The sequence below is a fragment of the Neisseria mucosa genome (assembly GCA_003028315.1).
GTDB lineage: Bacteria > Pseudomonadota > Gammaproteobacteria > Burkholderiales > Neisseriaceae > Neisseria > Neisseria mucosa.
This window is the reverse complement of the sequence record CP028150.1, coordinates 2,012,897-2,126,243: the sequence shown is the minus strand read 5'-3', so window position 1 is coordinate 2,126,243 and position 113,347 is coordinate 2,012,897. Positions and strand designations below refer to the sequence as shown.

120 protein-coding genes, 4 tRNA genes, 2 rRNA genes, 5 pseudogenes and 1 riboswitch (2 of these 132 cut by a window edge) are annotated in these 113,347 nt (G+C 51.3%); of the genes and pseudogenes, 94 read left to right on the top strand and 37 right to left on the bottom strand.

What is annotated here, in order from left to right; genetic code table 11:
- The 3 genes from lysS to NM96_10705 all read right to left on the bottom strand — a co-directional run.
- A protein-coding gene (gene lysS, locus NM96_10715; protein ID AVR79728.1) for a lysine--tRNA ligase crosses the window boundary here: on the bottom strand, positions 1-799 show its 5' portion. Its footprint begins 713 nt before the window's first position; the window shows 799 of its 1,512 coding nt (coding positions 1-799); the start codon lies at positions 797-799; its stop codon lies off the left edge, out of view.
- Positions 800-977: 178 nt separating this feature from the next.
- A complete protein-coding gene (locus tag NM96_10710) occupies positions 978-2,420 on the bottom strand; it encodes an aldehyde dehydrogenase (GenBank protein AVR79727.1) in 1,443 nt (480 codons plus the stop codon).
- 151 nt (positions 2,421-2,571) lie between these two features.
- Positions 2,572-2,647: transfer RNA gene (locus NM96_10705), tRNA-Lys, on the bottom strand.
- A 185-nt stretch (positions 2,648-2,832) separates the two neighbouring features.
- On the opposite strand from NM96_10705, the gene NM96_10700 reads away from it, so the two are divergent.
- Together NM96_10700 and NM96_10695 are read left to right on the top strand one after the other, a co-directional pair.
- Positions 2,833-3,231: a hypothetical protein gene (locus tag NM96_10700; GenBank protein AVR79726.1), complete on the top strand. Its 399-nt coding sequence runs from the start codon at positions 2,833-2,835 to the stop codon at positions 3,229-3,231.
- 125 nt (positions 3,232-3,356) lie between these two features.
- Positions 3,357-4,139, top strand: a complete 783-nt coding sequence (locus NM96_10695) for an indole-3-glycerol phosphate synthase TrpC (protein ID AVR79725.1) — start codon at positions 3,357-3,359, stop codon at positions 4,137-4,139.
- 85 nt (positions 4,140-4,224) lie between these two features.
- On the opposite strand, the gene NM96_10690 is transcribed toward NM96_10695, so the two are convergent.
- Positions 4,225-5,034: a 4-hydroxy-tetrahydrodipicolinate reductase gene (locus tag NM96_10690; protein ID AVR79724.1), complete on the bottom strand. Its 810-nt coding sequence runs from the start codon at positions 5,032-5,034 to the stop codon at positions 4,225-4,227.
- Between the two features lie 16 nt (positions 5,035-5,050).
- Positions 5,051-5,434 carry an outer membrane protein assembly factor BamE gene (locus tag NM96_10685; protein AVR79723.1) on the bottom strand — a complete coding sequence of 128 codons (384 nt, stop codon included), beginning with the start codon at positions 5,432-5,434 and terminating at the stop codon, positions 5,051-5,053.
- A 158-nt stretch (positions 5,435-5,592) separates the two neighbouring features.
- On the opposite strand from NM96_10685, the gene NM96_10680 reads away from it, so the two are divergent.
- Together NM96_10680 and NM96_10675 are read left to right on the top strand one after the other, a co-directional pair.
- Entirely contained in the window at positions 5,593-6,090 is a 498-nt protein-coding gene (locus NM96_10680) for a ferric iron uptake transcriptional regulator (GenBank protein ID AVR80326.1), read from the top strand.
- A 192-nt stretch (positions 6,091-6,282) separates the two neighbouring features.
- Positions 6,283-7,008, top strand: coding sequence for a leucyl/phenylalanyl-tRNA--protein transferase (locus NM96_10675; GenBank protein AVR79722.1), 726 nt, complete (start codon positions 6,283-6,285; stop codon positions 7,006-7,008).
- A 385-nt stretch (positions 7,009-7,393) separates the two neighbouring features.
- Here the strand turns inward: NM96_10675 and NM96_10670 are convergent, their stop codons facing one another.
- The 5 genes from NM96_10670 to NM96_10650 form a co-directional block, all read right to left on the bottom strand.
- Positions 7,394-7,855: a D-tyrosyl-tRNA(Tyr) deacylase gene (locus NM96_10670; GenBank protein AVR79721.1), complete on the bottom strand. Its 462-nt coding sequence runs from the start codon at positions 7,853-7,855 to the stop codon at positions 7,394-7,396.
- 196 nt (positions 7,856-8,051) lie between these two features.
- Positions 8,052-8,924 (bottom strand): hypothetical protein, encoded by an 873-nt coding sequence (locus NM96_10665; GenBank protein ID AVR79720.1) that lies wholly within the window; start codon positions 8,922-8,924, stop codon positions 8,052-8,054.
- A gap of 34 nt (positions 8,925-8,958) precedes the next feature.
- Positions 8,959-9,228, bottom strand: a complete 270-nt coding sequence (locus tag NM96_10660; protein ID AVR79719.1) for a BolA family transcriptional regulator — start codon at positions 9,226-9,228, stop codon at positions 8,959-8,961.
- The gene (locus tag NM96_10655; GenBank protein AVR79718.1) at positions 9,228-9,518 is read right to left on the bottom strand and encodes a hypothetical protein; all 291 of its coding nucleotides are present in this window, start codon (positions 9,516-9,518) and stop codon (positions 9,228-9,230) included. Before NM96_10655 ends, NM96_10660 begins: the two co-directional genes overlap by 1 nt.
- A gap of 3 nt (positions 9,519-9,521) precedes the next feature.
- Complete coding sequence (locus NM96_10650; protein ID AVR80325.1) at positions 9,522-10,052, bottom strand: septation protein A; 531 nt, start codon at positions 10,050-10,052, stop codon at positions 9,522-9,524.
- Positions 10,053-10,396: 344 nt separating this feature from the next.
- Between NM96_10650 and NM96_10645 the strand changes: the two genes are divergently transcribed.
- The 5 genes and pseudogenes from NM96_10645 (at position 10,397) to NM96_10625 (ending at position 16,061) form a co-directional block, all read left to right on the top strand.
- Positions 10,397-12,862 (top strand): TspA protein, encoded by a 2,466-nt coding sequence (locus NM96_10645; protein ID AVR79717.1) that lies wholly within the window; start codon positions 10,397-10,399, stop codon positions 12,860-12,862.
- A 131-nt stretch (positions 12,863-12,993) separates the two neighbouring features.
- The gene (locus NM96_10640) at positions 12,994-13,806 is read left to right on the top strand and encodes a tRNA pseudouridine(38-40) synthase TruA (GenBank protein AVR79716.1); all 813 of its coding nucleotides are present in this window, start codon (positions 12,994-12,996) and stop codon (positions 13,804-13,806) included.
- Positions 13,807-14,374: 568 nt separating this feature from the next.
- A pseudogene (locus NM96_10635) lies at positions 14,375-14,565 on the top strand (hypothetical protein).
- A complete protein-coding gene (locus NM96_10630) occupies positions 14,507-15,592 on the top strand; it encodes a porin (GenBank protein AVR79715.1) in 1,086 nt (361 codons plus the stop codon). The pseudogene NM96_10635 and the gene NM96_10630 overlap by 59 nt, the downstream one beginning before the upstream one ends.
- A 274-nt stretch (positions 15,593-15,866) precedes the next feature.
- Positions 15,867-16,061: a hypothetical protein gene (locus NM96_10625; protein AVR79714.1), complete on the top strand. Its 195-nt coding sequence runs from the start codon at positions 15,867-15,869 to the stop codon at positions 16,059-16,061.
- Between the two features lie 90 nt (positions 16,062-16,151).
- Here NM96_10625 and NM96_10620 read toward each other — a convergent pair whose 3' ends face one another.
- From NM96_10620 to NM96_10595, 6 genes are all read right to left on the bottom strand, one after another.
- Positions 16,152-16,595, bottom strand: coding sequence for a D-erythrulose-4-phosphate isomerase 1 (locus NM96_10620; GenBank protein AVR79713.1), 444 nt, complete (start codon positions 16,593-16,595; stop codon positions 16,152-16,154).
- 393 nt (positions 16,596-16,988) lie between these two features.
- Positions 16,989-19,379, bottom strand: coding sequence for a DNA topoisomerase (ATP-hydrolyzing) subunit B (gyrB, locus tag NM96_10615; GenBank protein ID AVR79712.1), 2,391 nt, complete (start codon positions 19,377-19,379; stop codon positions 16,989-16,991).
- Between the two features lie 219 nt (positions 19,380-19,598).
- On the bottom strand, positions 19,599-20,999 hold the full coding sequence (locus tag NM96_10610) for an L-serine ammonia-lyase (protein ID AVR79711.1): 1,401 nt from the start codon (positions 20,997-20,999) through the stop codon (positions 19,599-19,601).
- 25 nt (positions 21,000-21,024) lie between these two features.
- Entirely contained in the window at positions 21,025-21,924 is a 900-nt protein-coding gene (gene xerC, locus NM96_10605; GenBank protein AVR79710.1) for a tyrosine recombinase XerC, read from the bottom strand.
- Between the two features lie 3 nt (positions 21,925-21,927).
- Positions 21,928-22,356, bottom strand: a complete 429-nt coding sequence (locus tag NM96_10600) for an esterase (protein AVR79709.1) — start codon at positions 22,354-22,356, stop codon at positions 21,928-21,930.
- Entirely contained in the window at positions 22,356-22,541 is a 186-nt protein-coding gene (locus tag NM96_10595) for a hypothetical protein (GenBank protein AVR79708.1), read from the bottom strand. Before NM96_10595 ends, NM96_10600 begins: the two co-directional genes overlap by 1 nt.
- A 26-nt stretch (positions 22,542-22,567) precedes the next feature.
- Here NM96_10595 and NM96_10590 point away from each other — a divergent pair, with 26 nt between their 5' ends.
- Positions 22,568-23,632 carry a fructose-bisphosphate aldolase class II gene (locus tag NM96_10590; GenBank protein ID AVR79707.1) on the top strand — a complete coding sequence of 355 codons (1,065 nt, stop codon included), beginning with the start codon at positions 22,568-22,570 and terminating at the stop codon, positions 23,630-23,632.
- Here NM96_10590 and NM96_10585 read toward each other — a convergent pair.
- The 3 genes from NM96_10585 to NM96_10575 form a co-directional block, all read right to left on the bottom strand.
- Positions 23,625-23,816 carry a hypothetical protein gene (locus NM96_10585; protein AVR79706.1) on the bottom strand — a complete coding sequence of 64 codons (192 nt, stop codon included), beginning with the start codon at positions 23,814-23,816 and terminating at the stop codon, positions 23,625-23,627. The genes NM96_10590 and NM96_10585 overlap by 8 nt on opposite strands.
- A 279-nt stretch (positions 23,817-24,095) precedes the next feature.
- Positions 24,096-24,824 carry a DNA-binding response regulator gene (locus NM96_10580; GenBank protein ID AVR79705.1) on the bottom strand — a complete coding sequence of 243 codons (729 nt, stop codon included), beginning with the start codon at positions 24,822-24,824 and terminating at the stop codon, positions 24,096-24,098.
- 184 nt (positions 24,825-25,008) lie between these two features.
- Complete coding sequence (locus NM96_10575; GenBank protein AVR79704.1) at positions 25,009-25,914, bottom strand: tRNA glutamyl-Q(34) synthetase GluQRS; 906 nt, start codon at positions 25,912-25,914, stop codon at positions 25,009-25,011.
- A gap of 191 nt (positions 25,915-26,105) precedes the next feature.
- Here NM96_10575 and tsaB point away from each other — a divergent pair, with 191 nt between their 5' ends.
- The 3 genes from tsaB to NM96_10560 are packed head-to-tail and all read left to right on the top strand — an operon-like array spanning position 26,106 to position 28,056.
- Entirely contained in the window at positions 26,106-26,783 is a 678-nt protein-coding gene (tsaB, locus tag NM96_10570; protein ID AVR79703.1) for a tRNA (adenosine(37)-N6)-threonylcarbamoyltransferase complex dimerization subunit type 1 TsaB, read from the top strand.
- Positions 26,780-27,223: a ribosomal-protein-alanine N-acetyltransferase gene (rimI, locus tag NM96_10565; protein ID AVR79702.1), complete on the top strand. Its 444-nt coding sequence runs from the start codon at positions 26,780-26,782 to the stop codon at positions 27,221-27,223. The genes tsaB and rimI overlap by 4 nt, the downstream gene beginning before the upstream one ends.
- On the top strand, positions 27,217-28,056 hold the full coding sequence (locus tag NM96_10560; GenBank protein ID AVR79701.1) for a uracil-DNA glycosylase: 840 nt from the start codon (positions 27,217-27,219) through the stop codon (positions 28,054-28,056). Before rimI ends, NM96_10560 begins: the two co-directional genes overlap by 7 nt.
- Positions 28,057-28,819: 763 nt before the next feature.
- On the opposite strand, the gene argJ is transcribed toward NM96_10560, so the two are convergent.
- The 3 genes from argJ to NM96_10545 form a co-directional block, all read right to left on the bottom strand.
- Positions 28,820-30,040 carry a bifunctional ornithine acetyltransferase/N-acetylglutamate synthase gene (argJ, locus tag NM96_10555; protein AVR79700.1) on the bottom strand — a complete coding sequence of 407 codons (1,221 nt, stop codon included), beginning with the start codon at positions 30,038-30,040 and terminating at the stop codon, positions 28,820-28,822.
- An 82-nt stretch (positions 30,041-30,122) separates the two neighbouring features.
- On the bottom strand, positions 30,123-30,824 hold the full coding sequence (locus NM96_10550) for an LrgB family protein (GenBank protein ID AVR80324.1): 702 nt from the start codon (positions 30,822-30,824) through the stop codon (positions 30,123-30,125).
- Positions 30,824-31,168, bottom strand: a complete 345-nt coding sequence (locus NM96_10545; GenBank protein ID AVR79699.1) for a CidA/LrgA family protein — start codon at positions 31,166-31,168, stop codon at positions 30,824-30,826. The genes NM96_10550 and NM96_10545 overlap by 1 nt, the downstream gene beginning before the upstream one ends.
- A gap of 220 nt (positions 31,169-31,388) precedes the next feature.
- Here NM96_10545 and NM96_10540 point away from each other — a divergent pair, with 220 nt between their 5' ends.
- From NM96_10540 to NM96_10480, 13 genes and pseudogenes are all read left to right on the top strand, one after another.
- Positions 31,389-31,868 carry a globin gene (locus NM96_10540; GenBank protein ID AVR79698.1) on the top strand — a complete coding sequence of 160 codons (480 nt, stop codon included), beginning with the start codon at positions 31,389-31,391 and terminating at the stop codon, positions 31,866-31,868.
- 269 nt (positions 31,869-32,137) lie between these two features.
- Complete coding sequence (locus tag NM96_10535) at positions 32,138-33,358, top strand: hypothetical protein (protein ID AVR80323.1); 1,221 nt, start codon at positions 32,138-32,140, stop codon at positions 33,356-33,358.
- Between the two features lie 86 nt (positions 33,359-33,444).
- The gene (locus NM96_10530) at positions 33,445-34,782 is read left to right on the top strand and encodes a UDP-N-acetylmuramoyl-L-alanine--D-glutamate ligase (GenBank protein AVR79697.1); all 1,338 of its coding nucleotides are present in this window, start codon (positions 33,445-33,447) and stop codon (positions 34,780-34,782) included.
- Positions 34,783-35,025: 243 nt separating this feature from the next.
- Entirely contained in the window at positions 35,026-36,522 is a 1,497-nt protein-coding gene (locus NM96_10525) for an amidase (GenBank protein ID AVR79696.1), read from the top strand.
- 322 nt (positions 36,523-36,844) lie between these two features.
- A pseudogene (locus NM96_10520) lies at positions 36,845-38,106 on the top strand (cell division protein FtsW).
- A 3-nt stretch (positions 38,107-38,109) separates the two neighbouring features.
- Positions 38,110-39,177, top strand: coding sequence for an undecaprenyldiphospho-muramoylpentapeptide beta-N-acetylglucosaminyltransferase (gene murG, locus NM96_10515; GenBank protein ID AVR79695.1), 1,068 nt, complete (start codon positions 38,110-38,112; stop codon positions 39,175-39,177).
- Positions 39,178-39,311: 134 nt separating this feature from the next.
- The gene (locus tag NM96_10510) at positions 39,312-40,139 is read left to right on the top strand and encodes a class I SAM-dependent methyltransferase (protein AVR79694.1); all 828 of its coding nucleotides are present in this window, start codon (positions 39,312-39,314) and stop codon (positions 40,137-40,139) included.
- 257 nt (positions 40,140-40,396) lie between these two features.
- On the top strand, positions 40,397-41,821 hold the full coding sequence (locus NM96_10505) for a UDP-N-acetylmuramate--L-alanine ligase (GenBank protein ID AVR79693.1): 1,425 nt from the start codon (positions 40,397-40,399) through the stop codon (positions 41,819-41,821).
- Between the two features lie 130 nt (positions 41,822-41,951).
- On the top strand, positions 41,952-42,866 hold the full coding sequence (locus NM96_10500; protein AVR79692.1) for a D-alanine--D-alanine ligase: 915 nt from the start codon (positions 41,952-41,954) through the stop codon (positions 42,864-42,866).
- Positions 42,856-43,581: a cell division protein FtsQ/DivIB gene (locus NM96_10495; GenBank protein AVR79691.1), complete on the top strand. Its 726-nt coding sequence runs from the start codon at positions 42,856-42,858 to the stop codon at positions 43,579-43,581. The genes NM96_10500 and NM96_10495 overlap by 11 nt, the downstream gene beginning before the upstream one ends.
- 80 nt (positions 43,582-43,661) lie before the next feature.
- Positions 43,662-44,906, top strand: coding sequence for a cell division protein FtsA (gene ftsA, locus NM96_10490; protein AVR79690.1), 1,245 nt, complete (start codon positions 43,662-43,664; stop codon positions 44,904-44,906).
- 228 nt (positions 44,907-45,134) lie between these two features.
- Entirely contained in the window at positions 45,135-46,328 is a 1,194-nt protein-coding gene (locus NM96_10485; GenBank protein AVR79689.1) for a cell division protein FtsZ, read from the top strand.
- 289 nt (positions 46,329-46,617) lie between these two features.
- Entirely contained in the window at positions 46,618-47,073 is a 456-nt protein-coding gene (locus tag NM96_10480) for a four-helix bundle copper-binding protein (GenBank protein AVR79688.1), read from the top strand.
- Positions 47,074-47,218: 145 nt separating this feature from the next.
- Here NM96_10480 and NM96_10475 read toward each other — a convergent pair whose 3' ends face one another.
- The gene (locus tag NM96_10475; protein AVR79687.1) at positions 47,219-47,464 is read right to left on the bottom strand and encodes a tryptophan biosynthesis protein trpCF; all 246 of its coding nucleotides are present in this window, start codon (positions 47,462-47,464) and stop codon (positions 47,219-47,221) included.
- Between the two features lie 20 nt (positions 47,465-47,484).
- Between NM96_10475 and NM96_10470 the strand changes: the two genes are divergently transcribed.
- From NM96_10470 to NM96_10430, 9 genes are all read left to right on the top strand, one after another.
- Positions 47,485-48,285, top strand: a complete 801-nt coding sequence (locus tag NM96_10470; GenBank protein ID AVR79686.1) for an ABC transporter ATP-binding protein — start codon at positions 47,485-47,487, stop codon at positions 48,283-48,285.
- A 136-nt stretch (positions 48,286-48,421) separates the two neighbouring features.
- On the top strand, positions 48,422-49,198 hold the full coding sequence (locus NM96_10465) for an ABC transporter permease (GenBank protein AVR79685.1): 777 nt from the start codon (positions 48,422-48,424) through the stop codon (positions 49,196-49,198).
- Positions 49,180-49,746: an outer membrane lipid asymmetry maintenance protein MlaD gene (mlaD, locus tag NM96_10460; GenBank protein AVR79684.1), complete on the top strand. Its 567-nt coding sequence runs from the start codon at positions 49,180-49,182 to the stop codon at positions 49,744-49,746. Before NM96_10465 ends, mlaD begins: the two co-directional genes overlap by 19 nt.
- 36 nt (positions 49,747-49,782) lie before the next feature.
- Positions 49,783-50,373 (top strand): phospholipid-binding protein MlaC, encoded by a 591-nt coding sequence (locus NM96_10455; GenBank protein ID AVR79683.1) that lies wholly within the window; start codon positions 49,783-49,785, stop codon positions 50,371-50,373.
- A gap of 98 nt (positions 50,374-50,471) precedes the next feature.
- On the top strand, positions 50,472-50,750 hold the full coding sequence (locus NM96_10450) for a sulfate transporter (protein ID AVR79682.1): 279 nt from the start codon (positions 50,472-50,474) through the stop codon (positions 50,748-50,750).
- Positions 50,747-51,547, top strand: coding sequence for an ABC transporter (locus tag NM96_10445; protein ID AVR79681.1), 801 nt, complete (start codon positions 50,747-50,749; stop codon positions 51,545-51,547). The genes NM96_10450 and NM96_10445 overlap by 4 nt, the downstream gene beginning before the upstream one ends.
- A gap of 58 nt (positions 51,548-51,605) precedes the next feature.
- Entirely contained in the window at positions 51,606-52,757 is a 1,152-nt protein-coding gene (locus NM96_10440) for a lipid-A-disaccharide synthase (protein ID AVR79680.1), read from the top strand.
- A 524-nt stretch (positions 52,758-53,281) separates the two neighbouring features.
- On the top strand, positions 53,282-53,872 hold the full coding sequence (locus NM96_10435; protein ID AVR79679.1) for a ribonuclease HII: 591 nt from the start codon (positions 53,282-53,284) through the stop codon (positions 53,870-53,872).
- A gap of 198 nt (positions 53,873-54,070) precedes the next feature.
- Entirely contained in the window at positions 54,071-55,030 is a 960-nt protein-coding gene (locus NM96_10430) for a bile acid:sodium symporter family protein (GenBank protein ID AVR79678.1), read from the top strand.
- A gap of 89 nt (positions 55,031-55,119) precedes the next feature.
- Here NM96_10430 and NM96_10425 read toward each other — a convergent pair whose 3' ends face one another.
- Positions 55,120-56,502 (bottom strand): sel1 repeat family protein, encoded by a 1,383-nt coding sequence (locus NM96_10425; protein AVR79677.1) that lies wholly within the window; start codon positions 56,500-56,502, stop codon positions 55,120-55,122.
- A 274-nt stretch (positions 56,503-56,776) separates the two neighbouring features.
- Positions 56,777-57,325, bottom strand: coding sequence for an oligoribonuclease (locus NM96_10420; protein ID AVR79676.1), 549 nt, complete (start codon positions 57,323-57,325; stop codon positions 56,777-56,779).
- A 201-nt stretch (positions 57,326-57,526) separates the two neighbouring features.
- Between NM96_10420 and NM96_10415 the strand changes: the two genes are divergently transcribed.
- A complete protein-coding gene (locus NM96_10415) occupies positions 57,527-58,315 on the top strand; it encodes an enoyl-[acyl-carrier-protein] reductase FabI (protein AVR79675.1) in 789 nt (262 codons plus the stop codon).
- Positions 58,316-58,599: 284 nt separating this feature from the next.
- Positions 58,600-59,043, top strand: coding sequence for a large conductance mechanosensitive channel protein MscL (locus NM96_10410; GenBank protein ID AVR79674.1), 444 nt, complete (start codon positions 58,600-58,602; stop codon positions 59,041-59,043).
- A 236-nt stretch (positions 59,044-59,279) separates the two neighbouring features.
- Here NM96_10410 and NM96_10405 read toward each other — a convergent pair whose 3' ends face one another.
- Positions 59,280-60,185, bottom strand: coding sequence for an Hsp33 family molecular chaperone HslO (locus NM96_10405; protein ID AVR79673.1), 906 nt, complete (start codon positions 60,183-60,185; stop codon positions 59,280-59,282).
- A gap of 159 nt (positions 60,186-60,344) precedes the next feature.
- On the bottom strand, positions 60,345-61,988 hold the full coding sequence (locus tag NM96_10400; protein ID AVR79672.1) for a ubiquinone biosynthesis protein: 1,644 nt from the start codon (positions 61,986-61,988) through the stop codon (positions 60,345-60,347).
- Positions 61,989-62,157: 169 nt separating this feature from the next.
- On the opposite strand from NM96_10400, the gene NM96_10395 reads away from it, so the two are divergent.
- From NM96_10395 to NM96_10385, 3 genes are all read left to right on the top strand, one after another.
- Positions 62,158-62,817: a peptidoglycan endopeptidase gene (locus NM96_10395; GenBank protein AVR79671.1), complete on the top strand. Its 660-nt coding sequence runs from the start codon at positions 62,158-62,160 to the stop codon at positions 62,815-62,817.
- 18 nt (positions 62,818-62,835) lie between these two features.
- Entirely contained in the window at positions 62,836-63,054 is a 219-nt protein-coding gene (locus NM96_10390; GenBank protein AVR79670.1) for a hypothetical protein, read from the top strand.
- 328 nt (positions 63,055-63,382) lie between these two features.
- Positions 63,383-64,807: a sodium:alanine symporter family protein gene (locus tag NM96_10385; protein AVR79669.1), complete on the top strand. Its 1,425-nt coding sequence runs from the start codon at positions 63,383-63,385 to the stop codon at positions 64,805-64,807.
- A 158-nt stretch (positions 64,808-64,965) separates the two neighbouring features.
- On the opposite strand, the gene NM96_10380 is transcribed toward NM96_10385, so the two are convergent.
- On the bottom strand, positions 64,966-65,589 hold the full coding sequence (locus tag NM96_10380) for a 16S rRNA (guanine(527)-N(7))-methyltransferase RsmG (GenBank protein ID AVR79668.1): 624 nt from the start codon (positions 65,587-65,589) through the stop codon (positions 64,966-64,968).
- A 508-nt stretch (positions 65,590-66,097) separates the two neighbouring features.
- Entirely contained in the window at positions 66,098-67,096 is a 999-nt protein-coding gene (locus tag NM96_10375; GenBank protein AVR79667.1) for an RluA family pseudouridine synthase, read from the bottom strand.
- Positions 67,097-67,433: 337 nt separating this feature from the next.
- Here NM96_10375 and NM96_10370 point away from each other — a divergent pair.
- From NM96_10370 to NM96_10170, 41 genes and pseudogenes are all read left to right on the top strand, one after another.
- Positions 67,434-67,658: pseudogene (locus NM96_10370) on the top strand (hypothetical protein).
- Positions 67,658-70,693: a ribonuclease E/G gene (locus tag NM96_10365; protein ID AVR79666.1), complete on the top strand. Its 3,036-nt coding sequence runs from the start codon at positions 67,658-67,660 to the stop codon at positions 70,691-70,693. The pseudogene NM96_10370 and the gene NM96_10365 overlap by 1 nt, the downstream one beginning before the upstream one ends.
- An 836-nt stretch (positions 70,694-71,529) precedes the next feature.
- Positions 71,530-72,000 carry a hypothetical protein gene (locus NM96_10360; GenBank protein AVR79665.1) on the top strand — a complete coding sequence of 157 codons (471 nt, stop codon included), beginning with the start codon at positions 71,530-71,532 and terminating at the stop codon, positions 71,998-72,000.
- Between the two features lie 302 nt (positions 72,001-72,302).
- A complete protein-coding gene (locus NM96_10355) occupies positions 72,303-73,517 on the top strand; it encodes an MFS transporter (GenBank protein AVR79664.1) in 1,215 nt (404 codons plus the stop codon).
- A gap of 167 nt (positions 73,518-73,684) precedes the next feature.
- Positions 73,685-74,944, top strand: a complete 1,260-nt coding sequence (locus NM96_10350) for a muropeptide MFS transporter AmpG (GenBank protein AVR79663.1) — start codon at positions 73,685-73,687, stop codon at positions 74,942-74,944.
- 302 nt (positions 74,945-75,246) lie between these two features.
- Positions 75,247-75,891, top strand: coding sequence for a 50S ribosomal protein L3 (locus NM96_10345; protein AVR79662.1), 645 nt, complete (start codon positions 75,247-75,249; stop codon positions 75,889-75,891).
- Positions 75,891-76,511 (top strand): 50S ribosomal protein L4, encoded by a 621-nt coding sequence (locus NM96_10340; GenBank protein ID AVR79661.1) that lies wholly within the window; start codon positions 75,891-75,893, stop codon positions 76,509-76,511. The genes NM96_10345 and NM96_10340 overlap by 1 nt, the downstream gene beginning before the upstream one ends.
- Positions 76,502-76,822, top strand: a complete 321-nt coding sequence (locus NM96_10335; GenBank protein ID AVR79660.1) for a 50S ribosomal protein L23 — start codon at positions 76,502-76,504, stop codon at positions 76,820-76,822. The genes NM96_10340 and NM96_10335 overlap by 10 nt, the downstream gene beginning before the upstream one ends.
- Before the next feature lie 5 nt (positions 76,823-76,827).
- A complete protein-coding gene (locus NM96_10330) occupies positions 76,828-77,661 on the top strand; it encodes a 50S ribosomal protein L2 (protein AVR79659.1) in 834 nt (277 codons plus the stop codon).
- Between the two features lie 5 nt (positions 77,662-77,666).
- Complete coding sequence (locus NM96_10325) at positions 77,667-77,945, top strand: 30S ribosomal protein S19 (protein ID AVR79658.1); 279 nt, start codon at positions 77,667-77,669, stop codon at positions 77,943-77,945.
- An 8-nt stretch (positions 77,946-77,953) separates the two neighbouring features.
- On the top strand, positions 77,954-78,283 hold the full coding sequence (gene rplV, locus NM96_10320; protein AVR79657.1) for a 50S ribosomal protein L22: 330 nt from the start codon (positions 77,954-77,956) through the stop codon (positions 78,281-78,283).
- Positions 78,284-78,292: 9 nt separating this feature from the next.
- Entirely contained in the window at positions 78,293-78,988 is a 696-nt protein-coding gene (locus tag NM96_10315; GenBank protein ID AVR79656.1) for a 30S ribosomal protein S3, read from the top strand.
- Positions 78,972-79,388, top strand: coding sequence for a 50S ribosomal protein L16 (locus tag NM96_10310; protein ID AVR79655.1), 417 nt, complete (start codon positions 78,972-78,974; stop codon positions 79,386-79,388). The genes NM96_10315 and NM96_10310 overlap by 17 nt, the downstream gene beginning before the upstream one ends.
- Positions 79,388-79,579: a 50S ribosomal protein L29 gene (locus NM96_10305; GenBank protein ID AVR79654.1), complete on the top strand. Its 192-nt coding sequence runs from the start codon at positions 79,388-79,390 to the stop codon at positions 79,577-79,579. The genes NM96_10310 and NM96_10305 overlap by 1 nt, the downstream gene beginning before the upstream one ends.
- Positions 79,579-79,842 carry a 30S ribosomal protein S17 gene (locus NM96_10300; GenBank protein AVR79653.1) on the top strand — a complete coding sequence of 88 codons (264 nt, stop codon included), beginning with the start codon at positions 79,579-79,581 and terminating at the stop codon, positions 79,840-79,842. Before NM96_10305 ends, NM96_10300 begins: the two co-directional genes overlap by 1 nt.
- 225 nt (positions 79,843-80,067) lie before the next feature.
- The gene (locus tag NM96_10295; GenBank protein AVR79652.1) at positions 80,068-80,436 is read left to right on the top strand and encodes a 50S ribosomal protein L14; all 369 of its coding nucleotides are present in this window, start codon (positions 80,068-80,070) and stop codon (positions 80,434-80,436) included.
- An 11-nt stretch (positions 80,437-80,447) separates the two neighbouring features.
- On the top strand, positions 80,448-80,771 hold the full coding sequence (locus NM96_10290) for a 50S ribosomal protein L24 (GenBank protein AVR79651.1): 324 nt from the start codon (positions 80,448-80,450) through the stop codon (positions 80,769-80,771).
- 9 nt (positions 80,772-80,780) lie between these two features.
- Positions 80,781-81,320: a 50S ribosomal protein L5 gene (locus NM96_10285; GenBank protein AVR79650.1), complete on the top strand. Its 540-nt coding sequence runs from the start codon at positions 80,781-80,783 to the stop codon at positions 81,318-81,320.
- A 2-nt stretch (positions 81,321-81,322) separates the two neighbouring features.
- Positions 81,323-81,628: a 30S ribosomal protein S14 gene (locus NM96_10280; GenBank protein ID AVR79649.1), complete on the top strand. Its 306-nt coding sequence runs from the start codon at positions 81,323-81,325 to the stop codon at positions 81,626-81,628.
- 14 nt (positions 81,629-81,642) lie between these two features.
- The gene (locus NM96_10275) at positions 81,643-82,035 is read left to right on the top strand and encodes a 30S ribosomal protein S8 (protein ID AVR79648.1); all 393 of its coding nucleotides are present in this window, start codon (positions 81,643-81,645) and stop codon (positions 82,033-82,035) included.
- A gap of 13 nt (positions 82,036-82,048) precedes the next feature.
- A complete protein-coding gene (locus tag NM96_10270) occupies positions 82,049-82,582 on the top strand; it encodes a 50S ribosomal protein L6 (GenBank protein AVR79647.1) in 534 nt (177 codons plus the stop codon).
- A 13-nt stretch (positions 82,583-82,595) separates the two neighbouring features.
- Positions 82,596-82,949 (top strand): 50S ribosomal protein L18, encoded by a 354-nt coding sequence (locus NM96_10265; protein ID AVR79646.1) that lies wholly within the window; start codon positions 82,596-82,598, stop codon positions 82,947-82,949.
- A 17-nt stretch (positions 82,950-82,966) separates the two neighbouring features.
- Positions 82,967-83,485 carry a 30S ribosomal protein S5 gene (locus NM96_10260; GenBank protein AVR79645.1) on the top strand — a complete coding sequence of 173 codons (519 nt, stop codon included), beginning with the start codon at positions 82,967-82,969 and terminating at the stop codon, positions 83,483-83,485.
- Positions 83,478-83,663 (top strand): 50S ribosomal protein L30, encoded by a 186-nt coding sequence (locus NM96_10255; GenBank protein ID AVR79644.1) that lies wholly within the window; start codon positions 83,478-83,480, stop codon positions 83,661-83,663. The genes NM96_10260 and NM96_10255 overlap by 8 nt, the downstream gene beginning before the upstream one ends.
- 1 nt (position 83,664) lies before the next feature.
- Positions 83,665-84,099, top strand: a complete 435-nt coding sequence (locus NM96_10250) for a 50S ribosomal protein L15 (protein AVR79643.1) — start codon at positions 83,665-83,667, stop codon at positions 84,097-84,099.
- 13 nt (positions 84,100-84,112) lie between these two features.
- Complete coding sequence (locus NM96_10245) at positions 84,113-85,417, top strand: preprotein translocase subunit SecY (protein ID AVR80322.1); 1,305 nt, start codon at positions 84,113-84,115, stop codon at positions 85,415-85,417.
- 4 nt (positions 85,418-85,421) lie between these two features.
- Positions 85,422-85,640 (top strand): translation initiation factor IF-1, encoded by a 219-nt coding sequence (locus tag NM96_10240; GenBank protein ID AVR79642.1) that lies wholly within the window; start codon positions 85,422-85,424, stop codon positions 85,638-85,640.
- 19 nt (positions 85,641-85,659) lie between these two features.
- A complete protein-coding gene (locus NM96_10235) occupies positions 85,660-85,773 on the top strand; it encodes a 50S ribosomal protein L36 (protein AVR79641.1) in 114 nt (37 codons plus the stop codon).
- A gap of 65 nt (positions 85,774-85,838) precedes the next feature.
- Positions 85,839-86,201 carry a 30S ribosomal protein S13 gene (locus tag NM96_10230; protein AVR79640.1) on the top strand — a complete coding sequence of 121 codons (363 nt, stop codon included), beginning with the start codon at positions 85,839-85,841 and terminating at the stop codon, positions 86,199-86,201.
- Between the two features lie 19 nt (positions 86,202-86,220).
- Positions 86,221-86,616 (top strand): 30S ribosomal protein S11, encoded by a 396-nt coding sequence (locus NM96_10225; protein ID AVR79639.1) that lies wholly within the window; start codon positions 86,221-86,223, stop codon positions 86,614-86,616.
- 15 nt (positions 86,617-86,631) lie between these two features.
- Positions 86,632-87,252 (top strand): 30S ribosomal protein S4, encoded by a 621-nt coding sequence (locus NM96_10220; protein AVR79638.1) that lies wholly within the window; start codon positions 86,632-86,634, stop codon positions 87,250-87,252.
- Between the two features lie 25 nt (positions 87,253-87,277).
- Entirely contained in the window at positions 87,278-88,264 is a 987-nt protein-coding gene (locus tag NM96_10215; protein AVR79637.1) for a DNA-directed RNA polymerase subunit alpha, read from the top strand.
- A 24-nt stretch (positions 88,265-88,288) separates the two neighbouring features.
- Positions 88,289-88,666, top strand: coding sequence for a 50S ribosomal protein L17 (locus tag NM96_10210; protein ID AVR79636.1), 378 nt, complete (start codon positions 88,289-88,291; stop codon positions 88,664-88,666).
- Between the two features lie 310 nt (positions 88,667-88,976).
- Positions 88,977-89,086, top strand: a riboswitch (TPP riboswitch).
- 107 nt (positions 89,087-89,193) lie between these two features.
- Positions 89,194-90,288, top strand: coding sequence for an FAD-dependent oxidoreductase (locus NM96_10205; protein ID AVR79635.1), 1,095 nt, complete (start codon positions 89,194-89,196; stop codon positions 90,286-90,288).
- Between the two features lie 51 nt (positions 90,289-90,339).
- Entirely contained in the window at positions 90,340-90,798 is a 459-nt protein-coding gene (locus tag NM96_10200) for an isoprenylcysteine carboxylmethyltransferase family protein (GenBank protein ID AVR79634.1), read from the top strand.
- A 139-nt stretch (positions 90,799-90,937) separates the two neighbouring features.
- On the top strand, positions 90,938-91,585 hold the full coding sequence (locus NM96_10195) for a nuclease (GenBank protein ID AVR79633.1): 648 nt from the start codon (positions 90,938-90,940) through the stop codon (positions 91,583-91,585).
- Between the two features lie 16 nt (positions 91,586-91,601).
- Entirely contained in the window at positions 91,602-92,219 is a 618-nt protein-coding gene (locus tag NM96_10190; protein ID AVR79632.1) for a thiamine phosphate synthase, read from the top strand.
- Positions 92,220-92,325: 106 nt separating this feature from the next.
- Positions 92,326-92,520: a thiamine biosynthesis protein ThiS gene (thiS, locus tag NM96_10185; protein AVR79631.1), complete on the top strand. Its 195-nt coding sequence runs from the start codon at positions 92,326-92,328 to the stop codon at positions 92,518-92,520.
- A gap of 60 nt (positions 92,521-92,580) precedes the next feature.
- A complete protein-coding gene (locus NM96_10180; GenBank protein ID AVR79630.1) occupies positions 92,581-93,369 on the top strand; it encodes a thiazole synthase in 789 nt (262 codons plus the stop codon).
- 206 nt (positions 93,370-93,575) lie between these two features.
- Positions 93,576-96,365 carry a DNA polymerase I gene (locus tag NM96_10175; GenBank protein ID AVR79629.1) on the top strand — a complete coding sequence of 930 codons (2,790 nt, stop codon included), beginning with the start codon at positions 93,576-93,578 and terminating at the stop codon, positions 96,363-96,365.
- A 68-nt stretch (positions 96,366-96,433) separates the two neighbouring features.
- Positions 96,434-96,823, top strand: a complete 390-nt coding sequence (locus NM96_10170; protein ID AVR79628.1) for a hypothetical protein — start codon at positions 96,434-96,436, stop codon at positions 96,821-96,823.
- A 519-nt stretch (positions 96,824-97,342) separates the two neighbouring features.
- Here NM96_10170 and NM96_10165 read toward each other — a convergent pair.
- A protein-coding gene (locus NM96_10165) for an IS630 family transposase (protein AVR79627.1) occupies positions 97,343-98,190 on the bottom strand; the annotation gives its coding sequence in 2 pieces (ribosomal slippage) (positions 97,343-97,875 and positions 97,875-98,190; 849 coding nt in all).
- Positions 98,191-98,373: 183 nt separating this feature from the next.
- Here NM96_10165 and NM96_10160 point away from each other — a divergent pair.
- From NM96_10160 to NM96_10150, 3 genes and pseudogenes are all read left to right on the top strand, one after another.
- On the top strand, positions 98,374-99,747 hold the full coding sequence (locus NM96_10160; protein AVR79626.1) for a sodium:proton antiporter: 1,374 nt from the start codon (positions 98,374-98,376) through the stop codon (positions 99,745-99,747).
- Positions 99,748-99,975, top strand: coding sequence for a hypothetical protein (locus NM96_10155; protein AVR79625.1), 228 nt, complete (start codon positions 99,748-99,750; stop codon positions 99,973-99,975).
- 9 nt (positions 99,976-99,984) lie between these two features.
- Positions 99,985-100,146: pseudogene (locus tag NM96_10150) on the top strand (transposase).
- Between the two features lie 2 nt (positions 100,147-100,148).
- Here the strand turns inward: NM96_10150 and NM96_10145 are convergent.
- The 3 genes from NM96_10145 to NM96_10135 all read right to left on the bottom strand — a co-directional run bounded on the left by NM96_10145 (position 100,149) and on the right by NM96_10135 (position 101,837).
- Positions 100,149-100,475, bottom strand: a complete 327-nt coding sequence (locus NM96_10145) for a sulfurtransferase (GenBank protein ID AVR79624.1) — start codon at positions 100,473-100,475, stop codon at positions 100,149-100,151.
- Between the two features lie 99 nt (positions 100,476-100,574).
- On the bottom strand, positions 100,575-101,231 hold the full coding sequence (locus NM96_10140) for a protein-L-isoaspartate O-methyltransferase (protein AVR79623.1): 657 nt from the start codon (positions 101,229-101,231) through the stop codon (positions 100,575-100,577).
- Between the two features lie 102 nt (positions 101,232-101,333).
- Positions 101,334-101,837: a diguanylate cyclase gene (locus tag NM96_10135; GenBank protein ID AVR79622.1), complete on the bottom strand. Its 504-nt coding sequence runs from the start codon at positions 101,835-101,837 to the stop codon at positions 101,334-101,336.
- Positions 101,838-102,020: 183 nt separating this feature from the next.
- On the opposite strand from NM96_10135, the gene NM96_10130 reads away from it, so the two are divergent.
- The 4 genes and pseudogenes from NM96_10130 (at position 102,021) to NM96_10115 (ending at position 103,926) form a co-directional block, all read left to right on the top strand.
- Entirely contained in the window at positions 102,021-102,794 is a 774-nt protein-coding gene (locus tag NM96_10130; GenBank protein ID AVR79621.1) for a triose-phosphate isomerase, read from the top strand.
- A gap of 7 nt (positions 102,795-102,801) precedes the next feature.
- Complete coding sequence (locus NM96_10125) at positions 102,802-103,164, top strand: preprotein translocase subunit SecG (protein ID AVR79620.1); 363 nt, start codon at positions 102,802-102,804, stop codon at positions 103,162-103,164.
- Positions 103,165-103,177: 13 nt separating this feature from the next.
- A tRNA-Leu gene (locus NM96_10120) sits at positions 103,178-103,263 on the top strand.
- 221 nt (positions 103,264-103,484) lie between these two features.
- A pseudogene (locus NM96_10115) lies at positions 103,485-103,926 on the top strand (integrase).
- 34 nt (positions 103,927-103,960) lie between these two features.
- Here the strand turns inward: NM96_10115 and NM96_10110 are convergent.
- Positions 103,961-104,584, bottom strand: a complete 624-nt coding sequence (locus NM96_10110; GenBank protein ID AVR79619.1) for a TIGR01621 family pseudouridine synthase — start codon at positions 104,582-104,584, stop codon at positions 103,961-103,963.
- Positions 104,585-104,594: 10 nt separating this feature from the next.
- Complete coding sequence (locus NM96_10105) at positions 104,595-105,167, bottom strand: hypothetical protein (protein AVR79618.1); 573 nt, start codon at positions 105,165-105,167, stop codon at positions 104,595-104,597.
- 331 nt (positions 105,168-105,498) lie between these two features.
- Between NM96_10105 and NM96_10100 the strand changes: the two genes are divergently transcribed.
- Entirely contained in the window at positions 105,499-106,086 is a 588-nt protein-coding gene (locus NM96_10100) for a YdcF family protein (protein AVR79617.1), read from the top strand.
- A gap of 128 nt (positions 106,087-106,214) precedes the next feature.
- Here NM96_10100 and NM96_10095 read toward each other — a convergent pair whose 3' ends face one another.
- Positions 106,215-107,585, bottom strand: coding sequence for a signal recognition particle protein (locus NM96_10095; GenBank protein AVR79616.1), 1,371 nt, complete (start codon positions 107,583-107,585; stop codon positions 106,215-106,217).
- 116 nt (positions 107,586-107,701) lie between these two features.
- Between NM96_10095 and NM96_10090 the strand changes: the two genes are divergently transcribed.
- A complete protein-coding gene (locus tag NM96_10090) occupies positions 107,702-108,508 on the top strand; it encodes an inner membrane protein YpjD (protein AVR79615.1) in 807 nt (268 codons plus the stop codon).
- Positions 108,509-108,643: 135 nt separating this feature from the next.
- Here the strand turns inward: NM96_10090 and NM96_10085 are convergent, their stop codons facing one another.
- Positions 108,644-108,880 (bottom strand): hypothetical protein, encoded by a 237-nt coding sequence (locus NM96_10085; protein AVR79614.1) that lies wholly within the window; start codon positions 108,878-108,880, stop codon positions 108,644-108,646.
- Positions 108,881-108,964: 84 nt separating this feature from the next.
- On the opposite strand from NM96_10085, the gene NM96_10080 reads away from it, so the two are divergent.
- From NM96_10080 to NM96_10065, 4 genes are all read left to right on the top strand, one after another.
- Positions 108,965-110,510 (top strand): 16S ribosomal RNA (locus NM96_10080).
- A 99-nt stretch (positions 110,511-110,609) separates the two neighbouring features.
- A tRNA-Ile gene (locus NM96_10075) sits at positions 110,610-110,686 on the top strand.
- 5 nt (positions 110,687-110,691) lie between these two features.
- A tRNA-Ala gene (locus NM96_10070) sits at positions 110,692-110,767 on the top strand.
- Positions 110,768-111,194: 427 nt separating this feature from the next.
- A 23S ribosomal RNA gene (locus NM96_10065) occupies positions 111,195-113,347 on the top strand; it runs 745 nt beyond the window's last position.
- The 16S and 23S rRNA genes sit together here with 2 tRNA genes alongside, the layout of an rRNA operon.

The window sequence follows — 113,347 nt, the reverse complement described above, 5'->3', positions numbered from 1 at the left end:
ACATGCCTTCGTTGCGGAAGCTGCGGTTGATTTCAAACACGCGCTCCAAACCGCCGACCACCAGGCGTTTTAGATACAGCTCGGGGGCGATGCGCAGGTAGAGCGGGATGTCCAAGGCGTTGTGGTGGGTCACGAACGGTTTCGCCGTCGCGCCGCCGGGAATCGGGTGCATCATCGGGGTTTCGACTTCGAGATAATGCTCGTTCACCATGAAATTACGCACGGATTGGATGATTTGGCTGCGTTTGATAAACGTATTGCGCGATTCTTCGTTGGCAATCAAATCGACGTAGCGTTGACGGTATTTGGTTTCCTGATCGCTCAAGCCTTTGTGTTTGTCGGGCAGCGGTCGCAGGGATTTGGACAGCAGGCGGATGTCGGACACGCGCACGGTCAATTCGCCGTGGTTGGTTTTGAACAAAGTGCCTTCCGCGCCGACGATGTCGCCCAAGTCCCAGTGGTTGAAATCGTCCAAAACTTCCTGACTTACGCCTTTGTTGTTCAGATAAAGCTGGATTTGACCGGTCACGTCTTGAATGGTGGCAAAGCTCGCCTTGCCCATTTGACGCTTCAGCATCATGCGGCCGGCAATTTTAACGGGGACAGCTTGCGGGTCGAGTTCTTCTTTGCTGACTTCGCCGTATTGGGCGTGCAAATCAGCGGCAAAGCTGTCGCGCTTGAAGTCGTTGGGATAGGCAATGCGCTGTTGGCGGATGTTATGCAGTTTTTCGCGGCGCAGGGCGATGATTTGGTTTTCGTCCAACTGCGGCTCGGTTTGCGGATTGTTTTGTTCGCTCATGGTGTTTTCCGGAAAAATAAATCAGGCGCAATCTGTTTCAGACGACCTGATTGAATCACAAAATTTGCGCATATTTTACGCGATGTCGGTGTTTTTTTCTATAAAGGCAAAAATGCCGCCCGAAACCCGAAAATCGGTTGCAGGCGGCATTTCGTTTAGCTGAGGATAATATCGGCAGTTAAATATTGGTTTCCAGATAAACGACTTGGGTTTGCAGATATTCTTCCAAACCGTGTTTGCCGTCCGCGCCGCCGATACCGGATTTTTTCCAGCCCGCATGGAAGCCCTGCATGGCTTCGAAGTTTTCGCGGTTGATGTAGGTTTCGCCGAATTGCAGGCGGCGGGTAACGTAGAAGGCTTCGTTCAGGTTGGTGGTGTACACGGAGCTGGTCAGACCGAATTCGCAGTCGTTTGCCAAGGCGATGACTTGGTCGAGCGTGTCGAAAGTGGCAACAGGCAGGACGGGGCCGAAGGTTTCTTCCTTCATGATGTCCATGTTGTTGTCGGTGTCGGTCAGCAGGGTCGGTTCGAAGAAGTAGCCGCGTCCTTCGGCGCGTTTGCCGCCGCAGACCAGCGTCGCACCTTGTTTGACGGCGCGTTCCACTTTTTCGGCAACGGCTTTGACGGCGCGCTCTTCAATCAGCGGTCCCATTTCCAGCGCGCCTGCTTCGGCTTCGGCAGGATTGCCGTAGCGCACGCCTTTCATGGCGGCGGTCATTTTTTCAATGAACGCGTCTTTCAGGCTGCTGTGGACATAGACGCGCTCGGCGCAGTTGCAGATTTGACCGGTGTTACCGACGCGCGAAGCCAAGATGGATTTCACTGCCAAGTCCAAATCCGCATCTTTCAAAACGATGGCGGGCGCTTTGCCGCCGAGTTCCAGCGAGACTTTGGTGATGTTGGCGGAAGCTGCTTCCATCACTTGGCGGCCTGCTTCGACGGAGCCGGTCAGGCTGACCATATCGACTTGCGGGTGGGCGGACAAGGCGTTGCCGATTTCCGCGCCGGGGCCGTTCACGACGTTGAACACGCCTGCGGGCAGTCCGACCGCATCGACGATTTCGGCGAAGATGTGGCAGTTGATCGGGGTCACGCTGCTGGGTTTGACGACGATGGTGTTGCCCGTGACCAAAGCGGGACCCATTTTGCGGGCAATCAGGAAGAAGGGGAAGTTCCACGGCAGGATGCCTGCCACGACGCCCAGCGGACGTTTGAACAATAAAATATTTTCGCGCGGGCGGTCGCTTTGGATGATTTCGCCTTCATAACGGCGCGCCCATTCGGCTTGGTAATCGAGATAGTCGGCGGTGAACATGACTTCCACGCGCGCCAAGTCTTTGGTTTTGCCGCCTTCGGCAACGATGGTGTCGGTCAGCTCGTCGGCACGTTCGCGTATTCCTTGGGCGATTTTGCGCAAATACGCGCCGCGTTCGACCGCAGGCAGCCGCTCCCATGCCGGTTGCGCCGCGCGTGCCGCCGCTACGGCACGGTCAACGTCAGCTTTACCGCCTTTGGGTTCGCGGGCGATGGCCTCTTCGGTGGAAGGGTTCAATACGTCGCGCCATTCGCCGTTGAAATCGTTTTCAAAGCGTCCGTTGATGTACATGGCCAATTGTTTCATTTCAAGTTCTCCTGTTGTTGTAGTCGCGTGTAGTTTTAGTCTATGCTTAAATTGCCTGGCATACAAGTATATTTAGCATATTTACAGGGGAAGTAGATTATTCCGGAGAACATAAAAAAACCTGCTTTTTTTCAAAGCAGGTTTTGATATTTGGTGGGTCGTGAGCGATTCGAACGCTCGACCAACGGATTAAAAGTCCGCTGCTCTACCGACTGAGCTAACGACCCGATAAGCTATGAATTATATTGGCCGACATCCTGCTCGTCAATAAGTTTTTTGAATTTTTTTTCAATAAAAGTAAACAGCCTGTTATTTGCCGTTAAACTGCCCTATTCTACTGGTCCGTTATGTTATGATTCCCATGCCTGCCTGAAAAGGGGTAGGTGTTTTCCAGATTAAGAAAGGATAAAACATGAAAAAATTACTGATTGCTGCGATGATGATGGCCGGCTTGGCTGCATGCTCTCAAGAGGCCAAACAACAAACACAAGAGGCTGCTTCTGCCGTAGCTTCTGATGCCAATGCTGCTGCTTCCGAAGCAAAAGATGCGGCTGCCGATGCCAAAGACGTTGCCGAAAAAGCCGTTTCTGATGTTAAAGATGCTGCTGCCGATGCTAAGGCAAGCGCAGATAAAGCCGTCTCCGACGCTAAGGAAAATGCAGATAAAGCCTTATCAAATGCAGCCGAAGCCACAGGAAAAGCAGTTGAAGAAGCTGCCAAAGATGCAAAAAATGCTGCTAAAGATGCTTTAAACAAAGCCGCCGATGCAACTCAAGATGCTGCGGACAAAATGAAAGACGCTGCCAAATAATTGTTTGGGTTTCGTATCAACAAGCCGTCGGAAAGATTCCGTACGGCTTGTTTTGTTTACCGCGTTTTATTTTTCAGGCGACCTCTTGTGTTAAGATGACGGCTTTGCCGTGCAGGAAACCTGTTATGACCGATATTCTGAATAAAATCCTTGCAACTAAAGCCCAGGAAGTCGTCGTCCAAAAAGCTTCTGTCTCTTTGGATGAAATGAAAAAACAGGCAGATGCTGCCTTGCCTGTGCGCGGTTTTTTTGACTCTATCCGTACCAAACACGAGCAAAACCGCCCTGCCGTCATTGCTGAAATTAAAAAAGCCAGCCCGAGCAAAGGACTGATCCGCCCAGATTTCCATCCTGCACAGATTGCCCGTGCCTATGAAAATGCCGGAGCTGCGTGCTTGTCGGTATTGACTGACGAACAATATTTCCAAGGCTCTCCCGAATATTTGAAAGCGGCACGTGCGGCAGTCGGGCTTCCCGTTCTACGAAAAGACTTCATCATCGATGAGTATCAGATTTATCAGGCGCGTGCCTGGGGGGCTGATGCCGTCTTACTGATTGCCGCCGCGCTGGAGCAAGAACAATTAGAACATTTCGAAGCAGTAGCCCATCAATTAGGCATGAGCGTATTGTTGGAGCTGCATGATGCTTCAGAATTGGAAAAATGCCGAAACCTGACAACACCCCTATGGGGCGTAAACAACCGCAACCTGCGGACATTCGACGTATCTTTACAGCAGACTCTGGATTTACTGCCTGCGCTGGCAGGTAAAACCGTCGTTACCGAAAGCGGCATCCGCGGCAAATCCGACGTGGATTTTATGCGCAGCCACGGCATACATACCTTCTTAATCGGCGAGACCTTTATGCGTGCCGACGATATTGAAGCAGAAGTGCGGAAGTTGTTTTAAGGTTTCATATTGCGGAATCATGTAAAAGGTCGTCTGAAAAACATTTTTCAGACGACCTTTTTGTGTCATGCGGATGAAAACGGTTTTAGCGTTTTTTCAATCCCAAAACGTCCTGCATATCGTACAACCCCGTTTTGCCGTTGACCCAAATTGCGGCGCGGACGGCGCCGGCGGCGAAGGTCATGCGGCTGCTGGCTTTGTGGGTGATTTCGACGCGTTCGCCGTCGGTGGCGAAGAGGGCGGTGTGGTCGCCGACGATGTCTCCTGCGCGGACGGTGGCAAAGCCGATGGTGGACGGATCGCGCGGGCCGGTGTGGCCTTCGCGGCCGTAAACGGCGCATTGTTTGAGGTCGCGGCCGAGCGCGTCGGCGATGACTTCGCCCATGCGCAGGGCGGTGCCGCTGGGTGCGTCGACTTTGTGGCGGTGGTGGCCTTCGATGATTTCGATGTCGTAGCCTTCGTTGAGGACGCGGGCGACGGTGTCGAGGATGTGGAAGGTGAGGTTGACGCCGACGCTGAAGTTGGCGGCGAAGACGACGCCTGTTTTTTCGCCGGCGGCTCGGATGGCGGCTTTGCCTGCGTCGTCGAAGCCGGTGGTGCCAATGATGATGTTGACGCCTTTTTCAACGCATTTTTGCAGGTGTTTGAGGGTCGGCTCGGGGCGGGTGAAGTCGATGAGTACGTCGCTTTGGGCGAGGACGGCGTCAACGTCGTCTGAAATGGCGATGCCGGTTTTGATGCCGGAGGCGAAACCTGCGTCCAAGCCTAAGACTTCGGAGCCGGCGTGTTCGAGTGCGCCGGAGAGGACGGTGTCGGGATGGTTGTTGACGGCTTCAACCAGTACGCGCCCCATGCGGCCGTTGACGCCGGCGATGGCGATTTTCAATGCGCTCATGCGGTTTCCTTAATGATTATTGTGCAGTTTGGGCTGCTTTTTGTTCGGCTTGGAGGGTTTCGATGGATTTTTGGATGGCATCGCCTTCTGCGCGGACAAGGACGTCGTTTTCAAAATAAACGGTGAGGTTGCTGCGGTCTTTGATGATGCCGTTGCGGCTGGTATTGAAGGTGTAGTCCCAGCGGTCGGCATGGAATGCGTCGCGCAGCAGCGGAGTGCCGAGCAGGAGTTGGACTTGGTCGCGGCTCATGCCTGCTTGGAGGGAGACGACGGCGCGGGGATCAAGTTCGTTGCCTTGGATGACTTTGAGTTTGTAGGAGGGGAACAGGGAAACGCGTTCGGCGCTGCATGCGGAAAGTCCGATGAGGGCGGCGAGGGCAAGACAGAGGGGTTTGTTCACGGATATGCCTTTCTGTTCGAATTCGGGTGGAAGGGTATCATTGCTTGAATTTTTTGAAAAAGCAAACGATAATCATCTCTTTGATTATAATTTCAGTCGGCTATCGTTTGTATGCAAACAAAACTTGTGGTTTTATTGCAAACCGCTATGGCGTAATAGTGGGCAAGCGGGCTGAAATTGCGTATTATAACGTCTATTACTTCACAGGGATATTGAATATTATGGAAAAATTCAGCAATATTGCGCAATTGAAAGACAGCGGTTTGAAGGTTACCGGTCCGCGTTTGAAAATCTTGGATTTGTTCGAGTCGCATGCTGAAGAGCATTTGAGTGCCGAAGATGTGTACCGTATTTTGCTGGAAGAGGGTGTGGAAATCGGCGTGGCGACGATTTACCGCGTGTTGACCCAGTTCGAGCAGGCAGGCATTTTGCAGCGCCACCATTTTGAAACCGGCAAGGCGGTTTACGAATTGGACAAAGGCGACCACCACGACCATATCGTCTGCGTGAAATGCGGCGAGGTAACGGAATTCCACAATCCCGAAATCGAAGCCTTGCAAGACAAGATCGCGGAAGAAAACGGCTACCGCATCGTTGACCATGCGCTTTATATGTACGGCGTGTGCGGCGAATGCCAGGCAAAGAGCAAACGCTGATTCCCGTTTTAAAAGATGTTTGATGTTCAGACGACCTCGGATGAGAATTTGGGGTCGTCTGAAATTTTTTGCGGAACATGAACATCATGCCGCTGCAAATCAGAATAATATAGTGGATTAAATTGAAATCAGGACAAGGCGAGGCAATGCCGTACCGGTTTAAAGTGAATCCACTATACCTTAGGATTTTTAATGAGTATCCCCTTGCTTTACCCTAATGATTACACTTTCCCCGACCCGTTTTACGCGCTGGAAGAGTGCGACGGTGTGGTCGGTATCAGCCGCGATTTGGACACGGGACGGCTGCTGTCGGCGTATCGTCAGGGGATTTTCCCGTGGTCCAGCGAAGACGGTTGGTTTTTTTGGCACACCATAGATCCGCGCGCCGTCATCGTGCCTGAAAATCTGCATATCGGGCGTTCGTTGGCGAAAACCTTGCGCAACAAACCCTATCGGGTAACGGTCAACCAATGTTTCGAAACCGTCATTGCGCATTGCGCCGCCTTTCCGCGCCCCGGTCAGGACGGCACATGGATTGTTCCCGAGTTCCAAGCCGCTTATACCGAGCTGCACCGCTTGGGGCATGCGCATTCGTTTGAATGTTTCTATCCCGATGAAACAGGTCGTCTGAAACTGGCGGGCGGCTTTTACGGTGTACAAATCGGACGGGTGTTTTACGGAGAATCCATGTTCGCCCTTGAGCCGGATGCCTCCAAAATCGCCTTCGCGCGAGCCGTCCCGTTTCTTGCCGGATTGGGCATCGAGTTGATTGACTGTCAGCAAGATACCCTGCATATGTATCGTTTCGGTTCGGAACCGATACCGTTCGCCGAATTTCAGACGACCTTGCAACGCTTGAACGCTTTGCCTTTGAAGGAAGCGTTGGGCGCGAGGGTGGTAGGTGGAACGTTGGAATAGCGGCAAGTGAAATGCTTTGTTAGGTATTTCATATTTCAATAGGGCAAATCAGGTTATGTTCACGGCTGAACATTCCGCGGTCTGCGCCGCCTTGAAACAGTATGTCTTGATTGGCGTCGGTGTTGGGGGTAAAATTTTCTAATGCATCAGGCGCTCCCGCTTCCGAACGATGACGTGTAGTTTGGTCGTGCGTAGATGCTTGGGAATCGTTACTCTTCCCGGTATCGCCGCCTTGATGTAATTCAAAAGCATTATATAGAGTCGACTTCGAGTCAGAAGCGAATAGCCAAAGGTCGTCTGAAAATCTAATTTATGGGTTTTCAGACGACCTTTGGATTATATGAGGTAAGGGCAATACTTTTTTGGTTCCGCAGTAGGATTTTCGTCAAAACAGTTTTTGCGAGTCCAGCAGCAGGGTAACGGGGCCGTCGTTGCACAGGCTGACCTGCATATGCGTTTGGAAGCGGCCGGTTTGCACGTTCAAACCATGTCCGCGCAATAGTTCTGCGGTATGCAGATAGAGCGTTTGCGCCTGTTCGGCAGGGGCGGCTGCCGAGAAAGACGGGCGGCGGCCATTTCGTGCATCGGCATACAATGTGAATTGGGAGACCAGCAGGATTGAGCCGCCGACATCTTTGACGGACAGGTTCAATTTGCCGGCATCGTCTTCGAAAATACGCAGATTGGCGGCTTTGTCGGCAATGTAGCGCGCATCTAATTCGGTATCGTCGTGGGTAACGCCGAGCAATATCATCAATCCGTTATCGATTTCGGCGCAGGTTTCCTTATGATTTCCGTCCAATACATCGACACGGGAACAACTCACTTTTTGAATGACGGCTCGCATAGCGGTTCTTTATCTCTATTTCAAAAGATTGGTTGACGGCAGATTCAAATACAAAAGTGTTTCGACAGCAATGCAGGTAGAAAAGGTCGTCTGAAAAACGTTATGGTTTCAGACGACCTTTAGGTGGATTGCATCAATGCCGCAAAAAGAATCCGGCTTAATTTCCTTTACTTATCCGTTATAGGAAGCTTAAAGGTTATTTGGCAGGTTTGATGTCGGCTTTTTGCAAGAGAGCACGCATAGTGTCGTCAATGCGGGCAGTACTCAGGTCGCGGGCTATGTTGCCTTTGATTTCGTTAAAGGCAGGAACTTTGACATCGCGGCGGTCGTCAACGTAAAACACGGCGTAAGAATTACCGTCTTGCAGCGGTTCGGATGTCGCTTCACCTTTTTTCAGGTCTTTGACTGCTGCGTACAGAGGCGGTGCGGCTTCTTGCAAGTCTTTCAGCGGAACATAAGCTTGAGGAATACCGCCTGCTTTTTTGGCTTCTTCATCAATCGAATATTGTTTCAATACTGCGGCAAAAGCCTTCTTCGCCTTCAAATCGGCAGCAGCTTTTTGTCCGTCGGCTTTAGTTCGGGTAACGATTTCCCCTAGGCGTACTTCCTGACTGCCTTGGTAGAATTTGGCAAATTCATCGTAGGATTTTTTAATTTCTTGTTCGTTGACAGGATTTTTGCGCAATACGTCGATGGCCAGGGCCTGTCCGAGCAGGTCGTCTTCAAATGCCGCCCATTCTGTTTTGAAGGACGGTTTTTTGTCCGCGCCTTGTTTCTTCGCATCTGCACGGGCTTGTTCGAGGGCTTTTTTGAATTCCGCACTTTGGTCCAGTTTGCGGCGTCTGGCTTCTTGCGCGATAACCGTGCTGATAACTTGGCGGTTGGCCAGCTCTTGTCGCAGTTGTGAAGAATCCTGGATTTGTTTGTTTTCAGCACGCAAGGCGGCAACTTGTCCGTCAATCACGCTGCTGTCGATGGCTTGTCCGTTGACGGTAACCAGAGTTTGGGCAAACAGGCTGCAGGATAGGGCGGCCATAACCAATGCGGCTGTAAAATGGGTTTTTCTCATAATCTTCTCTTTAATTTGAAACACTACGGATAATTCAATGGAAATATTCGTCGGGCGTTGCCGCCTTAATGCTCAAGGCATGGATGAAGCCGCCGGCAAACAGGTCTTGGAGCAGGTTTTGAACCATACGTTGGCGTTCGATACGTTTCATCCCGGTGAAAGCCTCGCTGACGACGGTTACAGCATAATGCCCCCCGCCTTTATTACCCGCGTGTCCTTTGTGCAAATGGCTGTCGTCTTGAAACTCGAATATCTGAGGATTTAGAGTTTTCAGGCGACCTTCTATTGCTGAACGCATATCCATTATTTAAAAACAGCTTTGTAGGGCTTAATTAAAACTTCCTCATATACGCCCGCAGCGACATAAGGATCTTGTTCCGCCCATTCTTGGGCTTCGTCAAGCGATGCGAATTGGGCGATGATAAGGCTGCCGGAGACGCGTTCGGGATTGTCGGGCAGAGGATTCGGTCCGGCTGTCAAAAGGCGCCCTTCGGCTTGCAGGGCTTCCAAACGTTTCAGATGATCGGGACGTGCAGCCATACGGGCTTCATGTACGTCGTCTGCATCAGTGGCCAAAAGCATATAATATTCCATTGCTTAATTCTCCTTTGGTAAATGTTTGCCCAAATAAATACCTTGAGCGATAAAGAAAGCGAACATCAGTCCGGTCGAACCGAACATCTTGTAATTCACCCAATGACTTTCAAAATGAGTGAATACAAACCAGTTGGCTATGCCCATAAATACGAGAAACGCTATCCAAGCATAGGTCAGATTATTCCAGACGGTATCGGACAATTCGAGTTCCTTGCCCATTGTAGCCTTAAGTCCGTTTTTTCCGGCAAGGTGGCTGAAAAGCAAGACCAGTGCACCTATCCAAAACAATACGGTCGGTTTCCACATGATGAATCGCGGATCTTTCAGCAGGATGGTCGCCCCGCCGAATACCACGATTAAAACCAATCCGACCCACTGCATCGTATCCAGCTTTTTAAATTTCCAATAGGTAAAGGCCGCCTGCAAAACACCGACTACCAAAGCTACGGCTGTCGCGGCAATCATGTCTTTCGTAACCGTATAAGTCAGAAAAAACAAAATTACCGCCAATAAATCACTCAGAATTTTCATATATAAAAAACAAAAATGAGGAAACCAAACAATCAAACGGCAATCATACAGGCAGCTGCGGTTTTTTGCATTACCGCAAATCTGAAACTTTGGTTTGTTTGATATGCCATCAGTTTGTTGTAGGGTTTTAAAAATGCAAACGGAATGATAAAATAAGTTCCCGATAGATTTGCAAAAAAGAAACACACCGATGCAAACAGTAACGGTTTATGACATTTTTGATAACATAAATGACAGTGTTACTTGGCAGATTAGGGACTTAGACTATATCATAACGTAATATATCGTAATAGACGGTTAAGTACTCGGCAGTACTGCAGGATTCATTTCATAGGGGACAAGTTTTGAAAAAACATTACAAAATCAAACTTATCGCAGCCTCCGTTGCCTTGGCGGTTTCGGTGGGTGCAAACGCAGGATTGGGCGGTTTAAATGTCCAATCGCATTTGGGTGAGCCGTTTTCCGGCAACATCACCGTAACTGGAGAAGAAGCACAGGCATTGTTTAACGGCGGCAAAGCTTCCGTATCCAATGCCAACCTCAGAACCAGCGTCCACAGAGCGGGCGATCGTGCCGTCATCAATATCCGTTCGGCTAAAGCCATCAAAGACCCTGTGCTGATTTTCCAAGTCAGTACCGGCTCTCAATCTCGAGAATATACCGCAATCATCGATCCGGCTGATTACTCGGTCAAGGGCGACAGTACGCCCCGCGTTCGTCAGGAGCCGCCTCCCGCATATGCTTCCCCGCAGATAGACCGTCAAGCCGCGCGCGAACGGATTAACCGCGCGCTGCGTAGTGGAAATGCATCTGCAGATGTTGCGAATAATACGCGTAAAGAAGGAATCGACAATAAAAAAACAAAAAATGCCCAAACACAGCCTAAACAGACGCAAAATGCAACCTCTTCTGTACAGGGCGAGCCGCGTTATGGCAAACGACATTTGGTCAAACAGGGTGAAACCCTGACTGAAATTGCGACCCGTATCCGTCCTCAGGGTATGACGGTCGAGCAGGCAATACAGGCATTGGTAAAAGCCAACCCTAGTGTGTTCATCAATAAAAATGCCGACCATATGTTGGCTGGAAAAGTATTGAATATCCCGACCCAGTTCGATATGAAACAGGCAGCCGCCAAACAGGCCGCCGAGAAGCCTCTTGTGTCTGATAAACAGCAGTCGCAGACCGCATCAGCATCTAAAGCATCGTCTGAAAAATCAGAAGCTGCCAAAACTAATGCATCTGCGGAAAATAAGGCAGGTGAAGATAAGGCTGGCGAAGGGGTCAAATCAAATAAAGAAGCCAAGCTTGAACAACAGCCGGCGCAAGCAGCCGCTTCCGCCCCACAGGGTGCAACACAAGAACAAGCTGCTTCATCCGTAGGCACTGAGGAAGTATTGCAACCCGGCATCGCAGAACAAACCGCTGCAAGTGAAACGGCAAAATCTACGCAGGAAGCCCAAGTTGAAGAAGCTTTGGCTGCCCAGCAAAATTCCGATACTCAAAACGAAGCAGTAGAAGAGTCGTCTGAAGATGGCGGATTGTGGCGCTGGCTGTTAATCGGCGGCGGTGCTCTGCTGGCATTGTTGCTGTTGCTGAAAGCTTTGGGCAAACGAAAAGCAGCAGCTGTCGCTCCTGTCCTACCTGTTCCTTCTGCAGGATATGACGAAGAAGATGACGACATAAGCTTTGCGGAAACCGTGATAGCCGACGAGGTGAAGCCTGAACAGTTTGTTCAAGCGAAAGTTGTTCCTGAAGAAGAGCCTGACGGACTGTCTATCGAGGATGATTTTGACGACGAAGCTTTCTTTGTGCAGCCCAATGCCGCCAAAGAAGCCGCTGAAGATGAGATCAATATTAATATTGACGATATTGACGATAAGCACGTCGGCATCGTATCCAGCGCAGTTACCGTGGATGAGGAAACGGAAAAACGCCGTGATTTGGATTGGGACTCTGTTGAATCGACAGAAAGCGTCTATGAGCCCGAGCCGGAGAATCCGTATCAACCGGTTTCAGTAGTTATAGAAAGCAGACATCAAGAGGAATCAGTAGTAGAGCCTGATAATACGGCCCATATTCAGCAATTTGATGAGGTCCAATCAAACTTTGACACGTCTTTCCATGACGCTAGTGAAGAAACCAAAGAGGCGGATGCCTCAGTAGGTGAGGAAGAGTATTCTTATACCGAATCCGCCGTTGCGGAAGAAGTTTCTGATTTGGAGTTTGACTACGAAGCCTCCGACGCTTCTGGGGTTCAACAGCAGGAGCAGACTGTTGGCGCAGAAAATGTCAAAGACTTTGAAGAAGCAGAAGAAGGATGGGACTTCTTCTCGGAAAAAACCGAATCCCAGCCTATCGAGCCGCTGCCTGAGTTCACAACATCTGAGCAAACATCGTCTGAAAAATTAAATGGGGACGAGGCTTTAGAGTTTGCTTCCGTTGATACCTCAGCCGATGAAGCCGTAGCCGAAGAGCCTTTTGAAATCAAACAAGATGAAGGCATTACCTTCCAAGAAAGCGACGAAGATTTCGGATTGGCTGATTCCCAAGGTAACGGAGTAGAAGAGACCATCGAATGGGAAAACCTAACAGTTGATGAAGAAGTAAGCAAGTCGGCATTTGACTCAGGCTTTATTTCCGAATCCGTCGGAATGACCGCTCCTTTAGAAGCCAAATACGAATTGGCAAAAATGTATGTCGAAATTGGAGACCCCGGTGCAGCCCGTGAAACTTTGCAAGAGCTGATGGAAGAGGCTACCGGCGATATCTTGGATAAAACCAAAGCCTTGTTGGCAGAGTTAGGCTGATTAATCTGACAATCCCTTTGGGGAAAGAAAAATAAAGATGCCGTTTCTAAAAGCGGCATCTTTTTTATTGCTATACTGTCGGATAAGCAATTTTCGTATGATTTTGTTCGAATATCGAGCCTTCACCGATTATGATGTTTCCTTCTTCAAAGCAGCCCTCAGTTTGCCGTTGGGCATTAATCCTGTCTTATGATGGCAGCCGATTTTACGGCTGGCAAAAACAAGCCGGCGACTTGCCTACTGTTCAGACGACCTTAGAATATGCACTCAGTCAAATTGCGAGTGAAAACATCCGAACCATAGTTGCCGGGCGTACCGACACAGGCGTACACGCCACTGCACAAGTCGTCCATTTCGATACCACAGTAGTCCGTCCCGAGCAGGCATGGGTGCGGGGCGTCAATGCCCATCTTCCCGAAGGTGTGGCTGTATTGTTCGCACAGCAAGTGGCCTCCCATTTTAACGCCCGCTTTGACGCATACGGTAGAAGGTATCGTTACCTTTTAGAATCATCTCCCGTCCGTTCCCCGATATTGCAAGGCAGGGTAGGGTGGACGCATCTCAAGCTCGATCCTGACAAAATGCAGCAGGCGGCCTTATTATTAGAAGGCGAACATGATTTCTCCAGCTTTCGCGCTGCCGGATGCCAAGCAAAATCCCCCATCAAAACCCTATACAGTGCAAAAATCAGCGGTACGCCGCAATTCCTCAAACTGGATTTGCACGGCAATGCCTTTCTGCACCATATGGTGCGTAATATTATGGGCGCATTGGTTTATGTCGGCAGCGGCAGGCTTAGTGTTTCCGGATTTCAAACCTTAATTGGAGAACGCAGCCGCCTCAAAGCCCCGCCGACCTTTATGCCTGACGGATTGTACTTAACCGGCGTGGATTATCCGCCCGAGTTTGGCATCATCCGTCCCGAAATGCCCGAATGGCTGTGAGGTCGTCTGAAATACTGTCAAGCCTTATTTTCCCCTTCAATAAAGAAAGGCCTGGCTATTCCCGCGCCAACAGGAATCCAAGCATTGATTTTTAGAAATATTCAAAAATTACCGTACTCAAGCTTTTATATTTCTTTCGAATCAGGAATGAAGATTTGAAATATCCTGTTTTTATTTTCATACACTATAAAAAATTGTTTGAAATCTGTACGCATTCTTTTCAGACGACCCTTTCTCTTTTCGATAAACCAACCCACAGATAAAGCCTGTACTACGGAGCTGGAATAAGAGCCACCTCAGATCAGGAGATATTTATGCTCGGCAAGCCCTATCAGGGTCAAACAGGCATGAATACCTGAACGATGTTTCCAGTTTCCTCGCTTGCCTGAATTAGCCAAAAAACAACAGCCAGTCCTAAAAAACTACCGTTCGGGAAATCTGTGTTGTAAAAATGCAAACAATAGGAAAATCGGTATTACCATATGATTTATAAAGGAAATATTTAGAATCTTATGTTGTTGACAGGGTGGTGTGGCGTAAGGGGGGAAGAAGGGGAAGTGAATAAAGTTTGTTTTTTTAGAAAGGAACAATTATAGTGAGAGTCATGGAATCGCTGATTCCAGCGATAATGTAAAGCCTAAGCGGACTCTGTCCGGGTCTGCTTAAGTTATTTCTTCACGATAGAAAAAGGAATACAGCAATGAAAAAATCTCTGATTGCTCTGACTTTGGCAGCTTTGCCTGTTGCAGCTATGGCTGACGTTACCTTGTACGGTCAAGTTAAAGCCGGTGTTGACATTTCCCGAGTTAAAGAAAAAACTACAGTTAACGGTGTAACTACCAAGGATACAACCAAAACTGCTACTGAAATTGCTGACTACGGTTCACGCATCGGTTTCAAAGGCCATGAGCACCTGAGCAATAACCTGAACGCTATTTGGCAAGTAGAGCAAAATACTTCTGTTGCCGGTACTGACAAAGGTTGGGGAACTCGCGAGTCCTTCATCGGTTTGGAAGGCGGCTTCGGTAAAATCCGTGCAGGTAAACTCAATACTCCTCTGAAAGACAGCAGCGACAGCATCGATCCTTGGGAAGCCAGCGAGGCAAACTCAGATGTTTTGGCATTAGGCAAATTAGAACGTGTAGAAGATCGTAAAGTGTCTGCACGCTACGATTCACCTGTATTGTCTGGTTTCAGCGCAAGCGTACAATACCAACCACGTGACAATGCTAATCCTGATGACAAGTTTACTCACGATGTGAAAAGCCGTGACTCTTACGGTTTGGGTCTGAACTATGAGAATGCCGGCTTCTTCGGTCGCTATGCTGGTTCTTTTGCTAAACATTCTGTTCTGGACAAAGATTACTTGAATTCGTTCAACAGAAATACTACTTTGGCTGCTGATACTTATAAAGATCACCAAGTACACCGTTTGGTAGCTGGTTACGATGCAAACAATGTATTGGTTTCTGTTGCAGGTCAATACGAAGGTTTCAAAGCTGACAAAGCTAATGCTAAGAAAAACGAACGTACTGAAGTTGCTGTAACTGGTGGCTACCGTATGGGTAACGTAATGCCTCGCGTTTCTTATGCTCACGGCTTCAAAGCTAAAGAAAACGGTGAGAAACAAGCTAACAGCCAATACAACCAAGTAATCGTCGGTGCTGACTACGACTTCTCTAAACGCACTTCTGCCCTGATTTCTGCCGGCTGGTTGAAAGAAGGTAAAGGTGATCACAAATACGAGAAAACTGCTGGTACAGTTGGTCTGCGTCACAAATTCTAATCTGATACGATTAGTCTAAATAAAGAGCCTGTTTTATGCAGGCTCTTTTTGTCTGTTTGGATAAAATGCGGGATACGTAGTATGTCGATTGCAGGCCGGTTCTCATTTATGTCTGGCAAAAAGCTCCGTCCATGCTGCCATTTTTGCTTCTCTCTGTACGGAAATAGCTGTTGAAAATATCCTGTTTTATTTTAATCCGTTAAATAAAAGGTCGTCTGAATCCCTGTGTACGCAGGCTTTTCAGACGACCGTTTTTTTGGATAAAACTTAATCCGTGGGTTTTGGCCGCGAAATATGGCAGATCAAAACAATAGGGCTGCAATTTCGTCATTCCCGCGCAGGCGGGAATCCAGGCCTCGGTATTTTGGGAAAATTTCAAGGATGCCGCAACTTCAAATTTCTAGATTCCCGCCTGCGCGGGAATGACGGCGGTAGGAGGGAATTTCAGGCGACCTCACCTCAAAAATAATCTGCGGGTAAAGCTCATGCTACGACGGGCCATCCTCATACAAGCGGGGCGAGAATGGCGAGTCTAGACTAACCTTTTGCAAAAACCGTACTACTTACCGCATTCGTAGGCTTCGATTTCACCGATTTTCGGTGCGTATCCGCTACCCGTGTCGTGGCGCAAATCCAGCCAAATATCCACCAATGCCCATGCAGCGGGGGCGGCGATGACGTTTTGTCCCATGCACAATACCTGTGCATCGTAGTTTTCTACCGAACCGCGCAAAGTGATTAAATCATGCGCCGTTGCTGCCCGTATGCCGCGGACTTTATTGGCTGCAATCGCCGTACCGATTCCTGTACCGCAAATCAAAATAGCGCGGTCGGCTCGCCCTGCCGCTACTTCTTGCGCCGCAGCAAATGAAAGCTGCGGATAGGTGCCATTCGGCGAGGATAAATCGGTTAGGCTGTCAATTCGCGGATCGTTTTGCAAATGCGCCTTGAGCGCGTCTTTTAATGTTGTCCCGTTGGCAGGGGCGGCGATAATCAAACGCATGGCTTACTCCTTGATGGTTGGAGGGTAAGTGTTTTCCTTTGTAAATTTACCGTAATTTATGATATTGCAGCAGGGTTTATTTTTTGTTACGGGTGTCGGGCAGGAATTTTCGGCTTACGGGTGGAGCAGGACGGGTTGGTAAAACCGACAAGACATTGGAATGAAAAGAATTCGTTGGGTCTTGATTTGCCCTTACGGTATTGTAGCTAAGCCTGTTTGAAGGTCGTCTGAAATGCCTATCTCTGTCCGTACAGGGAGACGGCAGGTGTCGTATCAAAAAATAAATGAATCCGCCGTATTTGTTTTATCTGTCTTGGTTCCCACCAATCAAAAAGGTCGTCTGAAAACCGGAAATCCCCATTTTCAGACGACCTTTTCATGCTTCACCCCCTATCAAGCGTCGATATTTTGCGCAATCAGGGCGTTGTTTTCGATGAAGGCGCGGCGCGGTTCGACTTCGTCGCCCATCAGGGTAACGAACACTTCGTCGGCGGCGATGGCGTCTTCGATGCGCACTTTCAACAAACGGCGCACGGCGGGATCCATCGTGGTTTCCCAAAGCTGCTCGGGGTTCATCTCGCCCAAACCTTTGTATCGCTGGATGGACATGCCTTTTTGGGCGTTTTGGAGCAGGATGTTCAGTGCGGTTTCAAAGCTGTCCACATCGTACTCGTTCTCGCCTTTGTAGAGCTTGGCGCCCTCGCCGACCAAGCCTTTGAGCGCGGCGGCGGTTTGGGTGAGGGTTTGGTAGGCTTTGCTGTTGAGGAACTTGGGTTCGATGTAGCTGACCATGACGTTGCCGTGCAGCTTGCGGGTGATTTTGATGAAGCGGTTGCCTTCGTGGCCTTCGATGCGTTCGAGGGCGACTTCTTTTTCGTCGAGCAAGCCGGAAAGTTCGGTAACGGCTTTATCGGAGTTTTCAGACGACGTCAAATCAATGGGCGACGCGTGCAACATGGCGCGCAGGACGAGTTCGTCCACAAAGCGGCTTTCCTGTTCGATAACGGTTTTCGCCAACAGGAATTGTTTGGCGGTATCGGCAAGTTCTGCGCCTTCGATGGTGCGGCCGTCTGAAACGATTTTGGCTTTTTCCAAGGCAAGGCCGAGCAGCCATTGGTCTTTTTCAAGCTCATCTTTGAGGTAACGCTCCTGCTTGCCGTATTTGGCTTTGTAGAGCGGCGGCTGGGCGATGTAGATGTAGCCGCGTTCGACCAGTTCGGGCATTTGGCGGTAGAAGAAGGTCAGGAGTAGGGTGCGGATGTGCGCGCCGTCCACGTCGGCATCGGTCATGATGATAATGCGGTGGTAACGCAGTTTTTCGGGGTTAAACTCTTCTTTGCCGATGCCTGCGCCCAGCGCGGTAATCAGGGTGGCGACCTCTTGGCTGGCGAGCATTTTTTCAAAACGGGCTTTTTCGACGTTCAAGATTTTGCCTTTGAGCGGCAAAATGGCTTGGAATTTGCGGTCGCGGCCTTGTTTGGCGGAACCGCCTGCGGAATCGCCCTCGACCAGGTAAAGCTCTGACAAGGCAGGGTCTTTTTCTTGGCAGTCGGCGAGTTTGCCGGGTAGCCCCAAGCCGTCCATCACGCCTTTGCGGCGGGTGATTTCGCGGGCTTTGCGGGCGGCTTCGCGCGCGCGGGCGGCATCGACGATTTTGCCGGTGATGATTTTGGCTTCGTTCGGATTTTCTTCGAGGAAGTCGGTCAGGGCTTGGTTGATGACTTCGTTGACGACGGGGCCGATTTCGCTGGAAACCAGCTTGTCCTTGGTTTGCGACGAGAATTTGGGGTCGGGCAGTTTGACGGACAACACACAGGTCAAACCTTCGCGCATATCGTCGCCGGCGGTTTCAACTTTGGCTTTTTTGGCGACTTCGTTGGCTTCGATGTAGCTGTTGATGGTGCGCGTCATCACTTGGCGCAGTGCGGTCAGGTGCGTACCGCCGTCGCGCTGCGGGATGTTGTTGGTGAAGCACTGCACGCTTTCCTGATAGCTGTCGTTCCACTGCATCGCGCATTCGACGCTCATGCCGTCTTTTTCGCCGAACGCGTAAAAGATTTTTTCGTGCAACGGCGTTTTTTTGCGGTTCATGTATTGCACGAAACCTGCCACGCCGCCGGAAAGGGCGAAGCTTTCGTGTTTGCCGTCGCGCTCGTCGATCAATTCGATGTCTACGCCGTTGTTCAGGAAGGAAAGTTCGCGGATGCGTTTGGCGAGGATGTCGAAACTGTATTCGACATTGCCGAAGGTTTCCGCGCTGGCGAGGAAGCGCACAGTCGTACCTTTTTTGTCGGAATCGCCGACAACTTTCAGCGGCTCTTCGGTTTCGCCGCGCACGAAGCGGACAAAGTGTTCCTTGCCGTCGCGGTAGATGGTCAGCGTTACCCAGTCGGACAGCGCGTTGACGACGGACACACCCACGCCGTGAAGACCGCCGGAGATTTTGTAGCTGTTGTTGTCGAACTTGCCGCCCGCGTGCAACACGGTCATGATGACTTCGGCGGCGGAGCGTCCTTCTTTCGGGTGGATGCCGGTGGGCATACCGCGCCCGTTGTCGGCCACGCTGACGGAATTGTCGGCATGGATGGTTACGGTGATTTTGTCGCAATGTCCGGCAAGGGCTTCGTCGATGGCGTTGTCCAATACTTCGAACACCATGTGGTGCAGGCCGCTGCCGTCCTGCGTGTCGCCGATATACATACCGGGGCGTTTGCGTACCGCTTCCAAGCCTTCCAGCACTTGTATGCTGTCGGCGCCGTATTCTTCGTGTTTTTGGTCAGTCATGGTCTTTATCTATAAGATTTTTTGAAAGAATTTCTGCTGAGGTCGTCTGAACGACAGTTGGGCGCGCCACCCGGACGGTCAAGCTGTCCGACGGACGGAAAATAGACCGTTATTATACCTGATTTTGCTGGAAAATTCAGCGTTTCGGGTGGGTGGAAAGGTCGTCTGAAACCTGTTTGTACTCGGTTTTAGACGACCTTTTTCATATTTTTTCCGTTTTCAACATTCCACAACGCGGACGGAGACGGGGACGGCTTTTTTCTGGAGGGTGATGGCGAGCCCGGCAAGCGAGGTTTCTTTGTAGGTGGACTTCATGTCGCGTCCTGTTTGCAGCATGGTTTGGATGACTTCGTCGAGCGAGACTTTTTTGTCCGTGCCGTCTTCCAGCAGGGCGAGGGTGCCGAGTTTGAGGGCTTTTTCGGCGGCGATGCCGTTGCGTTCGATGCAGGGGATTTGCACCAATCCGCCAACGGGGTCGCAGGTCAGGCCCAGATGGTGTTCCATCGCCATTTCGGCGGCGTTTTCCACTTGTTTGGGCGTGCCGCCGATGACTTCGGCGTATGCGCCCGCCGCCATGGAACAGGCGACGCCGACTTCGCCTTGGCAGCCGACGTCCGCGCCGGAGATGGAGGCGTTGGTTTTGTAGAGGATGCCGATGGCGCCTGCGGTGAGCAGGAAGTTTTCGACGCGCTCTTGCGTGGCGTGCGGGTTGAACTTGCGGAAGTAGTGCAGGACGGCGGGGATGATGCCGGCGGCGCCGTTGGTCGGGGCGGTAACGACGCGTCCGCCGGCGGCGTTTTCTTCGTTGACCGCCATGGCGTAAACCATGGGCCAAAGCTGGGTGTTGACGATTTCGGTTTCGCGCAGGGCTTTGAGTTTGGCGGCAAGCTGCGGGGCGCGGCGGCGGACGTTCAAGCCGCCGGGCAGTTCGCCGTCTGCCGCCAGCCCGCGTTTGATGCAGCCTTCCATAACGTCGGCAACGCCGGCGACGCGGCGGCGGATTTCGGCTTCGCTGCAACCGGCAAGCGCGGCTTCGTTTGCTAACACGGCTTCGGAGATGTCGAGCTGGTTCATGCGGCATTGGGCGAGCAGTTCGGCGCAGCTGGTGTAAGGGTAGGGAACCGGGCGCGTTTGTTCGGCTTGTTTGTCAAACTCTTGATCGGTAACGATAAAGCCGCCGCCGACGGAGTAATAAATTTGTTCTTTGAGTTTGCCGCCGTCTTTGCCGTAGGCGGTGAAATTCAGTCCGTTCGGGTGTTTGGGCAACACTTGGTCGCCGCGTATATTCAGGTCGCGGTCGGGGTTGAAGCTGATTTCGCGTCCGTTGAGGCGGAGGGTGTGTTGCGTGCGGATGCGTTCGAGACGGTCGGGGATGTCGGCAAGGGGGATGTCGTGCGGTAGGCTGCCTTCCAAGCCGAGCAGGAGGGCGTCGAATGTGCCGTGTCCGCGTCCTGTCAGCGCTAGCGAGCCGTAAATGTCGATGACGATGCGCTCGGTTTGCGCGTCCAGCCCTGATTGTTTGAGGTCGTCTGAAAAGGCGGCGGCGGCTTTCATGGGGCCGACGGTGTGGGAGCTGGAGGGGCCGATGCCGATTTTGAAAATGTCGAAAATGCTGATCATGATGTTTTCCGTTGATTTTATTGAATTACTTTTTCCGTTTCGCCCGCGGATGCCCCTCGTCGTAAACCTTGGCCAGATGGTCGAAATCCAGCTTGGTGTAAATCTGCGTGGTTGAGAGGTTGCTGTGTCCCAACAGTTCTTGCACGGCGCGGATGTCGCGTGAGGATTGCAAAAGGTGGCTGGCGTAGCTGTGGCGCATCATGTGCGGGGAAATGTGTTGCCCGCTGCCCTGCCGTACCGCCCATGCCTGAAGGCGTTTTTGGATTTGCCGCTGTCCGAGCCGCGTGCCGTTTTTGCCGGTAAAGAGCGCAGCTTCGCCGTCTGCTGCCACGCGTTCGGACAGGTAGGCACGCAAGGCTTCGACGCTTTTGCCCGACAGCGGGACTTGCCGCTCTTTCCTGCCTTTACCGGTTACGCTCACCCAGCCTTCGTCCAGCAACACATCACCCAAATCCAAGCCGTGTATCTCGCTCAGGCGCAGGCCGCTGCCGTACATCAGTTCAAATAAGGCATGGTCGCGCACCGCCAAACTGTCGTCGGCAGGCGCGCTGTCGAGCATATGGTTCAACTCTTCCTGCGGCAGGGCTTTGGGCAGGCGTTCGGGCAGGCGCGGGGCTTTCAGGTTGAAGGTCGGATCGTTGTCCATCATGCCCGACTGCACGAGCCAGCCGCAATATTGCCGCCACGCCGACAATTTGCGCGCCAGCGTCCGTTCGCTCAAGCCTTGTTGCGACAGCCGTTTCAACGCCGCCACAAAATCTCGCCGCGTCAAATCCTGCGCCGTTTCAGACGACCCTTCCGTCAAAAGCCGCACGAGTTCGGTCAAATCGCGCCCGTAGGCAGACAGCGTGTGCGCCGACTTGCCCTGTTGCCCCAACATTTTCAAATAGCCGTCCAAAGACAGCCCGAAATCACGCGCCAACATTTTTCAGACGACCTCCAACACGGTTTTCAAAGCCTCAGGCAACCGGCAAACCTTTTGGCGCGCATAATCGAAACACACCATGCCCGTGCGCGTCCGCGCCAGCACCTTGCCGTCCGCGATGCGCGTCAGGCGGAACAGCAGCGCGAACCCGCCCTTGCCGATGTCCTCGACGCCCATTTCCGCCGACAATTCATCGCCGTAAAAACCTTGTGCCAAATATTGCACCGCCGCGTCCGCCATAATCAGCCCCGCGCCGCCCGCGTCCGTTTCACTCCAGCCCAAACCTGCCAGCCAACGCATCCGCACCTCGTGGCACAAACGCAAAACGGCATCGTTCGCCAGATGGCCGCCGTAATTCACATCGCCCACCTGCACGCGCAAGGTCGTCTGAAACAACACCGCATCCACATCCGCCACTGCAAACTTAGCCATCACACACCTCCCGCCGCCGTTTCAGACGCCCCCGAAAACAAACCGTTATTATAAACCATGCCAGAAAAATACCGACCGCACCGTTTGCCCGCCGCAGCCGCCCAAAATCTCATTAATATATAAAACTGATGTAGCCCTGTGTAGTTTTTTAATAAGAAAAACATTATAATTTCCCACATCACCATCCCGCTACCTCACCAAGGAGATTTAAATGGCACTCGTATCCATGCGCCAACTGCTCGACCATGCCGCCGAAAACAGCTACGGCCTGCCCGCATTCAACGTCAACAACCTCGAACAAATGCGCGCCATCATGGAAGCCGCAGACCAAGTCAACGCCCCCGTTATCGTTCAAGCATCCGCCGGCGCGCGCAAATATGCAGGTGCGCCGTTTTTACGCCACCTGATTCTGGCGGCCGTTGAAGAATTCCCGCACATCCCCGTCGTCATGCACCAAGACCACGGCGCATCGCCCGACGTGTGCCAACGCTCCATCCAACTGGGCTTCTCCTCCGTCATGATGGACGGCTCGCTGCTCGAAGACGGCAAAACCCCGTCCACCTACGAATACAACGTCAACGCCACCCGTACCGTCGTCAACTTCTCCCACGCCTGCGGCGTGTCCGTCGAAGGCGAAATCGGCGTATTGGGCAACCTCGAAACCGGCGAAGCCGGCGAAGAAGACGGCGTAGGCGCGGCAGGCAAACTCTCCCACGACCAAATGCTCACCAGCGTCGAAGATGCCGTGCGCTTTGTTAAAGACACCGGCGTGGACGCGCTCGCCATCGCCGTCGGCACCAGCCACGGCGCATACAAATTCACCCGTCCGCCCACTGGCGACGTATTGCGTATCGACCGCATCAAAGAAATCCACCAAGCCCTGCCCAACACCCACATCGTCATGCACGGCTCCAGCTCCGTTCCGCAAGAATGGCTGAAAGTCATCAACGAATACGGCGGCAAAATCGGCGAAACCTACGGCGTACCCGTAGAAGAAATCGTCGAAGGCATCAAACACGGCGTGCGCAAAGTCAATATTGACACCGACCTGCGCCTCGCCTCCACCGGCGCCATCCGCCGCTTCATGGCAGAAAACCCGTCCGAATTCGACCCGCGCAAATACCTGAGCAAAACCGTCGAAGCCATGAAACAAATCTGTCTCGACCGTTACCTCGCATTCGGCTGCGAAGGGCAGGCAGGCAAAATCAAACCCGTTTCCCTTGAAAAAATGGCAAACCGCTACGCCAAAGGCGAGCTGAACCAAATCATCAAATAAACAACGGGACAATCCAACGGGCGGCCATCCAAGCCGCCCGTTTTGTTTTGAAGGGGGTATGGGTTAAGTGCAAACCCGTACGGCACTGCACTGCCCGCTCTGATTTAAATTTAATACGCCGGCTTTCCAAACCAGATAAAAGGTCGTCTGAAAACGGCTTCAGGTTGAACACAACCAGCGGCATTTGTTTTCAGACGACCTTGTTTGCCGAAGAGGCGAACTTTTCCTATTCCCTGTCTAGCGTGGGATTCGATGACGGGCGGCGATTATTTGTCGCCAAGTCCTAAAGGATGATCTGATAATGCCGTCATTCCTGCGCAGTCGGCAAAGGTGGCTGACAAATGTCCTGTTTTCATTTTGGCTTGCGATTTTTTTTACTTTAATGCACCTGATGAACAGCAGGTTGAACCCGAAAAACAAAACCCTGCGTATGAAAGGCAGGGTTCGGGCTTTATCGGCAAATCTACACCTTGCTTTTGAGGATTTTGCGGATGGCGGAAAGCTGGCGGCGGCTGACGGGCAGGGGTTTGGGGATGTCCAATATCTGCGCGCCCCAGGCGGAATCGCTGTCATCGTCGTCGTCCAACCGTATCAGGTAGTCTAATGTGTGGCGGAAGGCGAGGGCGTTGCGGTGGAGACGGATGATTTTTTCGCCCAACAATTCTTCCCAGTAGACCAAGGTTTTGGGCAGTTCGTAGCTTTGTCTGTCGCCGGTAACCAGAAAGACGGTTTTGTGTTCCGCCATCAGATAACGCGCCTGCTGCCACGGGATTTCGATCATGCGGTCGCGGCTGAAGACTTGGAAATGGGTAAAGTCGTCGGCTTTTTCGCGGTATTTTTCGCTGACCCGGTCCAATGCCGCCTGTAGGCGGGTTGAGCGGATGGGTTTGAGCAGGTAGTCGGCTGCCGCCAGTTCGAAGGCGCGCAAGGCATGTTCTTCGTAGGCGGTGGTGAAGATGATTTCGGGCTGGCGTTTGGCGACACGCTTGATGCGTTCGACCAGCTCGAGTCCGGTAATTTCGGGCAGTCCGATGTCGGCAAATACGATATCGACTTCGTGCATACTCAACCAGTCCAAAGCGGGCTGAGCGTGGTGGAATACGTTGAGGATGACGACGTTGCACTCTTCCAGCAAGATGCGCAGGCGTTCTGCGGCGAGCACTTCGTCTTCAACAATAATGACACTTAACATAATGATTTTCTTTTGTTATTTTTAAGTTTGACGGTCGGGTAAAAAGTCGGCACGGATGGCCGTCTTCCCGTTATGCATTTGGTTACGGCGATTATAGTAAATATGAAGTATTAATGTGCGTGTTATGTAAAAAAACAATTACATTCGAATAATATCTCGAGTAATTTGTTGCAATCTCGCCAATCTACTCCGTAACTATATCATGTATCGGTATTTTATGCGGCTGCCAGTGTTCTATCGCCCAAGATAAAAGCGCCTGTGGGCGGGAAACTTCGGGTGCGGGCGGAAGGTTGAGGTATTGCAGGACTTGGCGGAGTAATTGTTCTTTATGGTTTTCGTCCAAGGCGGGGGCAAGCGTCTGCTTCGACCATTTCTGCCCGTGTTTGTTGACCAAAAGCGGAAGGTGGGCGTAATGCGGGGTAGCGAAGCCGAGGCAGCGTTGCAGGTAGATTTGGCGCGGGGTGGAAACGAGCAGGTCTTGCCCGCGTACGATGTGTGTGATGCCTTGGTCGGCATCGTCGGCAACGACGGCAAGCTGGTACGCCCAAAATCCGTCGGCGCGCAAGAGGACGAAGTCGCCGATGTCGCGGGCTAGGTTTTGGGCGTAATGTCCGACAATACCGTCGTCAAATCCGATGGTTTCGTCGTTGACGCGGATGCGCCATGCGGGCGGTTTGTCGGTGTGGGGGCGGTCTTCGGGGCGGCGGCAGCGTCCGTTGTAAACGAATCCGTCGGCACCTTGGGCGGCGGCCGCCTGCCAGTCTTTGCGGCTGCAATAACAGGGATAGAGCAGGCCTTTTTCTTTCAGACGACCCAAGGCGTCCCTGTACAGCGAATGGCGGCGGCTCTGCCAAACGACTTCGCCGTCCCATTCGAAACCGAAGGCTTCGAGCGTGTGCAGGATATGCGCGGCGGCACCGGGCATTTCGCGCGGCGGGTCGAGATCTTCCATGCGGACCAGCCATTTGCCCCGGTTTGCGCGTGCGTCGGCGTAGGATGCAAGCGCGGTCAGCAGTGAGCCGATGTGGAGCAGGCCGGTGGGGCTGGGGGCGAAGCGTCCGATGTAGTCTGTTGGTAGGGTTGCCGTCATGGTTTTGGGATTGGAGCGGGTTGATGGAAATCGGTTTGGGCGGGACTTGCCGTGTCCGTTTTAACTGCGTTGCGGCAGGGTTTTCAGACGACCTTTGGGGAAAGATCGTCTGAAAACGGGCAAACTATACCAAGCAACTGCTTCTGCGGGCAATGTTATAATGCCGTTTCAACACATTACGGACAGATTCCATGCTCATTGATACTTCACGTCCCATCCTTGCCGTCGATACCGGTACGTCTTTTCTTTCACTCGCTTTGCGTGCGGACGGCGAGGTGCGCCTGTATCATGAAAATGTCGGTACGCGCCAGTCCGAACTCATCCTGCCGCAGATTCGCGTGTTGTTCGAACAGGCGGGCATAGGCGCGTCGGATTTGGGCGGCATCGTTTATGCGCAAGGACCGGGCGCGTTCACCGGATTGCGTATCGGGGCGGGTGTCGTGCAGGGTTTGGCAACCCCTTTCGACACGCCCGTTATCGGCGTGCCGAGTCTGGACGCGGCGGCTTATCTGGTTCCCGACTGCCCTTGCGTATTGGCGGCGACCGATGCGCGTATGGGCGAAGTGTTTTATGCGTGGTTTGATACGCAATCCCATACGCGTTTGGGCGATTATCATGTCGGCAAGGCTTCGGAAATCGTTTTGCCGCAAGGGCAGACCTTCGGAGCGGGTGTGGGCAACGCCTTTGCTTTGGCTGACAAGCCGCCTTTCGACGGCATCCCGTCCATGCCGACTGCCGCCGATTTTCTCGAGCTGGCACTAAGCGGGCGTTATCCTGCGGCAGACGCCGCACATGCCGAATTGTTATACGTCCGCGACAAAATCGCCCTGACGGCGAAAGAGCAGGCGGAAAGGAAGGCGAAACTATGAACATCCGTCGGGCAAGCTCTGATGACTGTGCCGCCCTGACCGCAATCGATGCGGCGGGCAATCCCTCGCCTTGGTCGGAGCGGCAGTTTCTCGAAGCGGTAGCAAATCCTGCCGATACCGTTTGCGTCTGCGAACGCGGAGGCGGAATCTGCGGTTTTGCCGTCTGGCGCGAAATCTGCGGCGAGTCCGAGTTGCATCTGATTGCCGCCGCTCCGGCGTGCCGCCGACAAGGCATCGCCTCAAAACTTTTGGCATATTGGTTTCAGACGACCTCAAGCCAAGGCGTATCTCGCCTGTTGTTGGAAGTCCGCGCAGGCAATGCCGCCGCCATCGACCTCTACCGCAAATACGGTTTTATCGAAACAGGCCGGCGGAAAAATTATTACCCCCTGCACGGGGGCGGATATGAAGACGCAATTTTGATGGAAAAACCATGTTAAGCAGCCGTTACCTCCATTTGCACGAAGCCTTGGGACTGGGGCCGATGTGGCTCAAGCGTGGTGCAAAAACCGTTCCCGCTGCTTTGTCCGCTCCCAAAACCGGTATGCCCAAACCCGCGGCAGTGCCGGTTCAGACGACCATCCCCCGTCAGGAACGCACCCTGTCGGCAGGGGCGCATCAGGCGCGTCTGTCGGCAATGGCAGCCGTACACGGCGGAAACCGACAGGACGTACCCGAGCGCGAAATGCCATCTCCGCAAACCGCGGCTGTCGAAGCAGCCCGTCAGCCCGAGGCGAAACCCAAGCAGGAAATGCCTGCGGACAAACAAGCCCGCAGCATCCGAAACACGGCAGATTTGCCTGCCGCTCCGCACCATTCAGACGACCTCCCGCGCCTGTCCGCCACAGTCAAAACCGCGCGCCTGATGGTGGTCAGCATCTGCCCGTCGACCGAAGATACGCTGCACGGCGAATTGTTCCACGGCGAAACCGGCGTCCTGCTGGACAATATGCTCGCCGCCATCCGCCTCAGCCCGCAGCAGGCGCATAAAACCAGTTGGGTGAAAGCCGCCCCCGTGTTCAGCCCGCATCCCTCGGAAGCGCAAATCCACGCCGAATTGCCTGCACTGAAGCATGAATTGGAATCGTCCCAAGCCCGTGCGGTATTGTTTTTAGGGCAGGTTTTCGAACAGAAAGAAATGATGGCGGTCATGGACGAATTGTGCGGCGGCATACCGTATTTCACCATCCCGCACCCCGCCCGCCTGCTGCGCCAACCGCGCCTGAAGGCATATGCCTGGCAGGTGTTGAAGAAAGCGGCGGCTGTGTTGTAGGGTTGATTGGAACAAAGGTCGTCTGAAACTTGGGAATAGGGTTTCAGACGACCTTTTTGCATTTTTTCAGCGGAGGTGTTTTGCGGACGACACACGCGCTGAGATGATGGTAAAGATTACATTCCGTCATTCCCGCGCAGGCGGGAGTCCACTGGAAGCCCTATGCAACGGGTGTTTGCAAAACAGCCGGCCGTAGCGTGGGCTTTGCCCACGGACAGGGTTTGCCGACGCTCCAGTGTAAAGATAGCCGCGTTATTTGCATCACAAAAAGTCGTCTGAAAACCTTGTCTTTACGGGCGGTAGCGAAAACATAGAGCCTGCTCTAAAAGATGTTTTCGCTATTTTTGTCCGTGGGCAAAGCCCACGCTACGCTGTAAGCCTGAGATTCAATGTTTGTAAAATAGTTGCCGAGATTCAAAAGTGGATTCCCGCCTGCGCGGGAATGACGGCATGGGGGAATTTTTGTTTAATTGATGGGCTGTTTTTTGTGGGAAAAGCCTGTGGCACAGGTTGAAAGCCAACCGTAGCGTGGGCTTTGCCTACGGGTTGTTTTTTTGAAAAAACAAAGGTCGTCTGAAAGCCTGTGCACAGGTTTCAGACGACCTTTTATATTTTCGCGGGCATAGCCCACGCTACCAGTTGAACACTGCCGGAATATCGTTCTTTTCGATCGTGTTTCCATTTGATGTGGCGTAGGCTCCGCCCACGGACTGAGTTTACTGACGAACAAGGTCGTCTGAAAACCCAACCTTACAACCTATCCTTACGAGCGGTAGTCTGCGTTGATGGAGACGTAGTCGTGCGACAGGTCGCAGGTATAGATAGTGGCGGCGGCTTGTCCGCGGTGGAGTTTGATGCGGACGGTGATTTCGTCTTTCGCCATCACTGCCTGTCCTTGTTCTTCGGTGTAGCTTGCGGCGCGGCCGCCGTTTTCGGCAACCAATACGTCGTCCAGATACATTTCGAGGATGTCGGCGTCCAAATCGGCGATGCCGGCGTAGCCGATGGCGGCGAGCAGTCTGCCGAGGTTGGGGTCGGAGGCGAAGAAGGCGGTTTTGACGAGGGGCGAGTGGGCGACGGCGTAAGCGACTTGGCGGGCTTCGTCGCGGGTTTTGGCGTTTTCGACGCGGACGGTGATGAATTTGGTCGCGCCTTCGCCGTCGCGGACGATGGCTTGGGCAAGTTCGAGGGCGAGGCTGCCGAGCAGGTCTTTGAGCTGTTTGTAGCGCGGGTCGGCGATGTTGTCGATTTCGCTTTGGCTGTTTTTGCCGGTGGCGATGATGACGAAGCTGTCGTTGGTGCTGGTGTCGCCGTCAACGGTGATGGTGTTGAAGGTTTCGTCGGCGATTTCTTGGGTCATCAGCTGGAGGACGGGTTGGGAAACTTTGGCATCGGTGGCGATAAAGGAGAGCATGGTCGCCATGTTGGGATGAATCATGCCGGAGCCTTTGGCGATGCCGGTGGCGCGGACGGTGTGTTTTTCGCCGACGCTGCCTTCGCGCGAGGCGGATTTGGGCACGGTGTCGGTGGTCATGATGGCGCGTGCGGCATCTGCCCAGTCGGCGGGCTGCATTTTTGGCAGGGCGGCGACGATTTTGCCGACGGGCAGGGGCTCGAGGATGACGCCTGTGGAGAAGGGAAGGACTTGTGAGGGTTTGCAGCCGGTTTGTTCGGCGGTGGCGGCGCAGGTTTCGATGGCGTCGATTCTGCCTTGCGCGCCTGTACCGGCGTTGGCGTTTCCGGTGTTGATGATGATGGCACGTACGCCGTCTTCGTCGAAGAGGTGTGATTTGGCGATGTGGACGGGGGCGGCGCAGAAGCGGTTGGTGGTAAAGACGGCACCGACAGTGTTGCCGCCGGAAAGTACCATCAGGGTGAGGTCGGCGCGGTCGGTTTGTTTGATGCCTGCGCGGGCGGTGAAGAGTTGGATGCCGTCGATGTTCAGCAGTTGGTCTGCGGTTTTTTCTATGAGGTTGACTGCCATTTTGCTGCTCCTTTGTTTGGGGTTGCTATGGGTTTGGGTTTCAGACGGCCTTTTTGGTTCATCGGGGTCGTCTGAAAAGTGTTCAGAATCCTAATACGGGGATGATAATCGGGGCGATGGCGGCGGTCAGTACGCCGTTGAGGGTCAGCCCCAGCCCTGCGTATGCCGCCATGCGCCGGCTGCGCTCGAGCGAGGCGGCGATGCCCATGGCGTGTGAGGCGGTGCCGAGCGACATACCGACCGACGAGGGCATAACGACGGTGTTTTTAAGTACGGTATAACCGGCGATCTGCCCGACCAGTCCGGCGACGATGACGGTGGCGGCGGTGATGGCGGGGATGCCGCCTATGGTGCGGGTGATTTCAATGGCAATGGGGTTGGTCACGGATTTGGCGGCGAGCGAGAGGACGACTTCGCGTTCCGCGCCCAGCCATTTGGCGAAATACATGCCCGTGATGATGCCGGTAACGCTGCCGGCGAGCTGCGAGACGATGACGGGCAGCCACTGGCTGAAGATTTTTTGACGGTTTTGATAAAGCGGGACGGCAAGTGCGACAACGGCGGGCTTGAGCCAGAAGTCGATAAACTGCGCGGCATCGTGGTACACGGCGTAATCGATGTCGAGGATTTTGAGGTAGGCAATCAGGGTAACGGTGCTGATTAAGACGGGGTTGAGCAGCAGATAGCCCGTCCGCGCGCGGAGGATGAGTGCCAGCGCGTAAACCGCCAGCGTCAGGAAAAGCAGGACACTGGGCTGCTGCCACAGGGAAAGGATGTCGTCCATCAGATTTTCTCCCGTATCCATTGGTGCACCTTGCCCGTTACCAACAGGACGCACACGGTACTGGCGGCTGCGGAAACGAGTATCGACAGCCAACTGTCGGCAATCAAATCCAAATAGCTAATGACGGCGACGCAAGGCGGAACAAGAAAAAGCGTCAGGTTTGACATCAGCGCGTCGGTAAGCTGCTGCAACCACTCGGCTTTCACCCACCCCGCCTGAAGCATGGCAAACAAAATGCCCATGCCGATAATGCTGCCGGGCAATTTGATGCCCGTAAGGTAGGCGGCAGTTTCGCCGAGCGCGAGACAGCCGAGCAGGACGAGCAAGGCGCGGATGGTGTGCATGGGTCGGGTTTCCTCTATGGTTTGCCGCTTTGCAGACGGGCGGTTTATGAATCTTTGTTAATAATTGAATCATAACGCCCTTGGGGTCGTCTGAAAACCCGTTTGCCGGTTTGATTTTGCCCCGGCTGCGTTTTTAGACGATCTCTCTTTATCCTGTATGACACAATCGGCGCAGTCTATTAAAATCCCCGTTTCAGACGACCTTTAAAGAAAGAATGACATGTATCACGCATTCGGCGGCGCAACAGGCGTACGCAACCTGACCGACCGCTTTTACGACTTGATGGAACTCGAACCGCAATACTGCACCCTGCGCCAGATGCACGGCGAAGACATGACACTGATTCGCGAAAAACTCTACGAATTTTTCAGCGGCTGGCTCGGCGGCCCGCCCTTGTTCGAGCAGAAATACGGCCATCCCATGCTGCGGGCGCGCCATATGCCTTTTGCCGTGAATATGCAGGTGCGCGATGAATGGATCGCCTGCTTTGCCCAAGCCATGAGCGAACTGGAAATCAGCAAAGACCTCGCCGAGCCCGTCCTCATCCGCATTTTTGCGATGGCGGACTGGATGCGCAACCAAAACGAAGAAGGCGTAGAACCGCCCATGCCGCCGATGGCGGTCGATCCCGCAATCCGCATTCCCGAGCTGAAAAACGTTTTGCAGCAATACGGCGTGGATGGTTATTTTGAAGCTTGAGGTCGTCTGAAAAGTATTTTTTCGGGCGGGATATTCGTATTCTGCAAAATTAAAATATCTGATTCTATCGATTGACTGTTGTGGTAATTTTGAAATGTCGGATTCAGGAATTCGACCTACGGAACTACAACAAAGTTGTAATGCTTACCGTACATTGGATTAAGTAGGATAATGAAGCCTTTCCCAAGGTCGTCTGAAATACATAGACAAACCCAAAAACATTCTGAATAAAAAAGGATTTTAAGATGAACACATGGTTGAAAAAAATGATGGTTGCTTTGCTGGCTTTGGGCATAGGGCAAGCAGCTTGGGTTGATGATGTGCCAAATTTTAAGAAAATGCTTCAAGCTGCGGAGCAAGGGAATGCATACGCCCAAAATAATTTGGGTTGGATGTATTACAAAGGCGAAGGAGTTCGTCAGGATTATAAACAGGCAGTGCAGTGGTATCGCAAGGCGGCAGAACAAGGGAATGCTCAAGCTCAATATAGTTTGGGCGTGATGTATGAACAAGGGCAAGGAGTGCGCCAAGACGATGCCGAAGCGGTCAAATGGTATCGGCAGGCGGCGGATCAGGGGTTGGCCCAAGCCCAATTCAATTTGGGCGGGATGTATGAAAATGGACAAGGCGTGCGCCAGGATGATGCCGAAGCGGTCAAATGGTATCGGCAGGCGGCGGATCAGGGGTTAGCCCAAGCCCAATTCAATTTGGGTGTGATGTATGCCAACGGACGCGGCTTGCGCCAAGACGATACCGAAGCGGTCAAATGGTTTCGTAAGGCGGCGGAGCAAGGGTTAGTCGAAGCTCAATACAATTTGGGCGGGATGTATGAAAATGGACAAGGCGTGCGCCAAGACGATGCCGAAGCGGTCAAATGGTTTCGGCAGGCGGCAGCACAGGGGTTAGCCCAAGCCCAATTCAATTTGGGTGTGATGTATGAAAATGGACGTGGAGTGCGCCAAGACGATGCCGAAGCGGTCAGATGGTATAGGCAGGCGGCGGAACAGGGAGATGCCGAAGCTCAAATCCATTTGGGCAGGATGTATGTTAACGGACGCGGCTTGCGCCAAGACGATGCCGAAGCGGTCAAATGGTTTCGTAAGGCGGCGGAGCAAGGGTTAGTCGAAGCTCAATACAATTTGGGCTTGATTTATGCCCAAGGACGCGGCGTGCGCCAAGACAATGCCGAAGCGGTCAAATGGTTTCGGCAGGCGGCAGCACAGGGGTTCGCCCAAGCCCAATACAATTTGGGCATAATGTATTACAAAGGGCACGGCGTGCGCCAAGACGATGCCGAAGCGGTCAAATGGTTTCGGCAGGCGGCAGCACAGGGGTTAGCCCAAGCCCAATTCAATTTGGGCGTAATGTATTACAAAGGGCACGGCGTGCGTCAAGACCTTGCGCTCGCTCAAGAATGGCTTGTCAAGGCGTGTCAAAACGGATACCAAGACAGCTGCGACAATTACCAACGCCTGAAGGCGGGTTATTGAACAGCTCGCGATGCCGTCTGAAAGCGGCTTGAGCAGGGGGCGGACATCCTCCTGCTTCATATGATTTGTTTTAGGATAAAACCAAAATGACTTTTCAAAACAAAAAAATCCTCGTCGCCGGACTCGGCGGTACGGGCATTTCCATGATTGCCTACCTGCGCAAAAACGGCGCGGAGGTTGCCGCTTATGATGCGGAGCTGAAACCGGAGCGCGTGTCGCAAATCGGTAAGATGTTTGACGGGCTGGTGTTTTACACGGGTCGTCTGAAAGATGCGCTGGACAACGGTTTCGATATTCTGGCGCTCAGTCCAGGCATCAGCGAGCGTCAGCCGGATATTGAGGCGTTCAAGCAAAACGGCGGGCGCGTGTTGGGCGACATCGAATTGCTGGCGGACATTGTAAACCGCCGCGGCGACAAGGTAATCGCGATTACCGGCAGCAACGGCAAAACGACGGTAACGAGCCTGGTCGGCTATCTCTGCATCAAGTGCGGGCTGGATACCGTTATCGCGGGCAATATCGGCACGCCGGTTTTGGAGGCGGAATTGCAGCGCGAAGGCAAAAAGGCGGACGTGTGGGTGTTGGAGCTTTCCAGCTTCCAACTGGAAAACACCGAAAGCCTCCGCCCGACTGCGGCGACGGTGCTGAACATTTCCGAAGACCATCTCGACCGCTACGACGATTTGCTCGACTACGCGCATACCAAAGCCAAGATTTTCCGTGGCGGTGGCGTGCAGGTTTTGAATTCAGACGACGTGTTCTGCCGAGCCATGAAGCGTGCCGGGCGCGAGGTAAAATGGTTTTCGTTGGAACACGAAGCCGATTTTTGGTTGGAACGCGAGACAGGTCGTCTGAAACAAGGCAATGAGGATTTGATTGCCACGCAAGACATCCCGCTGCAAGGCCTGCACAACGCCGCCAACGTTATGGCTGCCGTCGCCTTGTGCGAAGCCGTCGGTTTGCCGCGCGAAGCATTGCTCGAACACGTCAAAACCTTCCAAGGCCTGCCGCACCGCGTGGAAAAAATCGGCGAAAAAAACGGCGTGGTATTCATCGACGACAGCAAAGGCACGAACGTTGGCGCGACCGCCGCCGCGATTGCCGGTTTGCAAAATCCGCTCTTCGTCATTTTGGGCGGCATGGGTAAAGGGCAGGACTTCACGCCCCTGCGCGACGCGCTTGCCGGCAAGGCAAAAGGCGTGTTCCTGATCGGCGTCGATGCGCCGCAAATCCGCCGCGATTTGGACGGCTGCGGTCTGAATATGACCGACTGCGCCACTTTGGAAGAAGCCGTCCAGACGGCATACGCCCAAGCCGAAGCGGGCGATATCGTGCTGCTCAGCCCCGCCTGCGCGAGCTTCGATATGTTTAAAGGCTATGCACACCGTTCGGAAGTGTTTATCGAAGCGTTTAAGGCTTTGTGAGGTCGTATGAAACATGAAAAGAGGGTTGTTTTTGCCGTAAACCTTGTGCGCCATCGCCTCAAAGGTCGTCTGAAAACGTCAAGGCGGTTTCAGACGACCTTTTTACAGCAACGGCAAACTTGTTCTTTGCCTTTATCCGGTGTGACTGTTTCTTAAAAATTGCCTATGCGGGCAAACGGCGAGGCGGCGGGCAGCCATGCCTGACCGAAAAAACGTGTGTTCATCAATCCGAAAGGAAAACCCATGAATTTTCAAGACTACATCCGTTACGATGCCGTCGGTTTGGCAGAGCTGATCCGCAAAAAAGAAGTGTCCGCCGATGAAGTGTTGCAGGCTGCTTTAAACCGCTTGGACGAAGTCAACCCCAAGCTCAATCTGTTGGCGCACGATTTGCGCGAACGCGCGGCGGCGTGGCAGGGGTCGTCTGAAAATGTCGATACGCCGCTGGCGGGCGTGCCGTTTTTGCTCAAAGACCTGCTGGCGGATTGGGAAGGCGCGCCGACATGGTCGGGTTCGCGCATGATGCAGCATTACATTGCCAAGCAAAACAGCGATTTAACCCAAGCCTATCTCGATGCGGGGCTGCGCGTATTCGGCAAAACCACCACGCCCGAATGGGGCGCGTATGCCGTTACCGAAACCGAAATTTACGGCATCACGCGCAATCCGTGGCATTTGGATTACACCGCAGGCGGCAGCAGCGGAGGTGCGGCGGCGGCAGTGGCTTCGGGCGTCGTCCCCGCAGCGCACGGCAGCGACGGCGGCGGCTCTATCCGCTTACCCGCGCACAACTGCGGCGTGTTCGGGCTGAAACCCACGCGCGGCCGCAGCAGTTACGCGCCGAACGCATCGGAAGCGTGGCAAGGCTTGGTATGCGATCATGTGTTGACCCGCAGCGTACGCGACAGCGCGGTTTTGCTGGACATCGCCGCCCAAACCCAAGAGCGCGCCCTGTATGCCTGCCCGCCGCCGCCCGAAAACGGTTTTGTAGACAGCCTGAAACTAGAAACAGGTCGTCTGAAAATCGCTTTTTGGAAACAGACATGGTTTGGCGGTGGCAACGATGAAGGCACGGAAGCCGCGTTCGCCCATAGTTTGAAACTGATGCAAGATGCGGGACACGAATTGGAAGAAGCCACGCCCGATTTTGCACCGCCCGAACAGCTCAACCGCGCCGCCCGCGTCATCGTTATGGGCGAAACGGCAAAACTGTTCTACCAATATCAATACGAAACCGGACAAAAACTGCCGCACCGCCTGCTTGAGCCGACAACGTGGGCAATGATTGTGCAGGGGCGGCAAATCAGCGCGGGCGAAATGGCTTGGGCGCGCGATGTGATGCTGGCGCAGGAGCGTGCCGCCAAAGCATTTTTTACGCGCTACGACGTGTTGATGACGCCCGTCTGCCCGCGAACCACGCCGAAAATCGGCGAGATGATGCCGCCGCCCGCCGCACAAAAAGCCATGCGCCTGCTGTTCGGCACGCTGCGCTTGGGTTTTCTGTTGAAAAACAACCCGTTTTTGGAAAAAGAAGCCGCCGCCGCGCTGCAATACGTCGGCTATACGTCGCCGCTGAACATGAGCGGCAACCCCGCTATGAGCGTGCCGCTTTACCGGCATAACGGATTGCCCGTCGGCACTCAGTTCGCCGCCGCACACGGGCGCGAAGACACGCTGCTCCGCCTTGCCGCGCAATTGGAACAGATACAGCCGTGGGCGGAAATACCGCAGTTGGTTTAGGGTTTGCATTGGATAAGAAGCGGTCTGTTTGCTTGAGGAAAAGATTGAGATAAGGTCGTCTGAAAACATAAAAGCGTTTTCAGACGACCTTTTTTGCGTGTGTGATGGGTAGGGTAGGGCGCAAAGAACGCCGGAATCCGACTGTCTTTAAAGAATCCGAATTGTTGCTTTGCCAAGAAACCTTTAGAATGACGTTTTTCTGATTCACGCTATTTTTTCAGACGACCTTCGATGTCCCGATTAGGCGGAGGGTCGTCTGAAACGCTTTGTTCTGGTTGTTTCGGGGCAGATTTTTCCGTCTGCCCCCATACGGATGTTTTTCATGATTAGTCTTTCCAAACTTCTCGACCGCCCGATTTCTTTGGACGGTCGGAAATTCGATGTGTCACTGTTGTGGATGGTCGTTTTGATGACCGCCTTCAGTTTGGTGATGATTTATTCTGCGTCGATTGCTTATGCTGCGTCCGAAGGCGGCAATCAGTTTTCTTTTGTCAGCAAGCAGGCGATGTTTGTCGGGGCGAGCGTATTGGGCTGCCTCGGGCTGTCGCTGTTGAGCATGAGCTTTTGGCGGAAAATCATTCCGTTTTATTTTGCTTTTTCCGCGATTTTGCTGGTGGTCGTGTTGTTTGTCGGCCGTGAAATCAACGGGGCGACGCGTTGGATACATATCGGACCGCTCAATCTTCAGCCGACCGAGTTGTTCAAGCTGGCGACGGTTCTGTATTTGTCCAGCCTGTTCACGCGGCGTGAGGAAGTTTTGCGCAGTATGGACTCTTTGGGTTTGAAGCCGCTGTTTGTCGGTTTGTTCAATGCTTTTATGTGCCCGTTCAGCAAGGAAGCGCGTCAGAAAACTTGGCAGAAGCTGAAGAAGTTTAAAAATATCCTGCTGCCTATCGTGATGATTGCGCTGGGTTTGGTTTTTGTGATGGCGCAACCTGACTTCGGCTCGTTTGTCGTGATTGTGTCGATTACGATGGGTATGCTGTTTTTGGCGGGTTTCCCGTGGAAATATTTTGCCGTCTTGGTACTGAGTGTGCTGGGGGAATGGGCGTAATGATTTTGGCGGCACCCTACCGTATGGCGCGCGTGTCGGCATTCTTGGACCCTTGGGGCGACCCTTTGGGCAAAGGTTATCAGTTGACGCATTCGTTGATGGCGATTGCGCGCGGCGAATGGTTCGGTCAGGGCTTGGGCGCGAGTTTGGAAAAACGCTTCTACCTGCCCGAGGCGCATACCGACTTTATCTTTGCCGTCATCGGCGAGGAATTCGGGTTTGTGGGGATGTGTATTTTGGTGTTCTGCTACGGCTGGCTGGTGATGCGCGCATTCTCCATCGGCAAGCAGGCGCGTGATTCCGGACTGACGTTCAGCGCGTATGTCGCCAACGGCATCGGTATTTGGATAGGGATTCAAAGTTTCTTCAATATCGGCGTCAACATCGGTATCCTGCCCACCAAAGGCCTGACTTTGCCGTTGATGTCTTACGGCGGTTCGGCGGTTGCCGTTATGCTGGTGTGCGTTACCTTATTGTTGCGCGTCGATTATGAAAACCGCAAAAAAATGCGCGGTTACCAAGTGGAGTAAATCATGGGCGGTAAAACTTTCATGCTGATGGCGGGCGGTACCGGCGGCCATATTTTCCCTGCGCTGGCGGTGGCGGATTCATTGCGCGCGCGCGGCCATCATGTGATTTGGCTGGGCAGCGAAGGCTCGATGGAGGAGCGCATCGTACCGCAATACGACATCCTGCTCGAAACGCTGGCGATTAAAGGCGTGCGCGGCAACGGCATCAAACGCAAGCTGATGCTGCCGTTTACTTTGTATAAAACCGTCCGCGAAGCGCAGCGGATTATCCGGAAACACCGCGTCGAGTGCGTCATCGGTTTCGGCGGCTTCGTTACCTTTCCCGGCGGCTTGGCGGCGAAACTGTGCGGCGTGCCGATTGTGATTCACGAGCAAAACGCCGTGGCAGGTTTGTCCAACCGCCAACTGTCGCGCTGGGCGAAGCGGGTGTTGTACGCTTTTCCGAAAGCGTTCAGCCACGAAGGCGGCCTGGTCGGCAACCCCGTCCGCGCCGATATTGCCAATCTGCCTGCGCCTGCCGAACGCTTCCAAGGGCGTGAAGGTCGTCTGAAAATATTGGTGGTCGGCGGCAGTTTGGGTGCAGACGTTTTGAACAAAACCGTACCGCAGGCTTTGGCTTTGCTGCCCGACGATGCGCGCCCGCAGATGTATCACCAATCGGGTCGGGGCAAGCTGGGCAGCTTGCAGGCGGATTACGACGCGCTGGGCGTGAAAGCCGAATGCGTGGAATTTATTACCGACATGGTGTCCGCCTACCGCGATGCCGACTTGGTGATTTGCCGTGCCGGCGCGCTGACGATTGCCGAGTTGACGGCGGCGGGGTTGGGTGCGCTGCTGGTGCCGTATCCTTACGCTGTCGATGACCATCAAACCGCCAATGCGCGTTTTATGGTGCAGGCAGAAGCAGGATTGTTGTTGCCGCAAACCCAGCTGACAGCGGAAAAACTCGCCGAAATCCTCGGCGGCTTAAACCGCGAAAAATGCCTCAAATGGGCGGAAAACGCCCGCACATTGGCACTGCCGCACAGCGCGGACGATGTAGCGGAAGCCGCCATCGCATGTACGGCATGATGACATGATGTGATGAATGAAACAGAGGTCGTCTGAAAACCAAGAAATCGGTTTCAGACGACCTTTTTGCAACTTGGCAGCCGTATTGTGCGGGAGTATGATGTAAATAGGAATTTCTCTCATTGGAGGTTGCCATGTCTGCAAAAATCTCTCCCGAAACCGTTTCCGTCCTGTCCAGTACTATGCTGATTCCCCTGTGGGCAAAGGCCGTAGAGCAGGGTAGGGCGCAGCCGCTTTTGCGTGATGACGAAGCCGTGCGGATGTTGGACAAGATTGACTACGACTTCGGCAAGTTTGCCAAAGCCAAAGCATCGCAGGTCGGCTGTTGCGGTCGGGCGAAGCTGTTGGACGATATGACCCGGCACTTTATCGCCGAACATCCCGATGCCGTCGTCGTGCAAATCGGCGCGGGGCTGGATGCGCGTTACGAACGCTTGGGTAAGCCGCGCATTACCGCCTGGTATGATTTGGATTTGCCGGAAGTGATTGAAGTGCGGCGTATGCTGCTGCCCGAGTCGGACAATCATTATCTGGGCGCGTCCATGTTCGACGAAGCGTGGATGAACACCGTTGCCGCGCACGGAAAACCCGTGTTGCTCGTGATCGAAGGCGTGTTGATGTATTTCGAAGAGACGCAAGTGCAGGACTTTTTCAAACAGGTTGCCCGCTGCCTGCCGCATGCCCAACTTGCCTTCGACACCATTCCCAAAATCTACATCGGACAAAGCAAACGCCACGACGCGCTCGGCAAAATGGACAAGCCGCCCGAGTTCCGCTGGGCGATAAGCGGAACGGACGACATCCGACGCCTGATATCGGGTGTGGAAATCATTGAAGAAGCGGGCTTGAGCAGCGTCTGCAAACCGCGTTATCCGTGGCTCTTGCGCCTTGTATATGCGACCGCGTGGGGACGGTGCAAATTGGATATGCGCTTGATGAGGATACAAGTGCCGTCAAGTTGATAAACGAGAGGTCGTCTGAAAACGGTTTTCAGACGACCTTATATTATGTTTTTGCTGGTATTTTGGTAGCTGAAGTCGAGTTTAAAAATGGGTAATTCGCCGCTGAACGAAACCTCTTTTTTACCCATATTGCCACCAATGTGAAATCCTGTATGCCGAAACATCTTTAATTTACAAGAAAACTATGGCGCAGAAGCGGATAGCCCTTTAAAATAACGCCTTTACGCATCGAAAATCCACCGGAACGCAACATCATGATGAAAAATCGAGTCACCAACATCCATTTTGTCGGTATCGGCGGCGTCGGCATGAGCGGTATTGCCGAAGTCTTACACAATTTGGGCTTTAAAGTTTCCGGTTCGGATCAGGCGAGAAATGCGGTGACCGAGCATTTGAGCAGCTTGGGTATTCAAGTTTATCCCGGTCATACCGCCGAACATGTTAACGGTGCGGATGTTGTCGTAACCTCTACCGCCGTCAAAAAAGACAATCCCGAAGTCGTCGCTGCTCTGGAGCAGCAAATCCCCGTCATTCCGCGCGCCCTGATGCTGGCGGAACTGATGCGCTTCCGTGACGGCATCGCCATTGCCGGTACGCACGGCAAAACCACGACCACCAGCCTGACTGCGTCCATCCTCGGCGCGGCAGGTCTCGACCCCACTTTCGTTATCGGCGGTAAACTCAATGCCGCAGGTACCAACGCCCGTTTGGGCAAAGGCGAATACATCGTCGCCGAAGCCGACGAGTCCGATGCGTCCTTCCTGCATCTGACTCCGATTATGTCCGTCGTCACCAATATCGACGAAGACCACATGGATACCTACGGACACAGCGTCGAAAAACTGCATCAGGCGTTTGTCGATTTTATCCACCGTATGCCGTTCTACGGCAAAGCGTTTTTGTGTATCGACAGCGAACACGTCCGCGCGATTTTGCCCAAAGTGAGCAAACCCTACGCGACTTACGGCTTGGACGATGCCGCCGATATTTACGCGACCGACATCGAAAGCGTCGGCGCGCAAATGAAGTTTACCGTTCATGTTCAAATGAAAGGACATGAGCAGGCGCCGTTTGAAGTCGTGTTGAACATGCCCGGTAGACACAACGTCCTCAATGCTTTGGCAGCCATCGGCGTGGCGCTGGAAGTCGGCGCATCCGTCGAGGCGATTCAGCGCGGCTTGCTCGGTTTTGAAGGCGTCGGCCGCCGCTTCCAAAAATACGGCGACATCAAGCTGCCCAACGGCGGAACCGCGCTGTTGGTGGACGATTACGGACACCATCCTGTCGAAATGGCGGCAACCCTATCCGCCGCACGCGGCGCGTATCCGGAAAAACGTTTGGTGCTCGCCTTCCAGCCGCACCGATATACCCGCACACGCGATTTGTTCGAAGACTTCACCAAAGTCCTCAATACCGTTGACGCGCTGGTGTTGACCGAAGTTTATGCCGCCGGCGAAGAGCCGATTGCCGCCGCCGACTCCCGCGCCCTTGCCCGCGCCATCCGCGTATTGGGCAAACTCGAGCCGATTTACTGCGAAAACGTCGCCGACTTGCCTGAAATGCTGTTGAACGTTTTACAGGACGGCGACATCGTGTTGAATATGGGTGCGGGCAGCATCAACCGCGTTCCTGCCGCGATGCTGGAGTTGTCGAAAAAGCCTGAGGCGGAAATTTTATCGTGATACCGCGATAGCCGCCCGATGAAGCGATGTCCCATCGGGTGGGCAAGCAAGATTAAGGTCGTCTGAAAACCCGATTCGTTTTCAGACGACCTGTATCAAAAAATGAAGTAATCAAGAAAGAACAAAAACAATGCAGAATTTGGGCAAAGTAGCCGTATTGATGGGCGGCTTTTCCAGCGAACGCGAAATTTCGCTGGATAGCGGTTCCGCCATTTTGAATGCCTTAAAAAGCAAAGGCATAGACGCACACGCCTTCGACCCTAAAGAAACGCCCTTGGCGGAATTGAAAACCCAAGGTTTCCAAACTGCTTTCAATATCCTCCACGGTACTTACGGCGAAGACGGTGCCGTTCAGGGTGCGTTGGAATTGTTGGGCATTCCTTATACCGGCAGCGGTGTCGCCGCTTCAGCCATCGGCATGGACAAATACCGCTGCAAACTGATTTGGCAAGCTTTGGGGCTGCCCGTTCCCGAGTTTGCCGTTTTGCACGAAGATTCCGATTTCGATGCCGTCGAACAGCAACTCGGCTTGCCCATGTTCGTTAAACCGGCAGCCGAAGGCAGTAGCGTCGGTGTTGTGAAAGTCAAAGAAAAAGGTCGTCTGAAAAGCGTTTACGAAGAATTGAAACACCTTCAAGGCGAAATCATTGCCGAGCGATTTATCGGTGGCGGCGAATATTCCTGCCCCGTCTTGAACGGCAAAGGCCTGCCCAGCATACACATCATCCCCGCGACCGAGTTTTACGACTACGAAGCCAAATACAACCGTGACGACACTGTTTATCAATGTCCGTCCGAAGACTTGAGCGAGGCTGAAGAAAACCTGATGCGTTCCCTGGCAGTCCGCGGGGCGCAGGCAATCGGGGCAGATGGGTGTGTGCGCGTCGATTTCCTCAAAGATACCGACGGTAAGCTGTACCTCTTGGAAATCAACACGCTGCCCGGCATGACGAGCCACAGTTTAGTACCGAAATCTGCCGCCCATACCGGCGTGGATTTTGCCGATTTATGCATTGAAATTCTGAAAACCGCACATGTGGGATGACGCAAGCGCACTGGGTCGGCTGACCCGCTGGCTGTTGCTGCTGATGGCATTGCTGCTCATCGGCACCTGCATAGCCTGGCTATACAACTCCAATCATTTTCCCGTCAAACAAGTGTCCATACAGGGCAAACTGACCTATTCGGACGGGAAGGAACTTCAGCGCGCCGCTCAACAGCACACGCACAGCAATATTTTCCGTGCCGATTTGGACGGTATTCAGGCAGCCTTTCAAAAGCTGCCGTGGGTGGATTCCGCCATGGTGCGCCGCCGCTTCCCCGATACCGTCGAAATCCATTTGACCGAGCGTGTGCCTGTCGCCCATTGGCGCAGCGGCGGTTTGGTCGATTCCAAAGGCAATGTGTTTGACGCCCAGCTCAAAGCCAAGCTGCCAATCTTTGAAGGACAGCCGGGTACGGGCAAAGACATGGTCAAACACTACGAAGAATTTTCCGGCATCCTCCGCCGGCAAAATCTGGCGATTAAAGAACTGATTTATACGCCGCGCTCCGCCTGGTTGGTGGTCTTGGACAACGGGATTACCGTCAGACTGGGAAGGGAAAACGAAATCAAACGCTTACAGCTTTTCGCTGAAATTTGGCCGACGCTGTTGCGTAAAAATCAAAATCGGTTATCCTACGTTGATATGCGGTATAAAGACGGATTTTCCGTGCGTTACACATCAGAGACGCCATCTGAAAATGTTTCAGACGACTAAAGCCAAGCAAACGGCGTGAAGCAAACTATTGCCAATACAGACAAATAGTTATAACTCCAGCGAAATAACGAGCAAATATAATGGAACAACAAGGTAAATATATCAGTGCCCTCGATATCGGCACATCCAAAGTCATCGCCCTGATTGGCGAAGTACAAGACGACAACGAAATCCACATCGTCGGACTCGGACAGGCACCGTCTCGCGGCCTTAAAGCAGGCATGGTAACCAACATTGACGCGACGGCCCAAGCCATTCAGCAGGCAGTCAATGAAGCCGAATTGATGGCGGACACCAAAATCAGCCACGTTACGACCGGTATCGCGGGTAACCATATCCGCAGCTTGAATTCGCAAGGGGTTGTCAAAATCAAAGACGGCGAAGTTTCGCAAGCCGACATCGACCGCGCCATCGAAACCGCCAAAGCCATCAACATCCCGCCGGATCACAATATCCTGCATACCGTGGTGCAAGAATACATCATCGACAACCAGCCCGGCGTCAAAGAGCCTATCGGTATGAGCGGCGTCCGACTCGATACCCGCGTACATATCATTACCGGTGCCAATACCGCCCTGCAAAACATCCAAAAATGTATCCATCGTTGCGGTTTGCAAATGGACCAAATCATGCTTCAGCCTTTAGCGAGCGGTCAGGCTGTTTTGACTGAAGACGAAAAAGATTTGGGCGTATGCGTCATCGACATCGGCGGCGGTACGACCGATATTGCCGTTTATACCAACGGCGCCATCCGCCATACTGCAGTGATTCCCGTGGCGGGCGATTTGATTACCAAAGATTTGGCACAAGCACTGCGCACCCCGCACAGCGCTGCCGAATACATCAAAATCCACTACGGCGTAGCGATTCCCGATATGGACGGCTTGGACGAAATGGTCGAAGTTCCCAGCGTCGGCGACCGCCAACCCCGCCAGATTTCCCGCCGCGTTTTGGCAAGCGTCATCGGTCCGCGCGTCGAAGAAATCTTAGAGCTGACCCTTAACGAATTGCGCCGTTCCGGCTTCCCTGAAGAAGTTCTCACATCAGGCATCGTTCTGACTGGCGGCGCATCTATGCTGACCGGCATCGTTGAGCTTGCCGAAGAAGTGTTCGGCCTGCCTGCACGCATCGGCGTACCTCAGGAAATGGGCGGCGTATCCGAACGAATCCGCAATCCGCGCTACTCAACCGCCATCGGTCTTTTGCAGGCGGCAAGGGGAGAGGAGGACGGCGCACCGGTGACCGGCGCTATCGTAGTTCATGACCAGGCTGAAAAAATCAGTTTGTGGGCAAGATTGATGAAATTCGTTAAAGACAATTTCTGATTGTTCCGTTACTTGCTTACAGGGAAAATGAGTTGCTGTTGGGGCGGAATGAAACTACTTGCAATAATTAAGAACCTGTATGCTTTCGTTAAAAAATGTAGTAAAAAAATAACGGTAATGGTGAATGAATAAGAAGTATTTTGCCAGTGTCTGAAGACTTCTTATATAATACGGATAATATCTAATTTTTGGACCGTCCTCGATGCAGGGCGCGCAGGAGTCATTTGAATGGAATTTGTTTACGACGTAGCTGAATCAGCCGCAAGCCCTGCGGTCATTAAAGTAATCGGCTTGGGTGGCGGCGGTTGCAACGCTATCAATAATATGATTGCCAACATCATCCAAGGTGTTGAATTTATTAGTGCCAATACTGATGCGCAATCTTTAGGTAAAAATAATGCGGCCAAACGCATCCAATTGGGTACTAATCTGACCCGTGGTTTGGGTGCGGGTGCCAATCCTGAAATCGGCCGTGCTGCGGCACAAGAAGATCGCGAAGCCATCGAAGATGCTATTCGCGGCGCGAATATGTTGTTCATCACCACCGGTATGGGTGGCGGTACCGGTACTGGTGCGGCTCCTGTGGTTGCCGAGATTGCCAAAGAAATGGGTATCCTGACCGTTGCGGTCGTTACCCGTCCGTTCGGCTACGAAGGCAAACGCGTACACATCGCCCAAGAAGGTTTGGAACAGCTCAAAGGCCAGGTCGATTCATTGATCATCATCCCGAACGACAAGCTGATGACTGCATTGGGCGAAGACGTCACTATGCGTGAAGCGTTCCGTGCGGCGGACAACGTCCTGCGCGATGCCGTAGCCGGTATTTCCGAAGTAGTTACCCGTCCCGGGTTCATCAACCTTGACTTCGCCGACGTTAAAAACGTAATGGGTATCAAAGGTATCGCCATGATGGGTTCCGGTTTTGCTCAAGGCATCGACCGCGCCCGTTTGGCAACCGAACAAGCGATTTCCAGCCCATTGCTGGATAATGTGACTTTGGATGGCGCGCGCGGCGTATTGGTGAACATCACTACCGCTCCGGATTGCCTGAAAATGTCCGAATATCGTGAAATCATGAAAGTGGTTAACGAGAATGCGCATCCTGAAGCAGAATGCAAATATGGTACTGCCGAAGACGACAATATGGGCGAAGACGCTATCCGCGTAACCATTATTGCGACCGGTTTGAAAGAAAACGGCAGCGAAAACCAAATGCGTGCGGCAGTCCGTACACAAAAATTGGTTAGCGGAAATGCCGAAGTAGCTCAGCCTGTGCAGGCTGGTAATGTCGATGGCTTGGTTCGTACCAACAGAGGCATCCGCTCAATGAATTTGACTGCCGCAGATTTCAGTAATCAATCTGTTTTGGACGATTTTGAAATTCCGGCTATTTTACGTCGTCAAAATAATTCGGACAAATAATTCATTCTGTTAAAAAAGCCTGCCACATCGTTGGCGGGTTTTTTTATAGTTTGGAATATATGGAGGCTTCACTTTTTTATACTTCATTAAGTATATTTTCGACTTTCGATTTATTGTCTGTCGAACCGTTGAATGATAGGATTGCGGCGGTAAGTGTAGTTCAATCGCTCAAAATTTCATAAACGGCTGATTTCAGACGACATCAATGATGCGCAGAAAGCTGCTGTCTTCGATTTTAGCGATTCGTTATGTTTCACTTCATATCAATGATTACATAAGGAAATACAGTATGAACCGTCGTCAATTCTTGGGTGGTACAGCCGTTTCTTTGGCAGCCGCCGCTTCATTCGCCCGCGCCCACGGACATCATGACCATAAAGGCCATTCCCACGCTGCCCCTGCTGCTGCGTCCAAAACCTATGAAGCAGCCAGAAAAGCGGCTGCCCACTGTGTTGAAGCAGGTCAAATCTGTTTGGCACACTGCATCAGACTGCTGAGCCAAGGCGATACTTCCATGAAAGATTGCGCAACAGGTGTCAACCAAATGCTGGCATTGTGCGGCGCGCTGCAAAACCTTGCCGCCCAAAACTCTCCGCTGACCCCATCTTTGGCAAAAGTCTGTGTTGAGGCGTGCAAACAATGTGCCGCAGCGTGCAAACAACACGCAGGCCACCACGCAGAATGTAAACAATGCTATGAGTCTTGCCTTGCCTGCATCAAAGAGTGCGAAAAAATCGCTGCTTAATTGACGCAGTCAATTATCGGTCTGCCTGTGAAACAAAGTTTGTTTTGCAGGCAGGCCGGTTTGTTTTGGATGGGAGGACTTTCACAAATTGATTTGAAATGTAAGTTTTGTTTGTAGAATGTTGTGTCTTTGCCTACAAATTTTGTCATAAATTTAAAACTTCACGCGCCGGCGAAAACGGTATGTTTAGGATTATTAAGTTCTGTAACGCGCCCCGTTCTGAAATGAAGACAACAGGTTGCAAGACTTCAATCTTAACCATTCCAATGGTCTTAAAATTTCTGCCAAACACATGATTTTCACGCTTCTTAACAGACGTTTTCTTGATAAGGTCGTCTGAAAATTGCCCGACACCTTGATAAGCTTTACAATGCAAGTAATTAAAATACATCCCGCCTTATCTTCCCTTTCATGAGTTCCGTACCCTTCATCGAAATGAAAGACGTTGCCTTCACGTATGGCGACCGTCCGATTCTGAACAATATCAATTTCAGCATTCCCCAAGGAAACTTCGCCGCCGTGATGGGCGGTTCGGGCAGCGGCAAAACCACGCTGATGCGGCTGATTACGGGTCAGATTCATCCGCAGTCGGGTAAGGTTTTGATTGAAGGACGTGATTTGGCGGGCTTTTCGGCTGACGAACTGTATGAACACCGCCGCCGCATGGGCGTGTTGTTCCAGCATGGCGCGCTGTTTACCGATTTGTCAGTATTCGACAATATCGCTTTTCCGATGCGAGAACTGACGCGCTTGCCGGAAGCGGTTATCCGCGATTTGGTTTTGTTGAAATTGAACGCGGTCGGTCTGCGCGGAGTGGAAAATCTGATGCCGTCTGAACTCTCTGGCGGGATGTCGCGCCGCGTCGCGCTTGCCCGCACGATCGCGCTCGACCCTGAAATCATGTTGTACGACGAGCCGTTTACCGGCCTCGACCCGATTTCCTTGGGCGTGATTGCCCACTTGATCAGCCGCGTCAACAAGGCTTTGCGTTCGACCAGCATTATGGTAACGCACGACATTGAAAAATCTTTGGAAATCGTCGATCAAGTGATTTTCTTGGCGCACGGCGAAATTATGTTCTCCGGCTCGCCGCAGGAAATGCGCGAACTGGATTCGCCTTGGGTGCGCCAGTTTGTCGGCGGACTGGCAGACGGCCCCGTCGCATACCGCTACCCGGCGCAAACGTCGTTGCAGCAAGATTTGCTTGGGTAGTTTTCAGACGACCTCGGTTTGCAGACCTCATCTGAAACGTCTGTACCGTTGTTGCCTGAAGCCGAAATCATTTTTCAGACGACCCATCATCATCCTAAAAGGTCGTCTGAAACCCGTTAATCCGTAATGGAAACCTATGAATTTTATCCGTTCCGTCGGGGCGAAAACCCTCGGCTTTATTCAATCTCTCGGCAGTATTACGCTGTTTCTGCTGAACATTCTGGCGAAATCCGGTACGGCTTTCGTCCGTCCGCGCCTGAGCGTGCGCCAAGTGTATTTTGCCGGCGTGCTGTCGGTGTTGATTGTTGCCGTTTCAGGGCTGTTCGTCGGCATGGTTTTGGGTTTGCAGGGCTATACGCAGTTGTCGAAATTCAAATCCGCCGATATTTTGGGCTATATGGTCGCGGCTTCACTGTTGCGTGAACTGGGTCCGGTGTTGGCGGCGATTCTGTTTGCCAGCAGCGCGGGCGGTGCGATGACCAGCGAAATCGGTTTGATGAAAACGACCGAACAGCTCGAAGCGATGAACGTGATGGCGGTAAACCCTGTCGCCCGCGTGGTTGCGCCACGCTTTTGGGCGGGCGTGTTTTCCATGCCGCTTTTGGCTTCGATTTTCAACGTGGCGGGGATTTACGGCGCGTATTTGGTCGGCGTAACCTGGCTGGGCTTGGACAGCGGCATTTTCTGGTCGCAAATGCAGAACAACATCACGATCCATTACGACGTAATCAACGGTCTGATCAAATCCGCCGCGTTCGGCGTGGCGGTAACGCTGATTGCCGTACATCAGGGCTTCCACTGCGTCCCGACCTCGGAAGGCATTTTGCGCGCCAGCACGCGCACGGTGGTTTCGTCCGCCCTGACGATTTTGGCGATTGACTTTGTGTTGACCGCATTGATGTTTACGGAATGACAGGTCGTCTGAAAACGAAACAAAGAACATTGGATATTCAAGGAACTTTAATGAAAAAGAATGTATTGGAATTTTGGGTCGGACTGTTTGTCCTGCTCGGCGTGGCAGCGGTCGGTTTTCTCGCTTTCCGCGTGGCGGGCGGCGCGGCGTTCGGCAATTCCGGCAAGACTTATACCGTATATGCCGATTTCAGCGACATCGGCGGCTTGAAGGCCAACGCGCCGATCAAATCCGCGGGCGTATTGGTCGGACGCGTCGGATCCATCGAGCTTGACCCGAAATCCTATCAGGCGAAAGTCCGCCTCGATTTGGACAGCAAATATCAGTTCAGCAGCGACGTTTCCGCGCAAATCCTAACCTCCGGCCTGTTGGGCGAACAATATATCGGACTGCAACAAGGCGGCGACACGGAGCCCCTCACTGCGGGCGATACCATTTCCGTTACCAGCTCCGCCATGGTTCTGGAAAACCTGATCGGTAAATTCATGACCAGCTTCGCCGAGAAAAACGCGGCGGGCGGCAACGATGCAGCAAAAACCACCGAATAAACGTACACCATCATATTGATACTAGGACACTTAATCATGAAAAAAACCTCTTTCATCAGCGCACTGAGCATCGGCATCTTGAGCATCAGCATGGCGGTTGCCGCCCCTGCCGACGCAGTGAACCAAATCCGTCAAAACGCCACTCAAGTATTGAGCATCTTAAAAAGCGGCGATGCCAACACCGCCCGCCACAAAGCCGAAGCCTACGCGATTCCCTATTTCGATTTCCAACGCATGACCGCGCTGGCAGTCGGTAACCCTTGGCGTACCGCGTCTGACGCGCAAAAACAAGCGTTGACCAAAGAATTTCAAACCCTGCTGATCCGCACCTACTCCGGCACCATGTTGAAATTCAAAAACGCCAGCGTCAACGTCAAAGACAATCCCGTTGTCAATAAAGGCGGCAAAGAAATCATCGTCCGCGCCGAAGTCAGCGTACCCGGTCAAAAACCCGTCAACATGGACTTCACCACCTACCAAAGCGGCAACAAATACCGTGCCTACAACGTCGCCATCGAAGGCGCGAGCCTGGTAACCGTGTACCGCAACCAATTCGGCGAAACCATCAAAGCCAAAGGCGTAGACGGACTGATTGCCGAGCTGAAAGCCAAAAACGGCAGCAAATAATGCAAAGACAAGCCATGCCGTCCGTTTTCAGACGACATGGCTTTCGCACACCATGACCTTCAGGTTTTATCATCCAAGATTAAGTTGACAAGACAGCCATGCAAACCGAACTTCGCGACGGTACGCTGCACATCAGCGGCGACGTAACCGTCAAAACCCTGACCGCCGCCGCCTTTACCCGCTTCAGGCAGCAATGTCGTCTGAAAGACACCCGCGCGGTCGATTTGAGCGGCGTCGGACGCGCCGATTCCGCCTGCGTGTCCCTGCTGCTTGACGCACTGCGCCACCCGGACGGGAAAATCAGCCTGCAAGGCATACCCGAATCCGTGCGCACCCTGTCCGAGCTTTACGAAATCAAAGACTGGTTGAACCCATGAAAAAAACCACCGCTTCACTCCTATTCCTCATCGGCCTGACCTCAACCCCCGCATTTGCCGAGAACAACCCCGCCGACCCTTACGAAGGCTACAACCGCGCCGTCTTCAAATTCAACGACAAGGCCGACCAATACGTCCTCGCCCCCGTCGCACGCGGCTACCGCAAAATAACGCCCAAGCCCGTCCGCACCGGCGTGAGCAACTTCTTCAACAACCTGCGCGACGTCGTCAGCTTCGGCAGCAACGTCTTGCGCCTCGATGTCAAACGCGCCAGCGAAGACCTCGTCCGCGTCGGCATCAACACCACCTTCGGACTCGGCGGCCTGATTGACGTCGCAGGCGCAGGCAGCGTTCCCGACAACAAAAACACCCTCGGCGACACCTTCGCCACATGGGGCTGGAAAAACAGCAACTACTTCGTCGTCCCGCTGCTCGGCCCCTCCACCGTCCGCGACACCGCAGGCAACGCCATTACCACCGTCTATCCCGTCAAAAGCGCTGTGTTCCACACCCCCGCAGGCCGCTGGAGCACCACCGGCTTGAACATCGTCAACACCCGCGAAGCCCTGCTTGACCTGACCGACGGTTTGGAAGACGCCGCCATCGACAAATACAGCTACACCCGCGACCTCTACATGAAAGTGCGCAGCCGCCAAACCGGCGGGACATTACCGCAAGGCGAGGATGACAATATCGACATCGACGAATTGGTGGACAGCGATGCGCCCGCAGCAACCGATTTTGCCGAACCGTTCCCGCAATCCGCTGCCGAATTTGAGCCGATTCCTGCCGAATAATCTCCATAAGGTCGTCTGAAAACCTTTTCAGACGACCTCAATCTATTTTCCTAAAACGATGATGAACCATTCCCCACTTATCGCCATCAGCGTCGGCGAAGCATCCGGCGACCTGCTCGGCGCGCACCTTATCCGCGCCATCAAACAACGCCGCCCAGATGCGAAATTCATCGGCATCGGCGGCGAACGCATGAAGGCGGAAGGGTTTGAGAGCCTGTACGACCAGGAAAAACTGGCGGTGCGCGGCTTTGTCGAGGTGGTCAAACGCCTGCCCGAAATCCTGAAAATCCGCAAAGGGCTGGTGAACGACCTCATCCGCATCAAGCCTGATGTCTTTGTCGGCATCGACGCGCCCGATTTCAATCTGGGCGTGGCGGAAAAACTCAAAAAGGCGGGCATCCCCACCGTCCATTATGTCAGCCCGTCGGTGTGGGCGTGGCGGCGCGAACGGGTAAACAAAATCGTGCATCAGGTCAACCGCGTGCTGTGCCTGTTCCCAATGGAGCCGCAGCTTTACCTCGATGCGGGTGGCAAAGCCGAGTTTGTCGGCCATCCGATGGCGCAGACCATGCCGCTGGACGATGACCGTGCTGCCGCGCGCGCCAAGTTGGGCGTGGCCGACGAAGCTGTCGTGTTCGCCTTGCTGCCGGGCAGCCGTGTCAGCGAAATCGACTATATGGCTCCTTTGTTTTTTCAGACGGCCTTATTGCTGCTCAAACGCTATTCGCAGGCGCAATTCCTGCTCCCCGCCGCCACTGCCGCCACCCGCAGGCGTATCGGTGAAATTTTGGCGCAGCCCGAATTTTCCGCCATTCCCGTTACCATCACCGACAAACAGTCCGATACCGTCTGCACCGCCGCCGATGTCGTGTTGGTAACCAGCGGTACCGCCACCCTTGAAGTCGCCTTGTGCAAACGGCCGATGGTCATCAGCTACAAAATTTCGCCGCTGACCTATTTTTATGTGAAACGCAAAGTCAAAGTGCCGCATGTCGGCCTGCCCAATATCCTATTGGACAAAGCCGCCGTGCCGGAGCTTCTGCAACACGATGCCGAGCCGGAAAAACTCGCCGCCGCCGTTGCCTATTGGTACGACCACCCCGAAGCTGCCGCCGCCCTGAAACAGGATTTTCGCGAACTGCATTTGTTGCTGCGCAAGGATACCGATGCGTTGGCGGCTGAAGCCGTATTGTCCGAAGCAGGCTTTTAGCGAAACCCGCTGCACTCGTTTTCACTTCGTTGAAGCTACGCTTTCAGACGACCTCTGATACTTATTGCCTGATAAAGAGCATGTCCGACCTGCGGGCTGAATCTGATGGTTTTGCAGTAAATTCAAATCAGAAAACCACGCGCCGTCATTCCCGCACAGGCGGGAATCTAGAAGTTTGAAATGATGACAATCTTTAAATAGTTTTGAATACTTGAGGACTGGATTCCCGCCTGTGCGGGAATGACGGCGGGCGATAGGTGCCGTATCAAAGATGAAGTGAATCGGCTATATGGCTTGTCTGTCCGACCGAAACTGACAGGCCCATTTTTGTAGCGTGGGCTTTGCCCGCGAAAACGTTTCACAGCATAAAAATAGGGCAGGGCGGGCTTGAACCACCCTACAAGACCGACGCTGCTTCCACGCAGGTGGAAATGACAACGGTACCCGCCATATCATTCAAAAGGTCGTCTGAAATCCTTTTCAGACGACCTCTCCCGTTAACCGAACCTTATCACTGAAACGCTATGTCTCCCATCCTCCTTGCGGGCATGGACGAAGCAGGGCGCGGGCCGCTGGTCGGCAGCGTGTTTGCCGCCGCCGTCATCCTGCCCGAACGTTACGACTTGCCTGGCCTGACCGATTCGAAAAAACTCAGCGAGAAAAAGCGCGATGCTTTGGCGGTGTTGATCAAAGAACAAGCCGTTTCGTGGAGCGTCGCCTCCGCGTCGCCCGAAGAAATCGCCGAACTCAATATCCTGCACGCCACCATGCTGGCAATGAGCCGTGCCGTACACGGGTTGGCGGTCGTGCCGGATAAGGTATTGATAGACGGCAACCGCGTTCCGAAAGATTTGGGCATTTCCGCCGAAGCCGTCGTCAAGGGCGACAGCAAAATCATCGAAATCTCCGCCGCTTCCGTCCTTGCCAAAACCGCGCGCGATGCCGAAATGTATGCGCTTGCCGAACGTTATCCGCAATACGGTTTCGACAAACACAAAGGTTACGGCACAGCGCAACACCTCGCCGCCCTGCAAAAATACGGCGTGCTGCCCGAACACCGCCGCGATTTCGCACCCGTGAAGGCGTTGCTGGCGCAGGGCAGGTTGTTTGAGTGAGGCAGAATGGATTAAAGGTCGTCTGAAACGTTTCAGACGACCTTTTCTTTACATCCCGTTACAAAGCCGTGTATGCTTCGCGTTTAGACGGATGTGAAACAAATATCAACGGCCAAACAGATTTTGATGTTTGTGTGTTGCTTTATTTCACTGTTCTCCTTATCAATAATCTTATCAACCGTACCGCACATACTATTTATGAACACTATTGCACGAATCAGCCACTTTGTCGGCAAAACCTTCTCATTTTGGGCGGCATTGTGCGCCGCCGTTGCTTTCTTCGATCCCGAATTGTTCAAGTGGGTACTGCCCTACATCACTTGGCTTTTGGGCATCATTATGTTCGGCATGGGGCTGACGCTGACGCCGTCAGATTTTAAAATTGTCGCCAGTCATCCAAAAGCCGTCCTTATCGGCGTGGCAGCGCAGTTTATCATTATGCCGCTGACTGCCTATTTTTTGGTCAAGTTGTTAAATTTGCCTGCTGAAGTTGCCGTGGGCGTGATTTTGGTCGGCTGCTGTCCGGGTGGTACGGCCTCCAATGTGATGACTTTTTTGGCGCGCGGCAACGTTGCCTTGTCCGTCGCAGTTACATCGGCTTCCACCTTGCTGGCTCCGCTGCTGACGCCTGCTATTTTCCTGCTTTTGGCAGGTGAAATGCTCGACATCAATGCGCAGGCGATGTTTGTTTCCATTGTTCAAATGGTGTTGCTGCCCATCGCGCTCGGCGTGGTTGCACATACTGTGTTCCGCAAACAGACCGAACGCGCTACCGCTGCCTTGCCTTTGGTTTCTGTGATTGCCATTGTGTTGATTATCGGTGCGGTCGTCGGCGCGAGCAAAGGTAAAATTATTGAGAGCGGGCTGTTGATTTTCGGTGTCGTGGTATTGCACAACGGCATCGGCTACCTGCTCGGCTTCTTTGCAGCCAAAATCTGCAAGCTGCCGTACGATGCGCAAAAAACGCTCGCTATCGAAGTAGGTATGCAGAATTCCGGTTTGGGTGCGGCATTGGCGGCCGCGCATTTTGCCGCTGCCCCTGTCGTCGCCGTACCTAGCGCGCTGTTCAGCGTGTGGCACAACATTTCCGGCTCGCTGCTTGCATCTTATTGGTCGGCGAAAGCAGATAAAGAATCGAAAGCGGAATTATCCGATTAAAAGAGTTCGGCAAAAGACAAAAGGTCGTCTGAAAACTTTTTCAGACGACCTTTTATTATTGCCGGATGGAAATCAACGGCGGCTTATCTTCAACGTTCGCACTGCCATTGCTCCAATATTGCCCTGAGTTCCTGCGGGTTGCCATATCCGTTGTCTGCTGCCGCCTGAAGGTAATCGTAGGCGGCGGGAACATTCATGGCGGTACCTTGTCCGTGGTAGAGGAGGAATGCCGAATAATATTGCGCTTCAGGATGGTTTTGTTCCGCCGCTATGCCGAACCAGTACGCCGCCGAACCAGCATCGGCAGGAATGCCCAGACCGTGATAATAGATTTTGCCCAAACCGGCTGCTGCATCGGCATGATTGCAGACGGCGGCTTCCAGATAAAGCTGTCGTGCGCGCGCGTAGTCTTTTTTTTGTCCGATGCCGTCAAGGCAGGCGGCGGCAGAGCGGCAAAGCTGCTCGGTTTCCTGACGCTGCAAGGCTTCGGATTTGAGTTTTTCGTAATGTTCGGGTTGGTGCAGGGCGGCCTCGCTGAGCAGCTTCTGTACGGCGGCCATGCTGCCCAATGCGGCGGCGTGGCGGTAGTATTGTTGCGCGGCGGATAAGTCGGGGCGTATGCCCAGTCCGTAGCGGCAGAGGTCGCCCATCAGGCATAACGCGTCCGGAAACTGCCTGTCTGCGGCGGTTCTGGCGTATTTGAATGCCTGTAACGGGTCGCGGTCGGTCAGCTTGCCGGTCAGATATTGCCGTGCCAGGGCGGTTTGTGCCGCCGCATTGCCCTGAACGGCGGCAAGCCTGTACCAAGACAGGGCGTCTTGGTTTCCTTTTGCAGCCAATAAATCTGCCAGCAGGATTTGTGCTTCGACCCAGCCGTGTTCGGCGGCATATTCCAAATAGACTTCTGCCTGCGCAGAATCGGCAGAAACGCCGCAGCCGTAAAGGAAGGATTTCCCTAATTGCAGGCATGCCTGCGACCAGCCCTGGGAGGCTGCCTGGTTGTACCAATTTAGCGCCTTTTCCCAATTATCCGCCAGGGCATACTGCCGCGCGATAAGGTATTGCGCTTCAGGGGATTGCGGGGCGGCGCATTGTGCCCAATAGAGAAATTGCAGGTCGTTGCGTTCTGCGTAATAACGCATCAGTGCGGTTTGCGCCGCTGAGAACCCGCGTTCGCCGAAATCTGCGTAGGCAGCCAGCAGTTTGTCGGCAGCCAGCCCGAAACGGTCGCTCCAGTGCAGCAACCTGTATGCCGTATCCGGAAACCCTCCGGATGCGATGTATTCTACGCCTGATAATGCCCTGCGGTTTTCCTTGCCGCCAAGCAGCATGCCGCACATACGGTATACTGCTTTTTCGTCCCCGTCTTCCATGATTTGCCGCAAAGGCAAAAAGTCCCGAAGATTGCCCTCGAAAGGGGGTTCTGTCGGGACGATATCTTGCAGCGATAATCGTTTGGGAATGATGGTCATGGCATCGGAATAGGCATTTTGAGTAGTGTATTATACTGTTTTCTGTAATTGTGTGTCAGCGTTTGTTCAGAATCTTGAAATGTGGAACCGGCATTTTTGTCGGTTTGCCGCATTGATACGGTAGCATTTGGCAGGAGATGCGTAGATTTCGGGAGGGTGTATGACTGACGTAAGCGCGCTACACAGACTTTCAAAATGTAAAAAGGTCGTCTGAAAGAATGGGTTTAAGGCTTTCAGACGACCTTTTTGTATTGTTGCTTGTATTGGCAAGGATTTAAGGCAGTTTCAAGAAGTTTTCGCGGTAGTAGCGCATTTCCTCGATGCTTTCGAGAATGTCGTCCAAAGCCTGATGCGAACCGCGTTTTATCACGCCTTTGGCAACGGGCGGATTCCAACGTTTAGCGAGTTCTTTCAGGGTGGACACGTCCAGATTGCGGTAGTGGAAATACGCTTCGAGGCGCGGCATGTATTTGACCATGAAGCGGCGGTCTTGATGGATAGAATTGCCGCACATAGGCGTGGCTTTTTCGGGAATCCATTGCGCGATAAAGTCCAGCAGTTTCTGCTCCACTTCCGCTTCGGTGAGTTGCGATTCGCGCACGCGCCGGGTTAATCCTGTACGACCGTGGGTGGCGGTGTTCCATTCGTCCATGCCGTCGAGCAGTTCGTCGCTTTGGTGGACGACATAAACTTCGGACTGCGCCAAGACGTTCAAATCGGAGTCGGTGATAATCATGGCGACTTCGATAATGCGTTCGCGTTCGGGGTCAAGCCCGGTCATTTCCATATCGAGCCAGCAGAGGTTGCTTGCGTTTTGAGTCATTTCAGACGACCTTTTCCGTTGAAAACAATGGGCGGCATTATAAGGGATTTGACGTGCAAAGGTCGTCTCAAAAGGTTTCAGATGACCTTCGTTTTCCGTCAGGACGACAGGTTATCTCTTGTTTTCTATACCGAAACCGCCCCAGTTTGCTATAATGCCCAGTTTCATCAAACCGCAATACCACACTTTAAAGGACAAAAAATGGGTTTTCTGCAAGGTAAAAAAATCCTGATCACCGGCATGATTTCCGAGCGTTCCATCGCTTACGGCATTGCCAAAGCCTGCCGCGAACAAGGCGCGGATTTGGCGTTTACCTACGTTGTCGACAAACTGGAAGAGCGCGTCCGCAAAATGGCCGCCGAATTGGGTTCCGAACTCGTATTCCGCTGCGATGTCGCCAGCGACGACGAAATCAACCAAGTTTTCGTCGATTTGGGCAAACATTGGGACGGCTTGGACGGCCTCGTCCACTCCATCGGCTTCGCACCGAAAGAAGCCTTGAGCGGCGACTTCCTCGACAGCATCAGCCGCGAAGCGTTTAACACCGCACACGAAATTTCCGCATACAGCCTGCCCGCATTGGCAAAAGTCGCCCGTCCGATGATGCGCGGCAGAAACTCCGCCATCGTCGCCCTGAGCTACTTGGGCGCGGTTCGTGCGATTCCGAACTACAACGTCATGGGCATGGCAAAAGCCAGCCTCGAAGCAGGCATCCGCTTTACCGCCGCCTGCTTGGGCAAAGAAGGCATCCGTTGCAACGGCATTTCCGCCGGTCCGATCAAAACCCTCGCTGCTTCCGGCATCGCCGATTTCAGCAAACTTTTGGGACACGTCGCTTCCCACAACCCGCTTGGCCGCAACGTAACCATTGATGAAGTCGGCAACACCGCCGCCTTCCTGCTCTCCGAACTCTCTTCAGGCATTACCGGCGAAATCACTTACGTTGACGGCGGTTACAGCATCAACGCCCTGAACGACGAAGAGGCGTAATGATTTGTAATATTTCGTAGAAAAAGACAACTTATTACTCAAAAATCCGTCTGAATAAGTGGTGTAAAAAAGTTACACTCCGATTTCAGACGGTTCTTTTTTCATATAAAAGGCGGCATATTTCGGGAATTTTGTCATAAAAACAAATTTTAACTTTTATAAAATTTGTTTAACAAATAACACGATACCATGCCTGCCGGTTTGAAAAAGCCCGTCCGTCACTTCGGACGCACTTTTTTTTTAAAATTTCACTTTATTATCCACAAACATACAGGAGGACATTTATGTCTATTGCTTCAGAATTCAAACAGTTTATTATGCGCGGCAACGTTATCGACTTGGCAGTCGGTATGGTCGTCGGTACTGCGTTCAGCGGCATTGTTAAATCTTTGGTTGACGACGTAATCATGCCCCCTATCGGTCTGTTGATCGGCGGCGTTGACTTCTCCAACCTGTTCATCGCCCTGAAAGACGGCGCACAAGCCGCTCCGGAAGGCGGCTATGCCAGCTTGGCAGCAGCACAGGCAGCCGGTGCCGTTACTCTGAACCTCGGCCTGTTCATTAACTCCGTTATCAGCTTCCTGATCATTGCTGCTGCGATTTTTGCCGTTATCAAAGCGTTGAACTCCATGAAAAAAGCCGAAGCACCTGCCGAAGAAGCACCTGCAGAGCCTAGCGAAGAAGTATTGCTGTTGCGCGAAATCCGCGACTCTCTGAACAAAAAATAATCTTTTGAAGATTTGAAATAAAAGGTCGTCTGAAACCACATGTTTGGTTTCAGACGACCTTTTGGTATCCATCTGCCTTTGATTTTAAAGCAGGTGATAAGGTTCGGACTTGTGGGAAACACACGTTACGGGCTTGTTTCTCCTAAAGCCTGAACCGTATCAATAAAAGAAAGGTCGTCTGAAACCTAAAATCGTTTTCAGACGACCTTTGCTTAATTAATATTAAGCGTTGATGTTTATTGCAGACGCTTGGCTTCGTCTAAGACGGCGTTGACCACATCGGCACCGAAGAGGGCGTTGACATCGGTTTCGTCGAAGACGTATTTGGCATGGCAGAAGTCGCAGTCGATTTGGATGCTGCCTTGTTCGGCGACCACGCCGCCGACTTCTTCGCCGCCCAGCATGAGCAGCATATCGCTGACTTTCCCGCGCGAACAGGTGCAGGCGAATTCGATGCTTTCCGGATCGAAGACGCGCGGAGGGGTTTCGTGGAAGAGACGGTAGAGGACGTGTTGTGCGTCCAGTCCAGTCAGTTCTTCGGGAGTCAGGGTTTGAACCAGCGTGCCGACGTGTTCCCATGATGCCGCGTCAGGTTCTGTCTCAGGCAGGCGTTGCACCAAAAGTCCGCCGCAGGCATCGTCTGATGAGGCAAGGACGATTTGGGTATCGAGCTGTTCGGAGCGTTTGGTGTAGTTGATAAGCATTTGGGCGATGCTGCCGCCTTCGAGCGGGACGACGCCCTGCCAAGGTTCTGCGTCTTTGGGCTGAAGGGTGAGGACGAAGACGCTGTTGCTGCCGAGAAGGTCGGTCAGGCTTTCGTCGTCGTTGATTTCGGCGGTTTCGTCCCAGCGCGCGGTGGCGCGGACGGTTTGGTCGGAAGTGGCTTCGACGACGAGCATTTTCAGACGACCTTGCCCTTGAACTTGGACGATGAGCGTGCCGTCGGTTTTGAGGTTGCCGGACAGGAGCGCGCCTGCGGCAAGGAGTTCGCCCAAGGCGCGGCGGATGGCGGCGGGATAGTGTTTTTGTCCGACGATGTGTTTCCATACGTTTTCAAGGCGGACGTGCAGACCGCGAACGGGCATATCGTCGAAGATGAAACGGGTGCGGATGTCGGCGTGGTTGATCTGGGTTTGCGGCATAAATTCCTCTGTTATATCTGGATGACGGATTGACGGCTATATGGTTGCGTCCGCAGGGAAATCAAGGTCGTCTGAAAACGTTTTGGCGAATCCTGCGCCCTTGGTTTTCAGACGACCTGTTTGTTTTTGAGCTGATTGATTATCTGAGTAAACGTGCAGCTAGTGCTTCCCCGACCGCCACACCGACCAGATAATCCACAGGCTGTTGGCGAAGGCGATAAGGTAGCCGACGAAGCCGATAAACTTGGGGCCGGTGTCTATGCTCATGACGATGGACGAACCGATAATCAGGGCGGCGGTGACGATGCCCATGGTCAGGCGGTTGGCGGCACTGTCGATTTGATGGCTGATGCGGTCTGACTGCTTGAGGTCTAGGGTGATGCCGAATTTGCCTTTTTGCAGCATTCTGGTCAGCCTGAAGAAGTCTTGCGGCAGCGACTCTGCCATTTGCAACAGGGTGCGCAGTTGCGTTTTGGCGTTGCGGGCGATGTGGGCGGCGGAGGCTTGTTCTTTGACGGCGGCTTCGGTGATGGGTTTGGCGCGTTCGAGCAGTTCGATACTGCCGTCGAGCCGTTTGACGACGCCTTCGAGGGTGATGAGGGTTTTGAAGAGCATCACGAGGTCGCCGGGCAGGGTCAGCCCGTGGCGGCGCATGATGGAAGTGATGTCGTTGATGACTTGGCTGACGCGCAGGTCGCGGATGGGCGTGTGTTCGTAGTTGAGCAGCATTTCCAAAACATCGGCGCCGAGCAGGTTTTCGTCGGGCAAATCGCCCTGCGCCCAGTCGCTGAGGACGTATTGGATGAGCAGCGCGTCGTTGTTGGTCAGAGCGTTGATAAGGTTGAGGATTTCGCGGCGGCGGGTGTTGCCGAGGTGTCCGACCAGCCCGAAGTCGATGAAGGTGATGCCGCCGTTGTCGTTGATGAAGATGTTGCCCGGATGGGGGTCGGCATGGAAAAAACCTTGCCGCAGCATCATGGTGAAGAGGGTGTCGGTAATCCGTCCGGCAAGTCCGCTGCGCAAGGAGTGGGGCATGGTTTCAAGGTCGGCGTCTTTCAGGAGCGTGCCGCCGATGTAGTCTTGTACGAGGATGTGCCGGTTGGAAATGTCGGGATAGACGGCGGGGATGCGGACCAAGGGGTCGTCTGAAAAGGTCTGGCCGAAGCGCTGCATATAACGCAGCTCCACCGATAAATCGGTTTCTTTCGCCAGACTCTTGGCAAAATAGGCGACCATCAATACGGGCTGGTAACGGCGCACTTCGGGGATTTCGGATTCCATCAGTCTGGCGAGGTGGTTCAAAATCCGCAGATCCGCCTGAATGACCGGCTCGATGTCGGGGCGTTTGACTTTGACGGCGACGGCAGTTCCGTCTAAAAGTTCGGCGCGGTGTACCTGAGCCACCGACGCGCTGCCTGCGGGTTTCGGGTCTATGCTGCGGAACACTTCGGAAACGGGTTTGCCCAAATAGGCTTCGACCAAAGTATAGATTTCAGACGACGGTATCGGCGCGACGTTGCTTTGCAGTTGTTCGAACTCTTCAATCCACTCCGCCCCGAAAATATCGACCCGCGTGGACAATACCTGACCGAGTTTGACGAAGGTCGGACCCAGCTCTTCAAACGCTTTGCGGAAGCGTCGCGGCGTACTCATATAACGGCTGTCGGGATGCACTTCGTCCCCGCTCGCCGCGCCCAAACGGATACGCTGAACAAAGCCGCCCAAGCCGTATTTCGTCAGTACGGTAATAATTTCGCGCATTCTGGAAAAGTCGCGCATAGCGAGCAGAGTGGGTATCATCATCGGTTGGGTGTCTTCGCAAATTTTTTATAAACAACGATTTAACGCAATATAACAGACGCTTTTTTGCCAAACATCCTGTTTTTTATATACAATCGCCTGCATATCCTAGATACAGAATAACATAATAACAGGCGGCAGACTGGTCGTCTGAAAATGGAATCAGTCAAACATGAAAGCCTTATCCAGGCTGGCGGCACTATTGGTTTCGGCCTGTATGCTGTCCGGCATTAATTTTGCAAACGCCGACGATCTCGATTCGTTCGTTAAAAACAGGCAGCAGGTTTTAAACCAATTTGAAGATGCAAAACAGCCTGCTCCCGCACAGGCTCCGCAGATAAATTTCCAACCCGCGCGCGCGGCAACTCCCGTTGTACATTCCATTCCTTCAGCTCCGGCCGCACCCGTCCGTGCATCGAGAAGTTCAGACAGTGCCGACGAACTAATCGGCAGCGCGATGGGGCTTTTGGGTGTTGCCTACCGTTACGGCGGTACATCAGCATCTACCGGTTTCGATTGCAGCGGCTTCATGCAGCATATCTTCAGACGCTCAATGGGGCTGAACCTCCCCCGTACCTCCGCCGAACAGGCAAAAATGGGCGTCGGCGTATCCCGCGGCGAATTACAGCCGGGCGATATGGTATTTTTCCGCACGATGGGACGCGGCAGGATTTCCCATGTCGGACTCTACATCGGCAACGACCGTTTCATCCACGCTCCGCGCACCGGCAAACGCATTGAAATCACCAGCCTCAGCAACAAATACTGGAACGCCAAATACGCCTTTGCACGCCGAGTGAAGAAAAACGATCCGTCCCGTTTTCTCAATTAAGTCTAGGAAAGCAACAACGTGAGTATGCCTGAAATGCCCAAATGGTACGACGACGACGGGCAAATCGTATCCTGCACTGAAAAAGTGAAAGTCATGACGGAAAACATGACCGAGCTTTATCAGGCGGCGCAAGACGCATTTGAAGACGCGCTTCTGATGGGCTGCAGTGAAAAACAGTTGCGCGAATACCTGCAAGCCTTGATTGAAGGTGTGGAAAACCCATACCGGAAAGCTTAGTCGAAACTATCCCGTACGACGGTATGGCTCTTGCCATGCCGTTTTTTATGGACCGTAAAACAGCAAGGTCGTCTGAAAGCTGCAATATGCTTCAGACGACCTTTTTTGCTTGCCCAAATCGGAGCCTGTGTCATGTAATACAAGGAAACTCTATGATATTTATCAAGATTATGCCAATGCTGAAACTGTAAAGTTTTTTCAGTTTGTCAACAGTCTGCTAGAATAACGCGTTTTGGCGTTGGGTGTTGTCCCGATGTCGTCTGAAAACAGCTTTGCGGCACTTTGACAGGATCATCCCTTCGGAGAGTCGTATCTAGAAAGGCTTTTTATGGATAACTTTACCGAATTACTGCACCAATGGGTTCAGAAAATCAACGATCCGATGTGGACAGGGCTGGTGTATGTATTGTTGGGTGCAGGTCTGTTCTTCACACTTGCCACCGGTTTCGTACAATTCCGCCTGCTCGGACGCAGTATCAAAGAGATGCTCGGCGGCCGCAAACAAGGCGATGATCCGCACGGTATTACGCCGTTTCAGGCTTTCGTTACCGGACTTGCCAGTCGCGTAGGCGTGGGCAACATCGCGGGCGTGGCGATTGCCATCAGTAGCGGCGGGCCGGGCGCGGTATTTTGGATGTGGATCACCGCATTGATCGGTATGAGTTCGGCGTTTGTCGAATCTTCACTGGCGCAGTTGTTCAAAATCCGCGATTACGACAACCATCATTTTCGCGGCGGTCCTGCTTACTATATTACCCAAGGCTTGGGTCAAAAATGGTTGGGCATCGTATTTGCATTGAGCCTGATTTTCTGCTTCGGATTCGTTTATGAAGCCGTTCAAACCAACACCATCGCCGTAACCGCCAAAGCCGCGTGGGGCTGGGACGAACATGCGGTCGGCGTCGCATTGGTCATCATGACTGCGCCGATTATTTTCGGCGGTATCCGCCGCGTTTCCCGCTTTGCCGAAATGCTTGTTCCGCTGATGGCGACTTTGTATCTGCTGATGGCGCTCTACATCATCATCACCAACATCAGCCTGATTCCCCACGTCTTCGGTCAGATTTTTGACAGCGCGTTCAACTTTGAAGCAGCCGGCGGCGGCCTGCTCGGCGGTTTGATTTCGCAAACCATGATGATCGGTATCAAACGCGGTCTGTATTCCAATGAAGCAGGTCAAGGTTCTGCGCCTAACGCCGCCGCAGCCGCCGAAGTCAAACACCCTGTTTCCCAAGGTATGATTCAAATGCTGGGCGTATTCGTCGATACGATTATCGTATGTTCCTGCACGGCGTTTATCGTTTTGGTTTACCAACAACCTTACGGCGATTTGAGCGGCGCAGAGCTGACCCAAGCAGCGATTATCAGCCAAGTCGGCGCATGGGGCGCAGACTTCTTGGCAATCATCCTGTTTATGTTTGCCTTCTCTACCGTCATCGGCAACTATGCCTATGCCGAATCAAACGTGCAGTTCATCAAAAGCCATTGGCTGCTGACCGCCTTGTTCCGTATGATGGTATTGGGCTGGGTATATTTCGGCGCAGTCGCCAACGTGCCGCTGGTTTGGGATATGGCGGATATGGCGATGGGTACGATGGCATGGATTAACCTGGTCGCCATCCTGCTCCTCTCTCCGCTTGCCTTCCTGCTGTTGAGGGACTACACGTCGAAACTGAAAATGGGCAAAGACCCCGTCTTCAAACTTTCCGAACATCCGGGTTTGAAACGCAAAATCAAATCCGATATTTGGTAAATCAAAAAACCGCCCTGTAATGGGGCGGTTTTTTATAGCGGACTGAAATGGCAAAACGCCTACGCTTATGCTTCCGCATACATACAAAGGTCGTCTGAAAGCCCTATTTCGGGTTTTCAGACGACCTTTGCAATATTCAGGCTAAACGTTCGGAAGGTTCAAACCTTCTTCAAAACCACCATATGCCGTTCTGCATCCAAGCCTGGGACGTGGAGGGCTTCGACGCGTTTGACGGCGACGGTATCGGGGAGTTTGGCGATTTCTTCTTCTGGGTACACGCCTTTCATGGCGACCCAGCGGCCGCCTTCTTTCAGCAGGTGTGCCGTCCAGTTGACGAAGTCGGCGAGTTCGGCGAAGGCGCGGCTGGTGATGATGTCGGCTTGGAAGTCTTGAACGGCTTCGACGCGGCCGCTGACGACGCGGACGTTGGCGAGTCCGAGTTCGATGACGGCTTGTTGTAGGAAGGCGGTTTTTTTGGTGTTGGCGTCCAGAAGGGTGATGTTGAGGTCGGGACGGCAGATGGCGGCGGGAATGCCGGGCTGTCCGCCGCCGGAGCCGACATCCAGCATAGTGTGCGCGCCTTGGAGGTAGGGGAGCAGGGTCAGGCTGTCGAGCAGGTGGTGGCTGACCATTTGCGCTTCGTCGCGCAGGGCAGTGAGGTTGTAGGTCTTGTTCCACTTTTTGAGCAGGCCGGTATAGGCGAGCAGCAGGGTTTGCTGTTCTGCGGATAGGTCCAAACCTAATGCCTGTATGCCTGATTGGAGTTGCTGTGTCGGGGTCATGGTGTTTGTCCGTGTTGTGTCGGGCGTTATGGTAGCGGAAAAAAAGGTCGTCTGAAAGGCGTGGGTTATTAAGGGATTAGGTTCTCAGGGCGGTGGAGTTGTAGCGTGGGCTTTGCCCGCGAAACTTGCCGCCTGACAATCCGAATTCGTCTGTTATTTTTGCACTCATGTCGTGGGCAAAGCCCACGCTACGGGTTTCAGACGACCTTTAGGTGTTTTTGAGGAGCGGTTGGTATTTAATTTTTCCCGCGAGTTGTAGCGTAGGCTACGCCCACGAAATTTGTTGCTTGATAATCTGAATCCGTCCGTCGTTTTTGCGCTCATGTCGTGGGCAAAGCCCACGCTACGGGTTTCAGACGACCTTTGGGTGTTTTCGAGGAGCAGGTTAGTATTTAATTTTTTGAGTGAGTTGTAGCATGGGCTACGCCCGCGAAACTTGTGGTCTGGCAATCCAAATCCATCCGTTGTTTTTGCACTCATGTCGCGGGCAAAGCCCACGCTACGGATTTCAGACGACCTTCCCTGCGTTTTCCAGCATCAGGACGAATTGTGCCAAATCTTGCGGCAGCGGGGCTTTTAAGATGAGTTTTTCGCCTGTCAGCGGGTGGTCGAGGTGCAGCTCGGCGGCGTGCAGGAACATCCGTTTCAAACCGAGTTTCTGGAGGCGTTTGTTGGCTTGGTAGTCGCCGTAGCGTTCGTCGCCGGCGATGGGGCAGTGCTGTGATTGGAGGTGGACGCGGATTTGGTGGGTGCGGCCGGTTTTCAGGGTGGCTTGCACGAGGGTGAGCTGCGAGAGGCCGACTTGGTGCAGGAGGTCGTCTGAAAAGCGGTTGAGCACGCGGAAGATGGTGTGCGCGGATTGTCCGTCTTCGCTGACGCGCACCATTTTTTCGCCTTGTGCGCCAGTGTATTTGAACAGGGGCAGTTTGACGTGGAAGCTGTCATTCGGCAGTTTGCCTACGCCCAGCGCGAGGTAGATTTTTTTGGGGTGGTCGTTGCGGATGGCTTCGTGCAATTTGACGAGCGCGCTGCGTTTTTTGGCGATCATCAAGAGGCCGCTGGTGTCTTTGTCGAGGCGGTGGACGAGTTCGAGATAGCGGGCTTCGGGGCGGGCGCGGCGGATTTGTTCGATGACGCCGAAGCTCACGCCGCTGCCGCCGTGGACGGCGGTGCCTGCGGGTTTGTCGATGACGAGCAATGCGTCGTCTTCGTAGATGATGGTAAATTCGCGCGCGGGTACGGCTTGGGCGCGGTTTTCAGACGACCTTTGTTTTTCGGCGGTGCGTACGGGCGGGATACGGAGCAGGTCGCCCGTTTGGATGCGGCTGTCGGGCTTGCAGCGTTTTTTGTTCAGGCGCACTTCGCCGGCGCGGATAATGCGGTGGATATGGCTTTTGGGTACGCCTTTGAGGATTTTTATCAGATAGTTGTCAAGGCGTTGTCCGGCTTCGTGTTCGGCGACGGTAATCAGGCTGACTGAATCTTTGCTTATTGCGTGCGTTTTCATCTATAATCCTGAACATCCGTTTCGGCAGAAACCTGTACAAACAGGCCGTATGGGACGGATGGTATTGTTAAAACGAGATTTTATATTAAAAACGCACTCTGCAAAGCATTTTCCCTGCGTTTATGCCAAAGCCCGTAAACGCAGGAGCGTAATTAAGTTTGATTTGATTTTGCCGATTTGACCGGGCATAAGACGAGGGACGGGTGTTTGACAAACCTGCCGCGCCGCACCGTTCGAAACTTCCGGCATAACGATAATAAGAAGATGTCGGCTATCTGTTTTCCAAGCCGGGCCTGTACCGTCCGGACTTCGGCGGCGGACGGAGTGTTCCGCCGCATTGTTCTTTATTGCCTTCTTTATCCGTATCCTTCCGCACACGGCCGCATTGTTTTGGGCGGCGTGCAACCTTGCGGACTTCAATTCAAAAACTGATTGCTCATCCGGGTTTCTGCATCCCGCGCCGAAAAGGGGCGCGGGCTATGCCTAATCCCGCCCGCCTCGCAGAGTGTCTGACAAAGAGCAGGCAGGTCGTCTGAAAAGGCTGCCCGCCTGTGCGAGGTAATGATTATGAAAAGAATGTTGTTCAATGCAACGCAGGCCGAAGAGCTGCGCGTTGCCATTGTCGATGGGCAAAACCTTTTGGATTTGGACATCGAAACGCTGGGTAAAGAGCAGCGCAAAGGTAATATTTATAAGGGTATCATCACCCGCATCGAGCCGTCGCTGGAAGCGTGTTTCGTAGATTACGGAACCGACCGCCACGGCTTTTTGCCGTTTAAGGAAGTATCGCGTTCGTATTTCCAAGATTACGAAGGCGGCAGGGCGCGCATTCAAGACGTGCTCAAAGAAGGCATGGAAGTCATCGTCCAAGTCGAAAAAGACGAACGCGGCAACAAAGGCGCGGCGCTGACCACCTTCATCAGCCTGGCCGGACGCTATCTGGTATTGATGCCCAACAACCCGCGCGGCGGCGGCGTATCCCGCCGTATCGAAGGCGAAGAGCGCCAAGAACTCAAAGCCGCTATGGCAGAACTCGACATTCCGAACGGCATGAGCATCATCGCCCGCACCGCCGGCATCGGCCGCAGCGCGGAAGAGTTGGAATGGGATTTGAACTACCTCAAACAGCTTTGGCAGGCCATCGAAGAAGCCGGTAAGGCGCACCACGAACCCTACCTCCTCTTCATGGAAAGCTCGCTGCTCATCCGCGCCATCCGCGACTATTTCCGTCCCGACATCGGCGAAATTCTGGTGGACAATCAAGAGGTTTATGACCAAGTTGCCGAGTTTATGAGCTACGTCATGCCGAGCAACGTAGGTCGTCTGAAACTCTATGAAGACCACACGCCGCTGTTCTCCCGCTTCCAAATCGAACACCAAATCGAAAGCGCATTCGCCCGCAGCGTCAGCCTGCCTTCCGGCGGCGCGATTGTGATCGACCACACCGAAGCCCTCGTTTCCATTGACGTCAACTCCGCCCGAGCGACACGCGGCGCGGACATCGAAGACACTGCGTTCAAAACCAATATGGAAGCCGCCGAAGAAGTCGCCCGCCAAATGCGCCTGCGCGACTTGGGAGGTTTGGTCGTCATCGACTTCATCGACATGGAAAACCCCAAGCACCAGCGCGATGTTGAAAACGTCCTGCGCGACGCGCTCAAAAAAGACCGCGCCCGCGTGCAAATGGGCAAACTCTCCCGCTTCGGCCTCTTGGAATTGAGCCGCCAACGACTGAAACCCGCTTTGGGCGAAAGCAGCCACGTCGCCTGCCCGCGCTGCGCCGGTACCGGCGTCATCCGCGGTATCGAATCGACCGCCCTGCACGTTTTGCGCATCATTCAAGAAGAAGCGATGAAAGACAACACCGGCGAAGTGCATGCGCAAGTACCCGTCGATGTCGCCACCTTCCTGCTGAACGAAAAACGCGCTGAGCTGTTTGCGATGGAAGAGCGTTTGGACGTCAACGTCGTCCTGATTCCGAATATCCATTTGGAAAACCCGCACTACGAAATCAACCGCATCCGCATCGATGACGTAGAAGAAGACGGTGAACCGAGCTACAAACGCGTTGCCGAGCCGGAAGAAGACGAATCCGCCAAACCTTTCGGCAGCGAAAGAGCCAAAGCCGCCCGTCCCGAACCCGCCGTCAAAGGCGTGCGCCATACCCAGCCTGCCCCGACCGTATCCGAGCAGAAAAACGGTTCATGGTGGGATACCTTCAAAGCATGGCTCAAACGCATTTTCGGCGGCAATACCGCAGCCGAAACCGCGCCTGTTGCCGAAGTGGCGGGAAAACGCACTTCAAACGGCAACAACCGCAACGGCAATTCCGGCAACCGCCGCGCAAACAACCGCCGCCAAAACCCGCGCCGCAACAATAGGCACGACGGCAGCAAGGTAGAAGTGCGCGAAGTGGCGGACTTTAAAGACAAAGCAGCGGATAATCAGGCAACGGAAAACGAAAACCGCAACGCCAAAGACAACCGCCGCAGCCGCAACCGCCAAAACGAGCGTAACGCCGCTGCGGAAGCCGAAAACCTCGAAGTCCAAGCACTCGCCGCCGCAACGTCGTCTGAAAACGAATCCCGTTCGGGCGAACAGGCGCAAGGCAGCAAACGCCGCCGCAACAACAACCGCAACGAACGCAACCGCGAACAAGCGGAAATCCGTGCGGAAGAAACCTTGTCCGAAGCAGTGGACAACGCAGCGGAAGAGGGCGTACAAACCGCCGATAACGATGCACCGAAAGGCAACGAACGCCGCCAACGCGAGCGCAACAACCAACGCGACCGCCGCGAACGCAACAATCAGCGCGACCGCCGTCAAAACGGTAAAAAACGCAATATTCCGTCTGCCGCCAAAATCGAGCAGTACCTGAATATTCACGATACCGCCGACAAAGTCCGCTTCGCCGCCGCGCACGTCATGGGCGAGCCTGTCGAAGAAGAACCGTTTGCCGTGACCATCCCCGCTCCCGAGGATAGTGCCGAGCCTTTGGTTGTCGTCGTTTCCGAACCCGTTGCGGCCACTGAAGAAGCCTTCGTGTTCTCCATCGAAGGCGAAGAAGCGGACAGCGGCATCCTGATCGAAGACAGCACCGACGACGAATGCAGCATCATCGACTCCGCCATCGGCAGCGTTGAAGAAACCCCGACCTCCGTGTTCGCCATCGAAACCGAAGACGGCTACCAACCGATGACCGCCGTCCCTGCCGAAGGTGAAGCCGAAGCCGTCGTTGAAATGGAGGAAGAACTGGTCGTTTGGAAAGCCGAACGCGAAGCCGCCGCCGCCATCGAAGCCCTTGCCGCAGCAGCAGCGGCCGCCGCCGCCCAAACAGCAGAATCCGAATCGCAAACTGCGCCGGAAGCAGGCCAAGCGGAAGCGACCGAGCCGGAAGAAACTGTCCCTGCCGTTGCCGCGATGCCCGACTTAGGCGGTTTGGTGTTTGTCGAAACCAATCCCGAAGCCGTCGCCGCCTTTGCTGAACAGGTTCAGCCCGAACCCGAATCCGGCCTGCGCCGCGCAGACGTGCCGAAAGTCGAAGCCGAACCTGTCGCCGCTGCCGAAATGGTCTTGGTAGAAACGCGCAAAGACTAAAGGCTGAAAGAAGAGGGCATCGTTAAGATGTCTGAATCTAAAAAAGGTCGTCTGAAACCGAAATTCTGGTTTCAGACGGCCTTTGTCTGTTTTGTGTGCCTGTTATCTCGTCTGTGTTTCCTAATCTTTTTTCAATATATAGTGGATTAACTTTAAACCAGTACGGCGTTGCCTCGCCTTGCCGTACTATCTGTACTGTCTGCGGCTTCGTCGCCTTGTCCTGATTTAAAGTTAATCCACTATAGTTAATCAAAAACACCCGCACCGTTACGTCTAAGCAGACTGCAATCCAAGTTTCAATTTTTCAGAGGGATTTTAGTCAAGCCGTAGCGTGGGTTTTGCCTGTTAAATCTGGTGGTCGCTCAGTGAATCAGGGAATAAAATGAATTCTTTATTGATAAAGCACACACTGAACTTTGCATTAGGTTTTGTGGTAATCTTCTGTTTTATTATAAGAATAATTTTTTGTGGTTGAAAAGTCCCGATTTGATAATTTATTCAATCTAAGTGAAGTGGAAGTGAATATATACTAAATTAAGTAAAAATAGAAAATTGAAAATGTACTTCCCCCTTGCTACTAAAAAATATGAGCATATAAATATATTGCTTGGAATAATTCTTGCAGAAAGATAGAAGATTATATGAATAATTTGTTTTTTTATTAAGAAGTTTATCGGGTATACTCCTACTATTTTTGATAATAATGAAGTTAGAGGGAATATTCCTTGAATTTTTAATAAAAATGATATAGAAAGTATTTTAAAATAAAGAATATTTTAAATTTATATTAAGTAATTATAGATTCAGCTTGTTAAGTCAAAGAAAGATGATCTTAAATGCAGCAAAAAACTAAAGAATTGCTAATTATAGCGGTTTGTATAGTATCTATCCTGGTGATTAGTTTATATTATAATAAGCCTTTGACTAAAACTTATTCAATGGAAGTATATAGTTATACGAGAGAGGCTACTACGGTAATGTTAGGAGAGGAGGATAATAAAGTTATAATGGATGCATTGCCATATAATGGAGGCGGAGCAGTTGTTTGTTGTGTATCTATTAAGGTTGATAAACCAGTTCCTGTAACATTGATTCTTCTAAGAGAAGAACCAGATAAATGGGAACATATAAATATGGAAGTTCCTATTGAATATGTTGGGGATAGTGAAGCTTATATACAGGCACATATTCTACCTGAGCATAAGGTTAGAGTTTTTGTCACAGGATATTCACGAATGCATCCCAAGCACCCTATGAATGCATATTATGAGCATATTCGTGCTGAACAAGATGCTTATGAAAAATGAAAAAATGATAAGTCTGTATAATTAATTTCTTAATAAATAAATTGCTATTTATTTGAACAAAGGCCGTCTGAAATCGGATTTTAGGTTTTCAGACGACCTTTGCTGTTTTTAACACACCGCGTTGCTGCCTGTCTCCCATTCTCTGCCTTGCGGATAGAAAGAAATTGAAAAACGGTGCGGATAAAGATTTTGGCTATATCCAAAGCATCAGGAGTTATTTAGCCTGCGTCAACCCGTTTGTTAAAATCCGTCATTCTGCCGTTTGATTGAACGGCATTTTCCAATAGAAACAAACAATAACCATGACCCACACACAGCAAAAATCCCCCGACCTTTGGCTGGTGACCGCCGCTGCCGCCGCCATCCTGCTGATTACCATCGGCATGCGCATGACTTTGGGACTGTTTGTCCGCCCCGTTGTCGACTCTACCGAGCTGAGTATCCAAGAGTTCAGCCTGATTATTGCCGTTTTCCAGTTGATGTGGGGCGTGTCCCAGCCGCTTTCCGGCGCGCTTGCCGACCGCTTCGGCGCGTTTAAGGTTTTGGGCGGCGGCGCGTTGCTGTTGGTTTGTGCCTGCCTGATGGTGCCGCAGATGCCGACTTATTGGGGGCTGATGCTGGCAATCGGGCTGCTTTTTGCATTCGGAACGGGCGCGGGTGGTTTCTCCATCATCATGGGGCAGGTCGCGGCGAAAGTGCCGCCGCACAAACGCGGTTTGGCTTCGGGTCTGGTCAACGCAGGCGGTTCAGCGGGGCAGTTTCTGTTTGCGCCGCTGGTGCAGGGTTTGCTGGTGTTGCCCGCCGTCGGCTGGACGGGGACGTTTTATGTTTGGGGCGGGATTGCGCTTTTAATCCTGCCGATTTCGTGGTGGCTGGCGGGCGGCAAAAACGCTGTCGCCACGCACCACACGTCGTCTGAAAACGGGCAATCGCTGGGGCAGGCAGTCAAAGCGGCGTTTAAAGACCGCAGCTACATCCTGCTGCACTTGGGCTTTTTTACCTGCGGTTTCCACATCGCGTTTTTGGTAACCCACCTGCCCAACGAAATCGCGCTCTGCGGCTTGCCTGCTTCGGTCGCTTCGACTTCGATTGCGATTATCGGCTTGGCGAACATTGCGGGCTGCATTTTTTCGGGCTGGTGTACGGGGCGGTTTTTGGGCAAATATGTTTTGTTCGGACTCTACGCCTCGCGTGTGGCGATGGTGCTGATATACCTTGCCGCCCCGAGAACCGACGTCAATTTCTACATTTTCGCCGCCGCGCTGGGCTTCACTTGGCTCGCCACCGTCGCGCCGACTGCCGCGATTACGGGCAAGCTGTTCGGCACGCGCTATCTGGCGACGTTGTTCGGACTGACGATGTTGAGCCATCAAATCGGCGGTTTTTTAGGCTCGTATATCGGCGGCATCGTGATTTACCGGTTCAACGATTACGGCTGGATGTGGTATGCCGACGCGGTGTTGGCGGGGATGGCGGCTTTGCTGAACCTGCCGATACGCGAAAAGAAAGCGGCGTAAACCGCTGACGCAACCAAGACAGGTCGTCTGAAAATCGGATTTCGGGTTTTCAGACGACCTTTTTGATTATTATGCATAGTTTAAAGTTTGTTTGAACAGGATTTGTTACAATGCGCCTTTCTTTTTGATGTTGTTCTCCCATTATGACTGACTCCCAACCAAGCACGATGCAGCGGATTTTTTCGCGCAATATGCTGATCTGTATTTTTACGGGCTTCACATCGGGGTTGCCGCTTTATTTCCTATACAGCCTGATTCCGGCGTGGCTGCGCCTCGAAAAAATTGATTTGAAGACCATAGGCCTGTTTGCCCTGATTGGTTTTCCCTATACTTGGAAATTTATCTGGTCTCCGCTTCTAGACTCTGTACGCCTGCCGTTTTTAGGTTTGCGGCGCGGTTGGATGCTGGTGATGCAGATCGCGCTTTTGCTGCTTTTGGCTGCCTATGCGTTTGTCCGCCCGCAAGAACATTTGTCGATTATTTTGGGACTGTCTTTGGTAGTGGCGTTTTTTTCTGCCAGTCAGGATATTGTGATCGACGCTTTCCGTCGCGAAGTGTTATCCGATGAAGAGTTGGTTTTAGGTAACTCGCTGTATGTGAATGCCTATCGTATTTCCTCGTTGATTCCCGCTTCATTAAGTCTGATTTTAGCCGATAGGATGCCTTGGTCGTCCGTCTTCATCATTACCGCGCTATTCATGATTCCGGGGTTGCTTGCCACTTTATTCGTGGCGCGAGAACCGGCACAACAACCCGTAGGTGCAAAAGGGTTTAAAGATACCGTTGTTGAGCCGTTCCGCGATTTCTTTACCCGTCAAAGCGTTAAACAGGCGTTGATTATTTTGGCTTTTATCGTGCTGTATAAACTGGGCGACAGCATGGCAACTGCGCTGGCACCCGCGTTTTATATCGATATGGGTTTCTCAGCAACTGACATCGGCTTGATTGCGAAAAATGCGGGGTTGTGGCCGGCGGTGATTTTCGGGATTATCGGCGGCATTTGGGTAAACAAATTAGGCGTGAACCGTGCATTGTGGCTGTTTGGTTTGGTGCAATGGGTTACGATTTTAGGTTTTGCGTGGCTGGCAAGTTTCGGACATTTCGAGCATGTGGGTGCATCAGAACGAACCATGTTGGCAGTCGTCATTGCTGCCGAGGCAGTGGGTGTGGGCTTAGGTACGGTAGCATTTGTGTCGTATATGGCGCAACAAACCAATACCGCATTTACCGCCACGCAGTTTGCGCTGCTGTCCAGCCTATCCGCCGTACCGCGTACGTTTATGAATGCGACAGCAGGGTTTCTGATTGAAGCGATGGGCTACGTCAATTTCTTCTGGCTGTGTTTCATGTTGGGAATTCCGGGCATGTTGCTGCTGTTTAAAGTTGCACCTTGGAACGGAGATAAAGCGAAGCAATCCGCCGTTTGAATGTATCGGTAGGATAAAAAGGTCGTCTGAAAACCTGTGATTGTGGTTTTCAGACGACCTTTTGTTAAATATGGAAGGTGATTTGTGTGTAAACAACACGCCACTTCCCTGGAGTATATAGACGGCGAAATATCAATTTATAGAGATAAAAAGCACGAGTAAGCCCCTGTGTTAAAAAAAGATTGGTATTTGCTTGATTTGTCGATTATAATGGCGGACTTGGTGCATTTGTGCCAAGTTTTATCATTGTCCGAAGGCAGGCCAATCGTAGCCCGCCCCTTTACTTTAAAAGGAAAATAATCATGACTTTAGGTCTGGTTGGACGCAAAGTTGGTATGACCCGCGTGTTCGACGAACAGGGTGTTTCTGTTCCGGTAACCGTTTTGGATATGTCTGCCAACCGCGTTACACAAGTAAAATCCAAAGATGCTGACGGCTATACTGCCGTTCAAGTTACCTTTGGTCAGAAAAAAGCTAACCGTGTCAATAAAGCCGAAGCTGGGCACTTTGCAAAAGCAGGTGTTGAAGCCGGTCGCGGTTTGATCGAGTTTGCTTTGACTGAAGAAAAACTGGCTGAATTGAAAGCCGGTGACGAAATCACCGTTTCCATGTTTGAAGTCGGTCAATTGGTCGATGTAACCGGTACCTCTAAAGGTAAAGGTTTCTCCGGTACGATCAAACGTCATAATTTCGGTGCCCAACGTACTTCCCACGGTAACTCCCGTTCTCACCGTGTTCCAGGTTCTATCGGTATGGCGCAAGACCCAGGTCGCGTGTTCCCCGGTAAACGCATGGCCGGTCAATACGGTAACACCAAAGCAACTGTCCAAAAACTGGAAGTTGTACGTGTTGATGCAGAACGCCAACTGCTGTTGGTTAAGGGTGCTGTTCCGGGTGCGGTCAACAGCGATGTTGTAGTTCGTCCTAGCGTGAAAGTAGGTGCGTAATGGAATTGAAAGTAATTGACGCTAAAGGACAAGTTTCAGGCAGTCTGTCTGTTTCTGATGCTTTGTTCGCTCGCGAATACAATGAAGCGTTGGTTCATCAGCTGGTAAATGCCTACTTGGCAAACGCCCGCTCTGGCAACCGCGCTCAAAAAACCCGTGCCGAAGTAAAACACTCAACCAAAAAACCATGGCGTCAAAAAGGTACCGGTCGTGCCCGTTCCGGTATGACTTCATCTCCGCTGTGGCGTAAAGGTGGTCGTGCGTTCCCGAACAAACCCGACGAAAACTTCACTCAAAAAGTAAACCGTAAAATGTACCGTGCCGGTATGGCGACTATCCTGTCCCAATTGGCCCGTGACGAACGTTTGTTTGCTATCGAAGCGTTGACTGCTGAAACTCCTAAAACCAAAGTTTTTGCTGAACAAGTGAAAAATCTGGGTCTGGAGCAAGTGCTGTTTGTAACCAAACAGCTCGATGAGAATGTTTACTTGGCTTCACGCAACTTGCCAAACGTGTTGGTTTTGGAAGCTCAACAAGTTGATCCTTACAGCTTGCTGCGTTACAAAAAAGTAATCATCACTAAAGATGCAGTTGCACAATTAGAGGAGCAATGGGTATGAATCAACAACGTTTGACTCAAGTGATTTTGGCACCTATCGTTTCTGAAAAAAGCAACGTATTGGCTGAAAAACGCAACCAAATGACGTTTAAAGTTTTGGCAAATGCAACCAAACCTGAAATCAAAGCTGCTGTTGAGCTGCTGTTCGGTGTTCAAGTTGCTTCTGTAACTACCGTTACCACTAAAGGTAAAACTAAGCGTTTTGGTCGTACTTTGGGCCGCCGCAGCGATGTTAAAAAAGCTTATGTAAGCTTGGCTGCCGGTCAAGAGTTGGATTTGGAAGCCGCTGCTGCAGCTGCAGATAAGGAATAAACAAAATGGCAATCGTTAAAATGAAGCCAACTTCTGCAGGCCGTCGCGGCATGGTTCGCGTGGTAACAGAAGGTTTGCACAAAGGTGCGCCTTATGCACCTTTGCTCGAAAAGAAAAATTCTACTGCCGGTCGTAACAATAATGGTCATATCACCACTCGTCACAAAGGCGGCGGTCATAAACACCATTACCGTGTTGTAGACTTTAAACGTAACAAAGACGGTATCCCTGCAAAAGTAGAGCGTATCGAATACGATCCTAACCGTACTGCTTTCATTGCACTGTTGTGCTATGCAGACGGTGAGCGTCGCTATATCATCGCTCCTCGCGGTATTCAAGCCGGTGCTGTATTGGTTTCCGGTGCTGAAGCTGCCATCAAAGTAGGTAACACTCTGCCGATCCGCAACATTCCCGTTGGTACGACTATCCACTGTATCGAAATGAAACCTGGTAAAGGTGCTCAAATTGCACGTTCTGCCGGCGCTTCTGCGGTATTGTTGGCTAAAGAAGGCGCATACGCTCAAGTCCGTCTGCGCTCTGGCGAAGTTCGTAAAATCAACGTAGATTGCCGTGCAACCATCGGTGAAGTCGGTAACGAAGAGCAAAGCCTGAAGAAAATCGGTAAGGCCGGTGCCAATCGTTGGCGCGGTATTCGTCCGACCGTTCGTGGTGTTGTCATGAACCCTGTCGATCACCCGCATGGTGGTGGTGAAGGTCGTACCGGTGAAGCTCGCGAACCGGTTAGCCCATGGGGTACTCCTGCTAAAGGCTACCGCACTCGTAATAACAAACGCACGGATAACATGATTGTTCGTCGTCGTTACTCAAATAAAGGTTAATTAGTATGGCTCGTTCATTGAAAAAAGGCCCATATGTAGACCTGCATTTGCTGAAAAAAGTAGATGCTGCTCGTGCAAGCAACGACAAGCGCCCGATTAAAACTTGGTCTCGTCGTTCTACCATTCTGCCTGATTTTATCGGTCTGACCATTGCTGTACACAACGGCCGCACCCATGTGCCCGTGTTTATCAGCGATAACATGGTTGGTCATAAATTAGGCGAATTCTCATTGACCCGTACCTTTAAAGGCCACTTGGCTGATAAAAAGGCTAAAAAGAAATAAGGTGAATCATGAGAGTAAATGCACAACATAAAAATGCCCGTATTTCAGCTCAAAAAGCTCGTTTGGTAGCTGATTTGATTCGCGGTAAAGACGTTGCCCAAGCTTTGAATATTTTGACTTTCAGTCCTAAAAAAGGTGCTGAGTTAATTAAGAAAGTATTGGAATCAGCTATTGCTAATGCCGAGCACAATAACGGTGCCGACATTGATGAGTTGAAAGTGGTCACTATCTTTGTTGACAAAGGTCCAAGCTTGAAACGTTTCCAAGCTCGTGCCAAAGGTCGCGGTAACCGCATTGAAAAACAAACTTGTCATATCAATGTGACAGTGGGCAACTAAGGAAAAGCTATGGGACAAAAGATTAACCCTACAGGCTTTCGCCTGGCGGTAACTAAAGACTGGGCTTCAAAATGGTTTGCTAAAAGCACCGACTTTTCTGCTGTTTTGAAACAAGACATTGATGTTCGTAACTACCTGCGTAAAAAATTGGCGAATGCTTCTGTTGGTCGCGTAGTTATTGAACGTCCTGCAAAATCTGCACGCATTACCATCCACTCTGCCCGTCCAGGCGTAGTAATTGGTAAAAAAGGTGAGGATATCGAAGTTCTGAAACGTGATTTGCAAGCCTTGATGGGCGTGCCTGTTCATGTGAATATCGAAGAAATCCGTAAACCTGAATTGGATGCACAAATTATTGCTGATGGTATTGCTCAGCAATTGGAAAAACGCGTTCAATTCCGCCGTGCTATGAAACGCGCTATGCAAAATGCTATGCGTTCAGGAGCAAAAGGTATCAAGATTATGACCTCAGGTCGTCTGAATGGTGCAGATATTGCTCGTAGCGAATGGTATCGTGAAGGTCGAGTACCTCTGCATACTTTGCGCGCAAACGTAGATTATGCAACTAGCGAAGCTCATACTACTTATGGCGTGCTGGGTCTGAAAGTTTGGGTCTATACTGAAGGTAATGTAAAGACTTCAGCTAAACCTGAGCATGAAAAGAAACAAAGAAAGGCAGGTGGACGTAATGCTGCAGCCAACTAGACTGAAATACCGCAAGCAACAAAAAGGTCGCAATACTGGTATTGCTACCCGCGGTAACAAAGTAAGTTTCGGTGAGTTCGGTTTGAAAGCCGTTGGTCGCGGTCGTTTGACTGCCCGCCAAATCGAAGCTGCTCGTCGTACAATGACTCGCCACATTAAACGTGGTGGTCGTATTTGGATTCGTGTATTCCCTGATAAACCAATTACTGAAAAACCTATTCAAGTTCGTATGGGTGGCGGTAAAGGTAACGTGGAATATTACATTGCCGAAATCAAACCAGGCAAAGTGTTGTATGAGATGGACGGTGTTCCAGAGGCTTTGGCTCGTGAAGCATTTGAATTAGCTGCTGCCAAATTGCCTATTCCTACGACCTTTGTAGTAAGACAGGTAGGTCAATAATGAAAGCAAATGAATTGAAAGACAAATCTATTGAGCAATTAAATGCAGATTTGTTGGACTTGTTGAAAGCTCAGTTTGGCTTACGTATGCAAAACGCAACTGGTCAATTGGGTAAGCCAAGCGAATTAAAACGTGTACGTCGCGATATTGCTCGTATTAAAACCATTTTAACTGAAAAAGGTGCTAAGTAATGAGCGAAAATAAAAATGTTCGTACTTTGCAAGGCAAAGTGGTAAGCGACAAAATGGACAAAACTGTGACAGTATTGGTTGAGCGTAAAGTAAAACATCCTCTGTACGGTAAAATTATCCGTTTATCAACTAAAATCCATGCCCATGATGAAAATAATCAATATGGAATTGGCGATGTTGTAGTAATTGCGGAATCTCGTCCACTGTCAAAAACCAAATCTTGGGTTGTTAAAGAACTGGTTGAGAAAGCACGTACTGTTTAAAATTTAAGACAGTTAGCTTTAATAAGAAACGAAGTGTTGCGCCAAAGTGAATTTGCGTGTAAACTTCGTTTCTTATCTTTCAGTTTCTTCTGGAAGTTTCTTCCCCTCGGGATCCAAGACTGGTTTACTAGAACCGTGATGGTTTCATTTAGTTAGCTCAATTGAAATAAGTGGGCGAGTTATATGAAAATGGTAAATTAAGTTGGTTAATTTAAAGGTACTAATATGATTCAAATGCAGACCATCTTAGATGTGGCTGATAACTCTGGTGCGCGTCGTGTGATGTGCATCAAAGTGTTGGGCGGATCTAAGCGTCGCTACGCTTCTGTTGGCGATATTATTAAAGTCGCAGTTAAAGATGCGGCCCCGCGTGGTCGTGTTAAAAAAGGTGATGTATACAATGCAGTTGTTGTTCGTACTGCTAAAGGTGTGCGTCGTCCTGATGGTGCGTTGATTAAATTCGATAACAATGCCGCCGTGTTGTTAAACAATAAACTTGAACCTCTGGGTACCCGTATTTTTGGTCCGGTAACCCGCGAGTTGCGTACTGAGCGATTTATGAAAATCGTTTCATTGGCGCCTGAAGTGTTATAAGGAATAGCGCGATGAATAAAATCATTAAAGGTGACCAAGTTGTTGTGATCACTGGTAAGGATAAAGGTAAGCAAGGTCAAGTAGTTCGCGTATTGGGTGGTAAAGTTGTTGTTGAAGGTGTTAACGTTGTAAAACGTCACCAAAAACCTAATCCGATGCGTGGTATTGAGGGTGGTATTGTTTCCAAAGAAATGCCGTTGGATATTTCTAATGTCGCAATCCTGAATCCGGAAACTAATAAAGCAGACCGTGTTGGTATTAAACTGGTTGAGAATGAAGGCAAAATTAAGCGCGTTCGTTTCTTCAAATCAAATGGCTCTGTTATTGGAGCATAAGGAGATAACATGGCTCGTTTGAGAGAGTTTTATAAAGATACAGTTGTTCCTGAACTGATTAAACAATTTGGTTACAAGTCAGTAATGGAAGTTCCCCGTATTGAAAAAATTACTTTAAATATGGGTGTCGGAGAAGCTGTTGCTGATAAAAAAGTTATGGAGCATGCGGTATCTGACTTAGAGAAAATTGCTGGTCAAAAACCAGTCGTTACTGTTGCTCGTAAATCTATCGCAGGTTTTAAGATTCGCGATAATTATCCTGTCGGTTGCAAAGTAACATTGCGCCGTGATCAAATGTTTGAATTCTTGGATCGTTTGATTACTATTGCATTACCTCGTGTACGTGACTTCCGTGGTGTAAGTGGCAAATCATTTGATGGTCGTGGTAATTACAACATGGGTGTTCGCGAGCAAATCATTTTCCCGGAAATTGAATACGATAAAATTGATGCTTTGCGTGGTTTGAATATTACTATTACAACTACTGCAAAAACTGATGAGGAAGCTAAAGCTTTATTGTCACTGTTCAAGTTTCCGTTTAAAGGATAATCATGGCTAAGAAAGCACTTATTAATCGTGAACTGAAACGTCAAGCTCTGGCGAAAAAGTTTGCAGCCAAACGTGAGGCAATTTTTGCTGTTATTAATGATGCGAATGCAACTGAAGAGGAGCGTTTTGAAGCTCGTCTGAAATTCCAATCCATTCCGCGTAATGCAGCTCCTGTACGTCAACGCCGTCGTTGTGCTTTGACAGGTCGTCCTCGTGGTACTTTCCGTAAATTCGGTTTGGGTCGTATTAAAATCCGTGAAATCGCTATGCGTGGCGAGATTCCCGGTGTTGTTAAAGCTAGCTGGTAATAGGAGTATTAATAATGAGTATGCATGATCCTATTTCCGATATGTTGACTCGTATTCGTAATGCGCAACGTGCCAATAAGGTAGCAGTTGCCATGCCTTCCTCTAAATTAAAGTGTGCAATTGCAAAAGTCTTGAAAGAAGAAGGTTATATCGAGGATTTTTCGGTTTCTGCTGATGCGAAGCCGGTATTGGAAATTCAATTGAAATATTATGCAGGCCGTCCTGTGATTGAGCAAATTAAACGTGTTTCACGTCCAGGTTTGCGTATTTACAAAGCTTCTAGCGAAATTCCTAATGTTATGAATGGATTGGGTATCGCTATTGTTAGTACTTCTAAAGGTGTGATGACTGACCGTAAGGCTCGTTCTGAGGGCGTCGGCGGTGAGTTGTTGTGCATCGTAGCCTAGTGGAGAAAAGTAAATGTCACGTGTCGCAAAAAACCCAGTGACTGTTCCTGCTGGTGTAGAAGTAAAATTTGGAACAGAAGCATTGGTTATCAAGGGTAAGAATGGTGAGTTGGTCTTTCCTTTGCATTCTGATGTCGCCATTGAATTAAACGATGGTAAATTAACTTTTGCTGCAAAAAATGACAGTAAGCAGGCAAATGCTATGTCAGGTACTGCTCGTGCATTAGTTAATAATATGGTTAAAGGTGTTTCAGAAGGTTTTGAGAAAAAACTACAATTGATTGGTGTGGGTTACCGCGCTCAAGCTCAAGGCAAAGTTTTGAATTTGTCTTTGGGTTTTTCTCATCCAATCGTATATGAAATGCCTGAAGGTGTTTCTGTTCAAACTCCTAGCCAAACAGAGATCGTTTTGACTGGTGCAGATAAACAAGTAGTTGGTCAAGTCGCTGCTGAAATTCGTGCATTCCGTTCTCCTGAGCCTTATAAAGGTAAGGGTGTTCGTTATGTAGGTGAAGTGGTAGTGATGAAAGAAGCCAAGAAAAAATAATTGAGGTTCACTAATGGATAAACATACAACCCGACTCCGTCGTGCACGCAAAACCCGTGCACGTATTGCGGACTTGAAAATGGTAAGATTATGTGTGTTCCGTAGCAATAATCATATTTATGCTCAAGTAATTAGTGCTGAAGGTGATAAAGTATTGGCTCAAGCCTCTACATTGGAAGCTGAAGTGCGTGGTAGTCTGAAATCTGGTGGCAACGTCGAGGCGGCTGCAGTAGTAGGAAAGCGCATTGCTGAGAAAGCTAAAGCAGTAGGCGTAGAAAAAGTTGCTTTTGATCGTTCAGGTTTCCAATATCACGGTCGTGTGAAAGCTTTGGCTGAAGCTGCACGTGAAAATGGTTTAAGCTTCTAATAATTGGAGACTTTCAGATGGCAAAACATGAAATTGAAGAACGTGGTGACGGCCTGATTGAAAAAATGGTCGCAGTTAATCGCGTGACTAAAGTAGTTAAAGGTGGTCGTATCATGGCTTTCTCTGCGCTAACTGTTGTTGGTGATGGGGATGGTCGTATTGGTATGGGTAAAGGTAAGTCAAAAGAAGTGCCGGTAGCTGTTCAAAAAGCAATGGATCAGGCTCGTCGCTCTATGATTAAAGTACCTCTAAAAAATGGTACGATTCATCATGAGGTTATTGGACGTCATGGCGCTACTAAAGTCTTTATGCAACCCGCTAAAGAAGGTAGTGGTGTAAAGGCAGGTGGTCCTATGCGCTTAGTTTTTGATGCTATGGGTATTCATAACATTTCTGCTAAAGTGCATGGTTCTACAAACCCTTATAACATTGTACGAGCTACATTAGACGGCTTGTCTAAGTTATATACACCTGCTGATATCGCTGCTAAACGTGGCCTAACAGTGGAAGACATTTTGGGAGCAAACCATGACTGAGCAAAAAAAGATTAAAGTTACATTGGTGAAGAGCCTGATTGGTACAATTGAATCTCATCGTGCATGTGCTCGTGGTTTAGGTTTACGCCATCGTGAGCATACAGTAGAGGTTTTAGATACCCCTGAAAACCGTGGTATGATTAACAAAATCAGCTACTTGTTGAAAGTGGAGTCTTGATATGTTTCTAAATTCTATTCAACCTGCTGAGGGGGCTACCCACGCTCGTCGTCGTGTAGGTCGTGGTATCGGTAGTGGTTTAGGTAAAACTGGTGGCCGTGGTCATAAAGGTCAAAAAAGCCGTTCTGGTGGTTTTCATAAAGTAGGTTTCGAAGGCGGTCAAATGCCTTTGCAACGTCGCCTGCCAAAACGTGGTTTCAAATCTTTGACTGCTGCTGCTAACGCTGAGATTCGTTTGAGTGAATTGAACTTACTCGCTGTGAATGAGATTGATGTATTAGTTCTCAAGCAAGCTGGGTTGGTTCCTACAACTGTTTCCAATGTGAAAGTTATTGCCTCTGGTGAGCTTTCAAAAGCTGTTGTCCTGAAGGGTATTAAAGCCACTAAAGGGGCTAAAGCAGCAATTGAAGCTGCTGGTGGTAAAGTGGAAGAATAAGGCTTGCATTATAGTGGCTAATCAACAATCTTTATCAGGCTTGTCCAAATTTGGAGATCTGAAAAAACGTCTAACGTTTCTTTTAGGGGCGTTAGTTGTTTTTCGTATTGGTGCCCATATCCCTGTACCTGGCGTAGATGCTGTTGCTTTAGCTAAATTATACGAAAGCGCTGGGAACGGCATACTAGGCATGTTGAACATGTTTTCTGGTGGTTCGTTAGAGCGCTTTAGTATATTTGCAATTGGTATCATGCCTTATATTTCGGCATCGATTATTGTTCAGCTTGCTTCTGAGATTGTTCCTTCTTTAAAAGCTTTGAAGAAGGAAGGTGAGGCTGGTAGGAAAATAATTACGAAATATACTAGGTATGGGACGGTATTATTGGCTGTATTGCAAAGCTTTTGGGCTGCATCATCTGTCTATAAACAAGGTGTTGTTGTAACGACTGCGCTTGAGTTTTATATTTCTACAGTAGTCTGTTTGGTTACTGGTACTATGTTTCTGATGTGGTTAGGGGAGCAAATTACCGAGCGTGGTATTGGTAATGGTATTTCTTTGATCATTACAGCAGGCATTGTATCGGGTATCCCATCCGGTTTAGTTCAGTTATTAACTTTGTCTGAACGTTCTATGTTGATGGCAGTATCAATTGTGATTGGTATTTTGCTGTTGATCTATGCTGTAGTTTATTTTGAGAGTGCTCAGCGTAAAGTTCCTGTGCATTATGCGAAACGCCAAATTGGTAGTGGTGTAATGCAAGGTTCTAATACGCATATGCCCTTTAAGTTGAATATGGCAGGCGTCATTCCTCCTATTTTTGCGTCAAGTATTATTTTGTTTCCATCCACTTTGTTAAGCTGGTTTGGTTCTAATGATACAGGTAGTTTGTTGCATAAAATTGCTGGTTTGCTTCAGCATGGGCAAGCTTTATATATTTTGTTATTTACAGTGACAATTATTTTCTTCTGCTATTTTTATACAGCCTTGGTTTTTAGCCCAAAAGAAATGGCAGAGAATTTGAAGAAAAGCGGTGCTTTTGTGCCGGGAATTCGACCTGGTAAGCAAACTTCTCAGTATCTGGAGCAGGTTGTATTGCGCCTCACTTTGTTTGGTGCATTATATATTACAACTATTTGTTTAATTCCAGAATTTTTGACAACAGCTTTGAATGTTCCTTTTTATTTGGGTGGTACATCTTTACTGATTTTAGTCGTGGTGACAATGGACTTTAGTACCCAAATTAACTCTTACCGCATGACTCAGCAATATGAGAGTTTAATGAGCGGTCTTGATATGAAATCTTTATCACGTAAGTAGAATTATGGCTAAAGAAGATACCATACAAATGCAGGGGGAGATTCTTGAAACTCTACCTAACGCAACTTTTAAAGTAAAGCTTGAGAATGACCATATTGTATTAGGTCATATTTCCGGGAAAATGCGTATGCACTATATCCGGATCTCTCCTGGGGATAAGGTGACGGTAGAACTGACACCTTATGATTTAACTCGGGCTCGGATAGTCTTCCGAGCTAGATAAAACGATATAAGGAAAGATAATGCGTGTACAACCGTCTGTAAAGAAAATTTGCCGCAACTGTAAGATTATCCGTCGTAATCGAGTGGTTCGTGTAATTTGTACTGACCCTCGTCACAAACAACGTCAAGGTTAAGGGAACTTTTCTTTTAGCAAGACTTTGTGGTATAGTGACGAACTTTGCCGTTTAAAGGAAAAAATATGGCTCGTATTGCAGGGGTAAATATCCCTAATAATGCACATATCGTAATTGGCCTGCAGGCTATTTATGGTATCGGTGCTACTCGTGCTAAATTAATTTGCGAGGCAGCAAATATTGCTCCCACTACAAAAGCAAAAGATTTGGACGAGGCTCAATTAGACGCTTTGCGTGAACAAGTTGCTAAGTATGAAGTAGAAGGCGATTTGCGCCGTGAGGTAACGATGAGCATCAAACGATTGATGGACATGGGTTGTTACCGTGGTTTCCGTCATCGTCGAGGTTTGCCTTGTCGTGGTCAACGCACTCGCACAAACGCTCGTACCCGCAAAGGTCCGCGTAAAGCGATTGCTGGTAAAAAATAATTTTTAAGGAATTTTATTAATGGCTAAAGCAAACACAGCTTCGCGTGTACGTAAAAAAGTACGTAAAACCGTAAGCGAAGGTATTGTGCATGTACATGCTTCTTTCAACAATACCATCATTACAATCACTGACCGTCAAGGCAATGCATTGTCTTGGGCTACCTCTGGCGGCGCTGGTTTTAAAGGTTCTCGTAAAAGTACACCGTTTGCAGCTCAAGTGGCTGCAGAAGCAGCTGGTAAAGTTGCCCAAGAATATGGCGTTAAAAATTTAGAAGTTCGTATAAAAGGCCCTGGTCCCGGTCGAGAGTCTTCTGTACGTGCACTCAACGCTCTTGGTTTTAAAATTACCAGTATTACCGACGTTACTCCGTTGCCTCATAACGGTTGCCGTCCGCCTAAAAAACGTCGTATTTAAAGGAGTGATTGAAACATGGCACGTTATATTGGCCCTAAATGTAAATTAGCACGTCGAGAAGGCACTGATTTATTTCTGAAGAGTGCTCGTCGTTCTTTAGATTCTAAATGTAAACTGGACTCCGCTCCTGGTCAGCACGGCGCAAAAAAACCGCGTTTGTCCGACTATGGTTTGCAATTACGTGAGAAGCAAAAGATTCGTCGTATTTATGGCGTATTGGAACGTCAATTCCGTCGCTATTTTGCAGAAGCAGATCGACGTAAAGGCTCTACTGGTGAATTGCTGCTGCAATTGTTAGAGTCTCGTTTGGATAATGTAGTATATCGCATGGGATTTGGCTCGACTCGTGCTGAGGCGCGTCAGCTGGTTTCTCATAAAGCAATTACCGTTAACGGTCAGGTTGTAAATATTCCTTCTTTCCAAGTTAAAGCCGGTGATGTTGTAGCTGTTCGTGAGAAAGCTAAAAAACAGGTTCGTATCCAGGAAGCTTTAAGTCTGGCAACTCAAATCGGTTTACCAAGCTGGGTTTCTGTTGATGCAGACAAATTGGAAGGCGTATTTAAAAATATGCCGGATCGTTCAGAATTAACTGGCGATATTAATGAACAGCTGGTGGTAGAATTCTACTCTAAATAACGCTAGCTCAGTGAGGGACAGTTAAATGCAAAATAGCACAACCGAATTTTTGAAACCTCGTCAAATTGATGTCGATACTTTATCTACAACTCGTGCAAAAGTATCCATGCAGCCGTTTGAGCGCGGTTTTGGTCATACTTTAGGTAATGCTTTGCGTCGTATCTTACTGTCATCCATGAATGGTTTTGCTCCTACTGAAGTGGCCATTTCCGGTGTATTGCACGAATACTCTACTGTTGATGGCGTTCAAGAAGATGTCGTCGATATTTTGTTGAATGTCAAAGGTATTGTATTTAAGCTGCATGGGCGTGGCCAAGTTCAGTTAACTTTGAGAAAGTCAGGGGCCGGTGTAGTAGTTGCCGGCGATATCGAATTGCCACATGATGTGGAAATTTTAAATCCTGAGCATATTATTTGTCATTTGGCCGAGAATGGTCAAATTGAGATGGAAATCAAAGTTGAGCAGGGACGTGGTTATCAATCTGTTTCCGGTCGTCGTGTTGTGCGCGATGAAAACCGCCAGATTGGTGCAATTCAGTTGGATGCGAGCTTTTCGCCCATCAGTCGTGTTAGCTTTGAAGTTGAACCTGCACGCGTAGAGCAGCGTACGGATTTAGATAAATTGGTTTTGGATATTGAAACTGATGGTTCTATTGATCCTGAAGAAGCTGTACGTAGTGCTGCTCGTATTTTAATTGATCAAATGTCTATCTTTGCTGATTTGCAAGGTACTCCAGTAGAAGAAGTTGAAGAAAAAGCTCCTCCTATTGACCCTATCCTGCTGCGTCCGGTAGATGATTTGGAATTAACTGTACGTTCAGCTAATTGTCTGAAAGCTGAAGATATTTATTATATCGGCGATTTGATTCAACGTACTGAAACAGAGCTTCTTAAAACTCCGAATTTGGGTCGTAAATCTTTGAATGAAATCAAAGAAGTGTTGGCATCTAAAGGCTTGACACTAGGTTCTAAATTGGAAGCTTGGCCGCCTGTAGGCTTAGAAAAGCCGTAAGTTTGAAGATTAAAGGATAATGACATGCGTCATCGTAATGGTAACCGCAAATTAAACCGTACAAGCAGCCATCGCGCTGCAATGCTGCGTAATATGGCGAACTCATTGTTGACTCACGAGACTATTGTGACAACTTTGCCTAAAGCTAAAGAATTGCGCCGCGTAGTAGAACCCTTGATTACATTGGGTAAAAAACCTTCCTTGGCAAACCGTCGTTTGGCATTTGACCGCACTCGTGATCGTGATGTTGTGGTTAAATTGTTTGATGAATTGGGTCCTCGCTTTGCTACCCGAAATGGTGGCTATGTTCGTGTGCTGAAGTATGGTTTCCGAAAAGGCGATAATGCCCCATTAGCACTTGTTGAATTAGTTGATAAAGCTGCTAATACAGTTAGCGAATAATTGCTTTAAAATTAAGTGTCATCCGCATTGCGGATGACATTTTTTTATTGGTAAATCAATATTTTGAATTGCACACTATAAACTATATTTTAGATTAGGCAGTTAGGTAATTATCTATTTGTCGTTATTTGTTTGTATTTAATGTTTCCATTTTGTGTTTTGGAACAAATTCCTTTAATAGTGCGTTTCATTTGGATTAAGTGCCAAGATTGATTTGGAAAAATTATCCCTTTTAAAGTATTTTGTCTCATGAAAATTTGTATTTTCAGACAATCTTTTGCCAAAATAAATAAATCTGTATAAACTTCATATTTTCTTGTCGGAGTGCTGCTTGTTCCTGCAAACAGCTGAGACCGCGCCAGCGGAATCCGTAGAACCTGTCGGGGTAATGCCTGCGTAGGAAACAAGCTGTCAAACGCCTTTTCAGGCTTCCGTTCCCTTTTTCGCATTTCCCGCCATTCGGTGGATTCCGCTTCCGTCTTGTCTTTCGTCTTCCCGACAGCCCAAACACTGCAAAGGAATCCACCATGCCCCGTATCGCCATTCTCGGCGGCGGCCTCTGCGGCCGTCTGACTGCTTTACAACTTGCAGAACAAGGTTTATCCATTGCCCTCTTTGACAAGGGCGGGCGCAAAGGCGAACACGCCGCCGCTTATGTTGCCGCCGCCATGCTCGCGCCTGCTGCGGAAGCGGTCGAGGCTACGCCCGAAGTCATCAAACTGGGCAGGCAGAGCATTCCGCTGTGGCGCGACATACGAGGTCGTCTGAAAACGCCGACCATGATGCAGGAAAACGGCAGCCTGATTGTGTGGCACGGGCAGGACAAGCCATTATCCAGCGAGTTCGTCCGCCATCTCAAACGCGGCGGCGTAGCGGATGACGAAATCGTCCGTTGGCGCGCCGACGACATCGCCAAACGCGAACCGCAACTCGGCGGACGTTTTTCAGACGGCCTCTACCTGCCGACCGAAGGCCAGCTCGACGGACGGCAAATCTTGTCTGCACTTGCCGACACTTTGGACGGGCTGAACGTCCCTTGCCATTGGGAACACGAATGCGTCCCCGAAGACCTGCAAGCCCAATACGACTGGCTGATCGACTGCCGCGGCTACGGCGCAAAAACCGCGTGGAACCAATCCCCCGAACACACCAGCACCTTGCGCGGCATACGCGGCGAAGTGGCGCGGGTTTATACGCCCGAAATCACGCTCAACCGCCCCGTACGCCTGCTCCATCCGCGCTATCCGCTCTACATCGCCCCAAAAGAAAACCACATCTTCGTCATCGGCGCGACCCAAATTGAAAGCGAAAGCCAAGCCCCCGCCAGCGTGCGTTCCGGGTTGGAACTTTTATCCGCACTCTATGCCGTCCACCCCGCCTTCGGCGAAGCCGACATCCTCGAAATCGCCACCGGCCTGCGCCCCACGCTCAATCACCACAACCCCGAAATCCGTTACAGCCGCGCCCGACGCCTGATTGAAATCAACGGCCTTTTCCGTCACGGCTTCATGATTTCCCCCGCCGTAACCGCCGCCGCCGTCAGATTGGCAGTGGCACTGTTTGACGGAAAAGACGTGCCCGAACGTGATGAAGAAAGCGGTTTGGCGTATATTGAAAAATAAGTTTGAGGTCGTCTGAAAACGTCGCGCTATCAGTTTTATAAAGGTAACAATATGAATTTAGAAACTAAAATTCCGCCGCCGGCGATATGTTTTCTTTGTGCGTTGTTGATGTACATCTCTGCCCAAGTGTCGGCGTTGGCCGGCATACTGCCGCGCTTTCCTATATTGCTGTCGGTTGTTTTGATGGTATTTGGGACGGCGTTGGGCGTATTAGGTGTGTGGGCGTTTCGCCGTGTGCGCACGACTGTCAGCCCGTTCAACCCCGAACAAACCGAACACTTCGTTTCAGACGGCGTGTACCGTTTCAGCCGCAACCCGATGTATGCAGGCATGGGCTGCTGGCTGGTCGCATGGGCAGGCTATTTGGCGCACCCGCTGCCGTGGTTGTTTTTGGCTGCATTTGTTGCCTATATGACGCGGTTTCAAATCATGCCCGAAGAATGCGTTTTGGCGCAGAAATTCGGTGCAGAGTACGAGTCTTACTGCCGACGCGTCCGCCGCTGGTTATAAAAGTGGAAGCTTCCAATCAAGTATCACCCATCTTCTACTCTACGGCATGAATGTGAATACTTGATGTTTTCAGACGGCCTCATCAGATGGCTATACCAGGCTCACTTTCATTAAACAATAAAACAAAAAGGAAAACGTCATGATTGAACAAGCAATAGGAAACCTGTCAGGTATCTTTTGGATTTTCCTGCTCGTCATTCCCCTGCTTCTTTTGAAAGCGCTGCTCCAAAACCCCAAAGTGAAAGGACGCATAGGCGAACGGGCAGTCCGTTCAGTAATCGGAAAAGATTTGGATGAAGAAACCTATATCGAATTTCACGATTTGATTATTCCGTCCCGCAGCAGCACGACGCAAATCGACCATATCTATGTTTCGGTTTTCGGGATATTTGTCATAGAAACCAAGAATTACACAGGTTGGATTTTCGGCAGCGAGAAGCAATCGAAATGGACACAAGTCGTCTATAAGCAGAAACACTACTTTCAAAATCCGTTGCGCCAGAATTACGCACACATCAAGGCATTATCCGAACTGCTGCAACTGCCGGAAGAAAAATTTCATTCGATGGTGGTTTTCCTCGGCGATTGTGAACTGAAAACGCAAATGCCGCCGAATGTCTGCCGTATCAGACAGGCAGCATCCTATATTAGACGTTTTCAGACGACCTTATTGCTGCCTCAGGAAATAGAAGCGGCAACTGCCGTGCTGTCTTCAAACGAATACCAAGCCGACGGCGAAAAACTGCGGGCGCATACCGAACGCCTGCAGGAACGCCATCAGCGATAACTTAAAAGGACACCCCATGACCTTCCCGCCCCTAAAATCCCCGCTTAAATTCTACGCCGTCGTTCCCACCGCCGATTGGGTGGAGCGCATGGTCAAAGCAGGTGCCGACACGGTGCAACTGCGCTGCAAAACCTTGTACGGCGATGAATTGAAACGCGAAATTGCCCGATGCACCGCTGTCTGTCAGGGCAGCCGCACGCAGCTTTTCATCAACGACCACTGGCGCGAGGCGATAGAAGCAGGCGCATACGGTGTGCATCTCGGACAAGAAGACATGGACACCGCCGACCTCGCCGCCATCGCCGCCGCCGGTTTGCGTTTGGGTTTGAGTACGCACTCCGTTGCCGAACTCGACCGCGCCCTGTCCGTACACCCCAGCTACGTCGCCAGCGGAGCGATTTTCCCGACCACGACCAAGCAAATGCCCACCGCCCCGCAAGGCTTGGACAAACTGCGCGAATATGTGAAACAGGCAGGCGGCACGCCTGTCGTCGCCATCGGCGGCATCGATTTGAACAACGCCCAAGCCGTCCTTGCCACCGGCGTTTCCTCCCTCGCCGTCGTCCGCGCCGTTACCGAAGCGGAAAATCCCGAAGCCGTGGTTAAAGCGTTTCAGGCTTTGTGGAATGAATAAGGTCGTCTGAAAACCAAATTTCAGACGACCTGAGAAAGCGAAAAAGATTCGATTTACCGTGTAGGCAAAACTTAGCCCGCTATAAATACAGAAATATCGAGAAACCATGAACATCATCTTAAACGGCGAACCCGCCGAACTTCACGGCACGACCGTTGCCGACCTCATCGCCCAAACCGCGCCGCAAAAGCCTTTTGCCGTCGCGGTAAATACCGGATTCGTCGCCAAAGGCGCGTATGCGGAAACGGTTTTGAACGAAAACGACAAAGTCGATATTGTGCGGCCGGTGGTCGGCGGCTAGGCGGTTTTGCTTTTTCAGACGACCCCTGTCCCCAAAAACAACCTTACAAAGGAACCCATCATGCTCACCCTATACGGAGAAACTTTCCCTTCACGGCTGCTGCTCGGAACGGCGGCCTACCCGACCCCTGAAATCCTCAAACAATCCGTCCAAACCGCCCGGCCCGCGATGATTACCGTCTCGCTGCGCCGCGCGGGAAGCGGCGGCGAGGCGCACGGTCAGGGGTTTTGGTCGCTTTTGGAAGAAATCGGTATCCCGGTGCTGCCGAACACAGCAGGCTGCCAAAGCGTGCAGGAAGCGGTAACGACGGCGCAGATGGCGCGCGAAGTATTTGAAACCGATTGGATCAAACTCGAGCTCATCGGCGACGACGATACGTTGCAGCCCGACGTCTTCCAGCTTGTCGAAGCGGCGGAAATCCTGATTAAAGACGGCTTCAAAGTGCTGCCTTATTGCACCGAAGACCTGATTGCCTGCCGCCGCCTGCTCGACGCGGGCTGTCAGGCGCTAATGCCGTGGGCGGCGCCGATCGGCACGGGTTTGGGCGCGGTTCACGCCTATGCGCTGAACGTCCTGCGCGAACGCCTGCCCGACACGCCGCTGATTATCGATGCGGGCTTGGGCCTGCCCTCGCAGGCGGCGCAAGTGATGGAATGGGGTTTTGACGGCGTATTGCTGAACACCGCCGTTTCCCGCAGCGGCGACCCCGTCAACATGGCGCGCGCCTTCGCACTCGCCGTCGAATCCGGACGGCTGGCATTTGAAGCCGAACCGGTCGAGGCGCGCACCAAAGCGCAAGCAAGTACGCCGACCGTAGGGCAGCCGTTTTGGCATTCGGCGGAATATTGACGAATAGCGTGTTGCGGGTATATGAAAAGGTCGGCTGAAATTTCAGACGACCTTTTTTACGGCAATGTCTAACGGTATGGATGTAGAAAGGGGAGGGCGTTTTGAGTGGAACGTGTTATGCCATGAAAACTTGCTTTCAGACGACCTCTTGTCTTTTCCTTTATAATCCGTCCATCTATTTTTCACTCATTTCAAGCAGGTTCACCATGTTCAAACCCACTCTCCTCCTCGTTGACGGCTCTTCTTATCTTTACCGCGCTTATCACGCGATGGCACAGTTGTCCGCGCCTGACGGTGCGCCGACGGGTGCGCTTTATGGCGTATTGAACATGTTACGCCGGCTGCGGGCAGATTATGTGCACGATTATTGCGCGGTGGTGTTTGATGCGAAGGGCAAGAATTTCCGCCACGAGATGTTCCCCGACTACAAGGCGACGCGCCCGCCGATGCCGGACGATTTGCGCCCGCAGGCGGAAGCTTTGCCGGATTTGGTGCGGCTGATGGGCTGGCCGGTGCTGGTGATTCCGCAAGTGGAAGCGGACGACGTTATCGGCACGCTGGCGGCGATGGCAGGCGAAGCGGGTTGGAATGTGGTGGTGTCCACCGGCGATAAGGACATGGCGCAGCTGGTGAACGAGCGCGTTACGCTGGTGAACACGATGAGCGGCGAAACGCTGGACATTGAAGGCGTGAAGGAGAAATTCGGCGTGCGCCCCGACCAAATCCGCGATTATCTCGCGCTGATGGGCGACAAGGTGGACAACGTGCCGGGCGTGGAGAAGTGCGGCCCGAAAACGGCGGTGAAGTGGCTGGAAGCCTACGGCTCGTTGGCTGGTGTAATGGAACACGCTGCGGAAATCAAGGGCAAGGTCGGCGAAAACCTGCAAGCCGCGCTGCCCCAACTGCCGCTGTCGTATGATTTGGTGACGATTAAAACCGATGTGGACTTGCACACCGAGCTTTCAGACGGCCTCGAAAGCCTGCGCCGCACTTCGCCGAAATGGTCGCAGCTTGCGGTCGATTTCAAACGCTGGGGCTTCCGCACTTGGCTAAAAGAAGCGGAAAGCCGTATGCACGAAGCGGCGGACGGCGATTTGTTTGGCAGCGATACGATAGGCGAACAGGCGGCGTTGGACATGGAAACGTCGTCTGAAAAAATCATAGAACATGCCCCCGCCCCCGAAAAACTGGATTATCAAGCCGTTACCACCGAAGCGCAGTTTGCCGCTTTGTTGGACAAACTGTCGCAGGTGGACACAATCGGCATCGATACGGAAACCACCTCCCTAGACGCGATGAACGCCGCGCTGGTCGGCATCAGTATTGCGTTTCAAGCAGGCGAAGCAGTTTACATCCCCGTAGGACACAGCCTGACCGCCGCGCCCGAACAGCTTGATTTGCAAGACGTATTAGGTCGTCTGAAACCGCATTTGGAAAACCCTGCCCTGAAAAAAATCGGGCAAAACCTCAAATACGACCAACACGTTTTCGCCAACTACGGCATCGCCCTGAACGGTATTGCCGGCGACGCCATGCTCGCTTCCTATATCATCGAGAGCCATCTCGGACATGGCCTGGACGAATTGTCCGAACGCTGGCTGGGCTTGGAAACCATTACCTACGAATCGCTGTGCGGCAAAGGCGCGAAACAAATCGGTTTTGCCGACGTCGCCATCGGGCAGGCGACCGAATACGCCGCCCAAGACGCCGATTTCGCCCTGCGCCTCGAAGCGCACCTGCGCGCGCAAATGGACGCCAAACAGCTTGAAATGTATGAAAAAATGGAGCTACCCGTTGCGCAGGTATTGTTTGAAATGGAACGCAACGGTGTACAAATCGACCGCGCCGAACTCGCCCGCCAAAGCGCAGAACTCGGTGCCGAGCTGATGAAGCTCGAACAAGAAGCCTACGCCGCCGCAGGTCAGCCGTTCAACCTCAACTCGCCCAAACAGCTTCAAGAAATCCTGTTCGACAAAATGGGCATTCCCACCAAAGGACTGAAAAAAACCGCCAAAGGCGGCATTTCCACCAACGAAGCCGTGCTCGAACAGCTCGCGCCCGACTACCCCCTGCCCAAAATCATCCTGCAAAACCGCAGCCTGGCGAAACTCAAATCCACCTACACCGACAAACTGCCCGAAATGATTTCCCCCAAAGACGGCCGCGTGCATACCACCTACGCCCAAGCCGTCGCCATTACCGGCCGCCTTGCCAGCAACAACCCCAACCTGCAAAACATCCCCATCCGCACCGCCGAAGGCCGCCGCGTACGCCGCGCCTTCACCGCACCGCAAGGCAGCGTCATCGTTTCCGCCGACTATTCCCAAATCGAGCTGCGCATCATGGCGCACCTCTCCGGCGACAAAACCCTCATCGCCGCGTTCCAAAACGGCGAAGACGTACACCGCCGCACCGCCGCCGAAGTATTCGGCATCGCCCCCGAAAACGTCTCGCCCGAACAACGCCGCTACGCCAAAACCATCAACTTCGGCCTGATTTACGGCATGGGCCAATACGGCCTCGCCAAATCGCTGGGCATAGACAACCTGTCCGCCAAAACCTTCATCGACCGCTACTTCGCCCGCTACCCCGGCGTCGCCGAATACATGCAGCGCACCAAAGAACAAGCCGCCGCCCAAGGCTTCGTCGAAACCCTGTTCGGCCGCCGCCTCTACCTGCCCGACATCCGCAACAAAAACGCCAACGCCCGCGCCGGAGCCGAACGCGCCGCTATCAACGCCCCCATGCAAGGCACCGCCTCCGACCTCATCAAACGCGCCATGATAGACGTGTCCCGCTGGCTGGTTTCAGAAGACCTGAAAAGCAAGCTGATTATGCAGGTGCATGACGAACTAGTGCTGGAAGTACCCGAAGCCGAGCTGGATTCAGTGAAAGAAAAACTGCCGCAGATGATGGCAAAAGTGGACGAAGGGATGTTGAACGTGCCGCTGGTGGCTGAGGTTGGCGTGGGGATGAATTGGGAAGAGGCGCATTGAGAGCTCATAAATTAAGTATCTCTATGCTATTCCTAAGATGGTTTCAAGTCTTAAAAGGAGACTAATAAATGAAGGTATTGGTATATAAACGTACTCATACAGGCGATCCTAGTGAAAATGGAGTATTTGGGGAGAGTGATTGTATGGGGGCTATAAGAAACTGGCACTATGATGCTGTTATCGGTATAGGATCTATACATCCTTGGGAAGGAGATGAAGGAATCTCAGGTAAGGTAACTTGGATTGGTATAAATCCGATCAGAATTGGAAAAAATGGGCGTGGGGATATACTCAAGTTCAAACAATTTGTCCTTTTAGAGGAAGGTGGTCCTGATTTTAGAAAGTTAGCTCCAAATCTTGCAAATCGTTTTTATAGTGGATTAAATTTAAACCAGTACGGTGTTGCCTCGCCTTGCCGTACTATCTGTACTGTCTGCGGCTTCATCGCCTTGTCCTGATTTAAATTTAATCCACTATATATTAGAAATGCCCGTTTTACCCTTAGTAGTTATTCAGATGTTGAGAAAAAGGAAGTTGAGAGAGTAATTAAAAATATTATAGATACTTATAATATAAACAGTGAGACCCAATTTGTTTTAACTAGAAGAAAAAGTAAATCTAAAAATTGCACAAGTTATGAATGCACAAACCATAAATTTAATAAACCCTCTAGCTGCAAATCAAGTTGTTGATGTAGAAATGCTAACCTGAAATAAAGACATCAACAGCAATCTACAGACTGAATATTTGTATCTAACAAAAGGCTGCCATCTCAAAAGCCGTTGGATTCGAAAATCCAATCTACCCAACCGAAACCGCGTGCGTGCCTTGAGCCACGTACCCTACCTGAATAGCACGCGAAACCGGGCATCGGGTGTAGGTGTGTACGGTACGCACGCACGCGGTTGTTGAAACCCAAAACCCACCCAAGGTCGTCTGAAAACTTGTTTCACTTGTTTTCAGACGACCTTTTATAGTTAATTAAAATCAAAATAGGACAGTAGCGCATCGTCAAATCGGGCGTAATCAGACAATACGGTTCGCAGATACCGCTTAATATTTGCCCACACCTTCTCAATCGGGTTGAGCTCAGGTGAATAAGGTGCAAGAGGCAATACCTTATGTCCCCATTTTTCCGCCATTTCCCGTAAAACACCCATACGGTGAAATCGTGCATTATCTAAAATAATCACCGATTTTTGAGTCAATGCGGGCAGTAGGCATTGCTGAAACCACGCTTCAAAAAAGACTCCGGTCATCGTATTTTGATAAACCATCGGAGCAATCAGCCGGTTGCCGACTTGTGCGGACACCAGAGATAAGCGTCGGTATCTTTTTCCACTTATCTGCGCTTTCACTATTTGCCCTTTCGGGCTGCGGGCATAGGGACGGAACAGGTAGCGGTCAAATCCTGTTTCATCCAAATAAACACGTTGGTAGTCGGAAAATTCGGCCAGCTGTGTCAAATAATGCGTTACTTTGGCCGGATCTTGTTCTTTGTAAGTGGTGGTCTTTTTTTGCGCGTCATTCCCATCTGTTTGAGTGCATAGCAAACGGCGGCTGGCGTACAATCAAAATGTTTGGCGATTTCATGCAGATAGGCATCCGGGTGTTGCCCAACATATTGAGCCAGTTTTTGCCTATCCAATTTGACGGCATTTAGACCGGTGACTTGATGTTTTAGGCTGCCTGTTTGTTTTTTAAGGCGAATCCACAGGTAAAGCGTGTTTCTTGACAAGTTAAATGTTGCTGCGGTTTGGCTGATGTTTTTGCATTGTTCGTAATAGTTTAAAGCTTTGTTTCTTAAGTCCGCAGAGTATGCCATGGTTAAACCTTCAAAGTTGAGTATTGTACTATTTTATTTTTAATTGACTATATTTGGAGCAGCGGGGTAGGGCGGGTCGTCTGAAAGGTGGTTTGCCCTAGCGTGTTAAATCATGTTAGGTTATGATGTTTCTTTTAATATATAAATAGATGGCCGACAGGTCGTCTGAAACGGAGAAAAGGCATGAATGCCGTAGTGGTTGCAGTAATCGTTATGCTCGTGTTGTCGCTATCGCGGGTACACGTCGTATTGAGCCTGACTGTCGGTGCGTTCGTCGGCGGACTGGTGGCGGGAATGCCGCTGGAAAACATCGTGGATACGGCGGGCAATGTAACGCAGTCGGGGATTATTCCCGTGTTTAACGAAGGTTTGAAGGGCGGCGCGCGGATTTCTTTGTCTTATGCGATGCTCGGTGCGTTCGCGATGGCGATTACCTATTCGGGGCTGCCGCAGCAGCTTGCGGGCGGCATTATCCGCAAACTCAACAACAGTCAGGATGCCGCGAAAGGCGAAAGTTCGGTGAAATGGACGCTGTTGCTGATTATTTTGGCGATGGGCATCATGAGTCAAAACGTCGTGCCTATCCATATCGCGTTTATTCCGATGATTATTCCGCCACTTTTGCTGGTGTTTAACCGTTTGAAAGTCGACCGCCGCCTGGTGGCGTGTGTGATTACGTTCGGTTTGGTGACGACTTATATGTTCCTGCCTTACGGCTTCGGCGCGATTTTCTTGAACGACATTCTCTTGGGCAACATCAAATCTGCGGGTATGGACGTAAAAGGCATCAGCGTCATGCATGCGATGGCGATTCCTGCGCTGGGTATGGTGGCGGGGCTGCTGGCGGCGTTTGTCCACTACCGCAAATCACGCATTTATCAAACCAATACCGTCGATACGGAAGACAACCGCGAAGCATCCGAACAGCCCCAGCCTTCGGCTTACCGCAGTCTGGTGGCGGCAGTGGCAATCGGCGTGTGCTTTGCGATTCAGTTGATGTATGAAGATTCGCTGGTGTTGGGCGCGATGCTGGGTTTTGCCGTCTTTATGATGCTCGGCGTGATGAACCGCGACGCTGCCAGCGATGTGTTCGGCGAAGGCATCAAAATGATGGCGATGGTCGGTTTCATCATGATTGCGGCGCAAGGCTTTGCGGCAGTCATGACCGCGACAGGCGAAATCAAACCGCTGGTCGAACACAGTATGCAGCTTTTCGGCAGCAATAAAGGCATGGCGGCATTTGCCATGTTGTTTGTCGGATTGTTGGTCACCATGGGCATCGGCTCTTCTTTCTCCACCTTGCCGATTATTACCGCGATTTATGTGCCGCTGTGTATCAGCCTCGGCTTCTCGCCGCTGGCAACCGTCGCCATAGTCGGTACGGCGGGGGCATTGGGTGATGCCGGTTCGCCCGCGTCCGACTCGACGCTCGGCCCGACCATGGGTTTGAACGCCGACGGACAACACGACCACATCCGCGACTCGGTCATCCCAACCTTTATCCACTACAATATCCCGCTGATGATTGCGGGCTGGATTGCTGCGATGGTGCTGTAAATGAGCGAAATGGACGAATTGGAACACCGCATCACCGAGCTGGAAATCCAAACCGCGCTTCAGGAAGACTTAATCGGCAGCCTGAACGATACGGTGGCGAAAATGCAGCAGACGCTGGATTTGCAGCAGGCGCAGTTGAGGCTGCTTTATCAGAAAATGCAGGACAAAGGCGCAAGCGGAGAGCGCGAACCTTACAGCCTGCGTGATGAAATTCCGCCGCATTATTGAAGCGGGAATATGAAAAAAGGTCGTCTGAAAAACCTGAATCAAGGTTTTCAGACAACCTTTTGGCGTTATAGTGGATTAAATTTAAATCAGGACAAGGCGACGAAGCCGCAGACAGTACAGATAGTACGGCAAGGCGAGGCAACGCCGTACTGGTTTAAAGTTAATCCACTATATCAATATCTCGCCATCGTCCCATCCACCTGCAAAGCCCAAGCATCAATCCCGCCTTGCAGGTTAAACAGATTTTCGAAACCCGCGTCCGCTAGATACATCGCCGTATGCAGGCTGCGGATGCCGTGGTGGCAGTAAACGACAATCGGCAAATCGTCGTCGGGCAGCTCGTTTTGGCGCAGCGGAATCAGGTTCATCGGGATATGGATGGAGTCAGGCAGGGCGCAGACGGCGGTTTCCTCGTCGGTGCGCACGTCCAGCAGATGGAACGCGCGGCCTTCGTTCTGCCATTGTTGCAGTTGCAGCGGGGTGAGTTGAGGGATCGTCATGATATTGTGTGTGTGAAATGATGGAAACGATGAAAGGTCGTCTGAAAACGTTTCGCCATGTCCGGCTGGTTTTCAGACGACCTTTGATTTCAAAAAAGTTTAAAAATCGAAATCGCCGAAAGGACGGTTTTCTTTGTCGTCCAAATGCGCGACCAGCGTGTCGAACAGGACTTTTTCTTCAAATTCGCCGCCCTTGCGCGTAATCAGCAGCGCGCGCTGTACCGGCCGGCGGCCGACGATGACCGCCATGCGGCCGCCGTCTTTCAACTGTTCTTTCAATACGTCAGGCACGCGGTCCACCGCGCCGCCGACGTAAACCGCATCAAACGGCGCGCCCGCGGAAGGCTCGGTCAGCCCGTTGTTTTGCACATAATCGATATTGTCCAAAGCCAAGCCGTCCAACACTGCTTTGGCGCGGTTTTGCTGCTCGGCATCGAGGTCGTCTGAAACCACTTTACCCGCCAGTTTCGCCAAAAGCGCGGTCGCATAGCCCGAACCCGTGCCGATTTCCAAAACCGTATCGGTTTGCGTCAGTTTCAAACCCTGCGCCAACCGCGCTACGATTTTCGGCTCGAGCATCTTATGTCCGTTGGCAAGCGGCAGCTCCATGTCGGCATACGCCAAACCCTGCAAAGACTCGCTCACGAAACGCTCGCGCGGAATTTCCTCCAACGCGTCCAAAACGTCAAAATCCAATACATCCCACGGACGGATTTGCTGTTCGACCATATTGAACCGCGCTTTTTCAAAATCCATTTTGTGCTCCGTTAAATAATTGTTTTAGCAATGGCAGACATTATAAAACCACACTCCCGCCGCGCCAACTTCAGCGCGCGCCGCCCGCCCGTTTTTTCGGTCTCAAGCCGCCTGACGCGAAGCCTTAAACCGCTTCTCCAAAATCTTTGCCAGTTCGCCCAAATACAAAGCATCCGTTTCATCAAACTGCGCCAGATGTTCGCTGTCCACGTCCAACACGCCGATACAGAGGTCGTCTGAAAACAGCGGAACCACAATTTCCGAACGCGACAAAGACGAACAGGCAATATGGTCGGGATGCGCATTCACATCCTCGACGACCATCGTCTCGCCCTTTGTCCAAGCCTGACCGCACACCCCGCGCCCGAACGGAATCCGCGTACACGCCAAAGGCCCCTGAAACGGCGCCAAAACCAATTCGTCCGCGCGCGTATCAACCAAATAAAAACCCACCCAAAACCAGCCGAACGCTTCCTTCAAAACCGCCGCCGTGTTCGCCAAATTCGCCACCCAATCCGTCTCGTCCGCCACCACAGACTCAATCTGCGGCAACACCTCCCGATAAAGCGCGGCCTTGTCCGAAGCCGAAAAATGAAGCGCGTGCATAGCCATGTCCTATATATGTGTATATCAAACAGTTATTATAAAACAGGTCGTCTGAAACAGCATTTCAGACGACCCCGGGCATCCCGTTTCAAGTTGCTAACCCGTCGCATATCCACTAAACTTCACGTTACATCACGCTACACACAGCGTACAGCCAAAGAAACACAACACGGAGCAAAAAAGATGTATCACCAAATCGGAATGTGGGATCAAAAATGGGTCATCGGCAACTGGAAAATGAACGGCCGACTCCAAAACAACAACGCACTCATGCACCGCTTCCGCATCATGCCCACCGCCGAACGCGTCCTCATCGGCCTCGCCGCCCCGACCGTTTACCTGTTGCAACTGCACAACGCCATGCAGATTGTCCTCAACAACCGCATTCTCACCTGCGCCCAAGACGTCAGCCGCTTCCCCAACAACGGCGCCTACACAGGCGAAGTTTCCGCAGAAATGCTCGCCGACATCGGCACAGACATCGTCCTCATCGGACACTCCGAACGAAGCCTCTATTTCGGCGAGAAAAACGAAATCCAACGCCGCAAAATGGAAAACGTCCTCAACGTAGGCCTCATTCCCCTATTGTGCGTCGGCGAAAGCCTCGAAGAGCGCGAAGCCGGCAAAGAACACGAAGTCATCGCCCACCAACTCTCCGTATTGCATGGACTGAACACCAAAAACATCGCCGTCGCCTACGAGCCGGTATGGGCAATCGGCACCGGCAAAGTCGCCACCGTAGAACAAATTGCCGACATGCACGCATTCATCTACAAAGAAATCTTGTCTTTGTGCGGAAGCGATGTTAAAATCCGCGTTCTTTACGGCGGAAGTGTGAAAGCAGACAATGCAGCCGACATCTTCGCAGTACCTCATGTAGACGGCGCATTGGTTGGCGGCGCGTCATTATCGTATGACTCATTTACCGCCATCATCAACGCAGCGCAAGCCTCGTAGAAAACATATGGAAGCCTTTAAAACCCTTATCTGGATTATTAATATTATTTCCGCTTTGTCAGTGGTTGTGTTAGTATTGCTGCAACACGGCAAAGGCGCGGACGCAGGCGCGACCTTCGGGTCAGGCAGCGGCAGCGCGCAGGGCGTATTTGGTTCTGCAGGCAACGCAAACTTCCTGAGCCGCGCAACCGCCATCGCTGCGACTTTCTTCTTCGCAACCTGCATGGCAATGGTTTATATCCATACCCATACAAACAAACACGGTTTGGACTTCAGCAATGTGAAACAAACCCAGCAGGCTCCTAAACCTGCCGCTCCCGCTGAAAACCAACCCGCACCTGCTGCACCCGCTCCTCAGCAGCAGAAATAAAAGTTTTCAAAATGCCGACATGGTGAAATTGGTAGACACGCTATCTTGAGGGGGTAGTGGCCGTAGGCTGTGCGAGTTCAAATCTCGCTGTCGGCACCAACACACAAAAACGCTTAGAAATTCTAGGCGTTTTTTTTTCGTTTAATCCTGTCTAATGCCATCAACCAAACCTAATAAATACAAGGCTTTCAGACTGATTGCCATCCTATTGTCTTCTTCCTGATTGTATAATTCCGTCTAATTCAGCCTAATTGAAGTAACCTAAAATTTACGGTATCTTTTGCGGTATCTGAAAAATACCTCGAAAAAATACCGTAAAAATGAAGCTGAACGACCGACAAATCAAAAACGCCAAGCCTGCCGAAAAACCGTTTAAGCTGAATGACGGCAAGGGCTTGTATCTGTATATCAATACGAGCGGCGGGAAGTTATGGCGGTTTGACTTTTCGCATAACGGCAAAAGAGAAAACATTTACTATCGGCAAATATCCGACCATATCACTGGTAGAAGCCCGCCAAGCCGCTGAAAACGCCCGCCGTTTGCTTGTATCGGGGCAAGACCCCAGCGAAGCCAAGCAACAGGAAAAACGCGAACGGCAAGCCGCCGCTTTAAATACCTTTGAATCAATCGCCCGCCGCTGGCATACCGACAATCTACACCGTTGGAAAGAAAACCACGCCGCCCGTATTATTTTCAACTTTGAAAAGGTGTTTCCCTTACTGTCCGCTTTCTTAGCGGTTTTTTTATTTTCGATTAGCTGATGCGATACACGAAACCTTGTCAGATATTTTGGATTTATTCATGAATGAAATCCAATGGCGGCCATTCCTCACTCAAAGGCGCGACAATTTCAAACATCTGACCTTGATAGTCGAATTTGATTTTCCAAGCGTGGAGGAACATCCTCGATGCAGGCTTCCCGCTGTAGAGCGTATCGCCCAAAATCGGACTGCCCAAACTTTTCATGGCGACACGGAGTTGATGGGTTTTGCCCGTATGCGGATGCAGGACGAACAGGCGCAAGCCGGGTTCTAAACTATGGCTGTTAAACTCGGTCACGGCGGGATTTTCCATACTGCGCATCAGTTTCCATGTGCCGCGCCGCGATTTTTCCATATCACCTTTGATCCAACCTTGCTTCTTAGACGGCTTGTCCGTTGCCAGCGCCAAATAAGTTTTACGCATGGTTTTGGCGGCAAACTGCTGCGCCAGCGCCGACGCGCTTTGCGGGTTCAGGGCAAACAGCAGCACGCCGCTGGTCAGCTTGTCCAAGCGGTGCAGCAGCCAAACCTGCTTAAGGCCGAGTTGCGCCGCCAGCGTCTGCGTCAGGCTGACTTCGCCCTCTTCCTGATGTACGGATACGCCTTGCGGCTTGTTAATGGCAACAAAATCCGGATGTCGAAATAAGATTTCCCACATTTCAGACGACCTATTTCAACATAATATCACCGCCGGCCAAAGTGATGACGCCCAATACGCAAAACAGTACGCAGGCGGAAATCCGTACGGCTTTGGCGGGGATTTTTTTCATCAGCATATCGCCCAGATAAACCACGGGGACGGTTGCCAACATCAATCCGGCAACGCTGCCGAGTACGACCATGGATAAGGATTGGTATTTTGCCGCCAGCAAGACTGTGGCGATTTGGGTTTTGTCGCCGATTTCCGCCATGAAAAACAGGAAAACCGTCGCTCCAAACGCGCCATATTTAAGCCAACGGCTGTCGAGATTTTCATCTTTATCAGGCAAAAGCAGCCACAAGCCGACCATGATGAAGCTGATGCCGACCGCCCATTTGACGGTATCGGGGGAAACGGTTTCCGCCAGCCATACACCGACAAATGCGGAGACCAAATGATTCAGTAAAGTGGCAATGAAGATGCCGGAGACTACCGCATTTTTCTGGGCGAAACGTGCGGCAAGGAAAAGGGCGAGCAGTTGCGTTTTATCGCCGATTTCGGCAATGGCAACGCCCAGTATTGAAGAGAAAAATGCTTCCATAAGATACTCAACCGAAGCGGGCAAAAACAAAAAGCGTTGCACATACCGCCCGCAAGGGTATGGACAACGCTTACGTCTTGCCTGTCTTCCTGTTGTCAGGAAGATGCCGCCACCATGACTGATCTTTGTCGAACTCGGTCAATTATGTTGATAACGGCTCTGATTGTCAGTGAAAATCAGATGGCTACTCCCGTAAGAGTGTGCGCATTATAAAGATGGAAGGGGAGGGATGCAATAAGTAATTGGCGGCTAAGGGGTCGTCTGAAACCTTGGAAGATGGTGAAAGAGATTATGCTATGATGCCCAAAGGTCAAAATCCACCGGAGTATTAATGCAAAAGTATTGGATATTGTGCATCGTTTGTCTTTTGGTATGGTGTGCTGTTTTGAGCTGGCTGCATCTATGCGCAGTCAATGTGGAAAAAAGGTCGTCTGGAACCCTGTCTTCTGCCGATATTGCTGTTGTCTTGGGTAATGCTGTTAACCGCAGAGGAAAACCGAATCCTTGTTTGCGCTCGCGGGTTGAAGCTGGTGTCAGGCTGTATCGGCAAGGTAAGGTGGGCGAATTGCTGATGAGTGGAGGAACGGACGGGGACGGCAGCAATGAAGCTCAAACTATGCGCGATATGGCCGTGGAAATGGGCGTACCGTCCGAAAAAATACGATTGGAAGAACATTCGGAAAGTACATATGAAAATATTGTGCTGAGTGTACCGAAGCTACGGGATGCGAACGAAATCATCATTGTCAGCGATGCTTTTCATCTTGCGCGTGCCTCTTGGCTTGCCAAGCGTTATTGGCAGGGTAAAACTGTTGAATTGTATGCTTCAGGGGCGTGCGGTGATTCGACGGTAAATTATTTGCGCAAACTGTCTCGGGAGGTGCTTGCATGGGTAAAGGCGGTTGCACTTTACAGTTAGGGGCTGACTATTATTTTTTATAATAGTAGATGGCCATGCTTTTGACTGACTAGAATCTCAATATGAAGAGGTCGTCTGAAAACCCAATTTCAGTTTTCAGACGACCTCTCTCTTAGATTTCCTGCCAATTACATTCCGGGGAACATTCCTTTCATACCCTTCATGCCTTTTGCCATACGCATCAGTTTGCCCAGTCCTTTTCCGCTGAACATTTTCATGACTTGTTGCGATTGTTCAAACTGTTTGAGCATTTTGTTGACTTCCTCTACGCTGGTGCCGGCGCCTGCGGCAATGCGGCGTTTGCGGCTGGCTTTGAGCAGGGTTGGGTTGGCACGTTCTTTGGGCGTCATGGAGTTGATGATGGCTTCGACTTTACCCATGGCTTTTTCTGCCGTGCCTTCGGGAATTTGTTTGGAAATCTGACCCAGTTCGCCCGGCATTTTTGACATCAGGCTTTCCAGTCCGCCCATATTGCGCATTTGCTGGATTTGTTCTTTAAAGTCATTGAGGTCGAAGCCTTTGCCTTTTTGCAGCTTTTTCGCCATTTTAGCGGCGGCTTCTTCGTCTATGCCTTTTTGGACATCTTCAATCAGGCTCAACACGTCGCCCATACCGAGAATACGGCTGGCTATGCGGTCTGGGTAGAAGGGTTCGAGTCCTGTGATTTTTTCACCGATACCGATGAATTTGATGGGTTTTCCGGTAACGTGGCGCACAGACAATGCTGCACCGCCACGCGAATCGCCGTCCATTTTGGTCAGGATGACACCGGTCAGCGGAAGGGCTTCGTTGAATGCTTGTGCGGTGTTTACAGCGTCTTGACCTAACATGGCATCGACGACGAATAAGGTTTCGACGGGATTGACGGCTGCGTGCAGCGCTTTGATTTCATTCATCATCTCTTCGTCAATCGCCAAGCGTCCGGCGGTATCGACCATCAAGACGTCGTAAAAGTGTTTTTTTGCATAATCAATCGCAGCAGTGGCAATTTCGACAGGTTTCTGATTGGAGTCGGAAGGGAAGAAGTCAATGCCGACTTGCTCAGCCAAAAGGCGCAACTGTTCGATAGCGGCAGGGCGGTACACGTCGGCTGAAACGACCAAGACTTTTTTCTTCTGTTCGTTTTTTAGCAGGCGGGCGAGTTTGCCGACGGTGGTGGTTTTACCGGCACCTTGCAGACCTGCCATTAAGACGACAGCAGGCGGTACAGCTGCCAAGTCCAAAGAGGAATTTTCCTTGCCCATCAATTCGATCAGGGCTTGGTTGACGACGCCGATAAAGGCTTGATCAGGGGTCAGGCTGCCGGCAACTTCCTGCCCGAGGGCTTTTTCTTTGACGTTGTTGACAAATTCTTTTACGACGGGCAGGGCTACGTCCGCTTCGAGCAGGGCAAGGCGGACTTCCCGCAGCGCCTCTTTGATGTTGTCTTCTGTCAGTTTTGCTTGACCGCGGATATTTTTGAAAACTTTACTAAAGCGGTTGGTTAAGTTGTCTAACATGCTTGTCCTTGGTAATGATAATAGCTGCCCTGTTCGGGGCATTCTTTGCTAAAATAAAATCGAGATTATTTTACACTATCGCGTGCGGTTATGTATGCGCGCCAAGAAAGTTTGTTATGCCGACTATCCTGATTTGCCTGATACTGGTGTATGCCGGATTGGGTATATTCGTTTGGTTCAACCACAAGACCCGAGAGATTAAAGATTATCCTCTAAAAGCCGAGTTGGCTGTTTTGGGTGCTGCGCTGACCATGCACGGTGCTGTATTGCTTATGCCTGTCATTCAAGACAAGATTTTGATTATGGGCTTTGGGTATTCCATCAGTTTGATTGTATGGTTGATGCTGCTGGTGTATTTCGTTGGTAGTTTTTTCTATCGTCTGCGCGGATTGCAGTTGCTTTTGTATCCATGTGCAGCGTTTACCTTATTATTGGGTGCACTGTTCCCTGGGAAATATGTCGGTTACCAAATCAATGATTTGCCGTTTATGTCGCATATTGGTACATCGCTGCTGGCATACGGTTTATTCGGTATTGTGACCTTGTTTGCCGTTTTGATTTTGCTGCTCAACCGTAACCTGCATAGGCGACGTGTTTCCAGTTTGTCCGGTTTTCTGCCGTCTTTACTGAGTTTGGAAAAGCTCATGTTCCAGGGGATGTGGGTAGGTTTTATCTTATTAACCTATTCGGTTGTCAGCGGGACATTTTTTGCAGAGGCTGTATTCGGTAAACCCGTTACATTTACCCATAAAACCGTATTCGGCATTCTCTCATGGATAATTTACGGTGCGTTGCTGCTTAAGCACAGTATGACGGCATGGCGAGGTAAAAAAGCAGCCGTTTGGACAATCATCGGGTTTGTCAGCCTAATGTTCGCTTATGTAGGAAGCAAGTTTGTATTGGAAATCTTGCTGCAGCGTTAAGGTGAGAGTTATTCGGATAATGGCGTATTTAGATTAACAAAGGTCGTCTGAAAGGGATTTCAGACGACCTTTGCTGTTGATTGAGTTTGGTTTGAGAATATTTTGAAATAAAAGTCTTTGTATTTCAGGTTGTTGTTAGGTTTTGTGGAATTTTTTGCGGTTTAGGAGTTGACGGTTTTTGAGGGGAGGGGTATAGTTCGGTTCTTCGCTGCTTCGGCGGTGATTGAACGAACAGGTAAGTATATCACAGTTAGTCTGATTTTTCGAGGTTTTGAGAAAAGTTTTGATTGACAATGAGATGAAATGCTTTATAATTCGTTTTCGCTCTTTAACAAAACAGATTACCGATAAGTGTGAGTGCGACAGCCTCACACTGTTTGAAAGACAGACAAGATGATGTTTTAGACATTGTCCTGTTGGTTTCTTTGAAGCAGACCAGAAGTTAAAAAGTTAGAGATTGAACATAAGAGTTTGATCCTGGCTCAGATTGAACGCTGGCGGCATGCTTTACACATGCAAGTCGGACGGCAGCACAGAGAAGCTTGCTTCTTGGGTGGCGAGTGGCGAACGGGTGAGTAACATATCGGAACGTACCGAGCAGTGGGGGATAACTAATCGAAAGATTAGCTAATACCGCATATATTCTGAGGAAGAAAGCAGGGGACCATTTGGCCTTGCGCTGTTTGAGCGGCCGATATCTGATTAGCTAGTTGGTGGGGTAAAGGCCTACCAAGGCGACGATCAGTAGCGGGTCTGAGAGGATGATCCGCCACACTGGGACTGAGACACGGCCCAGACTCCTACGGGAGGCAGCAGTGGGGAATTTTGGACAATGGGCGCAAGCCTGATCCAGCCATGCCGCGTGTCTGAAGAAGGCCTTCGGGTTGTAAAGGACTTTTGTCAGGGAAGAAAAGGGCGGGGTTAATACCCCTGTCTGATGACGGTACCTGAAGAATAAGCACCGGCTAACTACGTGCCAGCAGCCGCGGTAATACGTAGGGTGCGAGCGTTAATCGGAATTACTGGGCGTAAAGCGGGCGCAGACGGTTACTTAAGCAGGATGTGAAATCCCCGGGCTCAACCTGGGAACTGCGTTCTGAACTGGGTGACTAGAGTGTGTCAGAGGGAGGTAGAATTCCACGTGTAGCAGTGAAATGCGTAGAGATGTGGAGGAATACCGATGGCGAAGGCAGCCTCCTGGGATAACACTGACGTTCATGCCCGAAAGCGTGGGTAGCAAACAGGATTAGATACCCTGGTAGTCCACGCCCTAAACGATGTCGATTAGCTGTTGGGCAGCATGACTGCTTAGTAGCGAAGCTAACGCGTGAAATCGACCGCCTGGGGAGTACGGTCGCAAGATTAAAACTCAAAGGAATTGACGGGGACCCGCACAAGCGGTGGATGATGTGGATTAATTCGATGCAACGCGAAGAACCTTACCTGGTCTTGACATGTACGGAATCCTCCAGAGACGGAGGAGTGCCTTCGGGAGCCGTAACACAGGTGCTGCATGGCTGTCGTCAGCTCGTGTCGTGAGATGTTGGGTTAAGTCCCGCAACGAGCGCAACCCTTGTCATTAGTTGCCATCATTAAGTTGGGCACTCTAATGAGACTGCCGGTGACAAGCCGGAGGAAGGTGGGGATGACGTCAAGTCCTCATGGCCCTTATGACCAGGGCTTCACACGTCATACAATGGTCGGTACAGAGGGTAGCCAAGCCGCGAGGTGGAGCCAATCTCACAAAACCGATCGTAGTCCGGATTGCACTCTGCAACTCGAGTGCATGAAGTCGGAATCGCTAGTAATCGCAGGTCAGCATACTGCGGTGAATACGTTCCCGGGTCTTGTACACACCGCCCGTCACACCATGGGAGTGGGGGATACCAGAAGTAGGTAGGGTAACCGCAAGGAGCCCGCTTACCACGGTATGCTTCATGACTGGGGTGAAGTCGTAACAAGGTAGCCGTAGGGGAACCTGCGGCTGGATCACCTCCTTTCTAGAGAAAGAAGAGGTTGTCGCATTCACACTTATCGGTAAACTGTAGAAGATGCGGAAAAATGCTTGAGTGAAGACAAGGTTCGCTTAAGAAGAGAATCCGGGTTTGTAGCTCAGCTGGTTAGAGCACACGCTTGATAAGCGTGGGGTCGGAGGTTCAAGTCCTCCCAGACCCACCAAGAACGGGGGCATAGCTCAGTTGGTAGAGCACCTGCTTTGCAAGCAGGGGGTCATCGGTTCGATCCCGTTTGCCTCCACCAATACTTTCCAAATCAAAGCGAGTTAAAAAGGCAGTGTGACTGCTTTCTTTTTTTCTAAAGAGAAGTCTGCTGACGAATTAGTTTGACGGAAAAAGAAAGGCTGCTATAATAATCAGCTCATTTTGATTTGCGAAGTAAATAGCAATATTGAACGCATCGATCTTTAACAAATTGGAAAGCCGAAATCAACAAACAAAGACAATGTGTCTGTTTTTGATGATTGACCGATTGCAAACGGTCAGTTGTCTCCTGAACAGGAAAAGAAAAACAGGTACAGTATTTGGGTGATGATTGTATCGACTTAATCCCGAAAGACAAAAGGCGGGATTAAGACACAACAAGCAGTAAGCTTTATCAGAGTAGGAAATTCAAGTTTGATATTCTAGTCAACGGAATGTCAGGCAAAGTCAGAGAAGTTCTTGAAATGATAGAGTCAAGTGAATAAGTGCATCAGGTGGATGCCTTGGCGATGATAGGCGACGAAGGACGTGTAAGCCTGCGAAAAGCGTGGGGGAGCTGGCAATAAAGCTATGATCCCGCGATGTCCGAATGGGGAAACCCACTGCATTCTGTGCAGTATCCTAAGTTGAATACATAGACTTAGAGAAGCGAACCCGGAGAACTGAACCATCTAAGTACCCGGAGGAAAAGAAATCAACCGAGATTCCGCAAGTAGTGGCGAGCGAACGCGGAGGAGCCTGTACGTAATAACTGTCGAGATAGAAGAACAAGCTGGGAAGCTTGACCATAGTGGGTGATAGTCCCGTATTCGAAATCTCAACGGTGGTACTAAGCGTACGAAAAGTAGGGCGGGACACGTGAAATCCTGTCTGAATATGGGGGGACCATCCTCCAAGGCTAAATACTCATCATCGACCGATAGTGAACCAGTACCGTGAGGGAAAGGCGAAAAGAACCCCGGGAGGGGAGTGAAATAGAACCTGAAACCTGATGCATACAAACAGTGGGAGCACCCATGTGGTGTGACTGCGTACCTTTTGTATAATGGGTCAACGACTTACATTCAGTAGCGAGCTTAACCGAATAGGGGAGGCGTAGGGAAACCGAGTCTTAATAGGGCGAACAGTTGCTGGGTGTAGACCCGAAACCGAGTGATCTATCCATGGCCAGGTTGAAGGTGCCGTAACAGGTACTGGAGGACCGAACCCACGCATGTTGCAAAATGCGGGGATGAGCTGTGGATAGGGGTGAAAGGCTAAACAAACTCGGAGATAGCTGGTTCTCCCCGAAAACTATTTAGGTAGTGCCTCGAGCAAGACACTGATGGGGGTAAAGCACTGTTATGGCTAGGGGGTTATTGCAACTTACCAACCCATGGCAAACTAAGAATACCATCAAGTGGTTCCTCGGGAGACAGACAGCGGGTGCTAACGTCCGTTGTCAAGAGGGAAACAACCCAGACCGCCAGCTAAGGTCCCAAATGATAGATTAAGTGGTAAACGAAGTGGGAAGGCCCAGACAGCCAGGATGTTGGCTTAGAAGCAGCCATCATTTAAAGAAAGCGTAATAGCTCACTGGTCGAGTCGTCCTGCGCGGAAGATGTAACGGGGCTCAAATCTATAACCGAAGCTGCGGATGCCAGTTTACTGGCATGGTAGGGGAGCGTTCTGTAGGCCGATGAAGGTGCATTGTAAAGTGTGCTGGAGGTATCAGAAGTGCGAATGTTGACATGAGTAGCGATAAAGCGGGTGAAAAGCCCGCTCGCCGAAAGCCCAAGGTTTCCTACGCAACGTTCATCGGCGTAGGGTGAGTCGGCCCCTAAGGCGAGGCAGAAATGCGTAGTCGATGGGAAACAGGTTAATATTCCTGTACTTGATTCAAATGCGATGTGGGGACGGAGAAGGTTAGGTTAGCAAGCTGTTGGAATAGCTTGTTTAAGCCGGTAGGTGGAAGACTTAGGCAAATCCGGGTCTTCTTAACACCGAGAAGTGACGACGAGTGTCTACGGACATGAAGTAACCGATACCACGCTTCCAGGAAAAGCCACTAAGCTTCAGTTTGAATCGAACCGTACCGCAAACCGACACAGGTGGGCAGGATGAGAATTCTAAGGCGCTTGAGAGAACTCGGGAGAAGGAACTCGGCAAATTGATACCGTAACTTCGGGAGAAGGTATGCCCTCTAAGGTTAAGGACTTGCTCCGTAAGCCTCGGAGGGTCGCAGAGAATAGGTGGCTGCGACTGTTTATTAAAAACACAGCACTCTGCTAACACGAAAGTGGACGTATAGGGTGTGACGCCTGCCCGGTGCTGGAAGGTTAATTGAAGATGTGAGAGCATCGGATCGAAGCCCCAGTAAACGGCGGCCGTAACTATAACGGTCCTAAGGTAGCGAAATTCCTTGTCGGGTAAGTTCCGACCCGCACGAATGGCGTAACGATGGCCACACTGTCTCCTCCCGAGACTCAGCGAAGTTGAAGTGGTTGTGAAGATGCAATCTACCCGCTGCTAGACGGAAAGACCCCGTGAACCTTTACTGTAGCTTTGCATTGGACTTTGAAGTCACTTGTGTAGGATAGGTGGGAGGCTTTGAAGCAGAGACGCCAGTCTCTGTGGAGCC

Bases quoted from the DNA above. Each gene is read 5' to 3' on its own strand.
- NM96_10190 (AVR79632.1), top strand. From the start codon at position 91,602: ATGACCTTCCCGCCCCTAAAATCCCCGCTTAAATTCTACGCCGTCGTT.
- NM96_10345 (AVR79662.1), top strand. From the start codon at position 75,247: ATGACTTTAGGTCTGGTTGGACGCAAAGTTGGTATGACCCGCGTGTTC.
- NM96_10620 (AVR79713.1), bottom strand. From the start codon at position 16,595: ATGCGTTTGATTATCGCCGCCCCTGCCAACGGGACAACATTAAAAGAC.
- rimI (AVR79702.1), top strand. From the start codon at position 26,780: ATGAACATCCGTCGGGCAAGCTCTGATGACTGTGCCGCCCTGACCGCA.
- NM96_10670 (AVR79721.1), bottom strand. From the start codon at position 7,855: ATGCGAGCCGTCATTCAAAAAGTGAGTTGTTCCCGTGTCGATGTATTG.
- NM96_10135 (AVR79622.1), bottom strand. From the start codon at position 101,837: ATGCACGCGCTTCATTTTTCGGCTTCGGACAAGGCCGCGCTTTATCGG.
- NM96_10710 (AVR79727.1), bottom strand. From the start codon at position 2,420: ATGAAACAATTGGCCATGTACATCAACGGACGCTTTGAAAACGATTTC.
- NM96_10650 (AVR80325.1), bottom strand. From the start codon at position 10,052: ATGAAAATTCTGAGTGATTTATTGGCGGTAATTTTGTTTTTTCTGACT.
- NM96_10660 (AVR79719.1), bottom strand. From the start codon at position 9,228: ATGGATATGCGTTCAGCAATAGAAGGTCGCCTGAAAACTCTAAATCCT.
- NM96_10405 (AVR79673.1), bottom strand. From the start codon at position 60,185: ATGCCGCAAACCCAGATCAACCACGCCGACATCCGCACCCGTTTCATC.
- NM96_10295 (AVR79652.1), top strand. From the start codon at position 80,068: ATGATTCAAATGCAGACCATCTTAGATGTGGCTGATAACTCTGGTGCG.
- NM96_10495 (AVR79691.1), top strand. From the start codon at position 42,856: ATGTGGGATGACGCAAGCGCACTGGGTCGGCTGACCCGCTGGCTGTTG.
- NM96_10145 (AVR79624.1), bottom strand. From the start codon at position 100,475: ATGACGATCCCTCAACTCACCCCGCTGCAACTGCAACAATGGCAGAAC.
- ftsA (AVR79690.1), top strand. From the start codon at position 43,662: ATGGAACAACAAGGTAAATATATCAGTGCCCTCGATATCGGCACATCC.
- NM96_10365 (AVR79666.1), top strand. From the start codon at position 67,658: ATGATTATGAAAAGAATGTTGTTCAATGCAACGCAGGCCGAAGAGCTG.
- NM96_10170 (AVR79628.1), top strand. From the start codon at position 96,434: ATGAAGGTATTGGTATATAAACGTACTCATACAGGCGATCCTAGTGAA.
- NM96_10695 (AVR79725.1), top strand. From the start codon at position 3,357: ATGACCGATATTCTGAATAAAATCCTTGCAACTAAAGCCCAGGAAGTC.
- NM96_10210 (AVR79636.1), top strand. From the start codon at position 88,289: ATGCGTCATCGTAATGGTAACCGCAAATTAAACCGTACAAGCAGCCAT.
- NM96_10430 (AVR79678.1), top strand. From the start codon at position 54,071: ATGAACACTATTGCACGAATCAGCCACTTTGTCGGCAAAACCTTCTCA.
- NM96_10090 (AVR79615.1), top strand. From the start codon at position 107,702: ATGCCGACTATCCTGATTTGCCTGATACTGGTGTATGCCGGATTGGGT.
- NM96_10675 (AVR79722.1), top strand. From the start codon at position 6,283: ATGAGTATCCCCTTGCTTTACCCTAATGATTACACTTTCCCCGACCCG.
- NM96_10580 (AVR79705.1), bottom strand. From the start codon at position 24,824: ATGTTAAGTGTCATTATTGTTGAAGACGAAGTGCTCGCCGCAGAACGC.
- NM96_10470 (AVR79686.1), top strand. From the start codon at position 47,485: ATGAGTTCCGTACCCTTCATCGAAATGAAAGACGTTGCCTTCACGTAT.
- NM96_10690 (AVR79724.1), bottom strand. From the start codon at position 5,034: ATGAGCGCATTGAAAATCGCCATCGCCGGCGTCAACGGCCGCATGGGG.
- NM96_10380 (AVR79668.1), bottom strand. From the start codon at position 65,589: ATGACCCCGACACAGCAACTCCAATCAGGCATACAGGCATTAGGTTTG.
- NM96_10425 (AVR79677.1), bottom strand. From the start codon at position 56,502: ATGACCATCATTCCCAAACGATTATCGCTGCAAGATATCGTCCCGACA.
- NM96_10310 (AVR79655.1), top strand. From the start codon at position 78,972: ATGCTGCAGCCAACTAGACTGAAATACCGCAAGCAACAAAAAGGTCGC.
- NM96_10205 (AVR79635.1), top strand. From the start codon at position 89,194: ATGCCCCGTATCGCCATTCTCGGCGGCGGCCTCTGCGGCCGTCTGACT.
- argJ (AVR79700.1), bottom strand. From the start codon at position 30,040: ATGGCAGTCAACCTCATAGAAAAAACCGCAGACCAACTGCTGAACATC.
- NM96_10180 (AVR79630.1), top strand. From the start codon at position 92,581: ATGCTCACCCTATACGGAGAAACTTTCCCTTCACGGCTGCTGCTCGGA.
- NM96_10215 (AVR79637.1), top strand. From the start codon at position 87,278: ATGCAAAATAGCACAACCGAATTTTTGAAACCTCGTCAAATTGATGTC.
- NM96_10485 (AVR79689.1), top strand. From the start codon at position 45,135: ATGGAATTTGTTTACGACGTAGCTGAATCAGCCGCAAGCCCTGCGGTC.
- NM96_10450 (AVR79682.1), top strand. From the start codon at position 50,472: ATGCAAACCGAACTTCGCGACGGTACGCTGCACATCAGCGGCGACGTA.
- NM96_10095 (AVR79616.1), bottom strand. From the start codon at position 107,585: ATGTTAGACAACTTAACCAACCGCTTTAGTAAAGTTTTCAAAAATATC.
- NM96_10440 (AVR79680.1), top strand. From the start codon at position 51,606: ATGATGAACCATTCCCCACTTATCGCCATCAGCGTCGGCGAAGCATCC.
- NM96_10595 (AVR79708.1), bottom strand. From the start codon at position 22,541: ATGGTGATGTGGGAAATTATAATGTTTTTCTTATTAAAAAACTACACA.
- NM96_10360 (AVR79665.1), top strand. From the start codon at position 71,530: ATGCAGCAAAAAACTAAAGAATTGCTAATTATAGCGGTTTGTATAGTA.
- NM96_10100 (AVR79617.1), top strand. From the start codon at position 105,499: ATGCAAAAGTATTGGATATTGTGCATCGTTTGTCTTTTGGTATGGTGT.
- murG (AVR79695.1), top strand. From the start codon at position 38,110: ATGGGCGGTAAAACTTTCATGCTGATGGCGGGCGGTACCGGCGGCCAT.
- NM96_10265 (AVR79646.1), top strand. From the start codon at position 82,596: ATGGATAAACATACAACCCGACTCCGTCGTGCACGCAAAACCCGTGCA.
- NM96_10220 (AVR79638.1), top strand. From the start codon at position 86,632: ATGGCACGTTATATTGGCCCTAAATGTAAATTAGCACGTCGAGAAGGC.
- NM96_10505 (AVR79693.1), top strand. From the start codon at position 40,397: ATGAAAAATCGAGTCACCAACATCCATTTTGTCGGTATCGGCGGCGTC.
- NM96_10355 (AVR79664.1), top strand. From the start codon at position 72,303: ATGACCCACACACAGCAAAAATCCCCCGACCTTTGGCTGGTGACCGCC.
- NM96_10255 (AVR79644.1), top strand. From the start codon at position 83,478: ATGACTGAGCAAAAAAAGATTAAAGTTACATTGGTGAAGAGCCTGATT.
- NM96_10140 (AVR79623.1), bottom strand. From the start codon at position 101,231: ATGGATTTTGAAAAAGCGCGGTTCAATATGGTCGAACAGCAAATCCGT.
- NM96_10110 (AVR79619.1), bottom strand. From the start codon at position 104,584: ATGTGGGAAATCTTATTTCGACATCCGGATTTTGTTGCCATTAACAAG.
- NM96_10240 (AVR79642.1), top strand. From the start codon at position 85,422: ATGGCTAAAGAAGATACCATACAAATGCAGGGGGAGATTCTTGAAACT.
- NM96_10305 (AVR79654.1), top strand. From the start codon at position 79,388: ATGAAAGCAAATGAATTGAAAGACAAATCTATTGAGCAATTAAATGCA.
- NM96_10175 (AVR79629.1), top strand. From the start codon at position 93,576: ATGTTCAAACCCACTCTCCTCCTCGTTGACGGCTCTTCTTATCTTTAC.
- NM96_10375 (AVR79667.1), bottom strand. From the start codon at position 67,096: ATGAAAACGCACGCAATAAGCAAAGATTCAGTCAGCCTGATTACCGTC.
- NM96_10315 (AVR79656.1), top strand. From the start codon at position 78,293: ATGGGACAAAAGATTAACCCTACAGGCTTTCGCCTGGCGGTAACTAAA.
- NM96_10590 (AVR79707.1), top strand. From the start codon at position 22,568: ATGGCACTCGTATCCATGCGCCAACTGCTCGACCATGCCGCCGAAAAC.
- NM96_10435 (AVR79679.1), top strand. From the start codon at position 53,282: ATGTCTCCCATCCTCCTTGCGGGCATGGACGAAGCAGGGCGCGGGCCG.
- NM96_10545 (AVR79699.1), bottom strand. From the start codon at position 31,168: ATGCACACCATCCGCGCCTTGCTCGTCCTGCTCGGCTGTCTCGCGCTC.
- NM96_10585 (AVR79706.1), bottom strand. From the start codon at position 23,816: ATGCCGCTGGTTGTGTTCAACCTGAAGCCGTTTTCAGACGACCTTTTA.
- NM96_10400 (AVR79672.1), bottom strand. From the start codon at position 61,988: ATGATGATACCCACTCTGCTCGCTATGCGCGACTTTTCCAGAATGCGC.
- NM96_10560 (AVR79701.1), top strand. From the start codon at position 27,217: ATGTTAAGCAGCCGTTACCTCCATTTGCACGAAGCCTTGGGACTGGGG.
- NM96_10540 (AVR79698.1), top strand. From the start codon at position 31,389: ATGTATCACGCATTCGGCGGCGCAACAGGCGTACGCAACCTGACCGAC.
- NM96_10160 (AVR79626.1), top strand. From the start codon at position 98,374: ATGAATGCCGTAGTGGTTGCAGTAATCGTTATGCTCGTGTTGTCGCTA.
- NM96_10300 (AVR79653.1), top strand. From the start codon at position 79,579: ATGAGCGAAAATAAAAATGTTCGTACTTTGCAAGGCAAAGTGGTAAGC.
- NM96_10575 (AVR79704.1), bottom strand. From the start codon at position 25,914: ATGACGGCAACCCTACCAACAGACTACATCGGACGCTTCGCCCCCAGC.
- NM96_10155 (AVR79625.1), top strand. From the start codon at position 99,748: ATGAGCGAAATGGACGAATTGGAACACCGCATCACCGAGCTGGAAATC.
- NM96_10280 (AVR79649.1), top strand. From the start codon at position 81,323: ATGGCTAAGAAAGCACTTATTAATCGTGAACTGAAACGTCAAGCTCTG.
- xerC (AVR79710.1), bottom strand. From the start codon at position 21,924: ATGTTGGCGCGTGATTTCGGGCTGTCTTTGGACGGCTATTTGAAAATG.
- NM96_10655 (AVR79718.1), bottom strand. From the start codon at position 9,518: ATGGAATATTATATGCTTTTGGCCACTGATGCAGACGACGTACATGAA.
- NM96_10610 (AVR79711.1), bottom strand. From the start codon at position 20,999: ATGATCAGCATTTTCGACATTTTCAAAATCGGCATCGGCCCCTCCAGC.
- NM96_10420 (AVR79676.1), bottom strand. From the start codon at position 57,325: ATGACTCAAAACGCAAGCAACCTCTGCTGGCTCGATATGGAAATGACC.
- NM96_10525 (AVR79696.1), top strand. From the start codon at position 35,026: ATGAATTTTCAAGACTACATCCGTTACGATGCCGTCGGTTTGGCAGAG.
- NM96_10700 (AVR79726.1), top strand. From the start codon at position 2,833: ATGAAAAAATTACTGATTGCTGCGATGATGATGGCCGGCTTGGCTGCA.
- NM96_10465 (AVR79685.1), top strand. From the start codon at position 48,422: ATGAATTTTATCCGTTCCGTCGGGGCGAAAACCCTCGGCTTTATTCAA.
- NM96_10330 (AVR79659.1), top strand. From the start codon at position 76,828: ATGGCAATCGTTAAAATGAAGCCAACTTCTGCAGGCCGTCGCGGCATG.
- NM96_10410 (AVR79674.1), top strand. From the start codon at position 58,600: ATGTCTATTGCTTCAGAATTCAAACAGTTTATTATGCGCGGCAACGTT.
- NM96_10105 (AVR79618.1), bottom strand. From the start codon at position 105,167: ATGGAAGCATTTTTCTCTTCAATACTGGGCGTTGCCATTGCCGAAATC.
- NM96_10630 (AVR79715.1), top strand. From the start codon at position 14,507: ATGAAAAAATCTCTGATTGCTCTGACTTTGGCAGCTTTGCCTGTTGCA.
- NM96_10250 (AVR79643.1), top strand. From the start codon at position 83,665: ATGTTTCTAAATTCTATTCAACCTGCTGAGGGGGCTACCCACGCTCGT.
- rplV (AVR79657.1), top strand. From the start codon at position 77,954: ATGAGAGTAAATGCACAACATAAAAATGCCCGTATTTCAGCTCAAAAA.
- NM96_10290 (AVR79651.1), top strand. From the start codon at position 80,448: ATGAATAAAATCATTAAAGGTGACCAAGTTGTTGTGATCACTGGTAAG.
- NM96_10480 (AVR79688.1), top strand. From the start codon at position 46,618: ATGAACCGTCGTCAATTCTTGGGTGGTACAGCCGTTTCTTTGGCAGCC.
- tsaB (AVR79703.1), top strand. From the start codon at position 26,106: ATGCTCATTGATACTTCACGTCCCATCCTTGCCGTCGATACCGGTACG.
- thiS (AVR79631.1), top strand. From the start codon at position 92,326: ATGAACATCATCTTAAACGGCGAACCCGCCGAACTTCACGGCACGACC.
- NM96_10325 (AVR79658.1), top strand. From the start codon at position 77,667: ATGGCTCGTTCATTGAAAAAAGGCCCATATGTAGACCTGCATTTGCTG.
- NM96_10260 (AVR79645.1), top strand. From the start codon at position 82,967: ATGGCAAAACATGAAATTGAAGAACGTGGTGACGGCCTGATTGAAAAA.
- NM96_10535 (AVR80323.1), top strand. From the start codon at position 32,138: ATGGTTGCTTTGCTGGCTTTGGGCATAGGGCAAGCAGCTTGGGTTGAT.
- NM96_10455 (AVR79683.1), top strand. From the start codon at position 49,783: ATGAAAAAAACCTCTTTCATCAGCGCACTGAGCATCGGCATCTTGAGC.
- NM96_10125 (AVR79620.1), top strand. From the start codon at position 102,802: ATGGAAGCCTTTAAAACCCTTATCTGGATTATTAATATTATTTCCGCT.
- NM96_10225 (AVR79639.1), top strand. From the start codon at position 86,221: ATGGCTAAAGCAAACACAGCTTCGCGTGTACGTAAAAAAGTACGTAAA.
- NM96_10200 (AVR79634.1), top strand. From the start codon at position 90,340: ATGAATTTAGAAACTAAAATTCCGCCGCCGGCGATATGTTTTCTTTGT.
- NM96_10195 (AVR79633.1), top strand. From the start codon at position 90,938: ATGATTGAACAAGCAATAGGAAACCTGTCAGGTATCTTTTGGATTTTC.
- NM96_10550 (AVR80324.1), bottom strand. From the start codon at position 30,824: ATGGACGACATCCTTTCCCTGTGGCAGCAGCCCAGTGTCCTGCTTTTC.
- gyrB (AVR79712.1), bottom strand. From the start codon at position 19,379: ATGACTGACCAAAAACACGAAGAATACGGCGCCGACAGCATACAAGTG.
- NM96_10335 (AVR79660.1), top strand. From the start codon at position 76,502: ATGGGTATGAATCAACAACGTTTGACTCAAGTGATTTTGGCACCTATC.
- NM96_10235 (AVR79641.1), top strand. From the start codon at position 85,660: ATGCGTGTACAACCGTCTGTAAAGAAAATTTGCCGCAACTGTAAGATT.
- NM96_10530 (AVR79697.1), top strand. From the start codon at position 33,445: ATGACTTTTCAAAACAAAAAAATCCTCGTCGCCGGACTCGGCGGTACG.
- NM96_10445 (AVR79681.1), top strand. From the start codon at position 50,747: ATGAAAAAAACCACCGCTTCACTCCTATTCCTCATCGGCCTGACCTCA.
- NM96_10340 (AVR79661.1), top strand. From the start codon at position 75,891: ATGGAATTGAAAGTAATTGACGCTAAAGGACAAGTTTCAGGCAGTCTG.
- NM96_10415 (AVR79675.1), top strand. From the start codon at position 57,527: ATGGGTTTTCTGCAAGGTAAAAAAATCCTGATCACCGGCATGATTTCC.
- NM96_10500 (AVR79692.1), top strand. From the start codon at position 41,952: ATGCAGAATTTGGGCAAAGTAGCCGTATTGATGGGCGGCTTTTCCAGC.
- NM96_10600 (AVR79709.1), bottom strand. From the start codon at position 22,356: ATGGCTAAGTTTGCAGTGGCGGATGTGGATGCGGTGTTGTTTCAGACG.
- NM96_10285 (AVR79650.1), top strand. From the start codon at position 80,781: ATGGCTCGTTTGAGAGAGTTTTATAAAGATACAGTTGTTCCTGAACTG.
- NM96_10130 (AVR79621.1), top strand. From the start codon at position 102,021: ATGTATCACCAAATCGGAATGTGGGATCAAAAATGGGTCATCGGCAAC.
- NM96_10665 (AVR79720.1), bottom strand. From the start codon at position 8,924: ATGAGAAAAACCCATTTTACAGCCGCATTGGTTATGGCCGCCCTATCC.
- NM96_10385 (AVR79669.1), top strand. From the start codon at position 63,383: ATGGATAACTTTACCGAATTACTGCACCAATGGGTTCAGAAAATCAAC.
- NM96_10230 (AVR79640.1), top strand. From the start codon at position 85,839: ATGGCTCGTATTGCAGGGGTAAATATCCCTAATAATGCACATATCGTA.
- NM96_10270 (AVR79647.1), top strand. From the start codon at position 82,049: ATGTCACGTGTCGCAAAAAACCCAGTGACTGTTCCTGCTGGTGTAGAA.
- NM96_10510 (AVR79694.1), top strand. From the start codon at position 39,312: ATGTCTGCAAAAATCTCTCCCGAAACCGTTTCCGTCCTGTCCAGTACT.
- NM96_10640 (AVR79716.1), top strand. From the start codon at position 12,994: ATGATGTTTCCTTCTTCAAAGCAGCCCTCAGTTTGCCGTTGGGCATTA.
- NM96_10475 (AVR79687.1), bottom strand. From the start codon at position 47,464: ATGTATTTTAATTACTTGCATTGTAAAGCTTATCAAGGTGTCGGGCAA.
- NM96_10395 (AVR79671.1), top strand. From the start codon at position 62,158: ATGAAAGCCTTATCCAGGCTGGCGGCACTATTGGTTTCGGCCTGTATG.
- NM96_10275 (AVR79648.1), top strand. From the start codon at position 81,643: ATGAGTATGCATGATCCTATTTCCGATATGTTGACTCGTATTCGTAAT.
- NM96_10350 (AVR79663.1), top strand. From the start codon at position 73,685: ATGCAGCGGATTTTTTCGCGCAATATGCTGATCTGTATTTTTACGGGC.